Below are 115343 nucleotides of genomic sequence, written 5' to 3'. Positions count from 1 at the left end.
CGGAGATGCACGGTGCAGCAGTGGATCTCGCAGCCTCCATTAACGGCTATTTCATGGACCAGTTCACTTATGCGGAACGGGCAACCGACTGGCGCGGCAATAACAACATCGCCGAAAGCATCTTCCGGCAGCTGGAATGGGAACCTCATTCGACACCGAAAAGACTGGTCATGAGTGCCGGCACAGGCGGAACATCCGCAACTCTTGGCAGATATATCCGCTACAAAGGCTATGACACCAAGCTCACGGTTGTCGATCCGGAAAATTCGGTCTTCTATGATGCCTACCAGACTGGAGATCGCACCCTCACTTCAGAGAAATCCAGCCGTATAGAGGGCATTGGTCGCCCGAAGGTCGAGCATTCATTTTTGCCCGATGTGATCGATGACATGATCAAGGTTCCCGACGCTGCCAGCGTAGCGACCATATTGTGGCTCGAAAAGCTGACCGACCGGAAGGCGGGCGCTTCTACAGGCACCAATCTCTGGGGCTCTCTGCAGATCGCCCGAAAAATGTTGGACCAGGGTGAAGATGGTTCAATCGTCACGCTGATGTGTGACAGCGGTCAGCGGTATCTTGATACCTACTATGATCCGAACTGGGTCAAGGAGCACTTTGGCGACCTGTCCAGCTATTCGGCAGAACTTCAGACCTGGGGTTGAGGGCATGGACGGCCCTGCGACTGCCAGCATGGCTGGAACGCGTCGCCTCATTTGCTCTTGAAACCTCAGGCAAACGGACGACCATGACCGACTGACCAATTCTCCTTCGGCAGGTCATGCACAGTCACGAACAGATCTTCTGGGCGGACACCCGGATTTTGAGACAACACTTCCGCAATCCGTTGAAACAGAGCCGCTTTCTGCTCGGCTGTGCGTGTATTGAAAACCGAGATCGTGATGTAAAGGACGTTTATGCTGCGCTCGACCCCGAATGCAGAGCCGTAGCGGAAATTTTCCGGCGCGTGTTCAGTGAGGGTCATGAAGCGATCGTCATCAGGAACCTGCAAGGCATCTCGCATGGCCAGGTACACGCCATCCAGCACAGCTTCGCGATAGGTCTTCGATTGCCCGGCACACATTGACACATGAACAATTGGCATTTGGTCCTCCAGAGACGCTTGCATTCATTGACCTACTCAAATTATCATTTCAAAACAAAATGGCACCGGATTACAGAGATAAAAAATCTTTATGGTAGATCGTGCGCTGGATCTTGATTGTGTACGTGCCTTCGTTCGTATCGCCGAGCTTGGCAGTTTTACCCGAGCCGCAGAGATGGCCCGAATAACCCAGTCGGCAATATCACTGAAATTGAAGCGCCTTGAAGAAAGACTGGACTGCAAACTCGTCCAGCGAACGCCAAGGCATGTGGAACTGACCGCGCGCGGAGCAGTGTTTCTCGAGCATGCACGAGAACTGCTTGAGGTCCATGACCGTGCCTTCACGACAATCGCCGGGTCACGACAGAAACTGGCAATCGGTCTGAGCGATCATGTTGCCGGACCAGACCTTCCGGCTCTGGTTGCGCGCATGAATGCGCAAGATCCTCAACTCACCATCGAAATCCGAATAGGGTCCTCACTGGATCTGTTGAAAGATTACGATCTCAGGCTACTGGATGCCGCAATTGTCCGGTTCGACAAGGGGAGAGACGGCGGGCAGACCATCGCTCATGAAAAATACTCCTGGTTCGCATCGCAAAAATGGCGGCACAACGAAGGGGAGCCTTTGCCGATTGCGACAATGCCCGAACCTTGCGGTGTCAGGAGCCTGGCGGGAGAACTGCTCGACGGCGCGGGAATTGAATGGAGGGAAGTCTTCGTCGGCGGTGGAGTGACGGCAGTTTCTGCCGCCGTTGTTGCCGGCATGGGTGTGTCCGCGCTGTCTCGGCGCATGCTCCCGCTCGGTGCTGTTGATGTAGGTCCTCGACTTGGGCTGCCTGAGCTGCCGGCCTTGCCGGTAATCCTGCATACACGCGTCAAGGATGGTCGCCTTTCTGGCGCTCTCAACGCTCTGGCTTCAGCCTTCAAAGCCGCGATCTAGAAACCAAAACTTTCGGAGTTTTGCGTTTGATTTCTGAGATTCAACCGGCCCTCAAAGGTCTGCGGAATGCTCATCTGCGAACGCGCGGATCAAGGCGCTGACTGGTGATTGCGCCACGCGATTAGCGGCTTCCTGTGGCGTAACCCATCGCCGCTGACGATGGTTTTCCTTCCAGTCAGCCTCCGGGATCAGAGCTTCGACCTCCAAGGCGTAAACATCAACATGGCATAGCGCACCCCACTTTTCGTAGCGGTAGGAGCCTATCGGCTCGTCGCTGATCTTTCCCTCAACACCTGCTTCCTCGCGTGCCTCGATCACCGCAGAAGCGCCGGGATCAAGGCCAGGTTCAACAATTCCCTTCGGTACCACCCAATGACGGCCACCGCTGGAACCAACAATCAAGACCTGAACCCCGCCTCGTGTCCTCCTATAGGGCACAACCGCAGACTGGGTGTAGTAGTAAAACGGCCGCTCCCGGTGCTCGGGACCATCTGGACCTGGAAACGGAAAAAAATCGGGAAGATCCCGCGGATCAACGCGTGCAAGCACACGCCACTTTCCTTCGGTCAAACCAAGATGGAGCAGAACCCCTGGGGCCAGATCCGTCTCAGTATTCAACTTGAGGCCAGCAATGAGTTGGCGCATGACCGAGGCTTTCGCAACCAGCATCGACAATCCGCGGCCTTTAAGCCGAGGCAGTACTCCATTGCCAAGGCGTCTGGAGACTTCGATGTTTTCGCTGGTCCAACCACCTGCTTTCAATGCTTTTTGAGCGCTCACCCAAGCACGCTCACACGGAGCCGCGTATACGGTTTTCGGAGCCAAGCCGCATCGCCCCATCCATGCTCCGGCTTTTTGTGCCTGTCGTTTGCCTTTGGTGCGCAGCGGCCGGTTCGCGCTTTCACCTTCCCAGGATTTCCGGCCCGAACCGGCACAAAGGAGCAGCACTTCCATGGGTGTCTCCAGTCAGAAAACACAGCGCAAAACCGATCTCGTGGGTATCAACCCGACAACGGTGCACCATTATCATCACGTTCGTGAGTATTTACCAAAGATAGTTTGTCCGCGGTCGAAGCATAAACTGACTTCGCCGCATTGCTGACTCACTCTGCGATTACCGAAAAAAGACGAGGTAAGAGGGAGCGTTCATGAGACGGCGGAGTTTTCTGATTGGTGGATTGGTGCTTGCAGGTGGCGGTCTGTTAGCGGCCTCACGCGTTCCAGCACAAAAGCTCAGCACGGACGGGCGGTCAGGTTTGCCAGATCTTGACGCGTTAGGCGGGGATCAATCCTCTACGGACATCATCTGGAAAAATCCCGATACCTGGGCGGAAGTTCTGATAACCGCAGCCGAAGCCCAGATCGGCGTTACCGTTCTCTACGATCCCGGTTATGTCGGGTTGACGTTCCCGAACGGCGACATTCCGCGGGAACGCGGTGTGTGTACGGACGTCATCGTCCGCGCCTATCGAGATGCCTTCGGCTTTGATCTTCAACGCGAAGTCAACGCTGACATGAAGAACGATTTCAACGCATATCCGAAGAACTGGGGCCTGAAGCGGCCGGACAAAAACATCGACCACCGCCGTGTGCCCAACTTGCAGACCTTTTTCACCCGGAAAGGCGCCGGGCTTCCAGTAAGCGACGACCCGAGGGATTATCTTCCGGGCGATATCGTATCGCAATTGCTGCCGGGCAATCTGCCGCACATGGCCATTGTCACGCACCGCAAATCGCCCGATGGTCAGCGTCCGATGCTTGTTCACAACATCGGTGCTGGTACCAAGCTGGAAGACCGGCTTTTCTCTTACCGCATCACCGGCCGCTACCGCTTCCAGCCTGCTTGAAGCCTAAACAGCCACGTATCGCTGCAAGTTCCCGTCAAAGGCGAACCTTGTGTTGACGCCCTGGATCTCGGCCACAAGATCGTACTTGTCGCTCCCTGTCGATGAATGTCCCTCATCCACATAGAGTTGACCAAGACCGTCGGCCGCGATGCTGCCCCAGTATCGGAAACGGCCACCACCGACCGGACCGGCAATCTCGATCGCCTGACCGGCCAAAGCCGAAACCCTAAACATGATCGCCATTTTACCCAGAATTCCATCACCATCTGCCGTCACCGGCTGCGCCGACACCAGTGCCTGCTGCAGCACGGTAGTCGTGTGTGCTGCTGTGAGTTGAGGGCTGATGTCAATGAGTGCGCGGACTTCCAGCGGGCGCCATTGTTCGATCACTCGCCGGAAGGCAGCAGAGCGCAAATTGCCGCCACTCCCGCCGAAGAGAGCACCGGCAAGTGCCGGCAAATCCGGACGGTTTCCGATACGCTGGGTCGCAGGCCTGCCGGGGGCATCTTGCTGCAGCGATCCTGTCGTCCGCAACGCATCTCTCAGATCGACCGGTGTGAAGACGGGCCGTCCACGCGCCTGCGCCATGCCTTGAAGACAGGCGATCGCACCGGTGACAATCGGTGATGCACTTGAAGTGCCCGAAAAGCGGTCTGTATACCAAAGGTCTTCATCGGCACCACCTTGAAGGTCGCCATAACCGCATGTCGTCACTTCGCGGCCCCAGCCTTGCGCATCGACAATTGATCCATAGTTGGAAAACCCGAGACGGGACCTGTCCGGTCCGTGGTTGCGTCCGTGGGTTCCAGGAGGGGGCGCACCCGCCCCGACAACAATAGCGCCGGAATCCCGGTTCGACCGACGGAAAGGATTGCTCCAGCTGGCCGGAAACCCGAAGCCGGGCGTTTCGTAGAGAGCGTCATCGAGATCTTCCGCGCCGTTGCCCGCAGCCTCCACTACGATGATCCCCCGCCGCGAAGCATTCAGGATTGCGGCGAAATCATCCGGCCACCATTCAACGGCGATATAGCCTCTCTGATCCGGCCTCAGACGGAAGTTATGCCGCGGGCCGGGACGGTGCATTTCAAGAAGCAGCACATCCCCTGCACTCAGACGTGCAGCGGCATGATTGATGGCACCGGCCGATCCCAGCGACCCATGGGAAACAGCTGTGCAGATGGCTTCCGGTGAAATGCCGGTGACGCCGAAGCCATTGATGTCGCCGCCATATTCGCCAAGAACCGCCGTGCCGTGATTGCGCCAGCTGACATCGTTATATTCCGTTCCGCCAACAACACCGCCCTGTCGCTCGACGAGGTCTTCGTGAGTAAAGCGCCACCCGCCTTCAATATCGGTGATGTGGACACCCGTGCCGCGCCCGCCGGCCTGAGTCCAGGCCCAGCGCGCGTTGATGCCGGCCGGAGCCGGGTCAAGATAAATCTGTCTGACGACATAGTCCGGTGAAGCGGGGGGCGGCACATCTGGGGCGGCCACCATCTCATTCACGCCTTCAACCACGGCCTCTTCGGGAAGTTCAACAGCCGGCTTCAGGTACACAGCCTCGAACAGATCGTTTTCCAGAAGGTCTTTTTGCAGGTCTTCAAGATCAGATTCAGGAGCCTTCAATCGGTAAAATTCCGTCAGGCTGGCAAGTGGAGCCATTGCAGCTTCCGACAATGCTCCGACAGATGCCGCAACCCGTTCCTCCGTTGGACCGAAAAGCGGCACGGCGGTGCCACCGTATTTCTTGAGCGTCTTTTCAAGCTTTGTTGTTGGGGCACCTGCAAGCGAGATTATTTCCAGGCCACCTGTACGCAGCCCGGCATCCGCCTTTGATATTGCAATCAGCTCCGCCTCTGGAGCCGGACCTGCAGTGATTTTCTTGGACTTCCTGGCCATGACATCCTCCCTGGCAATATGGGACGAACCGGCCGACTTCAGGGAAGCTCTAAACCCGCCTTGACATAGACGGACAAAACCCCGTCGAGGTCCTTGATCTTCTCTGTGAATTCACCGGCCTGTTCGTCCAGAAAAAAACTTAAAAAAAAGCTGTCGGACGAGCCCGGATTGGGGGTCGCAAGGTCATGATTGCAAATCGCGCCGTGATGATTGCAGGCACCTTCTAGTGCCACGGCAGAAACCGCTTGTGGCTTGCCACTTCTCAGCTCGGTCAATAGCGAGGCGGATATCAGGACAACGACTTCAGTCAAACCAACAACTTTCGCAAACTATCAAGGCAGCGGCCGTAAAAACCTCTGCCCAATCCGATGGCTGAACGGCAACAAAAACAAGCCGTTACGACCACCAAGTTTCAGCCCACGAATTTCAGCAATGTTGACCCGCAAAAATCAAAGCGGGTAATTTTGAAGACCCGCTATCCGGGATTACCACCAATAAGCGCATAACGGGTTGTATTAATATTTACCAATCAAGAGTAGCGCCGCGCGATCGAAATGGCAAGCTGTTGATGGAACGTCTCTCACTTGAAAGGGTCGCCACCTACCAATCGTTGTGTGCAATTTGGCCGTCCATGCTTATATGAAACAAACACATTCAACCGGTTACAAGAATGCCTACCGTTTATCAGCTGAAATCTCGTTTCCAGGATCTTCTGCGTCCTCTATGCAAAAAACTGGCAAAAGCCGGAGTGACTGCAAATCAGGTGACAATTGTTGCCCTGATCCTGTCGGTTCTTGAAGGTGCGGCCCTCTGGTTGTTTCCAGGATCGGCAGTACCCTTCCTGCTTCTTCCCCTGATCCTGTTTTTGCGCATGGGGCTAAACGCCATTGACGGCATGCTCGCCCGTGAACACGACCAGAAATCGGATCTTGGAGCGATTTTGAACGAACTGGGCGACGTTCTGGCCGACGCTGCGCTGTACCTCCCATTTGCTGCGCTGGCCTTTGTATCGGGCGAACTTGTTATCGGACTGGTGGTGCTCGGCATCATTGGTGAAATGACAGGTGTCATAGGTGTGCAGATAGGCGCAAGCCGGCGATATGATGGCCCGTTCGGCAAAAGCGACCGTGCAGTGCTCTTCGGCTTTTGCGGATTTTTGATCGGGCTGGGCATTCAATCCAGTACGCTGTTCCTTGTACTTTTTGCAGCAGGTCTCCTGCTCTCCGCGTTGACAATCTGGAACCGCGCCAAAGCGGCACTGAAGGAGCGGGCTTCCGCATGACACTTGATACAATTCATTGGGTTATCATAGGCATCTGGGGCATCCTCGCACTGGCAAGCGTCATTGTCTTTGCTGTCGCAAAGCGCTCGGACAAGGACATGAGCGAACTTGTTCAGCGGACCCAGAGCTGGTGGGTCATGGTGGCGATTTTCACGCTTGCCTTCCTGGTCAGCAAAACGATTTCAATTATTGTTTTTGCACTCATTAGCTTTCTGGCACTGAAAGAATACTTCTCAATGATCCCCACAAGGCGCACCGACCGGCGCGTCCTTTTCTGGGCTTACCTCTCGATTCCCGTCCAGTATTTCTGGGTCTATGACAGCTATTACGGCATGTTTGCGGTGTTCATTCCGGTTTACATGTTCCTGTTTCTGCCGTTTGCCAGCCTGCTGTCACAGCAGACGGACGGCTTCCTGAAGTCTGTCGGAACTCTGAACTGGGGCTTGATGCTGTGCGTCTTCTCGATCAGTCACGCGGCCTTTCTTCTGATCCTGCCACCAACACCCGAAAACATGTCCGGGGGTGCTGGACTGCTTCTCTTCCTGATCTTTTTGACCCAGTTTAACGACGTAGCCCAATACACCTGGGGCAAACTCTTCGGTCGGCACAAAATTATTCCGGGCGTCAGCCCGAACAAGACATGGGAAGGATTTCTAGGAGGAGTTGGAACGACGTTCGTTCTGGCATTGCTGACGGCTCCCCTGGTGACGCCATTCGGCATGCTTCATGCAGCCGCCGCAGGTCTTCTCATTCCCGTTGCCGGGTTTGTCGGAGATGTCACGGTATCCGCCTTGAAACGGGATCTTGGGGTCAAGGACACAGGCAGCCTGATCCCCGGCCACGGAGGCATTCTCGACCGCATTGACAGCCTGACATTCACCGCCCCTCTCTTCTTCCACTTCACCCGTTATTTCTATTATTGAGCCCATGATGCTCCAGAAAGCCTTTTACATAGTCATCAAGATTGTCGTGCTGTTCCTTCTCGGACTGAATGTCCGGCGCAAAGAGCTGCTGCCCTCGACCGGCCCGGCCATAGTGGTGGCTAACCACAACAGCCACCTGGATACGATGGTGTTGATGGCACTGATGCCCTTGTCGAGGCTGCAGGACATCAAACCGGTCGCAGCGGCAGACTATTTCTTTTCCTCTCCCCTCAAGGCTTGGCTGTCCAAAAACATATTGGGCATCATTCCCGTTGAGCGAGGCGGTGCCAACAAATCGAACGATCCGCTAAAGGGCTGCTACGACGCACTTTCACAAGGCAAGGTTCTCGTGCTCTTTCCCGAGGGATCACGCGGCGAACCGGAACTGATGACGGACCTGAAAAAGGGCGTCTCCTATCTGGCGGAACGCTTTCCGGATGCACCGACCGTTCCTGTTTTCACGCATGGCCTGGGCAAGGCTTTGCCGAAAGGGTCCTTTCTTCTGGTTCCCTTCTTCTGTGACATTTTCGTCGGGGAACCAATTACTTGGACCGGAGACCGGACTCAATTTATGACGACCCTGAAGGACCGGTTCAACGAACTTTCATCAGAAAAGAATTTCGCGCCCTGGGAGTAACCGACTATCTTTTTTCAAGGGTCAAAGAGATATTTGAGCTCACCTACACACCTGAACCTTATTTGCCCTCGATAGTCTTAGACAGCCTAAGTTATCCTTGCAGTCCCAACGAGAATTGTGTTTGGCTCCTATCATGCTTCCTTGATAGCGATCAGGCTGAAAGACACATATGAACCATTGGACAAGCTTGATCCTGGCATTGGGTATTGCATTCGGGCTCGGGTATTTTGTTTCTTTATTCAATCCTTTTGAAACAACATCATCACCTTCCACGGTCACAATTGCCCCCGAAGCAACCCGAGATGCCTTTCCGGCGAATGCCGTATCTGTAACGACCGCCGAAGTTCGCCTGACGCCACCTCGCACCCGAATTCAATCCATTGGGACAGGCAAAGCAATCAGGTCAATTCACGTTATTGCCGACGTTGCCGGAACGGTTGAGAAAATTCACGTTCAGCCGAACACTGATGTGGAGACCGGCGATCCGATTGTCACTCTTGAGCGCAAAACTCAGGAAATTCTTCTTGGGAGTGCCACGGCGGAATTGGAAAAACAGAATGCTTCCTTTGCTCGATTTGAGACTTTAGCCTCTCAAAACAGCAGTGCTGTTTCCCAGGCCCAGCTGGATGAAGCTCGCGCCTCGCTTACGCTCGCTCAGGCCCAGGTCGCCGAAGCGCAATATGAATACGATCGACGCATTATCAGGGCCCCATTCGCTGGCCGCATCAACCTCAACGATCTGACAGTTGGCAGTTATCTGCCTCAGGGAGCGGAAATTGTAACTCTGGTTGATTCAAGCAGTCTACTCGTTGAATTTACCGTCCCGGAAACATCTATATCGCAAATTCAGACCGGAGTAGCCGTTCGCCTGACGACACCGGCGCTGCAGGGCCGTGTTTTCAATGGAACCATTGTGGCGTTTGACAGTTCAATCGATGAAGAGTTTCGCACTGTACGTGTGCGGGCAGAGGTCCAAAATCCTGAAAATCTTCTACTCCCCGGGATGACATTCAGCGTCAGCCTTGCCAGTTCCGATACACCACAGCCAATGGTGCCAGCGGTCTCGATTCTCTGGAACCAGAATGGTGCTTATGTGTGGCGATTGAACCAGGACAACACACCAGAAAATGTCGCTGTCGTCCTGCGCAACCGGCTTGGTGACAACGTCTGGGTGGAAGCGGATTTGTCGGCCGGCGACATTGTTATCAAGGACGGTGCATTCAAGGTCAGCCAGGGCGCGACACTTGCATTGGACATTGAGACCAAGACCCAGGAACCTTCAGATGGCTAACGATGCACTTAGGGCATCAGGACAGCAGAAACTGGGCATCGCAGCGGTATTTGTCGGGCGGCCGGTTTTAGCGTTGGTGGTCAATCTCCTGGTGATCATCGCAGGAGCTGCCGCCCTGAACGGGGTCGAAATCCGTGAACTGCCGAATGTCTCGCAACCCGTCATTTCCGTAAGTGCCAGCTATCCTGGGGCCGCGGCCGAGACCGTTGATGCGGAAGTCACACGCGTGCTGGAAGACGCTTTGGCGCGCCTTGAGGGGTTGGTGAACATATCGGCGACATCGAGCTATGGAAGTTCCAGACTGACGCTTGAACTCAGTACCAGCACCGATATTACCGATGCCGCCAATGATGCTCGCGACCTGGTCTCAAGAGCTCTGCGAAACCTGCCGGACGATCTTGATGAACCGACTGTTCAAAAGAGCGATGCGGATGCCGACCCAATTCTTCGGTTGGCTTTGAGCGGCTCGTTGCCGCTGACTGACTTGGCGTCGCTAGCCGAAGGCATCGTCTCAGATCGGCTTTTGGCAATTGACGGCGTAGCAGAAGTGCAGATAGCCGGCGACTATGACCGCATCATGCGGGTGACTTTTTCTCCGGTTGCCCTGGCGAGCCGTGGAATCTCGTTGGCGGATATGAGGTCGGCTCTTGCCAGCGCCAATCTCGACATTCCTCTTGGCGCGCTGGAAACGAGTACTCAGGCACTGATCGTTCGCTCCGTTGCTTCAGCAACAACCGAAGAAGCCATTTCCAATATTCGCTTGAACCGCGAAACGGTTGTCGGTGACGTCGCCTTTGTGCAACTGACATCTGATGACCCGACCGTCATGACGCGCATCAACGGGCAACCGGGTGTCGGGATAAATGTCGTTCGACAATCCCACGCGAACACGTTGACGATATCGACTGCCGCAAGAAAAGCCGTTGCGACGCTTCAGGAAGATTTGCCCGATGGGGCAAATCTCATCATTGTCTCTGACGATGGCGTCTTCGTCGAACGGTCGATCTTCGGTGTTGTTTCAAGTATTGCCCTCGCGATTGTCATTGTCGTTGCGGTTATTTTCCTGTTTCTTCGGTCGTTGCGTGCTGTTGTCGTACCTGCCGTGGCGGTTCCCATTGCTTTGATCGGGACAGTTTCGGCCATCTGGGCCGCCGGCTTTTCGGTCAACACGATAACGCTGCTGGCGCTCGTGCTGGCGACAGGCATGGTCGTCGATGACGCTATTGTCGTTCTTGAAAATATCGTTCGCAAAAGGAGGGAAGGCCTGGGCCCCTTTGCGGCGGCTGCCGTCGGCACCCGTGAGGTGTTCTTTGCGGTCATCTCAACAACAGCAACGCTTGCAGCGGTGTTCATTCCGATATCATTTTTACCAGGTCAGGCGGGGGGCATCTTTGGCGAATTCGGCTTTGTTCTGGCCTTCGCCGTCGCGCTTTCCTCTTTTGTGGCGCTCACATTAAGCCCAGCACTATGCGCCTTTCTCGATCCAGGAAAAGAAGAGCGAAACCAAAGGCATCAGTCAGATGTTTCTCAGGGAAATGCCTCTTTCTTCATGTCAGGTTTTGAGAGACTTATTGCCCTGATCTTGAGGTTGCGTTTCCTGATACTGGCCGTCTCTCTTATCTTTGCCGCCTCCTCACTTGCGCTCTACGGTCTGTTGCCACAGGAAATTACCCCTTCCGAGGATCGCGGCACGATCATGATATCGCTGCGCACACCGACTTCCGCCAGCCTGGAGTACACCAGCGAACAGGTGGCCACGGTCGAAAAGATATTGGAACCCTATGTCGAGAGCGGCGAAGCTTTGGCAGTTCAATCTCTGATCGGATTGCGTTCGACAAATTTCGCACTTGTCTTCGTTCGTCTCGCACAATGGGAGGACCGCAGTCGAACCCAACAGCAAATTGCGGCTGAAATTCGCCCCCTGGTGAGCCGGATTCCAGGTGCGATTATTGCACTACGCAGTCCGAACAGCCTTGGCATCCGGGGCGCCGGCAGTGGTGTCCAGTTTGCCGTCGTAGGCAAAGACTTCAACGTATTGGGTGGTCTGACCGAGACATTGATCGAAGAGATGCAATCGGACCCAACCTTCTCAAACCCGCAACTTGTCAACGAAGTAAATCAGCCGCAGCTCCTCCTGGAGATTGACAGGGTCCAGGCGGCAAATCTGGGGATCGCACCACGCGACGTCGTCGAAACGCTGAACACGGTCATTGAAGGCGATCAAGTGGCCGAGGTCTTCTTCGACAATGAAGGAATTGACATTCAGCTGGAAGCCGGTGGTCGCCCGATCAACGATCAGAGCGATCTGGAAAACACTTTTCTGCGCGCCAGCAATGGACAATTCCTGCCTATTTCGACCGTTGCCACCCTTTCGGTCTCGGCCTCTTCTGCATCGTTGAGCCGCGAGGAACGTGAACGTGCTGTTTCCGCACAGGCCAATCTCGGCAGGGACGTTGACCTCGGCACGGCTGTCGAACGGCTGAAGCAAATTGCTCCCGACATTCTTGGGACCGAAGGCCGCCTCATATTCTTGGGTGAAGCTGCCACGCTGGACGACGGTGAAGCAACAACTTTGCTGGTTTTCGCTGCGGCTTTGCTGGTCGTATTTCTGGTTTTGTCCGCCCAGTTTGAAAGTTTTAGCAGCGCACTGATCATCCTGATAACGGTCCCTTGCGGACTTGGAACGGCGCTGCTTGCTATTCTCTTTACGGGAGGCAGTCTGAATTATTTTAGCCAGATTGGTCTGGTTATTCTGGTCGGCATCATGGCCAAGAACGGAATTCTGATCGTCGAGTTTGCCAACCAGCTCAGGCAAAAGGGCCAATCGGTTGACGAAGCAATCCGAAATGCCATGAGCATTCGCCTTCAGCCTGTGTTGATGACCATGGCCTCAACGGTGGCAGGCAGTATACCTCTTGTGCTTGCAACCGGCGCTGGAGCAGAAGCAAGAATAGCCGTCGGCTGGGTTGTTGTCGGAGGCCTTGGTCTTGCGACCATTTTCACACTGTTTCTAACACCGGCAGTCTATCGGATCATAGCAGGTTTCACCGATGCACCGGGCGCAACTGAAACGCGGTTGGAGCGTGAACTTGCAGAAGAGACCTGACGAGATTGATGTCCACGCGCCAATTTGCGTGATTTGATCTATCTCGTCCTGACGGGATACCTGTCCGGTTCTTCAAACACGTCGATGACCTTGGTCCCCGCCTTGATCACTGCGCCATGTTCTGCACCGCTCGGGATGTCGTAAATCGCTCCCGGACCAAGCGTCCTGGTTTCGCCGGCTATTGTAAATTCGATCTCTCCGCTGAGCACCGTTCCCCACTGTGCAAGATGAGAATGCGGCGGCAGCACCATGTCTTTCACGAAATCAAAGAAGACCACCAGCCCGGCTTCCGAGCGAATGGCATGAGACGTAACCACGTCATCGGGAAACGGAATATCCAACGCCGGAAATTTCTTTATGAATTCAGGTAGTTCCATAGCGCTGACCGCTCCCAGGTCTGTTTTTCTGAAACCGAAGTTTGCATGCCGCGTCTCAGCGGGGCAAGCCCTCTCGCATTGTGACATGGATCATTGGGAGACGTCCGCTAACCGTTCAGGACGTCCTTTACGGTGGTGGCAAGCTGCTTGAGTGTGAACGGCTTCGGCAGGAAGAAGAACTTTTCACCTGGTGGAAGGTTTTCTTCAAACGCATCTTCGGCGTAGCCGGAGACAAAAATGATCTTCAGATCCGGGCGGGTCTTGCGCAGTTCCACAAGGAGCGTTGGCCCGTCCATCTCCGGCATCACGACATCGGAAACCACGAGATCGATCTCACCGTCTGTCTCTTCCATGACCTCAAGCGCTTCATTGCCGGATCCAGCTTCGTAGACAGTATACCCGCGTGACGCCAGCGCGCGTGCGCCGAATGCGCGGACAGCTTCCTCGTCTTCAACCAGAAGAATGGACGCGGACCCGGTGAGATCTGCGACCTTTTCCGGTGCGCTTTCCTTCGGCTCCGGCTTTTTCTCTTCAACAAACTGAGGAATATGGCGTGGAAGAAACAGCCGGAATGTGGTGCCTTCATCCACTTCAGACGTACAGAAAATGAAGCCGCCGGTCTGCTTGACGATACCATATACGGTGGACAGCCCAAGCCCCGTTCCCTTGCCGACTTCCTTGGTGGAGAAGAAGGGATCGAAGATTTTTTCCATCACGTCGGGCGGCATGCCGTGGCCGGTGTCGTCCACTTCAACCAGCGTATATTCACCAGGTGGCATACCACGGGTATTTTCGAACTGAGTGCTTTCCGCCTCTTCCACGTTGCGGGTGCGGATGGTCAGGCGGCCACCGTCAGCCATGGCGTCACCGGCGTTCACGGCCAGATTGACAATCACCTGTTCCAGCTGGTTCAGGTCAGCCATAACCGGCCACAGGTCTCGGCCATGGATCACCTTCAGCTCAACTTTCTCACCAAGCAGGCGATCGAGCAGGATCGACAGATCCGCCAGAACGTCATTGAGTTCAAGCTGCTGAGGCCGCAATGTCTGGCGTCGCGAGAAGGCCAGAAGCTGACGAACCAGGCCGGCAGCTCTGTTGGCATTCTGTTTGATGTTCATGATGTCCTGGAAGGACGGATCGGTTGGCCTGTGGCTGGCCAGAAGAAGATCGGAGAAGCCGATAATAGCGGTCAGAACATTGTTGAAGTCGTGGGCGACACCTCCAGCCAGCTGGCCAATCGCCTGCATCTTCTGGCTCTGCGCAAACTGAGCCTCCAACGCACGTTGCTGCGTCGTCTCGAGCGCATAGATAATCGCAGCCTCGCCGTCTCCCTCACCTTCCTGAACAGCAGAAACATAGAAGGTTGCCGAGCGAGGATCGTTGCCTTCGACAAGCGCAATGTCGACCGGCGCGATTTCACCGATGCCATGAGCTGCAGCGGTCAGGGCTTTGGAAAGGTCTTCCCGGCCACTGTCGGCGACATAGGCTTCCAGTTTGGGAGCTTCGTCCCCCGTATCGACGGCACCGAACAGCTTCAGGAAGGGGGCGTTGGTGCGCAGCACACGGCCTTCCTTGTCGAGCGAGGCAATCGCCATTGGGGTGTTGTTGAAGAACCTTGCAAACCGGACCTCCGCTGCCCGCAGAGCTTCGGAAACTTCCTCTCCGCGCGAACGGTTGAGCACCAAAGTACGGCTGTCCCCAGGCTGTCCGTTCTCGCCAAACGGGACCCGGTGCAACAGGCGAACCGGTAGACCGCGTCCATTTCGAGCAACGAAGTCAAGGTCAAAGGTCTCGCTCTTGACCTCACCCGCCTGCCCCTTGATGGACCGGATCAGTTCGGTACCATCTCCGCGAACGATGCTTGAGAGATCCAGATCACCTGCATCGAACTGGGCAAGATCGTAACCAAGCCAGTCAGCCAGTGTCGCGTTCAGGTAGACGATGCGACCGTTTGCATCGCAGGAAAAGAACCCAGCCGGCGCATGGTCCAGAAAATTGATAACCCGCTGAAGTTCCTGAAAGGAATTTTCCTGCTCCGCCCTGTCTCGCGTAATGTCGGCAATCTGCCAGACTGCCATCGGTTTGCCACCGCCGCGATCCTTGGAAACCTGCAACGGACGGATTGAAACCCTGTACCAACGGGCTGTCCCCTCTGCACGGCCGAGAGGAAACGGCATGCGGATCTCTTCTTGGGCCTTGCGCTCATCACGCATGGCTTGCGACAGACGGAATATCGCATCAGCAGCATCCGGATCAGATGAGAACACCCGCTCCACGACCTTGATATCGGCAGACGTTTCAGCACCTGTCAGATCCGCATAGGATTTGTTGGCATAGACAAGCCGGCCCTCGACATCCGTGATCAAAGCTCCGTCTTCAAGCGTATCGACAAAGGCAGAAGCAAGTGGATTGGATTCCCCTGGCCGCGCAGACAGGCGCAGAAAGCCGATAGCGCCAGCAAAGAGGCAGAAGACACCGACAACGGCAAGAATACCAAGCAGCGCGAGAATAAACGGCTGCGCCACTTCACGGTCCATGACCGCAAAGGCTGCTGCCGCTCCGACGAGCAAAAGGGCCAACCCTATCAGCAGGCCGATATTCCCGGATCGCTCGGGCCGGCTGATCATCGGCCCGCTTGGCGCTCCGTCCATGTCACTCATGCATCGTGTCTCCCAGGCCCGATTCGTTTCTAAAAAGGGCCGCTCTTAAGCATTCTGTGCTTACTAGCTAATTTCAACTGATATGAAGCCTGTACCTGTTGAAATTCACCTGTTTGCGCACTCTTTGACAGATGATCGTGAAACGAAGGCTTAATTTGCGCGCCAAGACGCACGTTTGCGCATGCGGAAGACGAAGCCAATGACTTCCGCCACCGCCTTGTAGTGCTCCTCAGGCACTTCATGATCGATGTCGACGGTTGCGTAAAGCGCCCGGGCCAGTGGCGGGTTCTCAACAACCGGAACCTCGTTCTCCTTGGCAATTTCTCGCATTTTTAGCGCAACTGCATCGGTTCCCTTGGCCAGGCAAAGCGGCGCTCCCATGCCATCTTCATATTTGAGCGCCACGGCAAAGTGGGTCGGGTTGGTAACCACAACAGTGGCCTGTGGAACCGCAGCCATCATGCGTTTGCGCGAACGTTCCATGCGCAACTGGCGGATCTTGCCTTTGACCTGCGGATCACCTTCGGTCTGCTTGAACTCTTCCTTGACCTCGCGCAGCGACATCTTCTGTTTGTTGAACCATTTGTTCTTCTGGTAGGCGAAATCGGCGGCCGCGACGACCGTCATCAAGGCAAGGATCGCAGCCAGCAGCTGCAGGACCAACACCCTCACCTCTGGCAAAATGATGGATGTCTCAGCAAATATGATGATGTCAGCTTCGTCCCGATGCGGCCATAACACCACCACCATGATCGCCCCGACAAGGCAGATCTTCGCCATGCCCTTGGCGAAGTTCACAAGACTATCCAGCGAAAACAGACGTTTAAACCCGGAGGCCGGCGAGATCTTCGACAATTTCGGCTTGATGGTCTCAACCGTGAAAAGGGGCTGGTGCTGCACCAGATTTCCGGCGACAGCCATCAGAACGAGTGCAATCAACGGCAAACCGACAATCAAGGCAACCGATTGTCCGGTGTCCCGCCACAGGACCTTCAGCGCATACCCATCCATAGGGATCTGATGAGCGTGTTCGATATAACCCTTGAGCAATTCCCCAAGCGAAACTGCGGTTCCCGGTGCAAAAATCGCAATCATCAGCGTCGCCCCGGCCAGCGTGAACCAGGTGCTTACTTCTTGCGATTTCGGTACGTCCCCCTTTTGATGCGCATCCCTTAAGCGCTTTTGCGTGGGGTCCTCAGTCTTCTCCGAGTCGTCGGTATTGTCAGCCATCTGAAGGCACTACCCCACGATGAACTTGCCGAGCGATTCCTGAAAGTGTTCCAGATAGAACATCATCAGCGTCGCAATCAGCGCCATGAGAAGAAACATGCCAATCGCGATATTCACGGGCATGGCGATAAAGAAGATCTGCATCTGCGGCATCAGCTTGTTCAAAAGCCCGAGGCCGAAATAGAACACCAGACCCACAACCAGAAACGGCGCACTCATGCGCGCGGCAATGGAAAAAACATGCGCGACGGTTTCCGTGGCATTTGCTGCAAAATCACCGACGGGCGGCGCGGTTCCGGGTGGAAACACGGAAAAACTGTCATGCAGGGCCGCAATCACCAGATAGTGGGTGTCTGTAACGAAAACCATGGTTATGCCGAGAAGTGACATGAAGTTTCCGTAAAGCGCACCTTGTTGCCCGTCATTGGCAAGATCGGACCCTAGAGCAAAGGCCAGACCTGACTGGTTGGCGATGATCACACCTGCGGTCTGAAGAGCTGACGTAATCAATTTGGCACAAAGACCGATGCCGAACCCGATTGCAAGTTCGCCTCCAAGAAGCGTCAGCAATTGCGGGGCATTCGCCGTCAGGTTGGCCGGATAAAGCGGTGCCCCTATCGGATAAAGAACCAGGGTGAGCGCCAGTGCGATCGTCAGACGAAAGCGGGTCGGTATTGTCGTTTCACCAAGTGCTGGAAGCAGCATGACCATCGTTCCGAGCCGCGCAAACATAAGCATGAATGCGGCGGCCATATCGGGTAGGAAATCAAGCTGTATCGTCATAGACCCTGGTGTCCTAGCCGGTATTCAGGATCATCTCGGTGACGCGGCTCATGAAGGCTTGAAGCAACTGGCTCATGAAGGGCAAGGTGACGAGGATCGTTACAAAAATCGCAAGAATTTTTGGCACGAAAACCAAAGTCATTTCCTGGATCTGCGTAAGAGCCTGGAAAAGCGCGATCACCACACCGACAAGCAGCCCGACAACCATGGCCGGAGCCGCCACAAGGATCATAGTCCACACACCTTCCCGGGCGATGTCGAGAACTTCACCTCCGGTCATGGCGCATCCTTTGAGAAAATTCGGTCAGATCGGCATCCTCATGATTTCTTCGTAAGCTGAAATGACGCGGTCGCGAACGGCAACCATTGATTCCAGGGCAATTTCGGTTTCAGCAACTGCCGTCACCACATCGACGACATCCGCCTTGCCTTCAATCATGTTGAGCGCCTGACTGTCGGCCGCTTGCCCCTTGTCGACGACGGTTTCCACCGCCTCTTTCACCATCTGGCCGAAATCGACCATGTTCGTCTGCTGAGGTGCCGTGTCCTCCACTGCGCGTGCCTGCTGCTGCAGCTTCGCAGCCATTTGATAAGCATTGTTGGCAATTGACGCGGTAGACATTTGATGGGTTCCTTCCCCTTGTCAGCCCCTGAAACCGTTAGGCTTTCAGAATATCGATGGTCCGTTGCAGCATCTTGCGAGTGGTGTCGATCACGTTGAGGTTGGCCTCATAGGACCGCTGTGCTTCGCGCATATCGGTCGTCTCGATCAACGTGTTCACGTTCGGCTGAAGCACATAACCATTCTGGTCGGCTGCCGGGTGCCCAGGCATAAAGGTCGATTTGAAGTCGGACGTATCCTCCTCCACCTTGCCAAGTTCGACGGTTTTTGCCCCCAGTTCCTTGTCAAACTGGCTTTTGAAAGTTGGAACCTTGCGCCGGTAAGGCTCTTCGTCCGGCGTTCGCGCAGTCGAATTCGCGTTGGCAATATTTTCCGAAATGATCCGCATGCGCCCGCTTTGGGCTTTCAGCCCGCTTGCGGAAACGAACAGGGATTTGATCAGGTCCATCTCAACGGTCCTCTAGTTCAAACGCTTTTCGACAATGCGGTACGGATCAGACCAAGGCTCTTTGTGTAAAGCGTTGTGGCCGCCTGATAGTCCATCTGGTTTTCCGTGAGCTTCATCATTTGCTCTTCCAGATTGACGTTGTTACCGCTCGGAGTGACTTCAAATCCTTCGTCTTTCACGATCTTGGCAGACGCAACCCCGGATATGCTTGTTGAAATATGCCCGACCTTTGTCGTTGACGTTGCCAGACCGAAGGTCTCCCGGCCGATGTGATCCGAAAACGAAAAGGGTTTGACGTCGCCGGCACCAAAGCCAGGTGTGTCTGCATTCGCGATGTTTTCCGCCAGGACCCACTGACGGGTCTGGTGCCATCGCATCTTTGATTTGAGCGCCTGAAACAGCGGCAGATCCGTCATAGTCATGGCATTCACCATTCGTTAACCTAGTAGGCAATGATTGCCTTTCAATTGGTTAATGAAAAGTTAACAAGCCACTACCCTAACTGCCTGAAACCCCTCAAAAACCAGTGGAAGAGCTCAATTTCCTTTGCATTTCGCGAAATCGGAGACACCCCCAACAGGCAAAAATTGCCTGGTTCTGTTAACTTTGAGTCCTAGAGAGATTCGCGAGGGATCAGCAACCGGATACGAAGAATTGCAGGCGGCGGGCGTGAATGGCAGGTCACTGGAAACGTCAGAAAACCAAGCGACTTGATGCGACAGCCAAGTCCGAATGCCGGAAGCCTAATTACTGGGGATAAGGACCGATTTTCCTCAATTGAGACAGCAACACCAAATATCCGGAAATCGCAATCATCCCGCTGGCGGGGCGGCACGAGGGTCAAATGTACAATTGGATTGAGTCGACTTTTAACGTGAGCGGAGGCGTCACCCAGGCAATTGCCGTCGTTTTGGCTCTCGCAGTCGTTTTGCTGCTGTTCAGTCTCTTCATTTTCATCTTGAAACGACTGATGGGTGCGCGAGCCCCGCAAAACCGGAACCGGCAACCCAGGATCGCCGTCATGGACAGTGCAAGCGTGGACGCGCGTCGTCGCCTGATCCTTATCCGAAGAGACAATATCGAACACCTGTTGTTGGTCGGCGGCCCCAGCGATGTTGTTGTTGAACAAAATATCGTCCGCAACAGCCCCCTGCCGAGCGGCAGGTCAGCCGGTTATCCCGCCCACGGTGGAAACGGGCAGGTCAAAGGCCCAAGCGCGCCTGGGCCCGATATACCGGCAAGGCCCGACGAACTGATGCCCGACACGGACCCGGTTCCTGCAGCACCGCCTCAGACGAGAACGCCTCTTCCAACGCCGGCAGTCTCATCGCAGGTTTCAAAGTCGGCCAGCGTCAATGAAAGCAAGGCTCCGGCGGCCCCCTTAGAAAGCAAACCGATGGCCGCATCGCCGGCGCCATCCCTTTCGACCCAGCGACGCCCCTCAGCACCCCGTCCGGAACCCGCTTCAGAAAAGAACCACGCGGCTGATCTGCTCAAGGCAGCAACGCAAAACGGCTTTTCTCGGTCAAAGCCACCTGTAGACGAGACGTTGGCTGGAGAACCAGAGACACCGGCAGCTCCCACCCAGGCTCCTGAAGTCAAGCTTGAAGTCCCGAAACAATCCGCGCCTGCAGCCGAGAAGGCCCCGACGACCTTCAAGACACTGGCGCGCCCGTTTTCGCCAAAAGACCGGCCGTCCTACGGCACACAGTCAATTACACCGCCAGCATCTGGTCCGGCTGCACGTGCGAAGACGGCGTTGGTCAAGCCGGTCGAACCGCAAGTCAGAACCGATGTGACAACCGAAGCATCGGTGATGCCCGAAATCGCGGTCAAGTTTGAGGAACCGGGAAGCAAAGCTCCATCTATCACTGCACACACACAAAGCTCAGAAGATACGCCGGAAGTTTCCTTGGCGGCAGATGAAGGCAGCCAGGTCACCGAAGCAGCGCTCCTCGCCGATCTTGTCGAAAACAACACGGAACAAGCCGTCGAGATGTCATCGGATGCGGTCCAAAACAAGGATCAAGAGCCCGCACAGAAAACCGATGAACCTCCGGCGGTAACTGCGGAAGCAACGACTGCAGAGAATTCGACAGACCCGACACCTGGTGAGACGACGGGCGAAGCGGCACAGTCGCACGACATCAAACTCGAGATGGATGACCTGATTGAACCGGTCGTCGAGGCAAAGAGTGACGAACAGCCTCAGGAACAGTCTCAGGGCTTGGACACGCTACGGGCGATCAAGGAACCGAAAGAGCCGGCGAGCGGCCCTGCCGTCGCACCTGTAAGACCGGCACCAAAACCCACGCAAGGACTTGGCGACAAAAATCCGATCGAAGACGAGATGGCCAAGATTCTCGACGAATTGGGCGGACAGCCGAATTGATGGCAGGACTCAGTCGCACGATGCGGTGGAACCGGTGGTCTTTGGTCACGACGTTGACCGCCGTGCTTTTGGCGATGCTCGCGTTTCCCGCAGCTGCACAGGAGATTTCTGTCGGGTTCGGCGAAGATGCGACACTGACAGAGCGCGCCGTTCAGCTGGTCATATTGCTGACCATTCTGTCGCTTGCACCGTCCATTCTGGTGATGGTCACGAGCTTTACCCGAATTGTCGTTGTTCTGTCGCTGCTGCGGTCGGCAATTGGCCTGCAGACAGCGCCTCCCAACATGGTGATGGTCAGCCTGGCGATCTTCCTGTCAGCGTTCATCATGATGCCGACATTGCAGGCCGCCTACGATGCCGGCGTTCAGCCCATGATCGATGGTGACATCGAGTTTGACCAGGCGTATGAGCGTGCGTCGGAACCCTTCCGGGATTTCATGCTTTCGCAGGTCCGTGAAAAGGACCTTGCCCTGTTTCAGGAACTCTCAGGTCGGGATGCTCCTGAAAGCCCGGAGGATCTTGCGATGGCGACGCTCATTCCGGCCTTCATGATCTCGGAGTTGCGCAGGGCATTTGAGATCGGCTTCCTGCTCTATCTTCCGTTTCTCATCATCGATCTCGTTATCGCCTCAGTACTCATGTCAATGGGCATGATGATGTTGCCTCCGGTCGTTATCTCGCTGCCCTTCAAGCTGATTTTCTTTGTTCTGGTTGACGGCTGGAACCTGGTGGCAGGCTCACTGGTGAAGAGTTTCGGAGCCGGATAGCGTCTTTTTTTAGAGTGCCTGGTTTTCATAAATCCAGTCGCAGACGGCAAACGTTAAAAGTAGAAGAAAATTAACATAGTAATGTAACTATTATTCCAAATCTTCGGGCTGTTCCGCCCGTGTAGTCAATTGGAATTTTGGTGATACAGGAACAACTTGAGCAACTTGCCCGGATACGAGAGCCGGAAGCAAGATCAAAGCTCATAAGAACGCTCGTTGGCGAATATGCCCGCTCCGAGGATCACGACCCCTCGGAAACGGAGCGTGAGCTGTTTTCCCGGATCGTTCTGTCCGTTTTTGAACAGTTGGATCGCTCAGCACGCTACGAACTTGTCGTTCGGCTTGCCAAGACGGATCGCATCATTCCAGATCTTGCGGATCGATTGGCAAAAGAAGACTACGAACTGTCTGAGCCCGTCATTGAATGCTCGCCCATGATCAGTCAGGGAGAGTTGATGCAAATCGCGAAATCGGGCGGAAACAACAAACGACTTTCCGTTGCACGCCGTCAGGACCTCAGCGAAGAAATCACCGACACGCTGATTGCGCGCAGCAGCCGCAACGTGGTCAATGCACTGCTTGAAAATCTGGATGCGCCCTTCTCCGTACGGGGAACGCTGGCACTGCTCATTTTCGCCAACACGGAGGCGGAAGTCCTTGCAGGTATCGCAAAGCGCGCGATCAAGGACGAAGATTTTCTGGAAACCCAGATGCATATTCTGGAGACCAACTGCCCACTCATCCCAGCGCCTCTCAAAAAGGCGCTGGAGTCAGGCGAACTGAAACGACTGGCGTCCAGGATCGACGATCCGGAACGCGAAGGCGACATCGAACTGGATGGACTGCAATATTCCAGGCATGAAGCCAGCATCCAGATTGCCAACGGCGAACTGTCCTTTGACGCAATCCTGCGAACCTTGTTCGAGCAGGACCGCATGGATGCTGCAATCTGGCTGATCAGCCGCAAGATCAATCTGGCCGATGATGTCGTGGCAGACACTCTGAAGTCGGACGCGGACGGCGCGATCCTGAGGCTGATGCTGCAGACAGGTATCGACGACAAAACCTATCGTGATTTCCTGAAAGCAAGATGTGGCTGGTTGGACCGCAGCAGCCGATCCATTCCTGAACTGGTAATGCGATATAAGGCGGAACTCAAAAGTCCGCGCCAGACCCATGTCGCACCGCAATTGCAACGCGCTGCCAACTAAAAATCCTTTCAGATCCTGAGAGAACCTGTGACGTGCGCCCACGGTGCGCACTGACCATCCGGCCCGGCTCTGGTTAGATTGATGATCGCAAGACCATGCGCTTATCAGCCAGCAGCTTCTTCGGCCTCGGGACCGGCAGCGGCCTGTCCCCTGTTGCTGTCCGGCGACATGTACTGGCGGCGATACTCTTTGAGGAAGGTTTCAAGAGAATCGACATCTGCCAGAGCATTGGCCACTTCCAGGAACTCCACACCTTGTGTCTCGACCGGACGGGTCACGACCTCAAATGCCATTGCTTCCTGGCTGTCTGCCATCTTCTTCATGTATTTCGTCTGCAGGCGCTCCAAACTCAACTGGTCGCCGGCAAGTGAGTAGGCAATACCGGCGCGCAGGATGTCGCGGCGTTCAAGTTCGTCCAGCGGAATATTGTCCGACCAGCGTGAACCGTGCATCGCCTCCAGCTGTTCACCCGCATCTCTCCAGCTTTCTGCTGCCCAGAATGTATCAGCGCGCAACCGGTCGACATCGGACCCGCGCATGTTGCGGACCAATTCCAATGCAAGATCGGGGCGGCCGTTTTCGGTGAGCGCCCTCGCCTCGACAATGTTGCGTTGCCGCTCCAGCGTCGACGGAAGACTTGCTTGCCGGGTCCTGTTCAAGACCCGAAGCGCTTCGTCGGCTTTCCGGTCCATCAGGTAGATCGCCGCGAGGTCTGCCGCAATTTGCGCACGTGCGGCTCCCTTAAGGCGGTTATCAACCTGATGGCGCAGGAGTTCCGTTGCCTGATTAAGCAAATCCACTTCGACAAGCCTTTTGGCCAACAGGCGTACCATCTCGTCGCCTTGACGCCCGATCGGTGTCATTTCGCGGAAGTCGTAATAAAGAGCCAGTGCTTTAACGGGCTGCATTTCATCTGCTTTCCCGTCAAGGAAAAGCGAATTGAAAAGGCCGTTCATTTCCTCTTGCAGCAGGCGTGTTGTGTCGGAGTCGGGCTCTGCCTGAACAGCCGATTTCATTGCCTCAAAGGCTTCTCGATATTGTCCCCGTTCCGCATAAAGCTGTGAAAGGAAACGGAGCGTCTTGAGTTCGATTTCATCCCCACGCCAGGAAGTGGCGAGGCTGGCAAGCCGATCGATCGTTTCATTGTTGTCTATTTCGCCGTCGCGGTACCGGATCCTCAGAGCCCGGTATTCAGCCTCCGCTGACCGGGGGCGGTCATCAGAGCGAGTGACAAGATCAAACACTGTAAGCGCTTCCTGGGACCGGCCCGAAGCGTCAGCAACCCGGCCGCGCAAGATGTCATAGCGCGCGGCTTGTGCCTGTGTGACTTCACTCGGTTCGATCTCCGCCAGAATACCGTTGGCAAGGCCGAAATCATTGACCTCGACCATCGCCTGCGCAGCCGCGAGCTTGAATTCGGTCTGTATCGCCGGGGGATAATTGCCGACAACCGCACGACCGCGCGGCATTGCGATCCGAGCCGGCGTCCATTTGCCAAGTTTGACATCCACAATAGTCTGCCAGACCGCAGCATCCGGGCTGTTTTTCAGATCCGGCCGGTTCAGGTGCATATAGGCTTCTTGAGGGCGATCAGCCATCGTCTGGGCAGCGCCCATCATCAGATTGAACGAGCTGTCTTCGGCAAGAGCAGGCTCTTCTTCCAATGCCAGCTTCATCAACCCGAGCGCTTCTTGTGCAAACTGGTGCGCCAGGTAGAAACGCGACAATGCCATAAGCGGTTTACGGCGTTTTCCTTCCGGAGACCTCGCAAGCTTGGCCTGCAGCTCCAACAACCTTGACCGGTAAGCGCCCGGCCCTTCCGTGCTTAAGGAAACGAACTCAACATTGTTACTATCATCCGGTGCAATGATGGAATTGAAAGCGCCGGTGCCGCCGCGCAAATGCCGACTGGAAAGAGAAAGACCACCTTCCTTCTCAATCATCACATCGTCACCGAGAATTTTCATTTTCAGCTCGTCGGATTTTCCGACGATGGCGATGCCCTGAGCAGAACTCAATGCATCAAGTTCGACAAAGCTCTGTTGTTTCAACAGACCCCGGGGGGGGCCGAAGCCGGTGACAAGTGAAATCTTGTCGCCTACGAACGGGTCAACAACCTGACGAATGTTTTGGGGATCCTGATAGAGCACGCGCAGCACTGAACCACCATCACCACGCACAGTCCGCTCCAGTTTCAGCGGCCGGGAAGGCTCCAGGATCATGTCCCCGATAACCAAAGACCATGCGTTGCCGTCCGCGCCAACGGTCGCAAGAACGGGGTCGTTCATGTCAAGGCGGAGGATCTGATAGTCTTCGAAGTGTTTGACTGCGATGGTGTCCACAGTCTCGGCAAGCGCCGCGGCCATGCCGCGTGTATCGATGGTGGCATCGGTATCGAACACCAACCAGATACTGTCGTTACGCCGAAAGACCGCGCTGGAAACTGGTTCGGAAAACGGAAAGACAACCCTAACCGTGTTGCCGATCCGGCGCGCTTCGGCAGACACGATCTTGCGCGCCTCTGCCGCAAAACTTGCGGGCGGCGTTTCAGGCGAAGGCATTTCATTGGCGTCGCGGCCACCTTCGGCGCGCCAGACCTCTGGCGCGTTGTCCGGTCGTGAAGGCAGCTGTATGCCCGCAGGCACCTCGCCGCCTCCAAATGTGCGCTGCTCCCGCACTTCAACTGCTTCATTTGGAGCCGGCACATCGGGCTGACTGTCCGGCACGGCAGCCTCGACCGGCTGCAAAGTCGGAATGCCATTGCTTACGGGTGCAGCTTGCGTCTGACCGGGCTTTTGCTTGGAAAGGTCCAACATGGGCGCTTTGCGGACAACGTCGCCTGCAGCCGGTGTTTCCTCTTGCGTCTGAGGGACAGTCTCCGCCTGTGCCAGCACCATGGGTGCGGGCGCGCTGTCAGTCTCTCCAGCAACCGAAATAGTCGCAGTGATCAGGTTGTCATCTTCACTTTGCGCATCTCCGGTCGAAAGCAAGCCAGATGCTACTACTTCGGGCGCAGGAAGCGTTTCGACCGCCGGAGCGGTCGTTGTGGCAACTTGTGGAAGGAGATCAATCTGTGTTTCAGCCGTTCGGACACCTGCCGGCGGACCCGCCTCCGCCGCCAATTGCGGCGGTGACGGTTCCTCGAAGCTTGGTTTCGTGCGAGGCACCATGGCGATCTGCAGGCTTGAACCAACGGCGGTTTCTTCGCCAGACAGCACCTCCGGTGATACTACCGTGGCCTGATCAGACTGTTGTGCCTGTGGGGCCGCCGCCTCTGGCGCCGCCGCTCCGCTATTACTGCGATCGATTGGCATAACGGTATAGGCTGGTGAATCGTCCGCCGTCGATTCCTTCAAAACCCCGCCACTGGCGCTTGACGTTTGCGCTGGAGGCAGACCCCGTGGATCGTCTACTTCGCGTGTATCGCGCAGACCGGGCGCGCTGATCATGTTCTTGCGGTTTTGATTGTCTTCAACCGACAGCTCTTTGTTGATCAGTGCATTGGCCGGATCATTCACCTGCATGTTCTCAGGCGTGACGTCGATCACGTAGGTCTGTTCCTCACGGAAAGCACGAATATCGACCGACGGCTCGACGCGCATCAGAAACTTGAGTTTGCCCTTGTCCAGAAAAGAGGTCGCATCGATGACACCTTGCGGCAGATGAGCGCGCAAGTGGGCAATGTCGAGTTGAGCCGGATGATTGAAGGTCAGCTTGATGATATCGTTTTCCCGCACGAAAGCGGTGTCGAACTTGATTGACCAGTCAAAGACCAGACGCGTGAATGTCGGATGTTCCCCCACGTGCAAGGTAACTTCCGGTCCTTCCTGGGCTTTCAGCCGGGCTTGTTCAAGCGCGCGCACCTTGCGCATTGCGGCTTCGGCACGCTTGGCAAGTTCTCGAACCACATCGTCTGGAAGTCCGGGAGGCAACCCCTGCCAGTCCATTGGCAGAATGTCGACAAAAAGCTTCTCACCCGCTTCAAGAGTGTTGATCTGGTATTGATTCTTGAGCGCAAAACGGATCGCGCTGCCATCAGGGTCCCGGCGGGCGATCGTGACGTAGTTGCCAAGATCAAGCGGCACATCGTCCACTTTGATGTCGATTGGCTCTTCAAATGAAATTCTGAGGACGCCACCCGTTATCACCGCATCGTAGATCGGCAACAGCGTGCGGTCCTTGAAAGTCAGAACGATCCGGCCGTAGCGCTCTTCCTGAATGGAATCGAGCTCCACCGGCTCGAGCGTTTGGGCCTCGGCTGTCGTGCTGAGCGCGACGGCAAGCAACAAAAAGCAAAAGAGCACAGCGTGAAGAAGACGCACCAAAGCACCCGCACTGCCGACGCCGACAGATCCGTCATTCTTCTGCAATGTCAAGAACGGTACCCGCAAGTTGCCCTGTCCTAAAACGACGCCAACACGCTATTGTTAATGAGCTGTCCTTAACGTGCTCTTACGCGATCCTTTTAAATCCGCTCATTTCTGCTCAATTTGACGGTATTTTCGGAAGCGTATCGCTCGGTGGAGCCTTTGCCTGCATCTGTTGCTCAGGCTCAGGCATTTTCGTCGAATTGCTGGCGATCGCCACAGTCAGCTTTTCAGCAGCTTCCGGGGACATCTTCGCCAGGATCGCCGCCATCTTCCGCGGCTTCATCTGTTGAACGACCTTCATGAGAATGGGCAGGCTAAGCCGGTTAAATATGCGCGCCGCATCCTTGGGCTTCATGTTTTCATACATGGTCACAAGGTCGGCAATCTCATCCTTTTCCTTTTGCTTCTTCTTGCCGACGGTCTTTTCGATGCGTTGCTCGAGCTTCTTGAGCTCATCAAGACGATTCTGGATGCGTTCTTCGGTTGCCTGCAGAAGTTTTTCGCGAAGATCAAGCTGGCCTTCCTGCTCCTGCAAATTCTCGCGTCGCTTGCCCAGGCTTTCCAGAACTGCCCGTTCGGCAGCTGAACCACCGATTTCCAAACTGTCCGGCAAGACAGGCTGGTCAGGTAGATCTCCCCCTCCCGGCGGCGCTGGTAGCGCCGGTCCATCGGCGCCGGCATTTTCAGCTTCGGCACCTCCGGTCTCCTGAGCAACCGCAGCATTGATAGGAAGACTTGTGCTTTCAGGTCCCGCGACAAGCCCGAGAAGCTTGAGCGCGAGCAACGCACTTGCAGAGATCCCCAGCAATGGAAGCAATCTCAGGTTCATGCAGCAGCACCGTTGCGTTTGCGGAATTGTTCAAGGCGCGCTGTCGCTTCCGCCGCGGCGCTTCTGATGTCGGATGTTCGGCTGCTTCTGGGGCGTTCCGGCTCGGCCGCCAGTGCCATTGGTGCCTGATAGGGATCAGGATAGCCTGGTGCCGGCGCACCATATTGCGTTTGTTCGCCTGGCGTGCGAACCGGATAGGCTTCGCCTCGTCCCCCCATAGCCTGGCCAGGACTTGCAGCGCGGGCAGCTTCGGCAATCTGGGTGATCCTGGTGAAGATCTTTTCTCCTTCACCGATCTGTGAAACGAGGGCGCTGGACATCGTTTCAGCTTGTTTCAGGCGGCTACCAAGGTTCTTGTCTGCATCGGCCGCCGTTGTCTTCAGGCCAAGAATTGCCCGTTCCGCTATTTCCGTCGCCGTCATGAGTTCGGAAATGGTTGCCCTGAGCACTTCTTCATCGGCCCGCAGCCGCTGCAGTCTGCGGTTCAGCATCCAGCAATATCCGATCGTGATCAGCAAAAGTATCGCGACCAGCCCTTCGATGATCATTCCGAGTGGCAATGTGCTCATTGTTGGTCCATTTCGTTTTGCATGGCACGCTCGAAAGCAGCCAGGGTCATTTTCGGCTTGCGCAAATTCTTTGCGACGCGGATTGCAATCGCGTCCTCCACTTTTCCAAGCGTCCCTTCAGTCAAGGGAATATTGCCGCATTTGATGGTGACAGAATCCGACGGCTCGACATCAAAAACGAGCGTTTGCCCGACATCCAGGCTCAACACCCGGCCAAGTGGGAGGTAGGTTTCATGTAGAACAGCATCGATGTTGACCTCTGCCGCATGGATTTCCGTTGCAAGGTGACCTTCCCAGATCGGGTCTCGGCCGAACTTTTCGCCCATGAACATCTGGAGCAGCAGGTCGCGGATCGGCTCCAGAGTTGCATATGGCATCATGATCTCGACGGAACCGCCGCGATCTTCCATATCGATGCGCAGTTCCACGAGGATCGCTGCATTGGCCGGTCGGGAAATGGCCGCAAATCTCGGATTGGTCTCAAGCCGCTCCAGATTGAAATGGACCGGGGACAGCGGAGCAAAAGCCTGCTCGGCGTCCTGAAGGATCAGTGCCACCATCTGCTGGACGAGGCCGGTTTCGATTGTGGTATAAGGCCGCCCTTCGACACGCACTGCCGACGTCCCGCGCCCGCCGCCAAGGAGGACGTCAATGATCGAGTAAATCAGACTCGATTCAACGGTAATCAGCCCGAACCCGTCCCATTCCTCAGCCTTGAATACGCCAAGGATCGCAGGCAGCGGAATGGAATTGAGATAGTCCCCAAAACGGACAGAACTGATTGAATCGAGAGAAACTTCCACGTTGTCGGAGGTGAAATTGCGCAGGGAGGTCGTGGTCAGCCGCACAAGGCGGTCAAACACGATTTCCAGCATCGGCAGACGCTCATAGGAGACCATTGCCGAATTGATCAGCGCACGTATGCCGCTCTGGTCGCCGGCAATCGTGTCCTCGATATTGAATCCGAGAAGGTTGTCGATTTCTTCCTGGTTCAACACGCGGTCGGCGCCGCGCGTCGCGTTTTCCAGATCAGGCTCGCTGTCGTCGATCATCGCGGCCCATTGGGCCGCCATGTCATCGGAACTGCCGGCACCCTGCTCTTCTAGAGCGGCGCCCCAGGCTGCGGCGAGATCTTCATCATCATCACCGCCTGCCCCCTGCTCCGCCAAGGCAGCACCCCAGGCATCGGCCATGTCCTCTTCGGACAGATCGTCTTCGTCGTCGACATCAGCCATTCAATTTGTCACTGAACAAGGATTTCCTTGAACAGTACCCCTTCCACCTTCGCCGGATAAACCGACAAATTGATCCGCCTGAGCAATTCTTCCTTCAGACGAAACAAACCGGCAGACCCTTCCAGGTCCGCTGGGCGCAGCTCTCGCAGATAGATCTGAAACGCATCCAGAATGCGTGGCAGATACGGCTGGATCTGATCGATCATTGCCCGATTCTCGACTTCCAAAGCGATCCGGACCTTCAGGTAGGTCGTTCGCCCGTCCGTCGCCAAATTCACTGTCATTTCCGGAAGGTCGTAGAAGACAACCGGCTTTTGCACGGCCTGTGGCGCTTCCGGATCGCCTGACATGACCATTGGCGCGCTGCTTCCCATCAGGAAGTAGTATCCAGCACCACCCGCAGCCAAAACAACGACCAGACCTATTCCGCCAAACAGAAACAGCTTCTTCTTGCCGCCACCGGCAGATTCAGCTCCGTTCTCGCCTTCGTCTTCGGCTGCGGCGTTTTCATCAGTCATCCGGAACTCCGCTCCAGCGGGCGTCACGCGCGCGTCTAATTATTACTAAAGAGTTAATGGTTAACGAAAGGTTACCAATCCATTAACGCGAGTCACCGGGCAAAAATTGCCAAGCGGTTAATTTCTGCCGGAATCTCTTGCCGCACGCATCCGCCTCGTTCAGCTTTTACCCAGATTTCCCAAGGATTTAAAAACTGGCACGCCTCATGCATTAACCTTAACGAGCCCGCAGATCTGGGGAGATTTGGCCGGCTCATCGGGGAGCATGAAGGGATACGTTCACAATGGAGAACGCTCAATTAGTCGCCTTATCAAGGCAATCGATCCTGCGGAATCATCTTGATGTGATCGCCAACAACATGGCGAACCTGAACACATCGGGCTTCAAGTCGCAGAACTTGCATTTCACTGAATACTTGATGCCGATCGCAGAAGGGTCTGCCTTTGAGCCTGCGGACCAGACAATATCCTACGTCGATATGTTCACGACACGGACCGATTTCACACCTGGCTCGATCAAGACGACTGGAAACGACTTTGACCTTGCCTTGAACAGCGACGGCTTTTTCGTCGTGCAGATGCCTGATGGCACAGAGGCCTACACGCGCAGCGGCACATTCCATCTCGACGACACAGGGCAACTGGTGACTGCTGGCGGCGAGCCCGTCATGACCGAAGGCGGTCCGATCACCTTCTCCGTCGAAGATGGCGGCGTACAGATCACCAAAGACGGAACAATCGCAACTGAACTCGGCATCCGCGGCAAGATGCGCGTCGTTGATTTCGAAGATGTGCGTGAGCTGGAAAAAATCGGCGACACTCTTTTCAAGGGTGAAGATCCGGAACCTGTTCTAGCGCCACGTATGGTTCAGGGCGCTTTCGAGAGCTCCAATGTCTACGGCGTTACCGAGGTGACCCGCCTAGTCGAAGTTACTCGCGCCTACAACGCGACTTCAAAAGTTGTCAAAGACCTCGATGAGTTGCGACAGCAAGCCATTTCCACACTCGGCAGATTTCAGGCCTGACGCGCTTTAGGGAAGCAGAACAATGAAAGCACTCCATATTGCAGCAACGGGCATGAAAGCCCAGGAACTGAACGTCGAGGTCATCTCGAACAACGTCGCCAACATGCGCACGACCGGTTTCAAGAAACAAAGGGCCGACTTTCAGGACCTTCTCTACCAAAATCTTCGCCGCATGGGGACGGAGACTTCAGAAGCAGGCACAATCGTTCCGACCGGCATTCAGATCGGGTCCGGCGTGAAACTGGCCTCAACTGCGCGTATCATGTCCCAGGGTTCCCTCGAACAGACCAGCAAGGAACTGGACGTCGCCATCCGCGGAGAAGGCTTCTTCCAGATCGATCTTCCGGACGGTACGACCGCCTTCTCGCGCGACGGCTCATTTGAGCGGGACGCAAACGGGCAGCTGGTAACCGTTGATGGCTATACGATCAATCCCGGCATCACAATTCCGGAAAACACTCAGGACATCACGATTTCCAACACAGGCGTCGTGCAAGGTGTCGACCAGGGCGGCAACACGGTTCAGCTTGGTCAGCTTCAGTTGGCGCGGTTCGTCAACAAGGCCGGTCTGGAAGCCATCGGTGACAACCTGTTCCTTGAAACAGACGCCAGTGGCGCCGCAGTGAACGGAAATCCTGGCGATCAGGGTTTCGGCAGCGTTCAGCAATATTTTCTTGAGATGGCCAATGTCGACGCCGTTACAGAAATTGCCGACCTGATCTCCGCCCAGCGCGCTTATGAGATGAATTCGCAGATCATCCAGGCCGCAGACGAAATGTACTCCACCACCACGAACCTCCGTTAAGTGGGATGGCTGATATGATGAAATATCTGAAACAGGCCATCGGCAGCTTTCTACTGGTGGCGATCACCGGCTCTGCATCCATTGCGGACGACCGACCGGTGTTGCGCTCGCAAGTCATGACATTGTCGGAGATCGTGACAGTTGGCGATTTCTATTCAAATGCAGGTCGTTTGGCGTCCAAACCGCTGTTCCGGTCTCCCGATATGGGAACATCGGGCAACGTACCGGCTCAGCAGGTTGCTGATCGCGCTCGTGCCGCCGGTCTGGATCAAGCAGGAACCGATGGCTTGCGCACCGTCGTCGTGCATAGAGGCGCAACCACATTGAACCGAGACCAGCTGTCCGGCCTCGTTCGCTCTGCTCTTGCATCGCGGAGCGCCGGCGTCGATCCGAAAAACCTGGAGATTAAACTGACCCAGGCGCCGGATCGTATCCTTGCTGACCCGAAAGTGCAGGATCCGGTTCGCGTTGACGGCTTCGACTGGTCGCAGAGCACCGGTCACTTCAAGCTTCGCGCAACTGTGGCCGTGGAACACGGTACCGAACCTTTGATCCTTCTAGGTACTGCAACCGAGATGGTCCATGTGGCCGCCCTTGCCCAGCCGTTGCAGCGGGAAGATATCCTCAGGGAAGAGGACCTGGTCACAATTCGCATGGCACGCACGAAAGTACCGGCGGGCGCACTGATCGATGCAGGCAGCATCATCGGGATGGCGGCACGTGTTAACCTGCGCGCCAACGTGCCCCTGGCCCGGAGAAACTTTCAGCGTCCGATCCTCGTGGACAGAGGCGAGAAAGTCACCGTGACGTTCGAAATGTCGGGCATGAAGCTGACGTCTAGGGCCAAGGCCATCGATGAAGGTGCCAAAGGCGACGTGATCGATGTGATGAACCTGCAATCACGGCGAATTATCCCAGCAACCATCACGTCACGCGGCCACGTACGCGTGCATGCTGCCAATCCCATCATTGCAAGCCTGAACAGCGAGACCAATTGATGTTGAGCACTTCAAATAAAAAAATGCTGGCGGGCATTGCTCTCGCCGCCCTTGCCGCAGGTTGCAGCACAGCAGATCAGCTTGCCGAAGTTGGCAAGCAACCTTCGCTGAACGCCATTCAGGACCCGACAACACAACCCGGCTATCGGCCCGTGCAAATGCCGATGCCTGAGCCGCAGCAAGCCCACTACAATCCAAATTCTTTGTGGCAATCCGGCAGCCGGGCGTTCTTCAAGGACCAGCGTGCGAACCAGGTCGGCGACATTCTTACAGTCGTTGTCACCATCGACGATGAGGCCCAGATCGACAACGAGACCCAGCGCAGCCGCACAGAAGCCAGTGGCGCCGGTGTTGGAGGCGCCCTTGGCACGGCAATCGACACAATCTTTATGCCCGCGAGTACTGCTGCAAGCGATCTCGCGAACGTCAACAGCAACTCCAACTTCCAGGGTCAAGGCAGCGTCGACAGAGAAGAAACTCTTGAGACAACAATCGCAGCTGTCGTGACCCAGGTTCTGCCGAACGGCAATCTGGTAATCGAAGGCCGACAGGAAGTCAGGGTCAACTTTGAGGTTCGTGAGTTGATCGTGGCCGGTATTGTCAGACCGGAAGACATCACAGCAAACAACCGCATTGCCAGCGAACAAATTGCTGAAGCCCGCATTGGCTATGGTGGACGCGGCCAGATCACGACGGTTCAACAGCCGCGCGTCGGCAACCAGGTCCTGGACATTTTGTTGCCTTTCTAGAACTGATCGCTTCTTCAGTCCCCCGGCCGTTTGTCGGTGACGTGTTCTAGAAGCGTTGCAGATAACGGCTGATGACGGGCATGGCGTCTCGCTCCCTGAGCGCCATGCCCGTTCTCGTCTTTCCCGCTCAGTGGCGATTTAGGCCCTAACTGCCTGACAAAGTTTGACAGCCCGCGCATTCTGCCGGAAACAAAAATGATGTGATCGCTTTCGCCCGATTGTCGGGATGACGTGAAGCCAATTTCAGCTACACTAAGACCATAAAATTATCGGCTCGACGGGGTCCCCATGCGCATTGCTCTACTCTCTCTCTTTGCAGTCTTTTTCATGAGCGTCACACCAGCCTTGAGCGCCACCTGTGGCAATGGGCCGGGCGGCTACGAAGCCTGGAAACAGTCCTTTATCGCAAACTCTTCAAGCTATGGCCTGAAAGAGCGCGTTGTGAAGAAGGCGCTTCAAGGCCTCACCTACAACAAGAAGGTCGTCCGGTTAGACCGGAACCAGAAGTCGTTCAAGCTGAGCTTCCAGCAGTTTTATGCCAAGCGGGTCAACAATGCGATGATCAAACGCGGGCAGAAACTGGGCAAAACCTATGCTCGAATCTTCAAAGGTATTGAGCGCAAATACGGCGTCCCGGCACCAGTGATCCTGGCGATCTGGGGACTGGAAACCAACTATGGCAGCTTCTCCGGAAACATGTCGGTCCTGCGTTCCCTGGCAACTCTTGCTTACGATTGCAGGCGTTCCAAGTTCTTCACGAATGAGCTTGTCAACGCTTTGATGATTGTCCAACGCCGCGACATGACGCCCGCCGAAATGAAAGGCGCCTGGGCCGGCGAAATCGGTCAGACACAGTTTCTCGCCTCTTCATACATGAAATATGCGGTCGACTGGGACCGAAATGGCAAGCGGGACCTCGTTCGCTCAATACCCGATGTACTGGCTTCCACAGCCAATTACCTTCAAAAACACGGCTGGCGCCGCGGGCAACCGTGGGGACCGGGAACCGCGAACTACCGGGTTCTGAAGAAGTGGAACAAAGCCAGCGTCTACGTTCAGACGATCTCGGTTATGGCGGAAAAGATCGGCAGTTGACCTGATCATTTGCATCCGGCCAATTCGCGAGTGACAGTCGCAGTTTTGCCGTCATAAAGTTGTAACTCCGGCAGCGCAAAACCGGGGCGGACAGAAGCTGGGTCATTTGTGCCTTGAAAGGCAGAATTACCCCGGTTTCTGCCGTTGTATCAGTCGTATTGAATCAAAAGACCGGCCTGAAAGCCGACTAGGAGCCTCCAGATGTCCAGCATCAAAGATCTATCCTTATCCCGCCGCACATTACTTATGGGTGCAGCGGCAACGGGCTTCTCCGCTGCACTTCATCCTTATTCCGTGCTGGCCAAGGAAGGTACTGCCCATATTCGCCTGATGGAGACGACAGATCTCCACGTTCATGTTTTTCCCTATGACTATTACAGCGACCGTCCCATCGACACGGCAGGACTGGCACGAACAGCCACATTGATCCGGCAAATCCGCGACGAGGCAACCAACTCCGTCCTGGTCGACAATGGCGATTTTCTTCAAGGCAACCCCATGGGCGATTTTGTAGCCTATGAGCGCGGCATGCGCGAAGGCGACATGCATCCGGTGATCAAGGGAATGAATGTCCTTGATTTCGATGCGGCTGCGCTCGGCAACCATGAATTCAACTATGGCCTGGACTTCATGATGAAAGTCCTGAGTGGCGCAAATTTCCCGGTTGTCTGTGCCAACCTGGTCAAGGGTACAACACTTGCCTCAAATGCGCGTGGCGACGACCTGTTCCTGAAACCCTATGTGATCGTCGAAAAGGAAGTTACCGACGGCTCAGGTCAGTCCTACCCGATCAGGATCGGTTTCATCGGCTTCGTTCCCCCACAGATCATGAACTGGGACAGGCGCCATCTTGAGGGAAATGCCAACGCACGCGACATTGTCGACACGGCAAAGGCATTCGTTCCGGAAATGCGTGAACAGGGCTGCGACCTTGTCATTGCCCTTTCCCACTCGGGCATTGACGCAACCGATTATTCCGAAGGCATGGAAAATGCGTCTCTGCACCTGGCTGCGGTTGACGGAATTGACGCGGTCTTCACGGGTCATCATCACCGCGTTTTCCCGGGTCCTGACTACGAAGGTCTCCCGGGCGTCGACTTTGAAAAAGGGACGCTCTTCGGAAAACCGGCCGCAATGGGTGGCTTCTGGGGCTCGCACTTTGGCGTCATCGATCTGATGGTCGAACGGGACGGCAATGGGTGGCGGATCGCCAACTTCATGACGGAAGCACGCCCGATCTACGAAAAGGAAGGGCGCAAGGTCACGCCCTTGGTGGAGAGCCAGCAGGATGTCCTCGACGCCGTCAAGGAAGATCATGAAGCAACCCTTGCCTATGTGCGGCGCCCTGTCGGTAAGACATCTGCACCGCTTCACTCGTATTTTGCGCTCGTTGCCGATGACCCGAGTGTCCAGATCGTTTCGCAAGCCCAGACCTGGTACATTGACCAGATGATGAAAGGCACGGAGTGGGAAGGCCTGCCCATCCTCTCCGCAGCAGCTCCCTTCAAGGCCGGGGGTCGCGGAGGTCCGGACTATTACACCGATGTTCCCGTCGGTGATGTTGCGATCAAGAATGTCGCGGACCTTTATCTCTATCCGAATACGGTGCGCGCAGTTGCGATCAAAGGCAGCACGGTCAAGGAATGGCTCGAAAGATCTGCAGGGATATTCCAGAAAATAGAGGAAGGCGGTAAAGATCAGCCGCTGATCAATCCGGAGTTTCCGAGTTACAATTTCGACGTCATTGACGGCATCACCTACGAAATCGACCTCACCCAACCATCGAAATACGACCCGAATGGTGAACTGATCAATCCGGACGCCAACCGCATCGTCAAGATTGAATTCAATGGTGAACCGCTCAAACTTGACGACACATTCGTTGTCGCCACCAACAACTACCGGGCCGGCGGTGGCGGGAACTTCCCTGGCATCAGTGACGAGGTTGTTGTTTTCGTCGGACCGGATACCAACCGGGACGTTCTCGTACGCTTTATCGTCGAACAAGGCACAATCAACCCATCCGCAGACGCAAACTGGTCGTTCAAACCGGTACCGGACACCACGGTTCTGTTTGAGACCGGCCCGGGCGGTACCGAGCATGCCGGGTCCGTTGAAGGTGTCAGCATTGAGCCTGCCGGTGACGGAACAGACGGTTTCGCACAATATCGGATCAAACTCTGACATTGGAGAGTTGATGGTTTGCTCTCTCAGTTTCTGAGCAAGATGTCATCAGACCACTTGGGCGGGCTTCGAGGCCCGTCCGAGCTTCCCGGTGGGTTGAGCAGTTTCAGTTGTCACCGGTAATAGATCTGACTTTCAGGTATCAGAACAAAAAAAACCTTCCCGTATAGGGAAGGTTCTGAAAGTCTTTCGGATCCGCCTTGTGTATCGGCGGATCGGCCGTTTTCCGGAATTCAGTCGTCGCGATAGACTTTTTCCCGGCGTTCATGCGCTTCCTGAGCCTCAATAGACAGGGTCGCAATCGGCCGAGCTTCTAGGCGCCGAATAGCAATCGGTTCGCCAGTCTCTTCGCAATAGCCATAACTCCCGTCCGCAATGCGTTCCAAAGCGTCATCGATCTTCGAAATCAGTTTCCGTTGACGGTCGCGGGCACGCAGCTCAATCGAGCGATCCGTTTCAGACGACGCACGGTCAGCAAAATCAGGGTGGTTCTGGCTCTCTTCCTGAAGATTTGTGAGCGTCTCTTTGCTCTCCTTCAGGATCTCTTCCTTCCAGGCAAGCAGCTTGTTTCGAAAATACTCACGCTGCCTGTCATTCATGAACGGCTCGTCTTCCGAGGGTCGATATTCAGACTCAATTTCAACCGTCATCGATAGCTCCGGTTTACCGTTATGCCGGGCGCAATATATAGCCGGTTCCCTCAGTCGACAACGGTTCATTTGCGAAAACACAGATTAAAAAAAGTTAATAACTTTCAATCTGTTGCGTCAAATTGCTAGCATTTATTGAGAATTTTCGATTTGGGCCGATGGGCTTCAGTCCGGGAATCGGCCGAGCTTTGCAAGTTCCACTTTCACTCGCAATTCGATCTCTTCCAGCACCGAATCGACCTGCGGATCACCGCTGTTCTGACGGTCCGACACTTGACGAGAAAGCAACTCCAGACGGTCTTCAGATACATGTCCCCCTAGAAGGTCGGCTCGTAGAGTTTCCAGGTTGTCCAGCAGTTGATGCCCGTGTTTGGCTGCTTTCCTGCGTCGCTCTGAAAGTGCATCGACTTCCTGCAAGGCAAGCAACGCATCCATCCCCTGGATAGCCGCGCCGCCCGCGGTCTGTGCGCTTTGGGTTACTTCTGCACCCAAATCAGGCGCAAAGCTGTCCGAGCCGGCGTCAGTACGCTTTTTTGCGCCCCTGCCCTGCACGCCTGTGATCGGTTTATTGCCTGTAATCCGCATATTGGTTTTTCCAGTCCGCCTTGCGGCACAAATGGCACCAAGTTGATTACGCGTTCCCGGAGCCTGTCAGATTCTGCCGGTAAGGGTAAATGAGTCCTTGCACATCAGGCAATATTTGCCGGGCCCACAAGGCGTTTCATCAACTCAATCCTGAAGTTTGCGTGGATATTGACACAAACATACCAGTATCCGGCGCAGAATCCCGTCATTTATTAGCCATGTCCGAACATACTTGGAAAACTGGCACGGCTCTCGCATTACGCAATTGGCAAATAAGCGAACCGCAAGGTTTGACCTGGGTTTACGAAACGGATCAAAAACAGCTTATGCGACAGACGGGCAAAACACATTCTGGAAGGAAAGCGCAGCTTGCGCTGCTGTTTACGGTTCTTTGCACGGCGACGGTCTGGCTTTTGACACCCGCAGCCGCAGCTTCCCGGATCAAGGATATCGCCGACTTCGAGGGAATTCGTGAAAACCAATTGATCGGCTACGGTCTTGTTGTCGGCCTGAACGGCACCGGAGATTCGCTTAACAACTCGCCGTTTACTCAGCAGAGCCTGCAGGCAATGCTTGAACGATTGGGCGTTAACACGCGAAACGTAGACCTGAATACCGACACGGTCGCCGCAGTGATGGTCACGGCGAACCTACCGCCCTTTTCCACGCAGGGAACCCGTATCGACGTCAATGTGAGTGCACTGGGCGATTCTGAATCGCTTCAAGGTGGAACACTCCTGGTAACGCCGCTGGTCGGCGCAGATGGCGAAGTCTATGCCATTGCGCAAGGTTCGGTCGCCATCGGAGGCTTCTCCGCGCAAGCCGATGCAGCGTCCGTCGTTCGCGGCGTGCCGACATCTGGTCGTATTGCAAATGGCGGCCTCGTGGAACGGGAGTTGGATTTCAGGCTCGCGTCGCTGACCACGCTTCGTTTGGCCCTGCGAAATCCTGATCTTACAACGGCGCGCCGGATCGCGCTTTCCATCAACGAACTCATCGGCATGCCAACGGCGGAGCCGCTGGATCCCTCGACTGTGCGCATTGATCTTCCGCGTCAATATGACGGCAATATTGTCGATCTGCTTACTGACATCGAGCAATTGATCGTGGAACCGGACTTAGCAGCTCGGATCGTGATCGATGAGAACTCCGGCATTATCGTGATGGGGCAGGATGTGAAGGTTTCGATGGTTGCAGTCGCTCAGGGCAACCTGACAGTAACGATTGCAGAATCACCGCAAGTATCTCAACCTCTTCCCTTCGCGAACGGTCAGACAGCAGTTGTGCCGCGCTCGGAGGTCGGTGTGGACGAGGACGGAACAAAACTTGCGATCGTTCCTGAAACAGTCACGTTGAAACAACTTGTTGACGGATTGAATGCCCTGGGCATCGGCCCTCGCGACATGATCTCAATCCTGCAGGCAATCAAGGCCTCTGGCGCCCTTCAAGCGGATATCGAGGTGCTGTAATCATGGAACTTTTTTCTTCCGCACTGAACCAACTGCCACCGCAGAACAATCCTCAAAACGGCGCTACGCCCGACAAAACGGAAGTTCGCCAGGCAGCTGAAGAATTTGAAGCGGTATTCTTGAACACAATGCTTCAGAACATGTTCACCGGCCTCGGCGAAGGTGGGACCTGGGGCAAAGGTCATGGGGCAGATGCTTGGCAAAGCCTGTTGATCGACGAATACGCCCGAACGATCGCTGAATCAGGCGGTATTGGATTGGCCGACAGTGTCGAACGCGAATTGATTGCTCTGCAGGAGGGATCCAGATGACAGCTCAACCGAACAACACCTCTTTCCCGTTTTCCCTTGATCGGCCAAACAGCCCTCAAGAAGCAGAAGGCTTCTGCTCGGCATTGTCCGGTACAATGGAGGCACTGCTATCGGTGATCGAGATGGAAACCGACCTTGTAAGGGCCGGGAAGCTGAAAGAAGCCGGTGAGCTGCAGGCGGACAAAGCACGGCTGATACACGAATATACACGCGGCATGATGACCGCCAAGGAACACGCCGTTGCCCTTGGCAACCTCGCCCCGGCAGCCACTCAGTCTCTGAGAAGGCAGCACGGCGAGTTTCAACCGGTTCTAAGGATAAACCTAGCTGTGTTGTCGACGGCACGGGATGTTGCCACCAATCTGGTCGCAACAGTTGCAAAGGCCGCAGGCGCTAAAAATGCTGCGGCTCCAACCACATATGGCCGAACCGGCACAGCCCCCGAAGGCCCTCAATCAGCACGAGGAATTGCGGTCAATCAGGCGCTTTAGGCCGCTTGCCCGTTCCAGGGAAACACAAATTCTCGAATAAATACAAAGCCCTCTTTCGGAGGGCTTTTCTGGTTTAGACGCAATTCCGAGAGATATCCCTGTCGCTTATTTCATTGTGCAACCAGACCAGGCAACGAATCAGGAACATCCACAACCTGCAAGACAAGGGTCTTTCGAAATCTAATCATTCCGTTAACGGAGGATTCATTCCCATACGTTATCTTCCACAGTAACGGGTATTTGTATTTCGTAACCCGGAGGGAAAGATGTTGGATACGGGAATTGCCCGGCCGCCATCGCCGACCTACACGGCGATCACGCCGGCTACACGGGCTCCGGAGAGAAACCAATCTGCTGCGGCAACCGAATTGCCGGCAGAAGAGACAGTTACGCCGTCTAGCGAAACTTCCGGCGGTCAACGATCCGCAACTTATGAAAACGAGCGCTCTTTGTTTGAAGACAAGGCTCAACGGCTCGAAAGACGCAACGTCGCCGATCCGGAGAGCGGCAGCTTTATTTATGTCGCTACAAACATCGACACAGGTGAAGTCGTGCGCCAGGTTCCGAGCGAGACTCTTCGCAGGCTGCGCGCATATGCAGAGACAATGGATCAGCAGCAACCCTCCCCAAGATCACAGATCCTGGAGCGCACGGCCTAGCCACAAGGCTACGCACGTCACGCCGCCCTCAAGTCAAGCCGATTGAGCTTTGCAGAGATACGAATCTCGGCAGCAATGCCTGGATACGGTAACGACAATCGGCACTTGCTCCTAAGCTCCATTACTAGTCAGCATAACCTGGGCCCTGAAACCGCAAGCCCGTTCGTCGACCCGCCCCGCGCAATCCACTCTCATTAAGAATGAAACGTACTGATTCCTCTTATGAATCAGCCCGTTTACTTCTCCTTAAACATAAGTAAAAACCAAGAATTAACTAAGCAGATTAACTATTATTTTTCACCAATACTTAAAGTTAAAACACGCTAACCAAATTACTTAGGATTCAATACAAGTTTGACTGACAGAGTTCCCCAGTCATTCAGGAAGAATGGCGTCAATACTACAGAAGGAACTCTGTGATGGGTGATATCACCATTTCTAGCGCGGTGCGCACGAACCTCAATTCTCTTCAGGCGACTTCTCAGCTGATGAGCTCCGTGCAGGAACGGCTTTCAACCGGTAAAAAAGTGAATTCAGCTCTGGACAATCCGAATTCGTTCTTCACGGCGCAAGGCCTTGAAAACCGTGCGAGCGACTTGTCCACTCTGCTCGATGACATGGGCCAGTCGGTTCAGAACCTGAAAGCAGCGGATAAAGGCATTAGCGCGATTTCGGATCTGGTTGACGCGGCGAAAGCAAAAGCAAACCAAGCCTTGCAAACGTCCAGCCAGTCAGAACGTCAGCAGTACGCTTCGGAATACAATGAGCTTCTGACGCAGATTGAAGATTTGGCGGGAGATGCTGGTTACGGTGGCAAAAACCTGCTTGGCGGAACCGGCAACGACCTCTCAGTGACTTTCAACGAAGATGGCTCTTCTTCGCTGTCGATCACGTCCGTTGACTATACCGACACAACCAGCTCAACTGGCTTGAACCTGTCGGACCTTGCAGCTGGCGATAGCGGTACAGCTTCCATTGCACTGACCAATGGTACAGCAACGACCGCGCTGACTGCAGGTGACACACTGGTTTCCGATGACGATTTCACTGCAGGAGATACACTGACTCTGACCGACAGCACCGGCACAGAGCTCGGCTCTCTGGAAATCACCGCATCTACCACGGTTCAGGACCTGACCGACTTCCTCGATGACAGCAGCACTGATGTCAGCGCTTCTTTCTCGGCGGGTTCGGTTGCCATCACGGCTGACTATGAAGTCACCGTTGATTCAGACGCCAGCGGTTTCACTGCAGTGTCGACAACGCACTCAACGACGAATGGGTTCTCGTCCGACTCCAAGATCGAGTCGACCCTGGACAGTTTGACAAGCGCGCAGAACACTCTTCGTTCTCAAGCTTCCACGTTCGGTACAAACCTTTCCATTGTTGAGAACCGGCAGGACTTTACCAAGTCACTGATCAACACTTTGGAAGAAGGTGCTGGCAAGTTGACCCTGGCAGACACCAACGAAGAAGGTGCAAATCTTCTGGCTCTGCAGACTCAGCAGACACTGGCTTCTACCTCACTGTCCCTGGCAGCACAGGCAGACCAGAACGTGTTGCGGCTCTTCTAAGCCCCTCACCTTCACCAGTAGGAACAAAAGGGGCGGCGGCCGAAAGGTTCGCCGCCTTCTCTTTGCTTACCAAACATTAAGGTTAAAGTGCGCTAACCATATATCTTTACAGGTTGTTTCCTAGATAGGCGGCTAGATGTCTCCCGAACCCAGGAAGGGTTTGAGTATCTCGTATTCCTAGAAGGGAAACAAAATGCCAGACATTACAATTTCGAGTGCTGTGCGCTCGAACCTCAACGCACTTCAATCCACATCTCAGCTGATGAGCTCCGTGCAGGAAAAACTTGCAACGGGCAAGAAAGTGAATTCGGCCCTTGATAATCCGAATTCATTCTTTACGGCTAAGGGCCTGGAAAATCGTGCGAACGACCTTTCGACCCTGCTCGACGACATGGGCCAGTCGGTTCAAACTCTGAAGGCAGCCGATGAGGGCATCTCTGCGATCTCCGACCTGGTTGACGCAGCAAAGGCAAAAGCCAACCAGGCCCTGCAGACATCCAGTCAGTCAGAACGCCAGCAGTTTGCATCCGAATACAACGAGCTTCTGACCCAGATCGAAGATTTGGCAAAAGACGCTGGTTACAAGGGCAAAAACCTGCTTGGCGGTACCGGCAACGACCTTTCGGTTACTTTCAACGAAGATGGCACGTCTTCACTGTCGATTTCGTCAGTTGACTATACCGATACAACCAATTCTGCAGGACTGAACCTGTCAGATCTTGCAGCTGGTGATACTGGTACAGCTTCCATCGCGCTGACCAATGGTACAGCAACGACGGCGCTGACCGCAGGTGACACGCTGGTGTCCGATGACGATTTTACCGCAGGCGACACGTTGACCCTGACGGATAGCACAGGCTCTGAACTCGGCTCTTTGGAAATCACCGCCTCGACCACGGTTCAGGACCTGACTGATTTCATTGACGACAGCAGTTCCGATGTCAGTGCCACTTTCTCTGCTGGTTCCGTAGCGATTACAGCAGATTACGAAGTCACCTTTGATTCGGACGCAAGTGGCTTCACTGCAATATCGTCGACACACGCAACTACAAACGGGTTTTCCTCCGACTCCAAGATCGAATCGACCCTGGATAGCCTGACAAAGGCTCAAGACACTCTTCGAGCCCAAGCGTCAACTTTCGGTACCAATCTTTCCATCGTTGAGAATCGGCAGGACTTCACGAATGCCCTTATCAACACGTTGGAAGAAGGTGCTGGCAAACTGACCCTGGCGGATACAAACGAAGAAGGTGCAAATCTGCTGGCCCTTCAGACCCAGCAGTCTCTTGCTTCTACTTCGCTGTCTCTGGCGGCGCAGGCAGATCAGAACGTGCTTCGACTGTTCTAAGTCAGACACAAAATATCACTGAAAAAGGCGGGCTTTGGCTCGCCTTTTTTGTATTGAGGCACCTTGTTTGCAATAGGTGACCTACCCCCCTTCCCTTTCCAAAATCGCTATCGACTTCAAAGCGTTAACGCCCCGTTAACCCTATAATGCGATCCAATTAACCAATGATTAGGGTTAACAGGAGATGATCCTAATCAACCTGCTCAGGACGAGCAGAAGTACATTGTGACCCAGGAAAGGGAATTACCAGATGCAGGACATCACCCTGTCAGCTGCCGTGCGGCAGAACCTTCTCACGCTTCAATCCACCGCAGACATGATGTCCGGCGTCCAGAACAAGCTGGCGACTGGATTGAAAGTGAATTCCGCGCTGGACAATCCGAATTCCTTCTTCACCGCATCCGGCTTGAACTCGCGCGCCAGCGATCTGGGCAATTTGCTTGATGACATGGGCCAATCGCTTCAGACCATCAAGGCGGCCGACAAAGGTATTCAGACCATTACCGATCTGGTCGAAACCGCGAAAGCCAAAGCAAACCAGGCGCTGCAGACGCAAAGCCAGTATGAGCGCAAGACGTTCTCAGAACAGTATAACGATCTCCTGGAACAGATCGAAGACGTTGCGAAAGACAGCTCCTACAAGGGTAAAAACCTGCTCGCTGGCGACGGAAACGACCTGACGACAATCTTCAACGAAGACTCGACGTCAAAACTGACCATCGAAGCTGTCGACTATACCGACACCTCGCTTTCGAATGGCCTGAACCTTTCAGATCTGGCAGAAGGTCAAGGCGGCGCAACGTCCTTCACGCTCCAGGGTGGCAAGACGACGATCACCCTTGAGTCTTCAACTGGTGGCCCGAGCCTCAACTCCAGTTCCACCCTGTCAGACTCTACCTTGATCGCAGCGAGTGCAACACTGTCGCTTTTTGACGGTGCAGCAACTCCAGCGGCGGTTACCGGCGGTACACTGCAAGCCACTGCAGGTGTGACCGTTCAGGACCTAATCGACAATCTCAACGGAATAGCTGGCGTCCGCGCCGAATTCGATGAGACTAATGGTGAACTAACCGTCTATAGTGACGAAGATCTCTCGTTGAGCACCAGCACAGCCGGTGCAGCATTTGCCAACGTTGCAGCGACAGCCTTCGCGGCTGACACAGCTGTTCTTGCAGACAGCGGTTCTTTTGCTGTTGGAGACACTTTGACACTAACGGATGGCAACGACTTCGAACTCGGTTCACTCGAAATCGAAGCGGACACAACGGTTCAGGATCTGGAAGACTTCATCGATGACTTCAACGGTGTGAATGCTTCCTTTGACACCGGTTCCGGACTGCTCTCAATCCAGTCAGATACCGATCTCTCCCTGACAAGTGATAGTGCTGACTTCGCCTCTTCCGGCTTTACAGCAAACACTACTGGTGTCAGCGTCGCGGCATTGAGCGACAGCGGATTTGCCACAGACAATGACATCAACCGCGTCGTTGACCGATTGAACACCGCGCTCTCGAACCTGAGATCTCAGGCCTCTGAATTTGGTACCAACCTCTCGACCGTTGAGATCCGTCAAGACTACACAAAGACGATGATCAATACTTTGCAGGAAGGTGCCGGTCTCTTGACCTTGGCTGATACCAACGAAGAAGGCGCGAATTTGCTGGCTCTTCAGACCCGTCAGCAGCTGGCCTCAACGTCGCTGTCCTTCGCGTCGCAGGCGGATCAGACAGTGCTATCTCTCTTCTAATAAAAAGAGAATCAGTCAGACGCACGACTCACAAGCTGACAATCAGAAATGGCGGACCACTGGTCCGCCGTTTTTGTTTTTGTTCCCGATTACTGAAAATCTACGCTGAAAAATCCTTCAACTTTTCAATATGTTAAAAGAAACCTTTTGGTAACTTTTATTTACGGCAGGTTAATGAGTGCATGACCGCTTAACTTTCCATTTAGATTTACGACGAGGGTGCGTCTTGATCTTGAAACAACAAGAACGCCCCTTTGAGAGTACTGAATAGGAAAAGCGGTGAAGTCTCATGCCTGATATTGTTCTTTCAAGCGCGGTCCGGGACAACCTCCTGTCGCTCAAGCAAACAGCCGATCTTCAATCAGTCACGCAAACGCGATTGGCCACGGGTCTGAAAGTCAACACGGCACTCGACAATCCCAATTCGTTCTTTACGGCACAGTCTCTGAATGACAGGGCCAGCGATCTGTCCAATCTCCTGGACAATATGGGACAGGGCGTTCAAACCATTCGTGCTGCGGACAAGGGCATCACATCGATCACCAAACTTGTCGAATCGGCGAAAGCGATTGCCAACCAGGCTCTTCAAACTTCAAGCGAATACGAGCGCAAGCAGTTCACAAGTCAGTACAATGATCTCCTCGAGCAAATTGAGGACATGGCCCGCGATTCCAGCTACAAGGGAAAGAACCTTCTGGCAGGTGCGGGCAACGAGCTCGAAGTGATCTTCAACGAGGACAGCACTTCAAATCTGACGGTCAATCCTGTTGACTTTACGGACACAACCCTAGACGACGGATTGAATCTCGATGACCTGGACCCTGGCGGAACCGGAACATCATCATTCGACATTTTCGGCGGAACCGCGACAATCTCCCTCTCCGGGTTGCAGGCATCATCAAATCTAACTGATCTGGGCGCCTGGGCCGCGGGCGACGTCGTGACAATCGTGGACAGCTCAGGAACAACCTCACTGACGGTAGGCACCAGTATCACGACTGTACAAGATTACGTTGATGCGCTTGACGGCCTGAACGGTGTTCATGCCTCATTCGATGAAACCACTGATTCAATCACAATTACGTCCGGTCTTGATAACACTGTTTCAATACAGAAGGACACCGCTGGTGGCGGCACGCAAACCAATGGCGGTGATGTAACGACCGCTACAACCTCCCTCTCCGTATCCGCTCTCACAGCTGGCTCTACTCTGATCTCTTCTGGTGGATTCCAGGCAGGTGACACGATCACAATCACGGACGGCAACGGATTCGAACCGGCTTCGTTGGAAATTGACGAAGAAACCACTGTCAGTGACCTTGTCAGTTTCATCGACAACGTCAAAGGCCTCGATGCCTCTTTCTCCGGCGGCAGCATCAGCCTGATTGGTGAAGTCTCTTTTGACATAACCAGCAACAATTCAGATTTTAATCGAGGTACACTCGGTAGCGGAACAGGCTCTGTAAGCCTCTCCGCCTTGGCATCGGAGTTCAAAACCGACACAGATATTGATCGAACGCTTCAGGCAATCAATGCGGCTCTGGATGAGCTTCGAAATGCTGCCCGTGCCATGGGTACCGCTCTTTCGACCGTGGAAATCCGCACTGATTTCACCCAGAATCTCATCAACACGCTCGAGGTCGGTGCAGGTGAGCTAACCATTGCCGACATGAACGAAGAAGGTGCTAATATGCTGGCACTGCAAACACGCCAGCAGCTCTCATCGACCGCTCTGTCGCTAGCCAACCAGGCTGACCAGAGTGTTTTGAGCCTGTTTGGTTAACACAGTTGGTAAATTTCATTAAGGTATCAGTGATGGTCGTTAACCAATTCGTTAACGTTTCATGGCGATACTCATGTGTGGAGGTCACAGAATGGCGCTCAAGGTCGAGCTGAAACCGGGCGAGCGAATTATCATCGGTGACAGTGTCATTACGAATGATAACCAGCGAACTCGCCTTTTTATCGAAGGCCAGGCACCCATTCTGAGAGAAAAGGACATTCTCACACCGGCCACTGCGGATACGCCAGCCAAACGGGTCTATTTGGCCGTGCAGCTGATGTATCTGTCTACCGACTTGGAGAGGATTCAGGAGAACTACTTCACCCTCGTCAACGATATCGTGAAGGCCGCACCGAGTACGATTCCATACGTTACAAGAATTAGTAACGCCATCATAACCGGCGCCTTCTATAAAGCACTGAAAGAAGCACGCAAGCTCATTGAGTATGAAGGGACGCTGATCGGTCATGTACAAACAGGCAGCGCAGGCTTATCAGAAGACCAGCCAGGTGGCAGTGTCACCGAGGGAGCTGGAAGCGAATCTGCTGATGAAAGCCGCAGCCCGGCTTCAATTGATCAAGGATGAATGGGCGGACGCCTCCCTCGCGGAAAAGGACGACGTGCTCACCTATAATCGAAAGCTCTGGACAATTCTCGTAACCTCGGCAACTGGCGCCGAAAGTCAGTTGCCACAGGATATCAAAAACAACATCGCATCACTTGGTGTTTTTGTCTTCAGGCAAACGGTGACCGTGATGTCTTCAGATGACCCCAACAAGGTCACAACGCTTATCAGCATCAATCGAGCCATTGCTGAAGGTCTTAGAGCACAGCCCGAGTAGGGACTTAGACCTCGAAACATCAAAGGGCCGGCGCTCATTGCGACCGGCCCTTTTTGTTTCTGCCCGCTGGGTTGTTCAGCTTATGCCAGAACAACAGATCAGAGATAATCGGACAGGCTCAGATTGAAAACAATCGACGATGCCCTGTAGGAAACTTCGATGTTGTTTTGCAACGTCAGGATCTCGGCAGCCAGTTGATCCTTGTCGACACCTTCAATCTCCGCAATCGTGCCTTCATAGCTGCTTTTGATCTGGACGTGACGGTCATTGGTCATGGAGGCGGTTCGATAGGAGATGGCAATATCTGTCGAGATATCAACGATACCTGATTGATCAACGCCAGGCGGTTGCAGTGTGGTCCGAAGATTTGCAGAAAGTGCGTTATAGTATTCTTCGTCAGTTTGGGTTCCACCTGAGAAATCGGCGGCAACAAATGCGGCCAGGGACTGCACCAGTTCCTTGAGCGGCGTTTCGTTTGCGCGTATCCCGTATTCAACTGTCAGATTGCCGTCGACCACAGCATTCTTGTCAGTTCTGGGGTCGGTTGTTGTTGTATTGCGCCCGGTGTACCACTCAACCGTTGTCGACCCACCCGCGGTCAGTGCGGTTGCCGTGTCATAAGGCGGGCCGTCGATCCGCTGCGGCTCTTCACCGCTATAAGTGCTGAAGAACTCTTCTGCCGCCCATTCGTCGGAAACAGCCCGAAGCTTTGTTTGTGCCTGTGCTTCGATTTCTGTGGCCAGTGCGTCTCGCAGATTTTGGGCAGTCTCTTCAAGATCGGCACCGATCTGAAAAGTCCCCTCCTCTTCCGTGTTTGACGCAGCAGTGAATTCAATGGTGATTGTGTCAGTGTGATCTGGCGGCAGGCTCAGTTCTACGGAAATAGTCTCACCAAGCGCCGGTTGACCGGTGAACTGGACGTCAAAACTGTCCGGGTCGGCTGCGAGCGGACCGGTCACAGTGACATTGGAAAGTGTGGACGCCACCGAGGCAATATCAAATCCGAAGTCGTGCGCTCCGTCCTCGGCGATCGTGAAGGTGGAGTCGGTTGGCACCAGGCCGGCGTAATTCGTGGTCAAAGCTGACGTCGTTGTTCTGCCAGTATTGGCAGATCCAAGATTGGCCGACGCAAACTCGTCCATGTAATCGCGCAATCCTGACAGCGACCCCGACCCGTTCAAGATGTCTTCGAGCGGAGCGACGGGATCGTTGACGGCGTCCGTGCCTCCGAACACATAGTAGCCAGCGATCTCGGTATTCAGAATATTCAGGGTCTCGCTCAACAGCAGCTCGGCGCGAGACTGCGTCTGCGTCTGCCCATCATCCTGAATGACGAAGTCGTTGGTATCGAGCGCCGATTTGGCATCGCGTCGGATATCTTCGAGCCGTTCCAGCGACATCGTCGCCGTTTCAAGATGAAGGTTCGCGATCGTGATTGTCTGCTGGTAGGTCTCGATCATGCTGACTTTCTGGGTCAACTCGATGTCGAGCAATCGCCGGTCACCGATTTCTCCGTAGGTCGATCCCACCTTGCCGCTCGCAAGCTGCGTTGTCTTTTCCGCGAGCTTGTCATTCAGCGCACCCAGCTGCTGGGTCAGATAGGTCCGTGACGTGGTAATGGACGAGACAGGCATTACACTAAACCTTAGACGATGTTCAGAAGCTCATCGAAGAGCTCGTTGATGGTTTGCATCACGCGGGCGTTGGCCGCGTAGGCGTTTTCCAGCTGAACCATGAAGGCCAGTTCTGTGTCCAGATCGACCGCATAGCTCTCTTCGTAGCGGATCGCGAGATTCATGGTCAGCGTCTCTTTTGACTTTGCATACGTCGCCGCGTCTTCGGCCTGGTTTCCCTGGTACGAAACTGTCTGATTGACGAAATCTATGATGCTGCCCTGGAAGGGGGTAGAGCCGCTACCGATGCCTGTGCCAGGATCGAAATAGGTCGATGAAGACGTCAAGGCGTTGGCGAGAAACTGGGCCCGCGCAGGATCGTTGGCGGTATTTGCCGTCGGAGTCGTCTGGTAGTTGACCAGCAGCGCACTGTCAGCCAAGAGATCTGGATTGATTGCGATGCTGTTCGCATAGGAAAGCCTTTGACCGCCGTCTTCCAACGCGTCGGTGAATTCAACGGGTGAATCCCGGCTATCGACAAAGATCGCCAGCCCAAGGCCTTGATCGCTATTGGCTGTCACAGTCACATTGGCGTTCAGGCTTTCCACACTGGTTGGTCCGGTGTTGTCGCCAAGAACGCGCAATTCGTCGGAACCGTTGTTACTGACCAACAAGCCTGTACTGCCAAGCGCGGCGACGATGTTGGTGATATAGGTGGACGGCGTCCCGCTTGAAATGTCGATCCCGAATACAGTGTCATTCGGATTTGCGGTTGCCGAATTGTCGAGCGGCAACAGCGAAGCATCTTCAACGGCAACCAACGTCACTGTCTGAGCATTTCCACCAGTGTCCGTATATTCCAGCGTGATTGTATTGCCTGACTGCAGCGCTGAAACATCCAGGTCAAAACCGCTGTCCAACCCGACGGTGACGTCGCTGCTCTCAACTGTAACGTTGGAAAAAGCCAGAGACATTTCTGCGGCGATAGTATCAAGTTGCGCCTGGGCTTCGACAAGTATGTCGTCCCGCAGTTCCGCAGTCGCGACCATGACGCCGGAATTCGAGGCCGCGATCAGATCATACGACGTACCGCCGGACGTCGTAACCATAACCGTGTTGCCGGCTTGTCCGGGCCGCAGGATGTGGGAGGGTGTGAAGCTCAGCGTGGAGGCTTGGTTGTCCGCATAGAGCTGTTGCCCATCGGCTGTTTGGATGAACAACGTCTCATTTGCACCCTTGGAGACATTGACATCAAGGTAACCTGAAAGCTGCTCGACCAACCGATCCCGCTCATCTTCCATGTCAGCGGTCGAAATCCCGGACTGATAGGCATCACGAATGGCATCGTCGATATCTTCGATGCTATTCAAAAGTCCATTGACTGTATCGGTTTGCGCCGCGAGTGCGCTGTCGGCCTCCTGACGCAGATCGTCAATGCGTTCATATGAGCTGTTGAGTTGTCTTGCGAAGGAATCTGCAATCGATACAACGTCGCTCTGGGCCGCAAAGTTTCCCGGATCATTGATCAGGACAGACAATGCAGAAGACAATTGCCCGGCAAGAGATGTCAGACTGCTGCTGTCATTGATCGTGCCGAAGATATCGTCGAGCCGATCGGTGAAATCGTTGATTTGTTTGGCGTAGTTCGTATCCGACAGCGAATTGAAGTAGTCGGCCTGAACGTATTCGTTCACGACCCGTCGCACTTCTGTCGCATTCATGCCCGCAACGTTGCCAAGACCATCGAAATAGACCTCAGCCGAAATCGTTTTCTTGGAGTACCCGGCCGTATCCGCGTTAGCGATGTTGGTTGCCGTGACATCCAGCTGGCGCTGGTTGTATTGAATCCCGAAGACCGCAGTATTCATGGCACTCATCAGACCCATGGCGGCTTCTCCTTCGTTAAACGCTGCGATTTAGCCAGAAAAGCCGGCGGGTAATCCCGCCGGCGTTGATGGTCTTACCGGACCATGTTGAGCGCGCTGTCCAGCATCTCGTCCGCAGATGTCACAATTCGCGAATTTGCCGAGTAGGCCTGCTGAGTAACGATCAGCTTCGAGAATTCATCCGCAATGTCGGCATTGGAGAGTTCGAGCTTTTTGGCCAGGATCTGACCACCGCCAGTTAAGTCCGCCTCACCTGAGGACGTTGTGGCGGCAAAGCCTGCACCATCGACGCGTCGCAGGTTTTGCTCAGCCTCGAAAGTCGCCAGTGGGATTTCATAGACAGCCCGTTGCTGACTGTTGGAGTAACTGGCGATAACACGGCCGGATTCGTCGACGGCAACACCGGTCAATTCACCGGCAGGATAACCGTCCTGATCGAGGGATACAGAGCTCGTCGCTCCATCGGGGTCTGAGTATTGCGTCAAGGACCCATTTGAGAAGGAGAACTCAACATTCGCCGCCGTCGTCCCGCCGATATCAAGAGACGCAATCGTGAAGCCATCACCGGTACCGTTGACTGCGCCGATAGAGCCGGCCGTCATACCGTTCAACTCACCTGTCGTATCGAAGGTGACATCACCAACATCGTACCAGGCGTTGGTCGCATCACCACCGGAGCCGATATACATTGTCCACTCATCATAGACTGGACCGGTTGAGTTGTAGTTCGCCGTTTTTGCGTAGCGAACTTCGACATTCATCGCAGTACCATTTTCATTGTAAATGGTAATCGACCCGCCAGAAACAGAACTATCAAGAAAGTCTTGCTCATCTGCAACAGCAACATCGCCGGTACCGACACCCGCGTCCAGAAGGGCAGAAGCATCAGTGGTGCCATCATAATCGGTCGTATCGGGAATGCGCGGCAGGTTGGCCTGGTATTCGACGGTGGTTGTCGCAGATGCAGCGAGCGGCTGGTTCTCGATCCGGACAACAGTTGGATTGTCGCCAATGGCATTGCCCGTGTCCGGGTCAAGCGGGAAACCCTGAAGGTAGTAGCCCGACGCATTGATCAGGTAGCCTTCCTTGTCCCGCTCGAAGTCTCCCGCACGGGTGTAATAGGTCTCATCGGCGAAGGTTGTCGATCCATCGACAACATCTGACGCCTGCGTCACAACGAAGTATCCTTCGCCGTTGATTGCCATGTAGGTATCCACATCAACAGACGTGATGTCGCCCTGCACCGTATTGGTTGCGCGCGATGTGGCAAAGGTCGTACCGGAAACCTGCGCAGCCTGCGTGGCTCCGCCACCGGACACAAGATCGGAGAAGGTAGTATCCAGCCGCTTGAAGCCGGTGGTCTGCGAGTTGGCAACGTTACCGGAAATATTTTCCAGCGCCGTCGCCTGCGCAGCCAGTCCAGAAACGGCTGAGTTAATAGCCCCATAAATACCCATATTCGGTCCTCTTGATAGCTTGGGCACTGCTGACGCGGGCTTGCGCCCATAATCCGCCACATACCCGCAAGGGACGTGCCAATTCACCAAAACAGAATAAAAACTATATTTTTCAATAATTTAAATGAAATAGGCGGCATTCGCAGCAGTCAGCCACATCGGCAAGGAATGGACAGGAAGGCAAATTCTTCCCCCTGCAATGGGCAAGTCTGTCCGCATGAAGCCGAGGATTGCTGCATTCTTTTTGCGGGCTTGCGTCCTTCTCTACGTCCTGTCACTTTCGCCGGGATTTCAAGTTTAATGGACGAGCAAATGCGCTTTGAGGGAACTGATAATTACGTCGCAACCGAGGATCTGAGGATCGCAGTCAACGCTGCGATCGCACTTGAGCGACCGCTCCTGGTCAAAGGTGAACCGGGAACCGGCAAAACCGTCCTCGCACAGCAAGTGGCGGCAAGTCTCAACACGCCCTTGATAGAATGGCACGTCAAATCGACGACCAAGGCACAACAGGGACTTTACGAATACGATGCAGTGTCCCGATTGCGCGACAGCCAACTTGGGGATGAACGGGTCAAGGACATCAACAACTACATTCGAAGAGGCAAACTCTGGGATGCCTTCGAGGCGCCTGAAAGACCCGTGCTGCTGATCGACGAGGTCGACAAAGCAGATATTGAATTCCCGAACGATCTGCTCCTGGAACTCGATCGGATGGAATTCCACGTTTATGAGACAGGCGAAACGGTTCGCGCCGAACAGCGTCCGGTGGTCATCATCACTTCCAACAATGAAAAGGACCTGCCGGATGCCTTTCTTCGCCGGTGCTTTTTCCATTTCATCAAGTTTCCGGACGCTGAAACCATGACCGACATCGTCGAGGTTCATTTTCCAGGCATCAAGCAGCGCTTGTTGTCTGAAGCCTTGCGGCTCTTTTATGATGTGCGCGACGTGCCGGGACTAAAGAAAAAGCCGTCCACTTCTGAACTGATCGACTGGATCAAGTTGCTGTTAAACGAAGACATTGACCCGGAAACCCTTCGTCAACAAGATAGCTCCAAACTGATACCACCGTTGCACGGCGCACTCTTGAAAAACGAACAGGACGTGCATCTATTCGAACGTCTTGCCTTCATGGCACGGCGCGAACGATCCTAGGAGAGCTTTTTGGTGAAATGGCCTTCAGTCCTGCACTTGGTTTCAGGCCTAGTTCTGTCAATCGCTGTGACGATGGGATCGGCCGGGGCGCAGGTTCCACCGGAGAAGGATGCCGGATGGCAGAGCGATGTCAGTGGACTTCGTCATTTCACCGGTTTGCGTTGTCCTGACACGATCGGAGCGTTCTCTCGTATCAAGGTCATGGAAGGAGATGCCGTCAGTCAGGCCAGCTGTATCTATACCGGCCGTGACGGCATCACCGCCGTGTTGCGCAAACACACTCAAGGCACCGGCCGCCGGGAAGCACTAACTTTTTCCAGAAGCTACAAGGCAGCTGGTTTTGAGCCAATCACATTGAGCGGGGCAGCCTCTACCGGCATTTCATTCAGAACCCGCAACTGGACGCCGACAAGTCTCTGCGAAACTTTGTGGTATTTTTCCGGGACCGACGCTGACTATACGCTCTGGCTTTCCTATACACTGCCGACTCAAGAAGCCGAAGTCGGACCGGCCATCGCAATCTTCACAAGCGCGCTGGCCGATCAGAACTGACACGCGACCCGACCCGGCAACACAACAACTGGAAGCGTCATGCGGCTACTTCTTCTCAGACATGCAAAGTCAGACTGGGGCGGCGATGATCTAATGGATATTGATCGTCCATTGAACAGCCGCGGCAAGGCAGCAGCCATGAAAATGGGCCGCTATCTTCAGCAAAACGGCCTTTTGCCAAATCAGATCATGTGCTCAACCTCGCAGCGCACTCGTGAAACACTCTCCCGTGTCCTGCAGTTTTTGCCGCAGGAAGCGCAGATCCACCTGATCTCGGATCTCTATCGGCAAGGTGAAGACGACTATGCACCGCTGATACGCCGGTATGGTGGAAGAGCACAAAACCTGATGGTGATCGGTCATAATCCGGCCACCGAAGACACAGCCCTCAGTCTGACCGGCACGGCAGCGCCAGAAGCCCTGGCTGATCTTGAAGAGAAATACCCAACAGCAGCGTTGGCTGTTCTGGATTTTGACATCGCCGACTGGTCAGAATTGAGCCCCAAAACCGGTCACCTGGAACGATTTGTCAAACCGAGAGACCTCAAGGACGAACCGGACTAGGTTACCGCTTGAGGTTCTTTTCCAAGTGAATTCCCGTTGATCCGGCACCTGCGCGCGCTTACATGAACGCGCTGGAGGCAGTTTTGAACCCATTGACGACATTGACGGAAGAAACCCGTCTTACCCTGGCCAACCTTGCGGATGCTGCAACCGACCTTGCAGTACCAAGCGTAAGGCTTGGAGTGACTGGACTTGCCCGCTCTGGCAAAACGGTTTTCCTGACAGCTCTTGTGCACAATCTCGTCCACGGCGGACGGCTTCCTGTTTTCAGCGCAGCTGCCGGACATCGGATGACAGGCGCTCGCCTGCAACCGCAACCCGATGACGCCGTCCCTCGCTTCGACTACGAAGCGCATGTGCGCGCCCTGGTCAGCGAACGGGTCTGGCCGGAGTCCACCCGGCAAGTCGCTGAGCTGCGGCTGACAATTGATTATGAGAGCGCCTCCTATTTCTACCGCAAATTGGGACCAGGCCGCCTGCATGTCGATTTGATCGACTATCCCGGCGAATGGCTCTTGGATTTGCCGTTGCTGAACAAGGACTATGCCACATTCTCCGCAGAAGCCTTGAAGCGCGCCCGCGCAGCAAACCGCATCGACATCGCTTCGCCCTTTCTGGAAGTCGTTGGCAGGATGTCACCCGACACGGAGGAAAACGAACCGGCGGCCCAGGAGCTTTCTGCGGCATTCAAAAATTACCTCGCCGGATGCAGAGCCGATACGCACGCGCTTTCCATGCTGCCGCCAGGGCGTTTCCTCATGCCCGGCGATCTGGACGGTTCCCCCGCCCTAACCTTCGCGCCACTGGATTTTCCCGCTGATGCCGGTGCGGCCCGAACGGGGACGTTGCGTTCCATGATGGAGCGACGGTATGAAGCCTACAAGACCCATGTCGTTCGCCCCTTCTTCCGAAATCACTTCGCGCGGCTGGATCGCCAGATCGTGCTTGTCGATGTCCTCAATGCCCTTAACGCAGGTCCGGATGCGGTTGCAGATCTTGAGGTCGCACTCAGCGAGGTGCTCGGCGCTTTCAGGCCAGGCAAACGAAGTTGGCTTTCATCAATCCTGACACGCCGCATCGACCGGATCCTGTTTGCCGCAACCAAAGCGGATCACCTTCACAGCTCAGACCACGACCGGCTCGAGGCAATTTTGAAACGGCTGGTCGCAAGGGCCGAAGAAAAAGCAAGGTTCAAGGGTGCGAAAGTTGACGTCCTGGCGATGGCTGCGGTGCGCGCAACACGCGAAGCTACGGTCAAACATCGCGGCGAAGCACTGCCTGCGATCCTGGGAACACCATTGCCGGGCGAGCGGCTGAACGGCGACACCTACGACGGAAAAACCGAAATCGCCATGTTTCCCGGAGACTTACCCCAGGATCCTGAATCACTTTTTGACAAAGATGAATCACTGCATGAAGGGCTTCGACCAAGCTTGCAATCCGCTCAGGCCGATCTTCAGTTTTTGAGATTCAGGCCGCCGGAACTGGACACGACGGCAGAAGGTCTCACTTTGTCACTTCCGCACATTCGACTGGACCGTGCCCTGGAATTCCTGATCGGAGATCGACTCGCATGACCGGAACCCCTCCCCCTTCTGGACGTCGTCCGACTGCGTTTCGACTTGACGACCGCAAGGTTCGTTTGACCGACGACGATGACAAGGTGCCGTCAGCCGACGAAGCGCTAATCACTCAAGCATTTCTGGAAGACGAGGAACCGCGCCTGCCACGTGCTGCCAGCACGCCCAAATCCGGATTCAAATTCGGCAAGTGGCTGATGATCGGGCTGTCTGGCCTCGTTTCGCTGACAATCGGTCTGGCTGTCGACAGTCTGATCCGGGATCTTTTTGCACGTACCGACTGGCTGGGTTGGCTAGGCGTTGCACTCGCAACGCTTGCTGCACTCGGTCTGTTGGGTTTGGCCTTGCGTGAAATCGCCGGACTGATGCGTCTCGGCAAAATCGACAAGCTGCGTGACAGACTGTCCGAAGCCGCAGAAAACGATGATGCGGGCGCCGCGACAAGCGGATTGAAAGAGCTGCTGGCGCTTTATCGTGACAGACCGGAAACCGCGCAGGGTCGCAAGGCCCTCGCCGGTCACATGCGTGAAGTGATCGATGGCCGGGACCTGATCAAACTTGCGGAGCGGGACCTCTTGCGCCCACTTGATCTCGAGGCAAGACGTATCGTGATGAACAGCGCCAAGCGGGTATCCATAGTTACCGCCGTCAGCCCGCGCGCTCTGGTCGACCTCCTTGCAGTCCTTTTTGAAAACCTGAGAACCATACGGCGTCTGTCGGCGCTGTATGGCGGACGCCCAGGAACACTCGGCTTCCTGCGCTTGGCAAGGCAGGTTCTGACACATCTGGCTGTGACAGGAGGCATGGCGGCTGGCGACAGCCTGGCCTCGCAGGTTCTTGGTCACGGACTGGCTGCGCGCTTGTCGGCACGGCTTGGTGAGGGCGTTGTAAACGGACTTCTGACGGCACGGATTGGCATCGCCGCAATCGATGTCTGCCGTCCGGTTCCTTTTGTCTCTGGAACTGGACCTTCAATTTCCGACTTCATGGGTGAATTGGTGTCACTGGCAAAAAAAGAAGACCCCCAAGCACCCAGCTAGATATTACCGGCGGATTTGAGCTCTTGCCCACCTTCTCGAAACTGCAATGCCTATCAACCCGCCACGCATTGGCTCGACATGATCCCAGTGGCCGGATAATTTCCTGACATGTTCATAAGCTTCTTCTCCGAACTGAAAGCTGCCGGCGTGCCGGTTTCCTTGCGGGAGTATCTCACGCTCATGGAGGCGCTGGACAATGACCTCGCGGAAAAAAGCGTTGAAGACTTCTACTATCTGGCACGCCTTTGCCTGGTGAAGGATGAAAGCAATCTGGACAAGTTTGATCGCGTTTTTGGACATGTCTTCAAAGGTCTTGATCTCCTAAGCGAGGTTCCAACTGAAGACATTCCCGAAGAATGGCTCCGCCGGTTGGCCGAAAAGCACCTCAGCGAAGAAGAAAAAGCACAGATTGAGGCTCTAGGCGGTTTCGACAAGTTGATGGAAACCTTGCGCGAACGCCTGAAAGAGCAACAAAAACGACATCAGGGCGGAAACAAGTGGATCGGCACCGCCGGCACGTCGCCCTTTGGCGCGTATGGCTACAATCCCGAAGGGGTCCGTATCGGACAACACGAAAGCCGGCATAGACGCGCCGTCAAGGTCTGGGACAAGAGAGACTTCAAGGATCTGGATGACAACCAGCTTCTCGGCACGCGAAACATTCAAGTCGCCCTGAAACGCCTGCGCAACTTTGCAAGAACAGGCGCAGCAGATGAACTTGATCTCGATGACACCATCCGGTCAACCGCACATAAGGGACTTTTGGACATAAAGATGCGACCGGAACGGCACAACGCCGTCAAGGTGCTTTTGTTCTTCGACATCGGCGGTTCGATGGACGACCACATCAGAATTTGCGAGGAACTGTTTTCCGCGGCCCGGTCTGAATTCAAGGTCATGGAGCATTTCTACTTCCACAATTGCCTGTACGAATATGTCTGGAGAGAAAATCGCCGCCGCCACACGGAACGCATTCCGACCATGGATGTGCTGCACAAATATCCGGCGGACTACAAGATCATCTTCGTCGGTGATGCATCGATGAGCCCTTATGAAATTGCCTACCCTGGCGGATCAGTCGAGCATTGGAACGAAGAAGCCGGGGCGACATGGATGCAGCGCGTAACCGGCCTTTATAAAAGTGCCGTTTGGTTGAACCCGGTGCGTGAAGAGCATTGGAACTATACCCATTCCATAGAAATGCTGAACGAACTCATGGAACGTCGCATGTTCCCAATGACCGTCGAGGGTCTCTCGGACGCCATGAAGGAACTGGCGCGTTGATCAACCACGCCCGCCCCCCTTAACGGGCTGATCGCCAGTACCCTCAAGATCGCGCAAATCAGGTGGAGTTAGTTTCGTGACGGAAACGGCCAGACAGTCCTCGAAAGTGACCCAAACAACGCACGCCACGACGACCGGGATGGTGGGCGGTGGCTTCTATGATGAAAATTCAGCACCTCAGTGGCGTGCGATTGAAGCTGTCTTTCCGCTCATCGGCAACGCAATGGCAACTCTTGAGGTCGAAAACGAAGGGACGATCAGGCTTGCCGACTTCGGCTGCTCTGAAGGACACAATTCCATTGCGGTCATGACTGAGGCGCTCAACACGTTGTTGCCCCGCACGTCGCGTTCCGTTCAAACGATCCACTCGGATCTGCCGACAAATGATTTTTCAAAACTGTTCCTGAACCTTCGCCCGGTTGGCCGCAGCGTATATGGCAGTGAAAGGGTCTTTTCCTGCGTTGTTGCGGGCTCCATGTACGACCAGCTGGTTCCCAACCGCTCACTTCATCTGGCTATGACTTTCAATGCGATTGGCTTCCTCTCGCGCCGTCCCTTGCGACAGCTGCCAGACTACATCTTTCCCAATGGCCCAAGCGCCGCACGGTCAAACGGGAAAGTTTCCGAAACGGATCGCCAGACATTTGCCGATCTTGCCAAACAGGACGTCGCCGATTTTCTCAAAGTCCGTGCTCGGGAGTTGGCCCCTGGGGGTAAGCTGATTGTGCAGGTTTTTGGCCGCGACAGCGATGCGAGCACCAGCGACGGGATCTATGACTTGCTCAATGACGCGATTCTGGCATTCGTTGAAAGTGGCGAAATTTCGAGAGAAGCCTACGCAAGCTACTACCAGCCAGTTTACATGAGATCGTTGGAAGAATTGACCGTTCCCGCCACAGATCCCTCATATGCGGTTTCAGACTTGTTCAAACTCGACCAAAGCATGTCTTATGAGGTGCCGGTGCCTTTCAACGAAGCGTTTCAGCAAGACAGTGATCTGACGCAGTATGCTGCGTGCTACGTCAATTTCTTTCGTGCCTTTACTGAAGCCGTTTTAAAAAATGCCCTGCCCGACAACGCTGAGAGAGACCAACTCGTGGACAGGGTCTATGCCAAGGCTCTGGAATTGCTCAAGGCGAACCCGGAAGCCTATCCATTCCGCTATATGGCGGTCGCCATGCTGCTGACCCGAAAGGTTTAGGCTGCGTCTTCGGTGTGCTCAGCATCGTCTTGCTTTTTCGCATTGGCCTCGTGGTCTTGTGCAGCTTCTTCGCGCAAGAGCTCAAGATCGTCTGCAGTTTCATTGAAATCAGAGCGTGCCACCGTGACACGGTTGCGGCCGTTGTCCTTGGAAAGATACAAGGCATCGTCCGCGGACTTCATAATGTCCTGAGGCATGCGGCCATGGTTTGGATATCCTGCCACACCGCATGACACCGTGATTTTCGGCAGGCTTTTTTCGCCATAACGCACTACGATTTTTTCAATTGCCATTCTGACTGTTTCAGCAACGGCTTCGGCATGAGACAAGGAAGTTTCGGGAAGAAGAACCATGAACTCCTCGCCGCCCAATCGGCACGGCATCTGATCGCCGTCGCAGATTTCTTCCAGCGTCGATCCGACTGCACGCAACACCATGTCGCCTGCATCGTGACCATAGTTGTCGTTGAATTTCTTGAAGTGGTCGACATCAATCGAAACCAGTGAGATCGGCTGACCACTGTGCTGAGAGCGTTCAAGTCCTGATCTGAGCACATCAATGAAATGCCGTCTGTTGAAAAGGCCTGTCAAAGGATCTCTTATCGACTTGTTGTGCAGTTCATCGCGCATGCGCGTGTTCGCGATCGCAAGGCTCACTTGCTCGGCGGCCATCTGAGCAAGTTTTCGCTGAGACAGAAATTCCTCATTGCTGGCACCGGCAGCTGGTGAAAGATGCATCAATCCAACGGTCTCACCATGTGCCAGGATCGGCAAGCAGAGATAAACGTTGTCTGCAAGGTCAGGAGCGACATGACTACAGCGGAAACTGACCTCGTTGTCGCCATAGACGTAAGGTCTACCACGACGCAGTCCCCAGCAGGAATTGGGCCGAATATGCGCCTCCAGGGTACCACCATTCCAGGTACAGGCCCCGTCGAGCACATCGCGTGAGTTTGAATAAACATAGACGGCGCCCGCACTGCTCGGCAGCAATTTGGTCATGAACAGGCTGACCATTTCAAACAACTCGTCCAGCGAGCTGCTCGACTGCAGCCATTCGTTCAGCTCGGACAAAAGGCGAATTTCCCGCGTCAGTTCCGCTTGTCTTTCAATTTCAATGCGCTCTTGTTCCTTGACGCTGATAAGGTGAGCCTTGAACGCCCTGAAGGCACGGCCGATATCACCGATTTCATCGCTCCGGTCCACGGGCAATTCAGCATCAAAGTCATTCCTGGAGAGGCGGCGAAGTGCGTTCACGACTTCAAGCAACGGCGCACCTATTGCCCATCGCCCGAGCCACATTGCCAACAGGACGGAAAACCCGGCTGCACCCAAAGAAATCAGAATAGTGAAGCGGATGGCATTCTGCTCGTGCTTCGCCGCCGCTTTCGCAGCACTTTCCGCAAGCGCCTGCACTCGGAACAAAAGTTGTTCAAGTTCCATGTTGAACTTGGAATGCGTCCCACTGACCTCCTGCAACAGGCTTTCAGCCTCAAGGCTGTCCCCTCGTTTGGACTTGCTCAGTATCTTGGAGACTGCAACAGAATAGTCTTCGTGTTCCTGCCCGATCGCTTTGATGGTTCGCAGGACAGTTTGAAATTCCGTGACCTGCGCTTCGGTGCTCGCAAGGGAAATGCCTTGATCTGCAATATCAGCGACTTGGGCAAATTCGCCGGTTATTTTCCCACCCAGGTAAAGAATCCTTGCTTCTGTTTTGGCACGTTCGTCTTCGGTTTCGATTTCCCGGCCTTCAATCCCGATCAAGCTCATCCGCATCAATCGTTCAACCAGAATGGTTTGCTCAAGCCTGTGGGCCGTCACGTGTCCGATTGCATCCGTCAGTGGCACCTCAGCTTCGGCAATGAACTCAATTTCCTGGCCGATTTTGCGGATTTGATAGACGCCAACACCTGACGCTGCGACAACAAACCCAACGCAGATTGCGACAATACCCAACAATTTGGCGGTGATTGAATACCGAAAAGCCGAACGCATGCGCATCTTTAACTCCATACCATCGGCACAGAGCTTTACTTAAAGTTGTTAAATTTGACTTATGTAACGCTGAAAAGAAAATTGACAGTTTTACCTAACTTGAAAAAATCACGGAGTTTATGATTAACAAATAATTGCAGTGTACTACGCGGCAACAGTAAATGGCTTGATCAATGAAATTATGCGAGACACCGCTCGACAATGAATGCGCCCTCCCTCACATTGGGGCAGGCGCACTCCTCGCAGGTATGTTTAAGGTGTTGTCAGACCCTCAACTGCCGCGCAACACCAGCACCGAACATGGCGCGTGACGGACGATATGTGCCGCGTTGGAACCGATGAAGTAAGTTGACAAGCCGGGTTTGTGCGATGTCATCAATATGAGGTCGCAGTCAGACTTCTCCGCTTCTTCAATCACCTCATGGTAGACAGACCCCATCCGAACCATCAGGTCGATTGTACCTTCCGGAACATCCAGTTTCGACCCGATCTGTTCAAGTACCGTTGCAGTTTCCTTGAATTCTCTCTCTTGCCAGCCGTCCGGAAGCTGACTGGCAACGAAGCTCTGCACTTCCGGACACACAGCCATCAAGTGGATCTTGGAACCGTAGTCACGCGCCATTTGCGCTGCTTTGGCTAGCGCTTGCTCTGCAAATGCGGGTTCGCCGGGATCGACGGGAACGAGGATTTTCTTGAACATGACAAGTCTCCCTGAAGAGTGGTGTTGCCATACTCTTGGCGCTCCATGACACAATTCGCCATGAGGCAGATCAATCCCCTGAAAGGTCTCCAAAATAGCGCCCTGGCGTTACCCCGAAAGCTTTCCTGAACGTTGAAACGAACGCACTCGGCCCTTCGTAGCCAAGTTTGTGGGAAACATCCGAGACGCTGCGCCCCGCCGCAAGCAATTCAAGCGCTCTGAACAGTTTCACCTGACGGCACCAGGTCCGGTAGTTCAAACCGGTCTCTGCCTTGATCCTCCTTTCAAAAGAGCGAACGGATGTGGCGCAACGGCCTGCCGCCTCTTCAAGTGAGGGGATATGTGCCGGGCAACGAACCACTGCTTCACACAATTCCCGCAGCCTTGCGTCCTGAGGCATCGGCAACTGCAATGGCGCGGCCGGCAACATCTTGAGTTGATCCAAAATCACCGCAGCCAGACGGCCGGCAGGACCGCATTCGGTTTCAGATCTCGGATAGGACATGAACTCCAGTATCAAGGCTCTGAGCAGAGTGGTCACCTGCATCACCTGAGGTGTGGTCGGCAAATCCCTCGCATACTCGAGCTGGACATAGACATAGCGAATTTCGGTCTCTGTCAGGTATCTCGTTTGATGTTCTACACGCGGGGGTAGCCAGACCGCACGCTCTGGAGGGGCAAAGAATGTGCCCATTTCTGTGTCGATCGCAATCGACCCCGTGACCACGTGGAACAATTGCGCGCTGTCGTGAGAGTGCCAGCCATTGTGACCTATTCCGGCAGGTGCACTGTTGGCATATCCGATGAGTGGCCCTGAGACAGCCCCTACAGGAAACTCCGACAGCTCCGGATGAATGGCCATTTTCGTTCTCCAAACAATTGGCGAGCCTCAAGAATGCACCGCTTGAACAAGCCATGTGCTGCCGTTTCCTTGACCCAGAGGCAATAGTGGCCCCGTTTCTAGCGGCAGCTTTGGCAACTCAGAAACATATCATGACAAAACAGCGCTAACACGCAGTTTCTATTTGAAGCTAGAAGCAAGTCACTTTCCTGATGGACAGTTTCTCATCGACGGTTTCTGAATGACCTATTTCACGCAAAATTCACATCCCAATGAAATCACGGGCTGGCGCTCTCCCGTTGTTCTGTTGATGATCATGGCCGGTGCCATGCAGCTTTCCTTTGCTGCCTGGTGGAACCTGATGAACAATTTTGCGGTCAATGAGCTGGACTTCACCGGCCGCGAGATCGGAATTCAGCAATCCATCCGCGAAATCCCCGGTTTCCTGAGTTTTCTGGCCGTTTATCTGCTCTTCGTCATGCGCGAGCAAACGCTTGCTTATGTGTCTTTGCTGCTGCTCGGGTTCGGAGTTGCCATTACCGGCTATTTCCCAACAGCCATGGGCTTCTACATAACCACGTTGATCATGTCGATCGGCTTCCATTACTACGAGACGATGGCGCAGTCCCTGTCACTGCAATGGCTGCCGAAGGCCACAGCGGCGGCCAGCCTGGGCAAGATTATCTCTGTCGGCGCATTTGCGCAGCTTGTTGCTTACGGCCTGATTTTCATTGCGTGGAAGACCTTTGACCTGTCGTTCGCAACCGTCTTTGCGATTGCAGGCGGCCTGACCCTGGTCGTGCTTGCTTTTCTGGTGATGGCCTACCCGCACTTCCGGGAAGGCGTGCCACAGCACAAGAAACTCATTCTGAGAAAAAGGTACTGGCTCTTCTACGCCCTCACCTTCATGGCCGGTGCCCGCCGGCAGATTTTCACCGTCTTTGCCGGTTTCCTCATGGTCGAGCGCTTCGGATACGACGTTCACGAGGTTGCTGGACTGTTTCTGCTGAATGGCGCCTTCAACATGGTTCTGGCTCCGAAGATCGGCAAGCTGATCGTACGATTTGGAGAACGAAAGGCGTTGATCCTGGAATATGTTGGCTTGGTCGGGGTCTTCGTCTGCTACGCCTTCGTGACCAATGCGACGCTGGCGGCAAGCCTTTATGTGATCGACCATGCATTTTTTGCGATTGCGATCGCGATAAAGACCTATTTCCAGAAAATAGGTGATCCGGCGGATATCGCACCGACTGCCGGTGTTGCTTTCACCATCAACCACATTGCAGCCGTCTTCATACCAGTGCTGTTCGGTTTCATCTGGCTTGTTTCACCTGCCGCTGTTTTCCTGGCCGGTGCTGCAATGGCCGCCGTCAGCCTGTTCCTGGCCACGATGATCCCAAGCAAGCCCGAAGAAGGCAAGGAAGTCGACTTCTGGTTTCGCAAGCAGACAGCTCAGCCAGCCGAATAGGGCATCAGAGCCAAGCTGACATAAACAGCACATGCGGGACGGCGTCTACCGCAGCCCCGTGATCAGAAAATCGTCATTGAAACAATGTATTTAGATCTTCCGCCGATAAGCGATCAGGCCTGCCGTTCAGGAACATGAACGACAAGACCGTCCAGCTCCGCAGATACCTGGATCTGACAGGAAAGGCGCGAAGTCGGCTTGACGTCATACGCAAAGTCCAACATGTCCTCTTCCATCGGCTCGGGCGCACCGGTCTTTGAAGACCAGGCATCATCGACATAAACATGACACGTTGCACAGGCGCAGGCGCCACCGCACTCGGCCTCGATGCCCTGCACCATGTTCTTGATTGCGTTTTCCATCACCGTAGAGCCTTCGGCGGCATCAACTTCGGTCCGGTTTCCGTCTGCGGTGATAAAAGTGATCTTCGGCATATGTCGCGTCCAAGCCCTAGATTGCGGTTCCAGCTGCCCCGAAATAAAGCTTCCGTGCAAAAGGTCAAGGACCATGCAGACTTCATGGGTGTGCATGCGACGAATTCGACCGCTTGGAACGCACTCTGAGTTTGGCGGCTTCCCGCTTACCCTTCCAGGAGATCCCTGATGTACTTGTTGGCTTCGTCTACAGCCGCAACAAGACTTTCGGTCGCTGCGTCCGTTGTCGATTGCATCCTGCCCTCAAGGTTCTCGCAAACATTCGCAACGCGGTCCGCGCCGATCGCTCGCGCGGATCCTTTAAGCGTATGAACAAGATCAAGGCGCACCGATCGGTCCGTTTCTTGAGCCAACCGTTCCAGCGTTGAACACGATTGCGACTTGAAAAGGTGCAAAACCTGGACTTCCAGGTCACGGTTTCCAAGGGTGTTTGTCGCCAGTTGCACCAGATCGATGGGTGCTTCCAGTGCGACCCGGCCGGCAACGCGGGCCATGGATGAAGGGGCCATTAGGGGTGCTCCAAACTACTCAATACCTGCCTGACGGCACCCGGCCGCAAGCAACTGCTGACAACGAGCGTGCCCTCCAAGCAGCAAACACCGGGTTAAATCAGCTCGGCAAAGGCGCAGAAGCGGCCGATGTCCCCAAAAAATTGAAATCTTGGTTAACGCAGTTTCACGCAGCTCTTAAAGAGAGTTTAAAAAAGTCCTTGCAATTCCGTCATTTCACCGAAGTTGCAAATTCCTGAATTCAGGTTTTGCCGTTAACTTTTTCCCTTCTTTTGACTTGCGGAGAGCACTTCAATTGCGGCAGGCGTCAATTTGCAAACAAGCCAGTCAGGCTTGATTGGGTTGAAAAACCAAGGCTCTGCCCAGCCTGCCTCTATGCAGGCACGGATGGTGCGGGCTGGAATTTCCCGCCCGTTATCGTCGAAGAGCGGCAGCTTGCCGCCCGGTTGCGAAAGGCCTTTTTTCAACCAACGCTTTTGTGGAGCCGTCAGATTACCCGCTTTAAGCGAAGCGGAAACTGCTCCTTTTCCAGCGTCTTTCGACACTCTGACCTGCTTCGATTCCGGCATTCAAACTGCCCCCTAAGTGACTCACGCTATTGCCGTTTCTTGTTCGTTAGGAGAGATTGTGCCATTACAGTAACTGATGCGGCAAGATGGGGAGTGAACCGTCGAACGGAAAGTTCGCGGTCGGTCAGCGGCGGCCCTCCTCTAAGAACAGATTTTGTGGCGTTGCAGTGTCTGCAACGGCCCCAGAAGCGACGCATCCGGTAGGTACTGTTTGGAGCTGCTTTTGCAGCTTCGCTGAAATACCGGTGTGTAATGAGTACGGACGTGAGGCGATCCTAAATGGCAAATCCGACAAAGGCGAAAGATCCGGCGGAAGCGGCACTGTCTGCGGTTGAAGAAGCCCTGAAACTCGATTTCGGTGGCCCTGAAGCCGGGACTGCGGAAGCGGCACCTGAGGCGAGCGCAGCTGCTGATGCAGAGCAAGCGCGTGCTCAGCAGGCAGATAACCGGGCATCTCAGCGCGAGGAGCGCCAGTCTCGCAGGCGCGGACGCGGCGGACGCCCACCGGCTGCCAATGACGATCGCCGGAACATCGGCAGCTTGATCTATGCGCTTCAGCGCCGCCCGTCTTCAGCACCATTCTGGGGTGCCCTTGCCCTGAGTGCCGTCTGGGCAGCCCTCGGTGGCAGTCTCTTCATGACCGCCTTCTCAGACAAGGTCGCCTCGTTAACCGATCCGCAGGTGCTGACGTCTTCGCCGGAAGTCATCCTGGCGGTCGTTGGAATTGTCGTCCCCATTATCTTTTTCTTTGTCATGGCCATGATGATCTGGCGCGCGCAGGAAATGCGTATTGTCGCCCGCGGTATGACCGAAGTTGCTTTGCGCCTTGCTGAACCAGAAGACATGGCGAAGGAATCCATTCTCAGTGTCGGCCAGGCCATCCGCCGCGAAGTAGCGGCAATGGGCGATGGCATTGAACGGGCGATTGCCCGTGCAAGCGAGCTTGAAGTTCTCGTGCATAACGAGGTTTCTTCGCTCGAACGCTCCTATAATGACAATGAACTCAAAATCCGCGGCCTGATCGAGGAATTGGTCAGCCAGCGTGAGTCCATCGTGATGAATGCTGAGCGCGTTCGCGAAACCATTGCTGGAGCGCACGAGAAATTCTCTTCGCAACTGTCAAACACATCTGGCGAGCTTGGAACAACGGTCGATCAGGCTACCCAGCGATTGACAGACGCAGTCAACAATCGCGTCGAAGAGCTTACATCGACGGTCGACTCGCGCATTGAATCCCTTGGAGCAACGCTGAATGCCTCCGGCAACGAACTGGTCGACAGTCTGACCGTGCGTGCCGAAGACTATGTTGCCCGCCTGTCCACAACAGGTGGTGAACTGGTCGACAACCTTGCTGAAACCGGCGCCACAATGTGGGAGACGCTGTCGACGCGCGGCAACGAAATCAATGACCGGTTTGCCGATACAGCAAACACGTTTGTTGAAACGCTTTCCGCACGCAGCACCGACATCAATGACACGATGACCACGTCCAGCACGTCGGTGATCGAAACCTTGAGCAGCAAGGCGGACGAATTCCGGTTGACTCTGGAAACAACCGGCAACTCAGTTGGTGAAGTGATCACCCAGCGCGGTGAAGAGATCAACGCCAACCTGTCGCTGACGTCCGGTCGCCTGATCGACACCATCACTTCCCGCACCGAGGAGCTGGTGTCCACAGTCGATACGCGCGTCAACACGCTCGACCAGTCTCTCGCGGAGACCGGAAACCGGGTCGTCGACAGCATTTCCGAAAAAGGTCAGAACGTCACCGACACCATCTCCATCCGGGGCGCTGAAATTGTCGAAACGCTTTCCAGCCGCTCAACCGAGGTTGCAGAAATCCTGCGCGGGACCGGCGAAAGCATTGTGGTCGACCTGTCCCTGCGCGGTGGCGAGATTGCATCCAAGCTGGACGAAACAGCTGGGTCTCTCACACAGACCATTTCCGTTCGCGGCGGTGAATTGGCGGAGAAGCTCGACACGATTTCCGAGCGCATCTACACGGCGATATCGATCAATGGCGCTGAACTTGATGAGCGTTTGACGGCCCGCAGCAACGAAATGGCGACCATGCTTGAGCAGCAGACGGTCGGCTTCCGAGACACGCTGGAAGGCGTTTCAACCCAGTTTGCAGCGAGCCTAGGCGAACAGACTGGTAACCTGACGCACAAACTCGCTGAGACCGGTACACAGCTGGCTGAACTCATCGGGAGCCGCGGCGACCGAGTGGCAGGTGATATCAATCAGATCAGCGGTGAGATCGCCGAAACACTTGAAGTGCGCGGACTGGCCCTGCAAGAAGGCCTTTCAACACGCCTCACGGAGCTGGAATCCATCGTTACCGACAAGGGTGGTCAGCTGGTCGATTCATTCGACACCAAGACGCTCCTTCTGTCTGAGGCGCTCGACTCGCGCCTGTCCACGCTCGACACCACATTTGCCGCGCGGATCGACACGATGGACGCATCCCTCGGCAATCGCATCACCGCGATGGACACCTCTCTCGACCAGCGTTTCTCAACCATGGACGCAACGCTCACCGACCGCATCAGCACCATGGATGCGTCATTGGAACAGCGCGTCGGATCCCTGGACAGTTCACTGAGCGAGCGTATCGCCACGATGGACTCTTCGCTTGGCAGCCATATCAACACGTTGGACCTGACACTGGATCAGCGCACCGCTGCCTTTGAAGCAACGCTGGAAGCCCGTACACAGATCCTGTCAGATGCCATCGAGAACCGGACAACCGGTATCAGCGAAGCACTGGAAGAAAAGACCCGCAACATCACCGACATTCTGGCGGACCGCTCCGATGCGATCACGTTGCAACTCGGTCAGCGGATCGAATCTGCCGGTAACACGCTTGCCGATCGCGCAGAGGAAATCGGTCAGAACCTGTCGACCCGTGTCGATGGCGCCGCCACGGCAATGGCCGACAAGGCTGAGCTCATTTCGGCCTCGATGACCAGCGGCACCGATCGCATCGACGAAACACTGGACGCGCGTGCGCGCCAGATTTCCGAAACGCTTATTTCCCGCACCAAGGAAATCGCCCAGGCCTTCGTCGAAGGTCAGGATGAAATGACGTCGGCGCTCGACAACAGGCTTGCAGAAGCCGGCAATGTCCTAGGCAAGCAGAGTGAGCAACTGACGGAATCGCTTTCAGAGCGCATTGCGGAAATCAACGTTTCGCTCGGCGCCAAGGTGTTCGAAGTTGCCGAAACGCTCGACAGCCGCGCAACACAGCTGGAAACGATCCTCAACGAGCGGCTGGAGAGCATCTCCGGCACTCTCACCGGTGAAAGCGAGCGCGCGCGCGACATCCTGACGGCCGTGATCTCCGAAGCAGGTGCAACCCTGTCCACCGAGAGCACACGTTTGCGCGATGTGGTTCAGGAAGCGGTTACAGCCGCTGTTCAGACGCTTGCCGACGAGCGCACCAAAACCGTTGAGATCGTTGACGGCGCTTTGAGCCAGGCGACTGAGAAGCTCACCGGCGAAGGCGATCGCATGCGCCAGATCGTTCTGGGATCCGTAGGCGAAGCCCGCGGCGTGCTGGCTGGCGAAAGCCAGAAGGCAGCCGATGCGGTAACTACAGCGATGCAGCAGGCAACCGGGGCAATGTCCGGCGAAAGCGGCAAGATCCGCGAACTGGTTTTGGCCGCAGTAACCGATGCGGCTCGGGCCATGGGCGCCGAGAGCGAAAAGGCCCGCACACTCTATGCCGGTACATTGGCCGAGTTCACGGGTTCCCTTACCGGCGAAAGCGAGAAGGTTCGCGGCGAATTGTCCGGCCTGATCGCCGAGATCTCCGGCAACCTTTCAGCCGAAAGCGAGCAGGCACGCCTGACCCTCGCAAAGACACTGGAAGAAATCCGCGGCCAGATGTCGAACGAAGCAGGCATGGTCCGCGCCCGCGTCAACAGTGCGGTTTCGGAAGCTGCCGATCTTCTGGTTGGCCGCGGCAACGAAGTGGCAAACGAACTGCTGAGCAAGGCCACAAGCCTGAACGAGGCGTTTGGTGCACGCTCTGGTGAATTGGCCAAGATTGTCGGTACGGACGGCAATGAGCTGATCAATGCTATCGAGACACGTGCCAGCGACCTCACCGGTCGTCTGTCAGAAGTCCACAACGCCATCCTTGAGGCCATTACCGTCAAGGGTCGCGACGTGACCGATACATTTGCGCACACAGGCCTCGACGCGACCCGTTCGCTCGTCGAAGCAGGTGACCGGATTGTTGCCAGCATCAACGAGCGCAGTGATCAGGCCACGACGCTGCTGACCGACACCAAGCGCAGGCTGGAAGCGGACGTGACCGAGATCCTCAACAAGATTGAGCACTCCAACTCCAACCTTCAGTCAATCGTCAGTGTCGCTGGCGAGAACCTGACGGAAGTGGAAGGCAATCTGGCACGTCGCGCAGGCGAGTTCCGCTCCGCCGTCGATCGCGCCGTCCAGGAAACCAACTCTACAACCACCCTGATCGGCGAACAGGTTTCCAATCTGCGGGATGTCACAGACACCACCCTTGCCGATATCCGGAACCTGACCGGCCGCTTTACCGACCAGTCGGAGGAGCTGACCAAGGCTGCGCGTCATCTGGAAGACACAAACACCTCGGTGGAGAGCCGTGTTTCCGAGCGCCGCACTGCCATTGAGGACGTTGCCGATACATTGCTGGCAAAAACGGAAGCGGTCGATACGCTTATGCGATCGTTCACGCAGACCCTGTCGGATACGCTGGAATCGGCTGACGACAAAGCACGCGATGCGGCCAACATGCTGGGCGCAGCAGCGGAAGCAGCATCCAAACAGGTTGCCGAGCAGTTTGAATCGATGCGCCTGACGGCAGGCATGGAAGGCCAGAAGGCAAGGGATGCCATCCGGTCGGCTCAGGATGACATCATCTCTGAAATGACCCGCACCGTCAGCGATGCTTCCGAACGCTTCAATGATGCCGCCGGTCGCATGCGCGACGTTGCACGCGAAGTGCATCGTGAGCTGGAGGCAACACGGAGCGAACTCAAACAGGGCGTTCTTAACCTGCCGGATGAAGCGGAAGAGTCTTCTGCAGCCCTCCGCAAGGTGGTCAACGAGCAGATCCGCGCCCTGACCGAGCTCTCCGAGATTGTGGCCAAGCAGTCCAACGCGCTGGACATTTCAAAGCCGCAGGCTCAGGTCGCGACAGCGAGCGCCGCCCCTGCCCCGCAACCGGCTCCGCAAGCGGCCCCGGCAAGCTTTGCTCCTGTGGCACCTGCGAGCGAGCAACGCCCGCAGCAAACCCGGCCAGCCGAGCCTCGCCGTCAAAAACCGGCCCCGGCGCCGGCAGCCAGCGGTGGGTCAAGCGGCAAAGGATGGGTCGCAGACCTCTTGCGCCGCGCGTCGAGCGATGACGATGCCGGGTCGGACACGGATATGAGCCGGACCCCTTTGCAGACAGTTGAAAGTCTGAACTCGCTCTCCGTCGACATTGCACGCGCAATTGACCATGAGACCTTCATCGACTTGTGGAACCGCTACCGTGCTGGAGAAAGGCATGTGTTTACACGCCGCCTCTACACCCTTCAGGGCCAGCAGACCTTTGACGAAATTCGTCAGAAGTATTCCCGCGATCCTGAGTTCCGAACTGCAGTCGAGCGCTATGTTGCAGATTTCGAGCAGTTGCTGGCTCAAGTCTCCCGCAACGACCGTGACAACATGCTTGGTCAGACCTACCTGACCTCCGACACCGGCAAGGTCTACACGATGCTTGCACATGCAAGCGGTCGTCTCGACTGATCAAATCGCCAAACTCGAAAACGAAAAAGGGTGGCCTGTGGCCGCCCTTTTTTTGAGCCATTTGCTTAAGAAGTTGGCTATATTCAGTCGCTTAAGCCCAGAAGTATCGGGCATACCTATCGTTGAAAAAGACCGGGTGTTCCCGTGCGGCTAATCAAGCGACAGAACTTTCGGACAGGTCCGAAAGGTTGCCCCTGATCTGCTCAATCACGCGCAGAAAATCCGTGATGTCCTGATCCGTCAGCCCGGCAAGCATCTGGCTCTCGACGGCTTTGAGTTTCGGAGCGAGATCTTGAAAGACCTCTCTGCCCGAAGCTGAAAGCTCCAGCAGGAAACTGCGTCCGTCGGCTTCATTGGTTTCGCGTGTCAGAAAACCGCGTTCTTCCATGCGTTTGACCGCTCGGCTTACAACAACTTTGTCCATACTGGAACGCGTTACGATTTCTGTTGCCTGCAATCCAGTTGTCGCGGAGCCGAGGATCGCCATAATCCGCCACTCAGCGGGCATCATGCCATAGTCGCGCTGATAAACGGCAGCGAGTGCTCTTGTGACGTCGGAATAAAAGACGCGCACCTGATAGGGAAAGAAACTTTCCAGGTCGAATTCTGAAGTCTGTTGTTCTTTGCCGGCAACTTTCGTCAGACTGTCTGACCTGTCAGCACCAGTTTCGCGCTGCCTTTTCATTGCATTCCACTAAGACCGGTTGTTTTCTGCCGTCATCTTAAAGGCGACTTAGTTGCACTTGCAACTTGATCACTTGTTGATGACACAGGCTCTTGGCTGCGAAAGCGTGAAATTGTTAGCTTATGCGGAGAAAAGAGTGCTGAGAACCTTCGTCAGACGTTGCGGAGCGTCCAGGCAGCCATCTCCGCAAAAACGCGATCAGCTGACGTGTTCATGGCTTCAACAGCCTTGTCGACCGAAGTGCTGCCTGACGGGGTCTCTGCGCGGAAAACCTTGGTTGCGACGGTGCGGCCATTGCGATCGTTCACAACCCGAGCCGAGATCTCTACAACACCGCGATTGGCGCCTTCGACCCTGAGTTCGAATGCCCGGATTTCCGTCTGCAACTGATAGTCGATCAACAGGCCATCACCAGGCAACCCAACTCCACGTAAACGGCCGGTATTCTGGAGTGTCTCCACCAGTTTCAACTGGACCACATTGGGCAAGGTGTCCGCCCATGCACTGTTCGGGAAATAGCTGTAGATCGGTCCCTTGTCGACAACAGCGATGTAGCTTGAATCGAGCGCCTTTAATGCTCTGGGTGACGCCACAAGCACCTGAACTCTGCTCGACCGGCCAGCCAAACCACCGACATCAGCGGCCTCGATGCTGTAAAACGCTGAAGGTGCAGAGCTTGCACAACCGGACACAAGCACACCAAGCCCGAGCGCGCCAAGTACGCGCCTACGGCTTATGTCTGTGGTTGCCTTTGTCATATACCCTGCCTTCTTTATCTTCCTGTCAGCGCCGCCGGCCACCCGAGTAGGTCGGCACATCCTCACCGCCAAAGATTACCCTGTTGGGACTGCGCTCAAAGCTTTCTGCTGCACGTTGAATAGAAACCAGCGTCCGGTTGAGCTGCGCCAGTGCGGAGGCAAAGTCTGTTGAACCCTGGGTGGCGAATTTTGAAAGTCCGCCTGCAATGGAATCTGCCCGGCTTTCAAATGCCACGGCCACTTTCCGAATGGCCTGTGCTGCAAGTGTTGCTTCCTTGATGAGGCCTTCACCATCGCCATCCACCATGGTCGACACTTTCTCAACAAGGCTCTCCACACGAACAGATGTAGAGTTCAACGTCGCCGTCATTTGTTTGGCATCGGTAATGATCTGGTCGACATCAGGCGTGCGCTTGGAAAGGTTAGCGGTCATCTGTTCGACATTGTCCGCAGCCTGGCGAGCGCTTTCCAGGATTGCCGGTATTCCATCTTCCTGATTGGCAAGGCCAGCAGCTGCCGTCTCGACGGATCCGACGATATTGGCGACTTTGTCAGGGTCCACTGCTATCAGCAGTTCATTTGCGGTTTCAAGCGTCGTTGCAAAACGCTCAGCAGCCGCCTGCACATCGGTGATCAACGCGGCAATCCGGTCATCCTGACCGCGCACAGTCGCCGACACGGCTTCAAAGTTCTGAACCGTTGATTTGGTGGAAGCGATAATCTCGTTGATCTGGCTCTGCTGATTATTGAAATTGTCTATGACACTGGCCACGCCGTCGACAGCGTTTTCAACCGTTTCGGGATCAACGCTTGCCAGGATCTCGTCAACACGCACCAAAGACGCATTCATGCCTTCGGTGAAGGAACTCATCGAATTGACGACCTCTTCAATCTGAAGCGGGTCGATAGCGGCAGCAATTTCAACACCACGCGTCATGATGGCATCCACTTTCACCACCACGTCGCGTCCACCTTCGATGATTTCCTTGATTGCTCCGTCCTGATTCTGAACGGCTGCGACGATTGCGTTGACGTTGTGCATTGTCTCGCTGGTCGAAACGATCAGCTTGTCGATGTCCGCGGTGCGCTTTTCAAGCACCTCGCCAAGCGCGGCCGCTCCCTTCATGACCTTCTCGACTTCTTCCGGCTTGACCGCCTTTACGACGTTGTGGACCTGATCCAGGCCCTCGTTCAGCTTTTTCGTGAAGTTTTCAAGTTCCTGGGCGGCGCCCTGGGCATCTGCCATCAACAAGTCAATATCCTTGCTGGCCTCGCCGAGGCTGGCGGAAAATTCAGTTAGATCGTCAACAATGGCCGTAACCTTGTCGGATGGGACGGCTGCCAGCAGCCGCTCTCCCTGGTCGACCAGCCCTTCCATGCGGCCGGCAAGGTTGGAAAACGCGTCGGATGCTTTTCCGATACTGGCCATGAAATCCTTCACGCCGTCGGAATTGGCCGCCAGCGCCGCTGAAAATGTTTCGGCGTTCGTGATGATTTCAGTTATTGCCGGGCGGTTTTCTTTCAACAGATCGTCGATAGTCTTCATCGTCGAATCTGCACGTTTCAAAACGTCCCGCGCGCCATCAACAATGTCATCAAAGAAGGAGCGTTCCGCATAGATCACCGGAACTTGTTCACTGTCCGGTTTTAGCAGCAATGGCGACGAGCTCGACCCTCCGCTCAAGTCGACATAGGCAACGCCTGTCAGGCCCGTGAAATTCAGGGTAGCTTTGGTATCTTCGTGCAGCGGAGTATTCGGATTGATCCGGACAGTGGCGACCACCTTTGTTGGGTCGCCCGGCGCAAAATCAAGTGATTTGACGTCACCGACCTTGATGCCGTTGAAAAGCACCTGGCCACCGACAGGCAATCCTGTCACGGGTCCGGGGTATACAATCTTCAGCTCAACATTCTGCCTGGATTCAGCGGTAACGGCGAGCCAGTACACAAAGCCGAACGCACCGATCAGGATGGCCACCATGAAGGCACCGATCAGGATGTAGTTCGCGCGGGTTTCCATTCAGTTCAACCTATACTCGGCGCAGCGCCCGCTGCCCCCGGAAATACGCCTGAATCCAGGGATCGTCATTTTTCATCATATCGTCCAGTGTCCCGATGGCCAGAACACGCTTTTTCCCAAGAACAGCAATGCGATCACAGATAGAATGAAGACTATCGAGATCATGTGTGACCATATAAACGGTCAATCCGAGAGTCGAACTCAAGTTTGCAATCAGCGAATCAAAGGCCGCCGCACCGATCGGATCGAGACCGGACGTCGGCTCGTCCAGAAACACCAAATCTGGATCAAGTGCAAGAGCACGGGCCAAACTGGCCCTTTTGACCATGCCGCCGGACAACTCAGAAGGTAATTTGTCGGCCGCATCCTGAGGCAATCCAACCAATTCCAGTTTCAGCGTCGCCAGCTCGTCCATCAGTTGTGCCGACAGTTTCAGGTGTTCGCGCATCGGCACCTGAATATTCTGCTTGACCGATAGAGACGAAAACAACGCACCCTGCTGGAAAAGCACGCCCCATCGGCGTTCAATCGCCTTGCGCTCCGTCACACTGGCCGTGGAAAGGTCATGGCCGAATACCGATATCGACCCGGATCTTTTGCGATTTAGGCCCAAAATCGTGCGCATCAGCACAGATTTACCGGTTCCCGATCCACCGACAAAGCCCAGTACTTCACCGCGACGCACGTCGAGGTCGAGATCCTGCAGAATGATCTTGCTCCCGAACCCTACGGTGACATTGCGTACGGACAGGACATTTCCTGTGCCTTCACTCGTGTCGGCAGTCGTCTTCTCAGCGCTTTCGGGAGCAGTCAGCGTCATGGCCTGGATCATACTCCAATCGCAGCGAAGAAAATGGCGAAGAACCCGTCTACAAGAATGACCAGGAAAATCGCCTTTACAACAGACATGGTGGTGTGGCGGCCAAGCGACTCAGAAGATCCCTCGACCTTCAGACCTTCAACGCAGGCAATGAGCCCAACAATCAACGCCATGAATGGCGCTTTTACAAGCCCAACGACAAGGGTTTCAGTCGTTATTGCGGCCTGAAGCTGCGTAAGGAAGGCAGCCGGTGGAATGTCGAGGTAAGCCCAGGTCACGAGGCCGGATCCGAACAGCGCAGACATGTCGGCAACGAAAGTCAGAATTGGAAGCGCGATCATGAGTGCCAGAATACGTGGCAGTACGAGCACTTCCGTCACGCTGAGGCCGATTACATGGAGCGCATCGACCTCTTCCTGCATGCGCATAGCGCCAAGTTCAGCGGTGAACGCCGATCCGGACCGTCCTGCGACCATGATCGCGGTCAAGATGACCCCAATTTCCCTGAGCACAAGAATACCGGCCAGGTCGACCACAAAGATATCTGCACCGAATTGCCTGAGATAGAACCCGCCCTGTTGGGAAATGATGGCACCGATCAAAAAACTCATCAGTGCGACGATGGGAACCGCGCCAATACAGCTTCGGTCGAACTGAACAGCAATTGAGATGCTGCGAAGACGCTTGGGTTGCAAGAGCACCGTTGACAGTACCAAGCCGAGCGATCCCAGAATGTGGAGCATCGCCTTGGCGTCCTTGCCGGCATCGACCATCTGACGACCGGTGGCCTCCAAAAACCCGGCAACCGAAAAGCCACTTTTTTCAGGCCGGTAGCTCGGAGGGTGGTGACGGTCGATCTCATCGAAGAGCGTTTGGCGAATGGGTGAAACGCCTGTCAATCCGACCCTGCGTCCCTCAAACTCCAGTCTTCCGCGTGTCCTGTGAATGAGCCATGCACCACTGGTATCCAGGTGCTCGATTTTGGAAACATCAATGCAGGTCAGCCGGTCCTTGCCGATATTCAGTTTGTCGATGAGCTTTTCAGCATCGCCGATGGTGCTGACGGTCCAGTCACCGGACAGCGCCAGAAACTGGTGTTCTGGACCATCCGCTTCGAATTCCATATCCGGTGCAATGTTCTTTTCCAGGAATGCCATTGCGGATGGCTGCCCCCTTGCCGCTACTCAATCATCCTCCGTATACCTGATTGAAAAGATCAGGTCACGGCCTCATAAAGGAGGCTTCGATTTCTACCAACAGACACCTGAGAGCGTAACTCATGGAAATTGCCCGGCCTTACCTTTTGTTTCTTGGGGACGTTCCCGATGCCCTGGCGGCAAAGACCGCGATTGGCATTGTCGACTGGCGCAAAGACTGGTGCGTCGGTCAGGTGCGATTGCAGGGATGTGCGGCCGATACGGGCCTGCCTGACATGTCGATTGGAGAAGGCAAGGCCGCCGGTGCGCAGACACTGGTTATCGGGGCCGTCAACGCAGGGGGCCGGTTGCCGGAACACTGGGTGACCTCCATCGTTGAAGCACTGGATGCGGGTCTTGATGTTGCCTCGGGTCTCCATGTGCGCCTTGGCGATATCGATGTCATCAAGGAGGCGGCAGAAAGAAACGGCCGCCAGCTGCATGATGTGCGGCTGAACACAATGACATTTGCCACCGGCAAGGGCACCAAACGCTCTGGCAAACGCATTCTGGCCGTGGGAACGGATTGCTCGGTCGGCAAGAAATACACCGCCCTTGCAATGGACAAGGCCATGAGCGAACGCGGTTACAACAGTTCGTTCTGTGCCACCGGCCAGACCGGTGTCTTCATTTCCGGTCGCGGCACCGCATTGGATGCAGTGATTGCCGACTTTATCGCAGGTGCCGCCGAATGGCTTTCCCCTGAAACGGACGACACCGCCTGGCAGATCATTGAGGGACAGGGATCCTTGTTCCACCCTTCGTTTGCCGGTGTCACGCTCGGTCTCCTTCACGGTTCGCAGCCTGACGGCTTCATCGTGTGTCATGAACCGACCCGTACCAAAATGCGCGGAGTTGAAACGCCTTTGCCCAGCATTCAGGAAGTCATAGACCTGACAATCCAGTGTGGCCAATTGACCAATCCGGAGATCCGCTGTGTCGGGATTGCGGTAAACACTGCCGCACTCGACGAAGATGAAGCGCAAGCCTACCTTGCCAAAGTCGGTGAAAAGCACGGCTTGCCGGCAACGGACCCGGTCCGTTTCGGCATGGAAGCGATCGTCGACAAGGTTTCAGCTGAGTTTGGTGCGCCATGAGCTTGTCAGTCGAGTTGGTAGCAGAGCGGTTTGAAATTGCCGGAGGATTTAAGATATCGCGCGAAACGCGAACGCATGCGCAAGTTGTTATGGTCACCGTCGGCGACGGCACATCGACAGGCCACGGCGAATGCGTCCCCTACCCTCGCTATGGTGAGACCCTTGAGAGCGTACAAACGCAAGTCGAGGAGATTGCCCCGCTTCTGAAAGAGGGGTTGTCGCGAGAGGCTTTGCTTAAGGCCATGCCTGCAGGAGCTGCCAGAAACGCTGTCGACTGTGCGCTCTGGGATCTTGAGGCCAAACGCTCGGGCCATTCCGCAGCCGTGATTGCCGGGCTCGGTGTTTTAAAACCTGTGACCACAGCCTTCACGATCAGCGTCGACACGCCGGGCATCATGGCTGAAAAGACCGCTGCTGCTGCTCATCGCCCGCTGTTGAAAGTCAAACTTGCAGGTGCAGGAGATGATGAACGCATTGCGGCTGTTCGTGCCTCCGCGCCGAACAGTACTTTGATTGTCGATGCAAACGAAGCCTGGGACGAAAGCTGCTTTGACAAAAACATGTCGGCTTGCGAGGCAGCAGGCGTTGCCTTGATCGAGCAGCCTCTGCCTGCCAAAGGCGATGACCTGCTGGCAGACGCAAATCATCCTGTGACCATCTGCGCCGACGAAAGCCTTCATCCTGGAAAAGGCGTTGATGAACTCCGCCGCAAATACGACGCGGTCAACATCAAGCTGGACAAGGCCGGAGGACTGACTGCAGCGCTCCAGCTTGTTCAGGAAGCAAAGGCAATGGAATTCAAGGTCATGATCGGCTGTATGCTCGGAACATCCCTTGCCATGGCACCAGCAGTGCTGATCGCACAGGATGCTGATTTTGTAGACTTGGATGGCCCGCTTCTTCTGGCTCGAGACAGGTCCCCAGGCCTTCATTTTGAAGGAAGTACGCTTTATCCGCCACAGCCCGACCTTTGGGGCTAACCGATTTTCGTACGCCGGCGCACCAAAGGCGTCAGCGCGAGCATGAAGACCGTACCGGTAAGAGCCACCAATGCCATAAGGTAGAATGGCCAATTTGGATTGATGTCATAAAGCGCCCCGCAGACGCTCAGTCCTATGGCCATTTGTACGCCGACCGAAGTCGCCAACAATCCTTGCCCGGTTCCGGCCCATCGGCTGGGCACGACCTTGGCAAGGATTGCCACGGCGCCAAGATGCGCAGCGCCAAAACTCAATCCGTGCAGAAGTTGCAGCGCGGCCATTGTTTCAAGCGTCTCAGCAAAAGGAAACAAACCCCACCGGACCACCGCTGCTGCACCGGCTGCAAACAGGAAGACCGGAGGGTCAAAACGCTGTGCCAACTTACCGGCAATTGCAAAAAGACCGATCTCAGCGACAACGCCGATGGCCCAAAGCCCTCCGATTGCCAGGTCAGGCACATTTTTCGATTGCCAGTATAGCGTGCCAAAACCGTAAAACGCGGCGTGACTGGCCTGAAAGAGCCCCAAGACGGTCAGGACAGGCCAAAACCACACCGTTCGAAAGGGTGTCGGGGCGTCTTCCGCTTCGTCTTGGGCGTCGTGTTCATCGCGCTGTTGACGCGGTAAGCTCATGACCACAGCGCATGTTGCAAGGCTTGCAGCACAAATCGCAACGACCAGCAGCCAGGCAGATCCTTCCGAAGTCAGTGCTCCACCGGCAAGTGTTGCAACCACAAACCCTGCTGATCCCCAGAGCCTCATACGCGCATAATCTGCACCTGTATTGCGCTGAACATCCAGCGCATAGGCATCGCTCAAGGGAACAATGGGGGCGTTCATCACCATAAATCCGATGACCGCAACACCGAGCATCAAAAGTCCGCCTGGGAGAAAGAAAAGTGCAAGCAACCCGGCTCCCGCAAGAGAGTAGATCATGACCGAAAAACGTCGCTGGCCAGACCTGTCGGACAGATTCGAAAGGATTGGACTCGCACCAATGCGAGAAATCGTACCGATTCCCAGAATTAATCCGATTTCAACCGGGCTTAAGCCCTTCAATCCGAGAACAACCGGGAAAAACGGCAGGAACAGGCCAAATCCAAAAAAATGGCAAGCAAACAGTGCTGAGACTCTTGCACCGATAGGGAACGAAATGTGTGGCATGAAAACCCTGGAAAGCGGCCACCGCAAAAAGATGTTAACGATTTTCATCTTACTCTTTGGGCGAAGTTGACCGTGTTACGGCAACCAACGACCCTTAGGCAAGTTGAGATTCGCGTCCACATGAAAGCGGAAGCAAAACAGGAACAAACAGAGCTGATCAGCGACGCTGAATATCAGACTCTTGAGCAAACCCTGATGGAATCCGACCGCGGGCGTCGGTTCCTGACGGAATTCCTCAAACGGCAAAAGACCCCGGAGACAACGGAGATCCTTGGCGCAATCCAGCGACTTGAGAAAGTCGTGACACGACAGCGCAAGGTACCCGACCTCGACAAGATTCGCCTCGACATCGCAGACATGCATGAGGCCATCGAACGAACGAAGTCGGAGATCGCTAATATCAAGCAGGAAGAGGACGACAGCAACCGTTTTGTCGATGCCTCACACGAACTGGACGCGATCGTCACGCAGACAGAAGGCGCGACCCAGTCGATCCTCGAGGCAGCGGAACAAATCCAGGAAAAGGCCTGGGTTCTTCGCGAAAACGGTGCCGATGATGCCACTTGCGACGATATCGACGCAAAAGCGACCGAAATCTTCATGGCATGCTCTTTCCAGGACCTGACCGGTCAGCGGACCAACAAGGTTGTTCAGGTACTGCGCTACCTGGAGAGCCGCATTAATCTGATGATCAACATCTGGGGCATCGAAGATGTTCAGCCAGATGCGCTCGCCGGCCCTGTCGACTCGCGCCCGGATGCGCATCTTCTGAACGGACCGCAACGCGCAGGCACTGGCGTTTCCCAAAACAACGTCGATGAACTGATGTCTGCAAGCGATGATGTCTTCGATGCGGCGTTGAAAGAAAACAGTGCCGAAGCACCTGCAGCGGAACCGGCTGCAACACCGGCAAGCGAAGCAGACGTCGACGCCATTATGGCCAGTGAATCCGACGTTGATGCGATCATGGCCGGTGGCGCTGAACCAATGGATGCCGCCGCAATAGATGACATGTTCGCTTCAGCTGGTTCGGCCGAGGCAGACGAACCGGAAATCGTCGAAGAAGCTGAACTTGAAAGCGCGGACCCTGACGCCATGTTGGACGAAGCAGCTATTGAAAAGCTGTTCGACAACGAAGTCGGCGAGAGCGAAGAAGCCGACGTTGCAGTCCTGTCTGACGTTAATGCGGAAGCAGAAGCGGAAGCTGACGCAGAATGGGAATTAACGGCTGAAACGACCGAAGCCGAAGGCGATGATCCTCTGGAACAGTTGTCAGAAGCCGAGCGTCAGGCACTCTTCAACTGATCCAACGTTTGGGTAAAGAAAAGGCGCTGCATATTGTGCAGCGCTTTTTTTTGTATTTGTCTTACCCTGAGGTCCAGTCCGCTTTTTGGAGTGTCAACGCGAATTCGCCTTCAACAGCATGTCGATGTCAATGTTCCCGCCAGTCAGGACAAGCCCAACGACCTTGCCGCGAAGCGGAAGTTTGCCGGTCAGAACCGCAGCCAGCGCTGCAGCACCGCCAGGTTCTACAACAAGCTTCAACTCCCTGAAAGCAAATGCGACGGCATCCAGAACTTCGTCATCCGAGACGGTGACGCCCTTGCCGGCCAATTGACGAAGGATTGAAAAGCCGACCTCCCCCGGGCTCTCGGAAAGCAAGGCATCACAGACCGAACCGGTTTTCCGGCTGTTCGACTGAAGCACACCAGCTTCCAGCGAACGCTGATAGTCATCGAACAGTTCCGGCTCGACCGTGTGAAATGTGGCAGATGGCGCCTTGTGTGAAAGTGCAAGCGCGATACCGCTTGATAGGCCTCCGCCGCCTGTGCAGGCCAGAACATCATCCAGTTGCAATCCCAAGGCGGTCGCCTGGGCAGCCAATTCCAAGCCTACGGTTCCTTGCCCCGCAATGACCGCAGGGTCGTTATAGGGGTGCACGAAGGTCGCCCCTGTTTCCGCACCGATTCTCGCTGCGATGGCATCGCGGTCTTCATTCTCACGATCGTAAGTCACAACCTCAGCGCCAAACTCGCGCGTGCGCGCCAGTTTAATCGCAGGGGCGTTCTGCGGCATGACAATCGTTGCCGGCATCCCAAGCAAACGGGCGCTGGCGGCAACGCCTTGCGCGTGATTGCCCGATGAACACGCAACGACGCCTTTTTGCCTGTCGTTTTCAGGAATGAGACTGAGGCGGTTGAAAGCACCACGAAATTTGAACGACCCGCTCCTCTGCAGGTTTTCCGGCTTGATCAGAACGGTCGCCCCGGTAAGTTCATCAAGTAACGGGTGGCGAAGCACAGGTGTCAGCAGCGCTTCTTCACGAATCCGCTCAGCTGCTGCTTCTATGTCTGCAAAAGATATGGCTTTTCCGGAATAGGCGGCCAATTCACCGTCGGAAGGCGTGGCATCAGTCTCGTTCATCGGCGCTCACCTCAATCGCTGTAGGGAAGTCCGATGACTAGTGAGAAATCGGTTCAAATTCAACAAGCCAGCAACAAATGAACAACCGCGCCCTGAAGAAACACCAAACACCTCCTGGTTTCATTCAGCAGCGTTCGCTTCGGCAAATTGGGTATTGTGAAGGTCACGTGCCCTTATGCAATTGTCCAGAAACTGGCGCGCACTTGCAGCCCAGGTGTAATTCATTGCAATCCTGCGGCAGTGTTCGCGGGGAATATCAAGCGCTGCTTCAGCTGCTTCCTGCAGATTTTCAGACAGAACACCCGCACCGGTATCACCAATGACATCCAGAGGTCCCATCACTGGAAATGCCGCGACCGGTACGCCGCAGGCAAGTGCCTCCAGCATGACATTGCCGAACGTATCGGTGAGCGAAGGGAATACAAAAACATCGCCATCGGAATAGTGCCGGGCAAGCACTTCTCCAACCATTGCGCCTGTGAAGTGGACGTCGGCATATTGGCGGCGGAGCACTTCAAGTTGGGGGCCGCCGCCAACGACAACCTTGGAGCCCTTCAACTTGAGATCCAGGAATGCCTCGATATTCTTTTCAACCGCGACACGCCCGACATACATAAAGACAGGTCTTGGCAAGTCGGCAGGCAGAACAGAACCTTCATAAGGCTTGAAGAGCTGCTCATCGACGCCGCGGGACCAGCGCATAAGGTTCTTGAACCCGCGCTCGCGGAGATCCTGTTCAAGAGACCGGGTTGCAACCATGCAGCCGCAGCCGGAGTTATGGAACCGACGAAGCCAGCCATAAGACCAGTTCAGCGGAACGGGCAGACGAGCGGAGACATATTCCGGAAACCGTGTGTGGTAGCTCGTCGTGAAGGGTTGACCGTTTTTTTTGGCAACGCTTGCAGCAAGCACACCGAGCGGTCCTTCAGTTGCGATATGCAGATGCTCGCAGTTGTATTCCTCGATTTTGCGGCGAACCATGCCCCGGTGCGCCAGGGACAGGCGTATCTCGGGATAGGTGGGGCATGGCAGCGTCAGAAAGGCCTGGGGCGACAGGACTTCAACGCGAACGCCGATAGCTTCCAGCTCCTCAGCGGTTCGCTCCAGGGATCTAACAACACCGTTTATTTGCGGATGCCAGGCATCCGTCACAATCAGAATGGAACTCATGCGGCGACCGAAGCTTCCTTCGTCTCCACCGGCACGGCTCCCATCCGGGCGCTGTTCACCCATCGTATCACCTCAAACGTACCATCGTGGTGCTCAGCAACCGCAGTGCAGCTCTCCACCCAGTCACCGGTGTTGATATAGTGAATTCCGTTCATATCACGGTCGGCGGCATGGTGAATGTGTCCGCAGATGACACCATCAACACCCTGGCGCCGCGCTTCTTCAGAAAGGGCTTCCTCGAACCGGCCAATGAAGCTTACCGCATTTTTGACTTTCAGCTTCGCCCAGGCCGAGAGTGACCAGTATGTCAGGCCCAGGCGGCGGCGCACCAGATTAAGCCAGGTGTTCACGTTGAGCGCAGTCACATAGGCCTTGTCACCGAAGAATGCGAGCCATTTGGCGTGCCTGATCACAACATCGAACTGGTCTCCGTGGATAACCAGATACCGTTTCCCGTTGGCCGCTTCATGCACGATGCTGTCCGCCACCTCGACACCTCCGAAATGGGTTCCCAGAAAATTTCTCAAAAACTCGTCATGATTTCCGGGAATATAAAGAACGCGTGCGCCCTTTCGGCCTTTACGAAGAATTTTCTGAACCACATCATTGTGGAACTGTGGCCAGTACCAGGAGCGCTTCAGCCGCCAGCCGTCGACAATATCTCCAACGAGATAGACCGTCTCGGCGTCATTTTCCTTCAGAAAGTCTAGCAGCAGTTCAGCTTGGCAACCGCGGGTGCCCAGGTGAACATCCGATATGAACAGAGCCCTGTAGTGGCGCGATGCCTCCGATGCAGACATGGCATTTCTCCAAATTCCTTTTGGAGCGCTTTAGACGCGATTCAGGTATCACTATTATGACAGAAAGCTTGGGGTACTGCCGTGGTTTCGATTTCCAACGTTTATGATTAACGCTGGATCAGCTCGCCGAACGCACCGCTATCCGTCTTGAACACCCAAACGTTACACCATTCCCCTGCGCGCACTTGGCTGTTTCAGCTACCGGATTGACGGCGCATTCGTTGGCAGCCAAAAGGGGCAACACGATTTCCCAAAGAGGAGACAAAAAATGGACTTGGGTCTAAAGGGTAAAAAGGCCATCATCTGTGCATCCAGCCGAGGTCTGGGTCGAGGGTGTGCGGAAGCCTTGGCGGAAGCAGGGTGCGACATTGTTTTGAACGGGCGCGACGAAACCGCACTTGCGACAACCAAAGCCGCCATTCAGGAACGCTTTGATGTGAATGTCCAAAGCGTTGCCGCTGACGTCTCAACCCGCGAAGGCCAGAATGCTCTGCTTGCGGCCTGCGCTGCCCCAGACATCCTGATCAACAACAACGGTGGCCCTCCTCGCCGGGATTACACCGAACTCACACGTGAAGCGCTGCTCGAAGGCACTGTCCAGAATTTCGTCACGCCAATCGAATTGATCCAGGCCGTAGTGCCTTCAATGAAGGAGCGCGGTTTCGGGAGGATCGTCAACATCACGTCTCTTTCGGTCAAGATGCCGATTGAAGGTCTGGATCTATCCAGCGGAGCTCGGGCCGGCCTCACAGCCTTTCTGGCCGGTGTAAGCCGCCAACTGGCGCCCCACGGCGTTACCGTGAACAACATCCTGCCGGGCAAGATGGACACAGACCGTCTGAAAGGCGGCTTTGAACTTTCTGCAAAGCAGTCCGGCAAAAGCGTCGCAACGATCCGCGAAGAACAAGCCGCAGGTATCCCGATAGGACGATTTGGCAACGCGGAAGAGTTCGGTCAAGCCTGTGCGTTCTTGTGCTCGCAATACGCCGGTTACATCACCGGACAGAACCTGCTGATCGACGGAGGCCTTTATCCGGCAGCGTTTTAACAGACCGTTCCGATAAAAAAGGCCGGGGTCTTCCCCGGCCTTTTGCATTCCACTTTAACTTGATCAGAATTTGTAGCGCATTGACGCGGAGATGATGTTCACGTGGCTGTCGACGTCGGCGGTGTAGGTGCCGAAGGCGGCGTTAAAGTCCTGGTGATTGGAATCGATGTTGATTTTCGTCGATTCTGGAATGATGTGCGTGTACCCCAAATCAAAAGACAAGTGCTTGTTGAAATTGTAGCTCGCACCTGCTGAGAGCCACCAGCGATTGTTGTCTGGCAAACGTGTTGACCGGATATCCTCGTCGATCGGTGAGATTTCGTAGCCAAGACCAGCGCGGAAAGTCAGCTTTTCGTTGTAGTCGTACTCACCGCCGAGCGAAAAGAACCAGCCGTCATCATAGTTGAAATGAAGCGTGGTCAGTGCTGCGCCGGTCGCATCGGAAATTGCACGCGGCGATTTCAGCCGGCTCCAGTTTGTCCACTCAACTGTTCCCAATACACGAATTTTGTCAGTGATCTGCTGCCGGGCTGAAACGTTGACCATGTCGGGTGTTACAACGCCAAGGCCGATGGCCCGGGTCACGCCGCCTACGAACAGGTCACCATCAAGATCATGGCCGACGCCGGAACGATAACCGACACCGATTTCCGTACCTTTCATGGGGCGTACTGTCAGGCCGGCCGTAACACCGTAGCCAATGCTGCTGCCCGAGATTTCGTTCGAACGCGGAAACCCTGCTCCAGAGGTCGCGTCTGCCGACTTCAGCGAGACATCCAGGTATTGAACCTGAATACCAACGGCCAAAGAGAACATCTCATTGATCTGGAGAGCCACCGCCGGGTTTACGTTCAACGAGAAAACGGACGACGATCTTGAATAGAACTGTGCCGCCCAGTTCTGCTCCGGTTTGGTAGACAAACCAAAGGGCGCATTGACGCCGACACCGAAGATCAACTGATCGTTCAATCGATAAGCGGCATAGGACGCGGGAATAAACGCATCGGACGCGATGTCACCGCTTCCGATAGAGGATGTTCCAAGCGCTCCCCCGCTGAGCGTTCCATTGATATCTGATACCGGAAAAAGCCCCGAATTGTGCGCCTCAACAGTCAGCCCCTGTTGCGCACCTATAAGCGATGCCGGGTTCCAATACATGGAGGATATACCACCGCCCGAGGTCCCGTAGCCTGCAAATGACAGCCCCTGATAGTAGGAACTTTGCTCTCTAAGAGCAAAGCCGCCTGCATGCGCACTGGTCGCGACTACAGATAGAATAATTGCAGAGGTTGTAAGTAGTAGTGTTCTTTTGTCTGCCCACGGCATTGCGTTTTCTCCCGTCCTCATGCCCAAGGATGTTTCGTGACATCTCTAGACAGGTTTCCCGGAGAACGAAGGTCGATTCAACACGTTTAAAAACTCAATCAGCTTTAAGAAAAACTATGCTGCAGCGCGAAATAAGCCTCAATCAGACAGGTTATTCTCTTGGGTTGGATCATAACACTGACGAAAGGTTCTCTTCCGAGACTGTTTGTCATGTTGGCGACACACTTTCACACGATTGCACAAAAAACAGGCAGTCACGAGAAGACCTTCCGATAACGTCAATTAACCTGTGGACGTTGCGGCTTTGCCACACGTACCCTAAGGGAATATGCCGCCCTTGTTGGACATATTTCCGCAGAAACACTGGTAATTTGCACAATCCATTGAAACGCAATTTGGAAGATTATCGCCTTTTCCAAGGTTCCAATTTGTCTCCAAGGAGTTGAATTCGCCTCGAAATCAGATCGATTTTTAAAAGAAACCACAGACTTCGACGGCACAACCTCCGTGTGTCATCGCCCTGTTCGTCAATATGGTTGTTGGTGCTCTTTGCCTCAGATGCGGTTGCGAGACCGACAGGCCATACCGGGAGGGTACGGCCTTGCCGGATATCGCTTTACACGCTGTCGTCTCTGGCTGTCATGAAGCTTCGCATCGCGACACTGCTCCAGGGACCTAGTCTGCGTTTCGCGGACTGGTGGCTTTCGAATATCCGCTTCGCCAAGGGGTCTTTCTCCGCAAACTCTGCCAGGACAATGCCCGCGGTCTCTTTCAGAGCACTCAGAACATCATCTGGGTATGGCAACACACTGACACCGTCTTCTTCTTGAAGCAGCTGCAGCGAGCCCGCGTTTTCCCAATCACTTTCAGCAAGCGCCCGTCCGTTCTCCGCGCGGCATGCCTCTGTCAAGATACTCTGGAGGTCTTTCGGCAACCGATCAAATGCATCCTGATTGAAAAGGGCTTCACCGGTCCCGTTGGGTTCATGAAAGCCAGGCGAATAGTAGGACTTGGCGACTTTCTGAAATCCCATCGCGCGATCGGACCAGGGACCGAGAAACTCGGTGGCATCGAGAACACCGGATTGAAGTGCCTGAAAGAGTTCGCCTGGTGGCAATCCAACAGGCGTCGCCCCGAGACGCCGCATGACTTCACCGCCGAGACCCGGCATGCGGATTTTCAGCCCCTTCAAGTCATCGAGCCCTTGAAGCTCCTTTTTGTACCACCCCCCCATCTGGACGCCCGTATTGCCCGCCATGACAGGTTTCAAACCGAACGGGGCATAAAGCTCGTCCCAAAGTGCTTGCCCACCACCACGTTCGATCCACGAGATATGCTCATAAGGCAACAGTCCAAAGGGGATGGCTGTGAAAAAAACCGAAGCCGGTATCTTGCCCTGCCAAAAGAACGACGCCGTATGGGCCATTTCCGCCGTTCCGGCCGACACCGCATCGAACACCCCAAGGGCAGGGACCAATTCGCCTGCTGCATAGAGCCGGATCTTAAACCGGCCGTTGGACATGGCCGCAACCTGATCGCTTATCCGCTGCGCACTCACACCTGGGCCGGGCAAATTTTTGGGCCAGGAGGTCACCATCTTCCATTCGATGGGAGCCATATCGTCTGCGATTGCCGGCGCAGCGAGGACGGATGCGCCGGAAAGGGCAGATGTCGCCAAAATGGACCGGCGGTTGATGAGACGTCTTTCTGACGATTTCGTATCCGTCATCTCATTTGCTCCAAAGGGAATGATAGTGGTGAACCGGCCCGTGTCCCTGGCCTATGTCGAGCGTATCGGCAGCCGAAATTGCTGCCTGAATGTAGGTCTTTGCTGATCTGACCGAGGCTTCAAGCCCCTGCCCTTTGGCAAGCCCTGCCGCAATCGCAGATGAAAGCGTACAACCGGTACCGTGGGTATTGTTCGTGGCAATGCGTGTTTCGCGTAGCCAGAGCGCTGACCCGTTCGCCGTCAGGAAAAGATCTGCACTCTCCTGACCGGTTCCATGCCCCCCTTTCAGGAGAACAGAGCGCGCGCCAAGTTGGAGAAGACTTTCAGCCTGTTCCTGCATTTGCGCTTCTGTCTCGGCGACACCTGTCTCAAGCATTCTGGCCGCTTCATGAAGATTGGGCGTAATCACCTCGGCCAGGGGCACAAGGACCTCGATCAAACTGGAGACTGCGCTGGCTTGAAGCAGAGGGTCGCCGGAGGCGGCAACCATTACCGGATCAAGGACAACCGGCCCGGTTTTGTGGGCATTAAGCCCCTCAGCAACGGCTTCTATGATCGGAACCTGTGAAAGCATGCCAATTTTGGTTGCCCCAGCTTTCAAGTCGGAATAGACGGCATCCATCTGGGCACGCACAAATTCGGGTGGAATATCGTGAATGGCGCTCACACCACGGGTGTTTTGCGCAGTCAACGCCGTTAAGACGCTGGCACCGTAAACACCGTTTGCCGAAAAGGATTTCAGATCAGCTTGAATGCCGGCACCGCCGCCGGAATCAGAGCCTGCAATCGTCACCGCAATCGCGGTCATGGTGTCCTCCTTCGAAAATCAGGAAATCTTGGTTCTTAAGCGCTGCGAAGCCTGGCTTCGATATCGCTGAGGCTGAGGTTGTAAAGTGCGTCGAGCAGTTCAGGCACAAACGTTCCCGGACCAGCAGCCTGACCGGCAGCAACTTCACCCGCAATATTGAACACCGACAGACCGGCAGCCGCTGCCAGCGCGGTATCCTTTTCAACACTTGCAAATGCTGCCAGGACCGCGCCTCCAGCACACCCGGTTGCCGTCACCCGCGCCATCAGGGGATCGCCGTTGAGAAGATGAAAATCTCTCTCTCGGCTTTCGATCTTGTCCCTTTCACCGGTCACGGCAAGAACAGTTCCCTTTGCAATCAGCGCCTCGGCATCTGCCCGCTCCTGAAATAGCGCGCTCTGTTCAGCCTCGTTCAGGCGAACAAGATCCGGCTGACTGACCAAAAGTTCCTTGGCGAACGCACATCGCACTGGTGAAAGGTTCACATATACCGGATCGATCAGAACGGGGTGTTCATTGTCGCGTGCAGCGGCAACAGCCAAGGGAATTGCCGCCCGGCGGGTTTCGTCCAGCGTACCAAGGTTGACCAGAAGCGCATCTGCACCGGCAGCAAAGCTGGCAACCTCCTGGGGAGCAATGGTCATCGAAGGAATGGCACCGAGCGCGAGCAGCACATTGGCAGTAAAGCCCTGTGCAACAGCATTGGTTATTGCGTGTACGCGCGGTTCACGTTTGCGCACACGTTGCAGAAGTTCGAAAACCGTCTCGGGCTGGAGATCTTGTGTTGAAGCCGCGATGGAGAGGCTCATGTGCTCCTCCCGGACATCGTTGGTTTCAGACTGCAAAACTCTGCGAGATTGAACAGGGCTGTTGCCAGACACATCGTCATCTCAAATCCCTCCGCCGGTATCAGCCGGATCAGGTTCAAGGAGTTGGCAAGTCGCCTCTCAGCCCGCGCCACAATGGCCGGGCACCCCCATGAGATGCTTGCACTGCTAACAAGGCTGACGGCGGATTGCAAGTACCTGCCCAAAGGCTTGTCGGGATCTGCAATTGACTGCGGCGGGGAGATGCGCGATGTCCTTGAGAGCAGTCTTTTCCAACGCGCCAAACGTCCGGAGCTCCGCATGACCCCGTTTTTCGTGATGATCAAATGCCAACTGGGCAAGACCTATCAGGTTGCCAGCGCTATCGCAGATGCGGAAATCGCGTCAGAAGTCTATTCCACCAGTGGCGACTATGATCTGCTGGTCAAGTTCTATGTCGAAAGCGATGCGGACATCGGCCATTTCGTCAATGAAAAGGTCCATCCGATCGATGGCATTCAGGACACCAAAACAATCATTACGTTCAAAGCCTTTTAAAGCGCCGCAAGCAGGAGCCGACAAATGCGCATGATGAAATCAGCCCTGTTCTCCGCAGCCCTCTGCATTCTGCCGCTTGCCGCAGGTTTGCCGGCCAAGGCACAAGGCATGCCGCCGGAACAGATCAAACAAATTCTTGACGTTACCAAGACCAGCTGGGTGGCTTTCCGGGATTGGGAAGGTCAGGACCTTATTTATTTCACCCATCTTGAAGCCTGGAAATGTGGCATCGACTATGTCTTCTTCGGCCTGAACGGAGGACCGCTGGAGGAAGTCTGGGAACTGGATGAGTGTGATCCGGACAATCCAAACGCGGTCTTGAAAGACAAGCCATACCTGGAATTGCCGGACGGATCGGTTCAATCCATCAGCGTTCAGCTTGTCTTTCCGGACGGAACCAAAAGCGCGGTCGAAACCTACCCCTACAAACCGCAGTAATCGGCAGTGGTTGGTAAAAGCCTGATCCTTGGATCAAGACTTCGACGGTGAGGACGCTCGTCGTGCCTTGGTTCTGTCGAGGCCAAGCCTGTGCTCGCGGTAGATCACGAAAATACCGGCGGCAATGACGATCATCGCGCCGAGCACCACTTCGGTGACCGGCACTTCGGAAAAAATCAGCCAACCGACGATAATCGCCCACAGCATGTTGACGTAATCGAATGGTGCAATGGTTGAGGCTTCCGCATAGCGATAGCTTTGCGTCAGAAAGATTTGTCCGACACCACCCGCGAGCCCGATCAGAACCAGCAGACCCGCAGTAGATGCATCCGGCCACACCCAGGCCTGACCAGGCGCAAACAACCCCAGCGGAAAGGTCAGCAGGGACAGCAGGGTGGCTGCACCGGCAAACCAGGTCACAATGGTTGACGTGCGTTCTGTCTCGCACAGCTTGCGTACAGTGATCATGGCCAGCGCGGCAAAACCCGCGCCCGTGACACCGATCAGTGCGCCAAGAGCAGAGGCATTGTCGAGCTGCCCTTCACCAAGGTGGGGTGACAAGACGACAAGAATGCCGAGAAAGCCAACGCCGACTGCGCTCCAGCGATAGATGCGGACCTGTTCGCCAAGCAGAAAAAACGCGAGGACAACCACGATCAGGGGCGTGGCAAAACCGATCGCGGTCGCATCCGGCAACGGCAGCAGATAGAGCGCGGTAAAACCGCAGACCATCGCTGAAAGTCCGACGGCTGCGCGCGTCAGATGACCTTTCGGATTCTGTGTTTCAAAGGCAAGTCCAAGTTCACCCCGAAAGGCAACCATCAATAGAACCGGAAAAAGACCGAAAAAGTTTCGCGCGAAAACAAGCTGACCAATTGGTACTGTTTCAGCTGCAATCTTCAGAGCCGTTGCCATGACGAAGAAGGCGATTGTCGAGGCAAGTTTCAGCGAAATACCGAGCATGGGCGCGTGACGCGTCATTCCTGTCGGAGCGGGCTGCCTTTTCAATCGGGTTTTCACGCTTGCTAGCGTCATGTGGAATTCCAGGAACCGGCGCAATGAATATGTCTTGCCCGTGATGCACCGGACTGGAAATCACGTGACGTTGAACAGAAACTGCCATCGACTGAAGGTTCAGCCGCATCAAGTAAAGGATCGCCTTGAAAAGACAGTTTTGGTGCGGGGTCTTAAATGAGTAGCCCAAACAGTATCTGTCCTGTGCGCATCATTTGCAACGCTGCTCTTGAAAATCGTCATCATGAGGCGCGAGAACAAGCGCCGGACGACCTGTTCCCACCTCATTGTGGCAAACAGGATCAAAAACAGTCCGGCAACTTTGTCTCTAATCGCCGGAACTTTCGAAATGGCCTCTGCCAATCAGTCTTTGATCTGCAGTGTCACGGCCTTTGAACCATGAAAAAACATGGTTCTGAAGCCCTTCGTCGCAAATCTGGACCTGACTGACACCTGAAAAAATAATTTGGGTGTTCGCAGCCTAAAGCTTTGCCTCTTTTTCCGACAACAGTCTCGCGAGTTCTTCAGGCGGCATCGTTTCGCGTTCGGCGATGGACACTTCAAAGCCTTTGAGTCGTTTGTAGATGGACAGCAGTTCGATAATCGTGGACCAGGAATTCACCAGATACTGGAAGGAATTCGAGACCTGGCCAAACGCGGTCAGAATCTGCTGGACGATACCGTACGTGATCGTGCCGGCGACAATCGTCGGCACCAGAATGAAATAGGTGAACATGTTGTCGGCCTGCAGATAGAACCCACGCGCCAGGTTGAAATAAAGGTAGTGAAAATAGAGACGGAAGTAGTTTTTCCTCACATTGCTGAACAGCTCGGTGAGGGTTGGCGGTTGAGCCCTGTGCTCATGATCCTCACCATAGACCAGTTCTTTCCGGTACGCGGCTTCAACCCTTTGGTTGTGAAACTCTAGCCCGGGCAGCTTGATCCCGACCACAGCAAGCAGAACAGTTCCGAACAAAGACCACAAAATGGCGGCAGTGAAGAGAGGCGCAGGGATCTCGCCGACGATAGGCAAAGTGCTGACGTAAGTCGACAAGCTGAAAAGGACAGGAAGGAACGCAATCAGCGTCATGACGGCATCGATCATGGAAACACCCAGGCCTTCCATGATCGAGGCAAAGCGCATCGTGTCTTCCTGAATACGCTGTGAAGCGCCCTCAATGTGGCGGACATTGCCCCACTTTGCGACGTAATAGTCGTTCATCGCGGTTCGCCAGCGGAAGATATAGTGGCTGACGAAAAACCTGTTCATCACAAACAGGGCCATCGACAACCCTGCAATCTGCGCGAACATCAGCATAAGCATGTAAAAATCGGCGGCAACAACACCCTTGTCGCCCTCCAGCGCATTTTGCAGCGTATCCCCGAAGGGCCGCCGCCAATTGTTGATCGCCACCGAAACCTGGACCGAGAAATAGGTGATGAAAATGATCAGCGAAGAGCCCCAGACGGACCATACATGCCATCTGTGATCGCGCTCGAAATACCACCAGAAACCGCCGAAAAGCACCGTGCAAACGGCGTAGTAGATGTAGAACCACAAGAAGTCGGGCGTCACAAAGAATCTGAGATCAATCGGGGGTGGTCCTTCAGGTGCCGCTCCAAGACCCAGGCTTGGGCCAAGGTCACTGGCAAAGCCGTACCAGACAATTACCGCAGCAAGCGACCATATCGCGGCAGACAGGAAAAACAGTTTTGGTTTCGGAAAGAAGGATTGAAACACAAGTAAATTCCTGACTGTTCGAATTCAATGAGTGACGATCGGAGCCGCCGGATAGTCAAACTGTGCTTGGTAACGACGAAATCAAGCAAGAAGCTGAATAACACTATTCACACAATTATAGATACCGCAGCGCCCTGCCGCAGTCCCTGGAGACACAATAACGCTCAATTTCCTGTGTGGCGCTGTTGTGGCTTGCACAAAAAAAGAGGCATCTTTTGGATGCCTCTTCTCACAAACGAAACTCAACTTTACCGGGCCGCCTGGATTGCGTCCCAGACCCGGAGCGGCGTCGCGGGCATATCGAAAACCTCTTCAACGCCCGCCCCGTCTTTCAGGGCCACCTGAATGGCGTTCATGACCGCAGCCAGGCCACCGATTGTTCCGGCCTCGCCCGCGCCCTTGATCCCCATGGCATTCGTGGTGGAAGGAATGTTGCGCGTTTCAAAGTGAATGTCCGGCAGATCCGCAGCCCGGATCAACTGATAGTCCAGCAGTGAAGCGGTCAGCAGTTGTCCTTCTTCGTCATAAACCGTGTGTTCGCACAGGGCTTGGCTAATGGCCGAGACCACACCGCCATGCACCTGACCCGTCAGCAGCAATGGGTTCACGGTCACACCGAAATCGTCAACGATGACATAGTTCGCGACGGTGATGTCACCGGTTTCCGGATCGACCTCAAGCTCGCAGATATGAGTGCCGTTCGGATAGGTGTTTTCCGACTGCGCAACCTCTTCCCGAGCGGAAAGGGTCTCACCGGTGCTTGCAGCGATCTCAGCGAGAGTTACCTGCTGATCCGTCCCGACAACGCGCACCACACCGCTCTCAAGTTCAAGATCTTCTATGCCGGCCTCAAGTTTGTCAGCAGCCAGCTCCTTGACCTTTTTGACCAGCGAGACGCTGGCATCGCGCACTGACGGCAACCCAATCGGAATGGACCGGGAACCACCGGTTCCACCGCCCTTGCGCACACGGTCTGTATCGCCCTGGATCAGAGTGACATCCTCGATGCTGACACCGAACTGTTCGGCAACAACCTGGCTGTACGCCGTGTCGTGGCCCTGACCGTTGGTTTGTGTCCCAATCAGGAGTGTCAGGCTTCCCTTGTCATCAAGTTCCAGAGTGGCTTCCTCGCTGCCAGCGAAGGCACAAGCCTCAACGTAGGAACAGATGCCGATACCACGGTATTTGCCGGATTGAGCGCTTTCAGCCTGGCGTGCTTTGAAACCGTCCCAATCCGCCACTTCAAGTGCTTTATCAAGATGGCCGGCAAAGTCTCCGGTGTCATAAAGACGGCCGGTCTGAGTTGTATAAGGCAGCTGATCTGCCCGGATGAAATTGAGCTTCCGGAATTCGATCGGGCCAAGGCCTGTTTCCTCGCCCGCCTTGTCGATCAGGCGCTCAAGCACATAAGCAGCTTCCGGGCGTCCTGCACCCCGATAGGCATCGGTCGGCACCGTGTGCATATAGACACCATCGATTTTCGCAAAAACAGCTGGGATGTCATAAAGCCCGGATGCCATTGAGGCACCTAGATAGGGGATGAACGGACCGAACTGGTTCAGATAGGCGCCCATGGCAGCTTTCACATGCACATTAAGGCCAAGGATACGGTTGTTCTCGTCAAGCGCGAGCTCGGCATGGGTCAGGTTGTCCCTGCCATGCGCGTCGGTCACAAAATGCTCCATTCGCTCACCTGCCCACCGCACCGGCCGTTCTAGAGACCTGGCAGCAATCATCGCCAGCGGGTATTCGCGATAACAGAAGGCCTTGGTCCCGAAACCGCCGCCGACTTCAGGCGTAATCACCTGGATCTCGCTAGCCTCAAGTCCGAGCGTGCTGCAGAGAATATCGCGCACTCCGTGACCACCTTGGGTGCCGAGCGTCAGTTTGAAACGTCTGCCCGGCGTATCGTATTCAGCGACACAGCCACGCAGCTCCATGTAGTTGACGACAATCCGGTTGTTGACCACTTCAATCGACACGGTCTTGTGGGCTTTGGAGAAGGCTTCTTGTGTTTTGGCCTGGTCCCCATGTCCGAGCGTGAAAGAGACATTCGTTCCCAGCTCTGGCCAGACCTTTGCCGCATCCGGGTCCAACGCATTTTCAATACCAATGACCACATCGAGCGGTTCGTAGTCGATTTCGAGCATCTCTGCAGCGCTTTTGGCAAGGTTCAAATCATCCGCGACGATGAACGCAATGGCATCGCCGACGAAACGAACGGTGTCTTCACACAAAAGCGGTTGAGGTGGCGCTTCGTAGTGCGTCCCATCCAGCTGCTTGATGTGAGCAGCCGTCAACAAAGACTTTCCCGCAACGTCCGCGCCGGTGAGAACCATATGCACACCGTCCATCTCGCGGATGTCATCAGCGTTCTCGACCTTGATCTTGGCGTGAGCCATCGCTGAACGAACGACAACACCATGAAGACAGCCGTCCGGCATATAGTCGCCTGTGTAGATCCCCTTGCCTGTGATCAGCGGTTCGTCTTCTTTCCGACGCAATGGAGCGCCGACACCGAATTTCGGAGTGACCATCTGGTTCATGAATTTGGACCTGTATTTTTGGGAAGAACTTCCCTGAGAATTTGCCGCGCAGCGAAGGTGGCTGTTTCTTGGAACATAGTGCCCGCGACCAGCAGATGCCAGAGGGACAGTCAGTCCACGAGCCTATTGTCCAATTGGTTGCGCTGCAAATACGACTTAGTCAAAACTACTCTGAGTGGCCTTTTTGGACCGCTCTACTTCCGGCAGTTTGCACCAAGCTTTTGGCTTCCGTCAACAATGCGGGCAAAACAACAGTCGGCGTGTGACCTGCCCTTAAACCGGATCATGAGCTCTCGTAAGGATTTTTGGCGCTCCGGTCTTCAGAAAGGCTTCTGCGTGTTTCACGTGTTAGGTTCTCGATTGCGTCGGCTAGATGACTTTCCTGGATGTTGTAGTCTCCCTGCGCAACACGGAGCTTGTGAGCCTCGAGCATCACTTCTCCCATGGAAACTCCAGCAGGTGGTTGAAACCGGTAGCTGGCCAATTCGATCAACAACCCTAGCGGATCGCGAAAATAAATTGAATCCATGAAACCCCGGTCTTTCGGGCCGCTATGGGAAATTCCGCGCAAGTCCAGCCTGTCCGCAATCTGCCTGAATGTTGCCTGAGACACGTCAAGCGCCAGATGGTGCACACAGCCGATTGCTTGCGGCGCGGGTTCTGCATCAGGCTTTCGATCTTCGTTCGTAAAAATGGTGATCAAGCGCCCGTCACCCGGATCGAAATAGAGATGGCTCTGATTGGGGTCATCGAGATTGGGTTGCTCAAAGACAAATGGCATCCCGAGCAAACCTTCCCAGAAGTCGATGGAGGTTTGTCTGTCCGCTCCGACAAGCGTGATGTGATGCACGCCCTGTGTCTGAATCTTGCGCAAGTTATCCTCCCCTATCCAATTCGCGAATTCTAAAGATACCCTCTCCTGAACCGCGAATTCAAACCTGTGCCTTTTCTTCTGGCGAAATCTGGTTAGTCTTGCTGCAAACAAAACCAATTGCCCATCGTCTTGGAGCACCTTGCTCCCATCCTATTGCCATTTGAGGCAGATGCGGCTCAGGACCAGATATGAATAAGTCCCCAGAAGACCCGGCGCCCGACAAGGGTGCAGGGCAGCCGCGCTCCGGCACGACAAACAGACTGGCAGCCAGGCTGGCCAAGCTGACCGAGGGGCTGCCTTCAAACACGATCGGAGCACTTTGGATTCTGTTGGCGGCTTTTCTGTTCTCCATCATGGTCACACTGATCAAATTCGTTGGTCAGGAGCTCAGTGTCTTCCAAATCCTTTTGGTTCGGCAGCTCGTCATGTTGGCCATTGTGGCCCCGACTATCCTGACCGGATTGCCGAATTCACTGGCAACGCAGCGGCCCTGGCTGCAACTGACCCGTATCCTTTTTGCTTCAACCGCAATGCTTTGCGGTTTCACCGCGATAATCGAATTGCCTCTGGCCGACGCGACGGCGATCAGTTTCTCCAAAACGTTTTTCGTCACGATCTTCGCGATCTGGCTGCTTGGGGAGACCGTCGGACTGCATCGCTGGGGGGCAACCATCATCGGATTTCTGGGTGTTCTGCTGATGCTGCGACCGGGAGGTGACACACTTGTCGATCCCTATGCTGCACTCGCTATCGCCGGCGCAGCCGGTGCGAGCATGGTGATGATCGTTGTTCGCATCCTGACCCGGACTGACGCACCGGTCACGATTCTGACCTACCAGGCCCTGGGCGTCGGACTGATCATGAGTATACCGGCAGTACTGACCTGGCAGCCGCCGTCCGCGAAACAGTGGCTCATCCTCATCGTGATCGGCGTCATTTCCTGGGCAGCCCAACTCGCCAATATCAAGGCGTTCAAGGCTGGCGAAGCCACCGCCATTGCCTCTCTGGACTACACGAGACTTCTTTATGCCACCATTTTTGGTGCTGTTGTTTTCAGCCAATGGCCGAGCACCGAAACGCTGATCGGTGCGGGCATCATCATCGCCGCATCCATTTACACCGTTCACCGTGAAGCCCGGAGAGGCAAGGAACTCGCCCGCGCCTCGGATGGGCGCGGGTATTCAAACTGAAACCACAACTTGAACAAAGAGTCACAGCGCTCTGACGTCAGGCGCTTTTTGCCTGTGTGTCAGAGCGTTTCCGAGCCTCTTCTTCAACCAGCTCCTTCTTCGACAATTTGCCCACCATGGTTTTCGGCAATTCATCCCGGAACTCGAATTCCCTTGGCATTTCGATAGAAGAAAGATGATCCTTGAGGAAGGTTTTGACGTCTTCCGCGCTCAATGAGAAGCCATCCTTCAGTTTGATGAAAGCCTTCGGCGACTGGCCGCGATACTCATCGGGGATCGCGATGACGATGGTCTCGTCTACCGCTTCATGCTGGTAGATCGCTTCCTCGATGACACGGGGATAGACATTGTAACCGGAACACAGGATCAGGTCCTTGATCCGATCAACAAGATAAATAAAGCCGTCCTCGTCCTGATATCCGACGTCGCCGGTATGAAGATACCCTTCCGGCGTGATGGCTTCGTCGGTGGCGTCCTGACGCTTCCAGTAACCCTTCATCACCTGGGGACCGTGAAGGAGCAATTCGCCTTTCTCGCCTTCAGCAACCTCGGTCTGGCGGTCTTCAATGCTGACGAACCTGGACGAGGTACCAGGCACCAGGCGCCCTATGGAGCCTGCGCGCCTGTTCTCATCCAGTGGATTGACGGCAGCAACAGGTGAGCTCTCTGTAAGCCCGTAACCCTCTACCAGGATGCATCCGGTCAGTTTTTCAAAACTTTCCTTCACCTCGACCGGAAGCGGTGCACCGCCGGAAAGGCACAGATTAATACTGGAGAGGTCATAATTTTCGGTGAGAGGCGAATTGTTGATCGCCGTATAGATCGTTGGAACTCCCGGGAAGAGCGTCACTTTCTTGCGCTTAATCGCCTTCAGAAGCGACTTCAGCTCAAACCTTGGCTGAAGCACCATTTCGGCACCGAGAATGATCGACAGATTTTGCGCAACCGTCATGGCGAACACGTGAAAGAAGGGAAGAACGCAAAGCATCTTCTCTTCACCTGCCCGCGCCTTTTCAAAGACGCATCGCATCTGTTCGATATTTGCAGACAGGTTCTTGTGCGTCAGCATCGCGCCCTTTGGCACACCTGTCGTGCCACCGGTATATTGAAGGACAGCGATGGCCTCTGCCGGATCGATATTGACGGGTTTCGGCTTTTGTCCCTTTGCAAGCAGATCCTCAAAGCGGATATGCGCCTCATCATTCGGGATGTCAGCCAATTCCCTGCGTTTGAAAAGGCTGAAAAGCACCTTCTTGACCGTCGGCAGGCAAAAGGACATCGGGCAAACGATAATCTTGTCGAGGATCTTCTCCTTCCGGACATCCTCCACCTTGTCGTAGATGATTTTCAGATCCATCGTCACCATGATGCGTACATCCGCATCGCGGGCCTGGAAAGCGATTTCACGCTCCACATAGAGTGGATTGAAGTTGGCGACCGTTGCACCGATCTTCATGATCGCAAAATAGAAAACTGTATAGAACGGCGTATTTGGAAGGCACAGCCCAACATGCACACCAGGACCGACGCCCATGGCCTGAAGGCCCGCGGCGGTTTCGTCGACAAGCTCGCCCAGCTCGGCATAGGTCCAGACCTTGCCCATGAAATCGGCAGCTGGCCGAGACCCGAATTCGGCAACTGTGGTTTCAAGATATTCGTGTACCGGACGGGGCGTAAACGCCTCGTTCCACTCCTCCGCAGTCGTCATAACGTTCTCCAACGCATTCTTGTCGCGCTGCTGTACATCCAGGCCGTTTCCCAAAACCTTCATGAAAGCAGGGCTCTCGCGAAGATCTCTTTTCCCATTCAGCTCCGTCAGTCAGCTCAGCGCCGCCTCTAAGGGGCTCTTCTGACATGACGCAACCTTCCGTTCACGTCAACTCGCGACGTAACGACACCCTTTCATTTTTTTCGCAGGCACGAGGCATTAGTCTTAGGTAATGCGCCCCCCAAATATGGCAATAGTAAAAGAAATTCAAAAACTTAATTCACAATCATCAAATCATGGACCATTATCTCTTTGGCCAATTCCATTTGGGTGTGTCCACCTCGTCCACAACCGTCTCACCCAGTTCCTTGCGCAATTCATAACGAAGACACCCTCGTTGAGATGCAAGGGTGTCAACAAGTTCGGCTGCATGCGACACCACGATAACCTGGGTTTTTTCTGCAGCCCTGGCAACCAGCCTGCCCAGTGGTTCCAGGAGCGCAGGATGGAGACTTGTCTCCGGCTCGTTCAGCACAATCAAAGGCGCTGGTCGAGGTGACAGGAGAGCGGCGGTCAACAACAAATAACGCAGCGTCCCGTCCGACAATTCACTCGATTTCAGCGGCCTTAGCAGGCCTTTTTGCTGCATAAGCAGCTCAAAGTATCCATCATTGACGGCGACCTCTACAGAAGCTCCAGGAAACGCATCGTCTATCGCATCCGCGAGTTCACGTTCATCGCCAATTTCCTGGACAGTCTGCAAGGCTGCAGCAAGATCAGATCCGTCCGCGCTGAGCACTGGTGTCCTGGTGCCGATCCTTGGAAATCTTGCAGGTGCTTCGCGGTCGGTGCGCAAGTGATCGTAGAACCGCCAGGCCCGCATGCGTTCACGCATTACCAGCAATTCAAGCCCATCCTTGGGGTCAGCGGCATGGGTCATCATGCTGTCGAAACGGGCAAGGTTCTGAAAAACCGGAACCCTTTGTCCTTGAGCATTCAAAACACGCGCTGTCGGTCCGTTTCGCCCCGCAATTTCATTGGAACGGGACAACGCCTCGCCGGCCCACAGGGCTTCTGCCTTTATTTCAGGATCCATCGAAAACAGCGACCTGCCCGCGTCCGCAGGCAATCCAAGATCAATCGCATAGCCATAGTCTTCATCGGCAAATCCGAGCTTCAGACTAACCACATTCTTGCGGACGGTCCCCTGAACAGGGGCTTCTCCCCGTTTCATCGCACGCGAAAATGCTTCCGGGCCTGCCCAAAGTGTCGAGTTCAAGCCGCCCTCGGCAGCAAGCGAGGCAATTGCCTGGCCCTGGGCGACTTCTGCCAACAACCGGATGGAACGATACAAGCTGGATTTCCCGCTGCCGTTCGGGCCGGTGATCAGCGTGATCTGATCCAGCGGCAGAACAATGTCCCGCAGGGAGCGATATCCGGAGACCGCCAGTGTGAGAATCATTGGCACCAAGATCCTGCTATGTGAATATCTACTACTATAAAGTGTATTCCCGTTGCGAAGACAAAATCAGAAACTCGAAACCATGTTCAATCCAAAAGAAGCTGCCGAAGACAGATATGCCCAGCATTTGGCCATCCTTTCCATTGCAGCAGCTGCCGTCCTGATTTCGATCCTCGTTCATTTTCATACCGGATTGAAATATTGGGTGCTGGACGGCTTTGGGGAAACCGTTTCAGGAACCATCTTGAGTATCTCAGAAGATACCGGGAAAATCGAAGATTCGACTGCCCAATCAGAACAGAGCGCCGAAAATGGTAAGGCCCACACCGGCCCGTGGGACAGTGCTACTGTTGTCGTCGAAGCTGAACTTGCGAACTCTACAACTCAGGTCTTCAGCTTCACAATGAAACCTCAGGACATACACCGTGAGCACACCGGCGAGCTGCTGGTAACCTATCTGCCATTCAACCCGCAGATCACCTATACCTACCGCAACATGGACAAGATTGCGGTCGATGGGAAAGCTTTGCTCTGGTCTCTGTTTGCAGGCTTGATCATAGCCGTCCTCGCGGTCCGTCCTTTGCTAAAATGGGCACGCCTTAGAAAGAGGCTTCGTCGCTACTGACTGGTTCTCGTCATGCCCCCTGATCAACCAACTCGAATTTGTTGACGTCAAATATGCCAAAATCCGTGATCTTGAGGTGCGGAATGACAGGCAAAGGCAGAAAAGCGACTTGGAGAAAGGGCTCTTCAAGTGTGCATCCGAGGTCTTTGGCCGCCGCGCGCAAAATTTCCAGATCCCCGCGGACAGTCTCAAAGGGCTCCAGGCTCATCAATCCCGCCAGCGGCAGGGCAAGCTCTGCCTTCACACCCTCGCGGTCCGCAACAGCAAATCCGCCCTTCATGACGATCACTCTGTTGACCGCATGCGCCATCGCCTGTTCGTCAGCACCTACGACACAGATGTTGTGGCTGTCGTGCCCAACAGAAGAAGCAATGGCGCCCTGTTTCATCCCGAACCCGTTGACGAAGCCGAGACCGATATTGCCGGTTCCTTTGTGGCGCTCAACAACGGCGACCTTGAGCACGTCCTGATTGAGGTCAGCAAGTGTCTTGCCACCGGTAACCGGCAGGGTCCGTTTCAGATGTTCGGTGATGATCTTTCCAGGCACCACGCCAATGACATCAGCCTCGCTGTTTCGGGCGGGAATGTCGAACTTTGCTGCATCGACCGGTGAAACCCTGACACTGTCGAGTCCGACCGGCGGCACGATGGTCCTTTTCTCAAAACTGTCATTCCCGACGGTAGTGCCGCTGCTGATTACCTGGGCCACCCGGCAGTCTTCAAAATTGCTCAAGAGCGCAATGTCCGCCCGCTTCCCAGGTGCGATTACTCCCCGGTCCTTGAGGCCAAAAGCATTGGCTGCCGACCAGCTTGCTGCCCGGTAAACATCCACCGGCCGGATACCTTTCGCGATCAGACGCCGGATCATGCTGTCCAGATGGCCCTCTTCCGCAATATCCAACGGGTTTCGATCATCGGTGCAAAGCGCGACAAAGGCAGAAACATCTGAGGTCAGGATGGGTGCCAGCGCTTCAAGGTCCTTGGAGACCGACCCTTCCCGGATCAGTATCGTCATGCCCTTGGCGAGCTTCTCAAGCGCTTCTTCAGCCGTCGTGGCCTCATGATCCGTCCGAATTCCGGCCGCCAGATATCCATTGAGAGCATAACCGGCGACCAAAGGTGCATGGCCGTCTATGTGTCCATCCTGGAATGCCGCAAGTTTTGCCAGGACGTTGGGATCTCTGCCCAGCACGCCCGGAAAGTTCATGAATTCAGCGAGGCCAATGACACTCGGATGGTCTTTGAACGGCATCAGGTCTTCGATTTCCAGTTTCGCCCCTGCGGTTTCAAACGCGGTTGCCGGGACGCAAGAAGACAGGTTGACCTTGAGATCCATAACGGTCTGGAGGGAACTGTCCAGAAAGTATCGAATGCCCTCAATACCGAGCACATTGGCAATCTCATGCGGGTCACAAATTGCCGTCGTCACACCGTGCGGAAGCACACAGCGATCGAATTCAAATGGCGTGACCAGAGAGCTTTCGACATGAAGGTGTGTGTCGATGAAACCAGGCACCGCGGTCAGCCCCTGCCCGTCCACAGTCGCCTTGCCGGAGTAGCTCCCGTGTGTGCCGACAATTCGGTCACCAACGATCGCGATATCGGTCTTCACGCTGCTGCCGTCGATGACACTGAAAAGAGTGCAGTCTTTCACAACCAGATCAGCTGGCTCGTCTCCTGCACCTGCTGCAATCGCTCGCGCAAGGAAGGCTTCATCGTGGGTTACCGGCATTGGTCATTTCTCCGATTCTTATCGTTTTCCGACAATACGCAACTTGCGGGACGCAACAATGGCTTCGTTTCTGCCCTGCCCCGGAAATTGGCCGAGACCCTATTTAAATCGTCAAATATTATCCACTGAGAGGCGGAACCCAAAAAAGTAACCTAAAGTCACCTTGGCCTATCATTCCTTCAGGTGAACATTCTTCATGCGTGACAGTCGGTTACCGCAGCACAACACAAAACACATGCGTTGCAGCAGAGAATTCCAATTGACAGGAAGGTCGTTCAGACAAATAATTTCATCAAAATAAATTATTATGAACCACCCGCAGAAGGTGGCCGGAGGAGGAGCGAGGAAGGTGGTGGACACCCGCAAAAGTGGCCGTGGTTCCAATTCCGCACAATTGCGCAGATACAACGAGCGTATCGTGTTGCAGATCCTGCGTCGTGCCGGAGAGGCTTCGAAAGCCGAGCTGGCAAGGGCCGTTCAGCTGACCAACGCAGCCATTGGCGCTATCATCCAGAACCTGATCGAAGAAGGCTTGATCATCGAAGCCGGCAAGCGTCATGACGGCAGCCGTGGACAACCGGCAACCATTCTGCGCCTGGCTTCGGGTGGAGCGTATTCCTTCGGTGTCCGCCTGGACAGAACCAATATGGAAACCGTTTTGATGGATTTCGCTGGCGAAATCATCGATCGCCGTGTTCACGACAGGATCCTGCCCTCCCCCGAGGTCACAGTCCAGATCCTGACTGAGGACCTGAAAAGCCTGAAAGCGCAGCTCAGTGAAGAGGAGCAAGCTCGCATTACGGGTATTGGACTTGCTCAGCCTTTCAATCTCGGCGCTTGGCTTCATGAGCTTGGGTTGCCGGAAGCCGACTTCAAGAAATGGGAAGCATTCGATCTCGCCGAAGCGCTTGAAGAGGTTTCGAACATGCCCGTTTTCAGCGAAAACGACGGCACTGCCGCTGCGGTTGCGGAACTCTTTTATGGTGTCGGCCGCCAGAACGACGATTTTCTCTACATGTTCCTGGGCCCTGCAATCGGTGGAGGACTGATCCTGAAAGGTGACGTAGTCCGCGGAGTTTCCGGCAATGCCGGCGATGTTGCCATGATGCCGGTTCCTCCAAGCACGCTGGATACGGCGCCAAAGTCACGGACGGAGTGGGATCTCTTGTTGACGCGGGCGTCTCTTGTCGCTTTTGCCCGCCACATGTCTCCAGGCGACTTTGCCAGTCTGAACAGATCGGATCTGCAGGCGGCAGTGACCGACAATGACATCAAATTCCAGGAATGGATGGCGGATTGCGTCTCGGCACTCGCGCTGGCTCTGCGTTCAGCCTATGCCCTTCTCGACGCGCCGCTGGTCGTGATCGACGGTGATCTGGGTGGACCATTCCCCGAAATGTTCCAGGAAGCACTGCAAAAGGCCGTCGAAGACGCAGCTCCGGAAAAACGGCAGTCACCACAAATTTTGATCGGTAGTTTCAGGCATGACGCAGGCGCTATCGGCGCCGCCAGTTTGCCGCAATTCTTTAATTTCTCGCCAAGGGCAACGATCCTGACCGGCGGGAAAGACACCGGACCCGCTGGAAGTGGCAGCTCGGAAGAAAGAGCCAGTTTTCCGGCAAGGGCAGCACGGTTGGGGTCACATCTGGCCACACCCAATCGTCCGACATGAAATAGGCCAGGGAGGAAAACCAAATGATCCGCAAACTACTTGCTACAGGTTCCGTTCTCGCCGCCATGGCTGCCACACCGGCAGTCGCCGCAGACATCACAGCCTGCCTGATCACAAAGACTGATACCAACCCGTTTTTCGTGAAAATGAAGGAAGGCGCGACAGCTAAGGCGGAAGAGCTTGGCATCGAACTCAAGTCCTTCGCCGGCAAGGTTGACGGTGACCACGAGACCCAGGTTGCCGCCATTGAAACCTGTATCGCAGATGGCGCAAAAGGCATTCTCTTGACCGCCTCAGACACATCTTCCATTGTGCCGGCCGTCCAGCAGGCTCGCGACAACGGTCTATTGGTGATTGCTCTCGACACGCCTCTGTCTCCGATCGACGCGGCGGACGCGACTTTTGCGACCGACAACTTCCTTGCCGGTGAGCTGATCGGGAAATGGGCTGCTGCCGCTTTGGGCGACGATGCAGCCAATGCCAAGATCGGCATGCTCGATCTTGGCATCAGCCAGCCGACCGTCGGCGTGCTGCGTGACCAGGGCTTCCTGCAGGGTTTCGGCATCGATCTTGGCGATCCGAACAAGTGGGGCGACGAGACAGACCCGCGCATCGTTGGCAATGACGTGACCGCGGGTAACGAGGAAGGCGGTCGCAAGGCCATGGAAAACCTTCTCGCGAAGGACCCGATGATCAACGTTGTCTACACGATCAACGAGCCTGCAGCCGCTGGTGCATATGAAGCCCTGAAGGCCATCGGGCGCGAGAATGACGTCTTGATCGTTTCCGTCGATGGCGGGTGCCCGGGCGTTCAGAACGTCAAGGAAGGCGTTATCGGTGCGACGTCCCAGCAATACCCGCTGCTGATGGCCTCGCTTGGTATTGAGGCCATCAAGACCTGGGCCGACAGCGGTGCGAAACCTGAGCCGACCCCGGGCAAGGACTTCTTCGACACCGGCGTTGCCCTTGTCACTGACAAACCGGCAGATGGTGTTGAGTCGATCGACACTACCAAGGGCACTGAGCTCTGCTGGGGCTAAGGTCTCAAGACACGAATTCGGAAGGGGCATGGGCAGCCTTGCCCCTTCTTTTTTGTGACAGAGGAACAAACGGGCATGACCTCAGACACTGAGACTGACGACAAAAAAGCGGACAATTACGAAGCCGCTACCGCGTCCAGTCCGCAAGCAGTCGCCTCATTCGACGACCAACACCGCGGATTTGGACAAAAGATCCAGCACGCGCTCCACCAGACCCCCGCACTGGTTCCGCTCATCGTGCTGGTGCTTTCCATCATCGTGTTCGGGCTTCTGCTGGGGTCGAAATTCTTCTCGCCATTCGCCCTGACCCTGATCCTGCAACAGGTTCAGATCGTCGGCATTGTGGCTGCGGCGCAAAGCATCGTGATCCTGACAGCCGGCATCGATCTTTCCGTCGGTGCTATCATGGTGTTGTCATCCGTCGTCATGGGGCAATTCACATTCCGCTACGGACTGCCTGTGGAAGTCGCCGTCGTGTGCGGTCTTATCTGCGGTACGCTTTGCGGCTACATCAACGGTTTTCTTGTCGCCGTCGTGAAACTGCCGCCCTTCATCGTTACGCTCGGCATGTGGCAAATCGTTCTGGCCACCAACTTCCTCTACTCCGCAAACGAGACCATTCGGTCTCAGGAAATTGCAAAGGCCGCGCCTCTTCTTCAGATCTTTGGGACCAAGGTGAATATCGGCGGTGCAATTTTCACCTACGGCGTCATCTTCTTGGTGCTGCTTGTTTTCGTCCTCGCTTACGTTTTACGGCAAACCGCCTGGGGGCGGCATGTCTATGCAGTCGGAGATGATCCGGAAGCCGCACAACTCTCCGGAGTGCAGGTCAAGAAGGTGCTGATTTCGGTGTACATGCTTTCCGGGCTTATCTGCGCCTTCGCAGGGTGGGCCATGATCGGAAGGATAGGTTCCGTCTCTCCGACCACCGGCCAGCTTGCCAATATCGAATCCATCACAGCTGTGGTGATTGGAGGCATCTCGCTCTTCGGCGGACGCGGTTCCATTGTCGGCACGCTCTTCGGAGCTCTTATCGTCGGTGTCTTCACCCTTGGTCTGCGCCTGCTGGGCGCGGACGCACAATGGACTTACCTGCTCATTGGCCTGCTCATCATTGCAGCGGTCGCAGTTGATCAGTGGATCAGAAAGGTGTCGGTCTGATGGAACCTGTTCTGCAAGCGCGCAATCTGGTCAAGCGCTATGGCCGTGTGGTGGCCATGGACCATGCCGATTTCGAGCTTTACCCAGGTGAAATCCTGGCCGTCATCGGTGACAACGGCGCTGGAAAGTCCACCTTGATCAAAGCCCTCAGCGGGGCGGTGCTTCCAGATGAAGGCGACGTTCTGCTGGATGGTAAGACTGTTCAATTCAACTCACCGATCGACGCCCGGGAGGCCGGTATTGAAACTGTCTATCAGACGCTCGCCATGTCGCCTGCTCTGTCGATTACCGACAACATGTTCATGGGCCGTGAACTCAGGAAACCGGGCTTTCGCGGCAAATGGCTCCGCCAGCTGGACCGGGCACGTATGGAGGCAATCGCCCGGGACAAGCTGAACGAGCTCGGTCTCCTGACGATCCAGAACATCAATCAGGCCGTGGAGACCCTGTCCGGGGGACAGCGGCAGGGCGTTGCGGTGGCCCGTGCGGCTGCTTTCGGCTCCAAAGTGGTGATCATGGATGAACCGACGGCGGCCCTCGGCGTCAAGGAAAGCCGGCGCGTTCTAGACCTGATCAAGGACGTGAAGGCACGTGGAATGCCTATCGTCCTGATCAGCCACAACATGCCGCATGTTTTCGAGGTTGCCGACCGGATCCACATACACCGGCTCGGACGGCGCGCCTGCGTGATCAAGCCTTCCGATTTTTCCATGTCGGACGCGGTTGCCATCATGACCGGCGCGATGGACCCGCCTGAAAACCTTGCCGCCTGAACGGCACCCTAAAGCTTCAATTGAGCCTGCTCGGCAACACCGGGCCGGCTTGAAAACAACGAGTGATTTGGAAAGCGAATGTTTCTGATTTGTGGCGAAGCCCTTTTTGACCTGTTCGGCGAAGCGACGAACGACGACAGCATCGGTTTTGATGCCCGCATTGGCGGATCCCCCTTCAATGTGGCCATGGGCCTAGCTCGTCTTGGCGAAGACTCTGCATTCTTCGGTGGCATTTCAAAGGATGCTCTTGGGGAACGGCTGGTTCAAAAGTTCCGGACCGAAGGCGTTTCGGACCGTTACATTCTAAGAACGAACTATCTGACAACGTTGAGCTTGGTCCAGAAGGACGAACATGGGTCTCCTGCATATACGTTTTATGGCTCCAATGCGGCGGATCGCATGGTCACGGAAGCCGATCTGCCTACCTTCGGCACACCACCGCTTTTCCTGCACATCGGCTCCTACACTGCGCTCGTCGACCCAATAGCAGGTGCGTTACGGGCCTTGATTGAGCGCGAGCGGGCCCGGACGCTTGTCTCCTTCGATCCGAATATCCGTCCAACCGTCGTCTCCGACATGGCGCTCTGGCGACAAAACACGGAAGCGCTCATCCCATTGACAGACATTGTCAAAGTCAGTGACGAGGATCTTGCGCTGATCACACCGGATATTTCCATTGAAGACACTGCTCGAAATTGGCTGCGATCAGGCGTTGCGCTCGTCATTGTCACAAGAGGTGGAGAAGGTGCCTCAGTCTTTGCCCCCGGCATTGAACTCACCGTGCCCGGCATTAAGGTTGCGGTCGAAGATACGGTCGGAGCAGGCGACACTTTTCAGGCTGCGCTTCTGGCAGGCTTGAAAGAACTCGGAGCAACCAACCGCTCCGCTCTTGCCGCGCTGGATGAAGGCCAGCTAAAAAGACTTGTCGAGTTTGCGGTTCAGGCAGCGGCCGTTACCTGCGCGCGGCGCGGTGCGAACCTGCCGAGAAAGGCCGAACTGGAAAAAGAATGGGCAGCGCTCAAATGAGGGGCTGACAAGTTAATTAAATCGATTTAAAAGACACCCGAAATCGGCCGGAGAACCCATTACCTGTTAATCGGTCGACCGTTTAGAAGGGATTTGTCCATGGCGGTACGCGTCATTGAAGTTGAAGATTTCGATCTGGTTGTGTTCGGCGCATCCGGTGATCTCGCCCACCGTAAACTGCTGCCGGCCCTTTATCATCGCGATGCGGATGGCCAGATGCCGGAAAAGGCGCGCATCATCTGCAGCGCTCGCCGCGACTACACACATGACGACTTCCGTGACTACGCCGAAAAAGCACTCAAGGAACACGTCAAAGACCTGGACGACGAACATCTCAAGCAGTTTCTGGCACGTCTCTACTATGTGAAGATCGACATTGCGACCGCCAAGGGCTTTGAAGACCTGAAGACAATTCTCGTCGAACGCCCCGAAGTGATCCGTGCTTTTTATCTGGCGGTCGGCCCCGATCTTTTCGGCACAATTTCCGAGAACCTCGGACGTATCGGCGTCGTCAACAGCAACTCGCGCGTTGTGATGGAAAAGCCTATCGGCAAGGACGGCGCATCGGCCAAGGCGCTCAACGACACAGTGGGCGCTGTTTTCGCGGAAGACCAGATCTTCCGGATTGATCACTATCTGGGCAAGGAAACGGTTCAAAACCTGATGGCGTTGCGCTTTGCCAACGCCCTGTTCGAACCACTCTGGAATGCCGCCCATATAGACCACGTCCAGATCACGGTTGCTGAGTCCCTCGGAACCGGCGGACGTGCCGGTTACTATGATACGGCTGGCGCATTGAGGGACATGGTCCAGAACCACATCCTTCAATTGCTGTGTCTGGTGGCGATGGAGCCGCCTGAGTCCATGAACGCAGACAGCGTTCGGGACGAGAAACTGAAGGTTCTGAAAGCCCTTGCCCCGATCGACGCGCAAAGCGCGGACAAGTTGACCGTTCGTGGACAGTACCGTGCAGGCGCGTCCGCAGGCGGTGCTGTTCCCGGATATCTTGAAGAACTCGGAAACAACGAGAGCCGCACGGAAACCTTTGTCGCACTGAAGGCGGAAATCGCCAATTGGCGGTGGGCCGGCGTTCCCTTTTATCTGCGCACCGGCAAGAGACTGGCCCAGCGCGTGTCTGAAATCGTTGTGCAGTTTCAGCCGATCCCCCATTCTATTTTCGACGTGGAAGCTGGAACCATCACGGCCAACCGCCTTATCATCCGTCTGCAGCCGGATGAAGGTGTACAGATGCAGGTGATGATCAAGGACCCTGGCCCGGGAGGAATGCGCCTGCGTCAGGTCCCGCTCGACATGAGCTTCGCCGAAGCTTTCAAAGTGCGCAATCCTGACGCCTACGAACGCCTGATCATGGATGTGATCCGGGGTAACCAGACACTCTTTATGCGCCGCGACGAAGTCGACGCTGCGTGGGCCTGGATCGATCCGATCCTGGCAGCCTGGACAGCCTCCAAGGAAGCTCCAAAGGGCTATACCGCCGGAACCTGGGGGCCGTCGGCCTCCATCGCACTGGTGGAACGCGACGGCCGCACATGGTCGGAAGACGACAGCGAATAAACGGACATGAGCAGGCTGACCGCCTGCCGAAACGCTGACCTAGATACCGCGAATTGCGGGGATTGCCAGAAACAGTCCTCCGCTTTCGCTGGAAGAAGAACAGCCAGGCCGCAAGTCGGCTAGCAAAGGATCAAAGCAATGACCATCCAGGACCGCATCGGCGCCGTCACCGAACGGATCGTCAAACGCAGCCATGACAGCCGTTCAAGATACCTGGAGCGCATCGGTAAGGCAGCCGACCAGGGACCGCAACGCTCCCGCCTCTCCTGCGGCAACCTTGCGCATGGTTTCGCCGCATGCGGTCTGAGCGACAAGAACGCTCTGTCCGGCGACGTCGTGCCAAATCTCGGGATTATCACCTCCTACAATGACATGCTGTCGGCTCACCAGCCCTATGAGACCTATCCTGCTCTGATCCGTGACGCTGCGCGGGAAGCTGGCGCAGTGGCTCAGGTTGCAGGCGGTGTCCCAGCAATGTGCGACGGTGTCACCCAGGGTCAGGAAGGCATGGAATTGTCGCTTTTCTCCCGCGACGTGATTGCCATGGGTGCAGCCGTTGGCCTGTCGCACCAGATGTTCGACGCAGCGGTTTTTCTCGGGATCTGCGACAAGATCGTTCCAGGTCTTGCCATCGCGGCCTTGTCATTCGGCCACCTGCCAACTGTCTTCATTCCGGCGGGCCCGATGACTACGGGTATTTCGAACGATGACAAGGCCAAGGTCAGACAGCTTTACGCCGAAGGCAAGGTTGGCCGGGATGCGCTTCTGGAAAGCGAGTCCAAAGCCTATCACTCTCCGGGAACTTGCACCTTCTACGGCACCGCCAATTCGAACCAGATGCTGATGGAGATCATGGGCCTGCACATGCCAGGTGCATCCTTCGTCAATCCGGGCACACCGCTGCGCGACGCGCTGACAAAAGAAGCCGCAAAACGCGCTCTTGCCATCTCCGCACTTGGCAATGAATTCACACCGGTTGGGGAGGTCATCGACGAAAAGGCGATCGTCAACGGTGTTGTTGGCCTGCACGCCACTGGCGGCTCCACAAACCACACCATGCATCTGGTCGCAATCGCAGCGACAGCCGGCATCCGCCTGACATGGGATGACATATCGGACCTTTCCGACGTTGTCCCGCTTCTGGCGCGTGTTTATCCCAACGGCAAGGCAGACGTGAACCACTTTCAGGCAGCGGGCGGCCTCGCCTTCCTGATCCGCGAACTGCTTGGTGAAGGCTACCTGCATCAGGATGTGAAGACCGTGTATGGCACCGATCTTTCCGGCTACACCGTTGAGGCGAAACTCGATTCAGAAGGCAATCTGCAACGCCAAGCGGTGCCTCAGACATCGGGTGATGAAACCGTCCTCGCGCCTGTTTCCAAAGCCTT

General features: G+C 55.2%; 100 protein-coding genes and 1 riboswitch (2 of these 101 only partly in view). Of the genes, 52 read left to right on the top strand and 48 right to left on the bottom strand.

Annotated features, from left to right (window positions below):
- A protein-coding gene (locus Q0835_RS07560; protein WP_298959858.1) for a PLP-dependent cysteine synthase family protein crosses the window boundary here: on the top strand, positions 1-662 show its 3' portion. It extends 379 nt beyond the left edge of the window; 662 of the gene's 1041 nt are visible here — the last part of the coding sequence; its start codon lies beyond the left edge, outside the window; the stop codon is at positions 660-662.
- Positions 663-727: 65 nt separating this feature from the next.
- On the opposite strand, the gene Q0835_RS07555 is transcribed toward Q0835_RS07560, so the two are convergent.
- A complete protein-coding gene (locus Q0835_RS07555; RefSeq protein WP_298959855.1) occupies positions 728-1102 on the bottom strand; it encodes a tautomerase family protein in 375 nt (124 codons plus the stop codon).
- Between the two features lie 91 nt (positions 1103-1193).
- On the opposite strand from Q0835_RS07555, the gene Q0835_RS07550 reads away from it, so the two are divergent.
- A complete protein-coding gene (locus tag Q0835_RS07550; protein ID WP_298959852.1) occupies positions 1194-2045 on the top strand; it encodes a LysR family transcriptional regulator in 852 nt (283 codons plus the stop codon).
- Positions 2046-2096: 51 nt separating this feature from the next.
- On the opposite strand, the gene Q0835_RS07545 is transcribed toward Q0835_RS07550, so the two are convergent.
- Positions 2097-2999 (bottom strand): NUDIX domain-containing protein, encoded by a 903-nt coding sequence (locus Q0835_RS07545; RefSeq protein ID WP_298959849.1) that lies wholly within the window; start codon positions 2997-2999, stop codon positions 2097-2099.
- A 194-nt stretch (positions 3000-3193) separates the two neighbouring features.
- Here Q0835_RS07545 and Q0835_RS07540 point away from each other — a divergent pair, with 194 nt between their 5' ends.
- Entirely contained in the window at positions 3194-3892 is a 699-nt protein-coding gene (locus Q0835_RS07540; RefSeq protein WP_298959844.1) for a DUF1287 domain-containing protein, read from the top strand.
- A 3-nt stretch (positions 3893-3895) separates the two neighbouring features.
- Here the strand turns inward: Q0835_RS07540 and Q0835_RS07535 are convergent, their stop codons facing one another.
- Positions 3896-5791, bottom strand: a complete 1896-nt coding sequence (locus tag Q0835_RS07535) for a S8 family peptidase (RefSeq protein WP_298959841.1) — start codon at positions 5789-5791, stop codon at positions 3896-3898.
- Between the two features lie 38 nt (positions 5792-5829).
- Positions 5830-6102 carry a hypothetical protein gene (locus Q0835_RS07530; protein ID WP_298822450.1) on the bottom strand — a complete coding sequence of 91 codons (273 nt, stop codon included), beginning with the start codon at positions 6100-6102 and terminating at the stop codon, positions 5830-5832.
- Positions 6103-6461: 359 nt separating this feature from the next.
- Between Q0835_RS07530 and Q0835_RS07525 the strand changes: the two genes are divergently transcribed.
- The 5 genes from Q0835_RS07525 to Q0835_RS07505 all read left to right on the top strand — a co-directional run bounded on the left by Q0835_RS07525 (position 6462) and on the right by Q0835_RS07505 (position 13030).
- Positions 6462-7073: a CDP-alcohol phosphatidyltransferase family protein gene (locus tag Q0835_RS07525; RefSeq protein ID WP_298959839.1), complete on the top strand. Its 612-nt coding sequence runs from the start codon at positions 6462-6464 to the stop codon at positions 7071-7073.
- Positions 7070-7996 (top strand): phosphatidate cytidylyltransferase, encoded by a 927-nt coding sequence (locus tag Q0835_RS07520; RefSeq protein WP_298822447.1) that lies wholly within the window; start codon positions 7070-7072, stop codon positions 7994-7996. The genes Q0835_RS07525 and Q0835_RS07520 overlap by 4 nt, the downstream gene beginning before the upstream one ends.
- Before the next feature lie 7 nt (positions 7997-8003).
- Positions 8004-8633: a lysophospholipid acyltransferase family protein gene (locus tag Q0835_RS07515; protein WP_298959836.1), complete on the top strand. Its 630-nt coding sequence runs from the start codon at positions 8004-8006 to the stop codon at positions 8631-8633.
- Positions 8634-8802: 169 nt separating this feature from the next.
- Entirely contained in the window at positions 8803-9924 is a 1122-nt protein-coding gene (locus Q0835_RS07510) for an efflux RND transporter periplasmic adaptor subunit (RefSeq protein ID WP_298822444.1), read from the top strand.
- Positions 9917-13030 (top strand): efflux RND transporter permease subunit, encoded by a 3114-nt coding sequence (locus Q0835_RS07505; RefSeq protein WP_298959833.1) that lies wholly within the window; start codon positions 9917-9919, stop codon positions 13028-13030. The genes Q0835_RS07510 and Q0835_RS07505 overlap by 8 nt, the downstream gene beginning before the upstream one ends.
- A 38-nt stretch (positions 13031-13068) precedes the next feature.
- Here the strand turns inward: Q0835_RS07505 and Q0835_RS07500 are convergent, their stop codons facing one another.
- The 8 genes from Q0835_RS07500 to flgB form a co-directional block, all read right to left on the bottom strand.
- Entirely contained in the window at positions 13069-13407 is a 339-nt protein-coding gene (locus Q0835_RS07500; RefSeq protein WP_298959830.1) for a cupin domain-containing protein, read from the bottom strand.
- Between the two features lie 107 nt (positions 13408-13514).
- Entirely contained in the window at positions 13515-16067 is a 2553-nt protein-coding gene (gene cckA, locus Q0835_RS07495) for a cell cycle histidine kinase CckA (protein WP_298819501.1), read from the bottom strand.
- 150 nt (positions 16068-16217) lie between these two features.
- Positions 16218-17297, bottom strand: a complete 1080-nt coding sequence (gene flhB, locus Q0835_RS07490; protein WP_298819499.1) for a flagellar biosynthesis protein FlhB — start codon at positions 17295-17297, stop codon at positions 16218-16220.
- Between the two features lie 9 nt (positions 17298-17306).
- The gene (gene fliR, locus Q0835_RS07485; RefSeq protein ID WP_298819497.1) at positions 17307-18080 is read right to left on the bottom strand and encodes a flagellar biosynthetic protein FliR; all 774 of its coding nucleotides are present in this window, start codon (positions 18078-18080) and stop codon (positions 17307-17309) included.
- A gap of 13 nt (positions 18081-18093) precedes the next feature.
- On the bottom strand, positions 18094-18360 hold the full coding sequence (gene fliQ, locus Q0835_RS07480; protein WP_298819495.1) for a flagellar biosynthesis protein FliQ: 267 nt from the start codon (positions 18358-18360) through the stop codon (positions 18094-18096).
- Between the two features lie 24 nt (positions 18361-18384).
- Positions 18385-18702: a flagellar hook-basal body complex protein FliE gene (locus tag Q0835_RS07475; protein WP_298819493.1), complete on the bottom strand. Its 318-nt coding sequence runs from the start codon at positions 18700-18702 to the stop codon at positions 18385-18387.
- 37 nt (positions 18703-18739) lie between these two features.
- Positions 18740-19150: a flagellar basal body rod protein FlgC gene (gene flgC / locus Q0835_RS07470; RefSeq protein WP_298819490.1), complete on the bottom strand. Its 411-nt coding sequence runs from the start codon at positions 19148-19150 to the stop codon at positions 18740-18742.
- Positions 19151-19167: 17 nt separating this feature from the next.
- Entirely contained in the window at positions 19168-19572 is a 405-nt protein-coding gene (flgB, locus tag Q0835_RS07465) for a flagellar basal body rod protein FlgB (RefSeq protein ID WP_298959829.1), read from the bottom strand.
- Positions 19573-19994: 422 nt separating this feature from the next.
- Between flgB and Q0835_RS07460 the strand changes: the two genes are divergently transcribed.
- The 3 genes from Q0835_RS07460 (at position 19995) to Q0835_RS07450 (ending at position 23520) form a co-directional block, all read left to right on the top strand.
- Complete coding sequence (locus tag Q0835_RS07460; RefSeq protein ID WP_298959826.1) at positions 19995-21542, top strand: flagellar biosynthetic protein FliO; 1548 nt, start codon at positions 19995-19997, stop codon at positions 21540-21542.
- Positions 21543-21616: 74 nt separating this feature from the next.
- The gene (gene fliP / locus Q0835_RS07455) at positions 21617-22309 is read left to right on the top strand and encodes a flagellar type III secretion system pore protein FliP (protein ID WP_298819517.1); all 693 of its coding nucleotides are present in this window, start codon (positions 21617-21619) and stop codon (positions 22307-22309) included.
- Between the two features lie 140 nt (positions 22310-22449).
- Entirely contained in the window at positions 22450-23520 is a 1071-nt protein-coding gene (locus tag Q0835_RS07450; protein WP_298959823.1) for a DUF2336 domain-containing protein, read from the top strand.
- Positions 23521-23624: 104 nt separating this feature from the next.
- Here the strand turns inward: Q0835_RS07450 and Q0835_RS07445 are convergent, their stop codons facing one another.
- The 5 genes from Q0835_RS07445 to Q0835_RS07425 form a co-directional block, all read right to left on the bottom strand.
- The gene (locus Q0835_RS07445; RefSeq protein ID WP_298959820.1) at positions 23625-27896 is read right to left on the bottom strand and encodes a hypothetical protein; all 4272 of its coding nucleotides are present in this window, start codon (positions 27894-27896) and stop codon (positions 23625-23627) included.
- 109 nt (positions 27897-28005) lie between these two features.
- Positions 28006-28719, bottom strand: coding sequence for a hypothetical protein (locus tag Q0835_RS07440; RefSeq protein ID WP_298819478.1), 714 nt, complete (start codon positions 28717-28719; stop codon positions 28006-28008).
- Entirely contained in the window at positions 28716-29288 is a 573-nt protein-coding gene (locus Q0835_RS07435; RefSeq protein WP_298959817.1) for a DUF6468 domain-containing protein, read from the bottom strand. The genes Q0835_RS07440 and Q0835_RS07435 overlap by 4 nt, the downstream gene beginning before the upstream one ends.
- Positions 29285-30481 (bottom strand): flagellar motor switch protein FliM, encoded by a 1197-nt coding sequence (gene fliM / locus Q0835_RS07430; RefSeq protein ID WP_298819515.1) that lies wholly within the window; start codon positions 30479-30481, stop codon positions 29285-29287. Before fliM ends, Q0835_RS07435 begins: the two co-directional genes overlap by 4 nt.
- Before the next feature lie 50 nt (positions 30482-30531).
- Complete coding sequence (locus tag Q0835_RS07425) at positions 30532-31041, bottom strand: flagellar basal body-associated FliL family protein (protein WP_298819474.1); 510 nt, start codon at positions 31039-31041, stop codon at positions 30532-30534.
- Between the two features lie 284 nt (positions 31042-31325).
- On the opposite strand from Q0835_RS07425, the gene flgF reads away from it, so the two are divergent.
- From flgF to Q0835_RS07395, 6 genes are all read left to right on the top strand, one after another.
- Positions 31326-32066 (top strand): flagellar basal-body rod protein FlgF, encoded by a 741-nt coding sequence (gene flgF / locus Q0835_RS07420; protein ID WP_298959814.1) that lies wholly within the window; start codon positions 31326-31328, stop codon positions 32064-32066.
- A 22-nt stretch (positions 32067-32088) separates the two neighbouring features.
- On the top strand, positions 32089-32871 hold the full coding sequence (gene flgG / locus Q0835_RS07415; protein WP_298819470.1) for a flagellar basal-body rod protein FlgG: 783 nt from the start codon (positions 32089-32091) through the stop codon (positions 32869-32871).
- Between the two features lie 14 nt (positions 32872-32885).
- A complete protein-coding gene (gene flgA / locus Q0835_RS07410) occupies positions 32886-33869 on the top strand; it encodes a flagellar basal body P-ring formation chaperone FlgA (RefSeq protein ID WP_298819468.1) in 984 nt (327 codons plus the stop codon).
- Positions 33869-34618, top strand: a complete 750-nt coding sequence (gene flgH, locus Q0835_RS07405) for a flagellar basal body L-ring protein FlgH (RefSeq protein ID WP_298819466.1) — start codon at positions 33869-33871, stop codon at positions 34616-34618. The genes flgA and flgH overlap by 1 nt, the downstream gene beginning before the upstream one ends.
- Before the next feature lie 288 nt (positions 34619-34906).
- Positions 34907-35713, top strand: coding sequence for a lytic transglycosylase domain-containing protein (locus tag Q0835_RS07400; RefSeq protein ID WP_298959812.1), 807 nt, complete (start codon positions 34907-34909; stop codon positions 35711-35713).
- 201 nt (positions 35714-35914) lie between these two features.
- Complete coding sequence (locus Q0835_RS07395; RefSeq protein WP_298959810.1) at positions 35915-37897, top strand: bifunctional 2',3'-cyclic-nucleotide 2'-phosphodiesterase/3'-nucleotidase; 1983 nt, start codon at positions 35915-35917, stop codon at positions 37895-37897.
- Between the two features lie 233 nt (positions 37898-38130).
- On the opposite strand, the gene dksA is transcribed toward Q0835_RS07395, so the two are convergent.
- Both dksA and Q0835_RS07385 read right to left on the bottom strand, forming a co-directional pair.
- A complete protein-coding gene (gene dksA / locus Q0835_RS07390; protein WP_152500971.1) occupies positions 38131-38547 on the bottom strand; it encodes an RNA polymerase-binding protein DksA in 417 nt (138 codons plus the stop codon).
- A 165-nt stretch (positions 38548-38712) separates the two neighbouring features.
- Positions 38713-39132: a flagellar assembly protein FliX gene (locus tag Q0835_RS07385; protein WP_298819447.1), complete on the bottom strand. Its 420-nt coding sequence runs from the start codon at positions 39130-39132 to the stop codon at positions 38713-38715.
- Between the two features lie 326 nt (positions 39133-39458).
- Between Q0835_RS07385 and Q0835_RS07380 the strand changes: the two genes are divergently transcribed.
- From Q0835_RS07380 to flaF, 10 genes are all read left to right on the top strand, one after another.
- Entirely contained in the window at positions 39459-40601 is a 1143-nt protein-coding gene (locus Q0835_RS07380; protein ID WP_298819445.1) for a flagellar basal body P-ring protein FlgI, read from the top strand.
- Between the two features lie 2 nt (positions 40602-40603).
- On the top strand, positions 40604-40912 hold the full coding sequence (locus tag Q0835_RS07375; RefSeq protein WP_298819442.1) for a rod-binding protein: 309 nt from the start codon (positions 40604-40606) through the stop codon (positions 40910-40912).
- Positions 40909-41403 carry a flagellar protein FlgN gene (locus Q0835_RS07370; RefSeq protein WP_298819440.1) on the top strand — a complete coding sequence of 165 codons (495 nt, stop codon included), beginning with the start codon at positions 40909-40911 and terminating at the stop codon, positions 41401-41403. Before Q0835_RS07375 ends, Q0835_RS07370 begins: the two co-directional genes overlap by 4 nt.
- 266 nt (positions 41404-41669) lie before the next feature.
- Positions 41670-42062, top strand: coding sequence for a hypothetical protein (locus tag Q0835_RS07365; RefSeq protein WP_298819437.1), 393 nt, complete (start codon positions 41670-41672; stop codon positions 42060-42062).
- A gap of 419 nt (positions 42063-42481) precedes the next feature.
- On the top strand, positions 42482-43636 hold the full coding sequence (locus Q0835_RS07360) for a flagellin (RefSeq protein WP_298819435.1): 1155 nt from the start codon (positions 42482-42484) through the stop codon (positions 43634-43636).
- A gap of 193 nt (positions 43637-43829) precedes the next feature.
- On the top strand, positions 43830-44984 hold the full coding sequence (locus Q0835_RS07355; RefSeq protein ID WP_298819433.1) for a flagellin: 1155 nt from the start codon (positions 43830-43832) through the stop codon (positions 44982-44984).
- A gap of 250 nt (positions 44985-45234) precedes the next feature.
- Positions 45235-46731: a flagellin gene (locus tag Q0835_RS07350; protein WP_298819431.1), complete on the top strand. Its 1497-nt coding sequence runs from the start codon at positions 45235-45237 to the stop codon at positions 46729-46731.
- Positions 46732-47020: 289 nt separating this feature from the next.
- Complete coding sequence (locus tag Q0835_RS07345; protein ID WP_298959808.1) at positions 47021-48514, top strand: flagellin; 1494 nt, start codon at positions 47021-47023, stop codon at positions 48512-48514.
- 91 nt (positions 48515-48605) lie between these two features.
- Entirely contained in the window at positions 48606-49100 is a 495-nt protein-coding gene (gene flbT, locus Q0835_RS07340; RefSeq protein WP_298959805.1) for a flagellar biosynthesis repressor FlbT, read from the top strand.
- On the top strand, positions 48982-49356 hold the full coding sequence (gene flaF / locus Q0835_RS07335) for a flagellar biosynthesis regulator FlaF (RefSeq protein ID WP_298819425.1): 375 nt from the start codon (positions 48982-48984) through the stop codon (positions 49354-49356). Before flbT ends, flaF begins: the two co-directional genes overlap by 119 nt.
- A gap of 98 nt (positions 49357-49454) precedes the next feature.
- On the opposite strand, the gene Q0835_RS07330 is transcribed toward flaF, so the two are convergent.
- The 3 genes from Q0835_RS07330 to Q0835_RS07320 all read right to left on the bottom strand — a co-directional run bounded on the left by Q0835_RS07330 (position 49455) and on the right by Q0835_RS07320 (position 54312).
- Entirely contained in the window at positions 49455-50990 is a 1536-nt protein-coding gene (locus Q0835_RS07330) for a flagellar protein (RefSeq protein ID WP_298959802.1), read from the bottom strand.
- A gap of 11 nt (positions 50991-51001) precedes the next feature.
- Entirely contained in the window at positions 51002-52855 is a 1854-nt protein-coding gene (flgK, locus tag Q0835_RS07325; protein WP_298959799.1) for a flagellar hook-associated protein FlgK, read from the bottom strand.
- A gap of 74 nt (positions 52856-52929) precedes the next feature.
- Entirely contained in the window at positions 52930-54312 is a 1383-nt protein-coding gene (locus tag Q0835_RS07320; RefSeq protein WP_298819418.1) for a flagellar hook protein FlgE, read from the bottom strand.
- A gap of 312 nt (positions 54313-54624) precedes the next feature.
- Here Q0835_RS07320 and Q0835_RS07315 point away from each other — a divergent pair, with 312 nt between their 5' ends.
- From Q0835_RS07315 to Q0835_RS07285, 7 genes are all read left to right on the top strand, one after another.
- A complete protein-coding gene (locus Q0835_RS07315; protein WP_298819416.1) occupies positions 54625-55470 on the top strand; it encodes a MoxR family ATPase in 846 nt (281 codons plus the stop codon).
- 12 nt (positions 55471-55482) lie between these two features.
- On the top strand, positions 55483-56022 hold the full coding sequence (locus tag Q0835_RS07310) for a hypothetical protein (protein WP_298819414.1): 540 nt from the start codon (positions 55483-55485) through the stop codon (positions 56020-56022).
- Between the two features lie 39 nt (positions 56023-56061).
- Positions 56062-56586, top strand: a complete 525-nt coding sequence (locus Q0835_RS07305) for a histidine phosphatase family protein (protein ID WP_298819412.1) — start codon at positions 56062-56064, stop codon at positions 56584-56586.
- A gap of 83 nt (positions 56587-56669) precedes the next feature.
- On the top strand, positions 56670-58163 hold the full coding sequence (locus Q0835_RS07300; RefSeq protein WP_298959797.1) for a YcjX family protein: 1494 nt from the start codon (positions 56670-56672) through the stop codon (positions 58161-58163).
- Entirely contained in the window at positions 58160-59206 is a 1047-nt protein-coding gene (locus tag Q0835_RS07295) for a TIGR01620 family protein (protein ID WP_298959794.1), read from the top strand. The genes Q0835_RS07300 and Q0835_RS07295 overlap by 4 nt, the downstream gene beginning before the upstream one ends.
- A 108-nt stretch (positions 59207-59314) precedes the next feature.
- A complete protein-coding gene (locus tag Q0835_RS07290; RefSeq protein WP_298959792.1) occupies positions 59315-60490 on the top strand; it encodes a VWA domain-containing protein in 1176 nt (391 codons plus the stop codon).
- Positions 60491-60566: 76 nt separating this feature from the next.
- Positions 60567-61691, top strand: coding sequence for a hypothetical protein (locus Q0835_RS07285; RefSeq protein ID WP_298959788.1), 1125 nt, complete (start codon positions 60567-60569; stop codon positions 61689-61691).
- On the opposite strand, the gene Q0835_RS07280 is transcribed toward Q0835_RS07285, so the two are convergent.
- The 3 genes from Q0835_RS07280 to Q0835_RS07270 form a co-directional block, all read right to left on the bottom strand.
- Positions 61688-63691 (bottom strand): diguanylate cyclase, encoded by a 2004-nt coding sequence (locus tag Q0835_RS07280; protein ID WP_298959786.1) that lies wholly within the window; start codon positions 63689-63691, stop codon positions 61688-61690. The genes Q0835_RS07285 and Q0835_RS07280 overlap by 4 nt on opposite strands.
- A 265-nt stretch (positions 63692-63956) precedes the next feature.
- Entirely contained in the window at positions 63957-64385 is a 429-nt protein-coding gene (locus Q0835_RS07275) for a universal stress protein (protein WP_298819398.1), read from the bottom strand.
- A gap of 70 nt (positions 64386-64455) precedes the next feature.
- Positions 64456-65247: a helix-turn-helix transcriptional regulator gene (locus tag Q0835_RS07270; protein ID WP_298819396.1), complete on the bottom strand. Its 792-nt coding sequence runs from the start codon at positions 65245-65247 to the stop codon at positions 64456-64458.
- Positions 65248-65467: 220 nt separating this feature from the next.
- On the opposite strand from Q0835_RS07270, the gene Q0835_RS07265 reads away from it, so the two are divergent.
- On the top strand, positions 65468-66694 hold the full coding sequence (locus Q0835_RS07265; RefSeq protein WP_298959784.1) for an MFS transporter: 1227 nt from the start codon (positions 65468-65470) through the stop codon (positions 66692-66694).
- A gap of 113 nt (positions 66695-66807) precedes the next feature.
- Here Q0835_RS07265 and Q0835_RS07260 read toward each other — a convergent pair whose 3' ends face one another.
- Both Q0835_RS07260 and Q0835_RS07255 read right to left on the bottom strand, forming a co-directional pair.
- A complete protein-coding gene (locus Q0835_RS07260; protein ID WP_298819392.1) occupies positions 66808-67128 on the bottom strand; it encodes a 2Fe-2S iron-sulfur cluster-binding protein in 321 nt (106 codons plus the stop codon).
- Positions 67129-67274: 146 nt separating this feature from the next.
- Positions 67275-67637 (bottom strand): Hpt domain-containing protein, encoded by a 363-nt coding sequence (locus tag Q0835_RS07255; protein ID WP_298819390.1) that lies wholly within the window; start codon positions 67635-67637, stop codon positions 67275-67277.
- 5 nt (positions 67638-67642) lie between these two features.
- On the opposite strand from Q0835_RS07255, the gene Q0835_RS07250 reads away from it, so the two are divergent.
- Positions 67643-67876, top strand: coding sequence for a hypothetical protein (locus Q0835_RS07250; protein WP_298959780.1), 234 nt, complete (start codon positions 67643-67645; stop codon positions 67874-67876).
- 15 nt (positions 67877-67891) lie between these two features.
- Here the strand turns inward: Q0835_RS07250 and Q0835_RS07245 are convergent, their stop codons facing one another.
- The gene (locus Q0835_RS07245) at positions 67892-68206 is read right to left on the bottom strand and encodes a hypothetical protein (protein WP_298959778.1); all 315 of its coding nucleotides are present in this window, start codon (positions 68204-68206) and stop codon (positions 67892-67894) included.
- Positions 68207-68485: 279 nt separating this feature from the next.
- Here Q0835_RS07245 and Q0835_RS07240 point away from each other — a divergent pair, with 279 nt between their 5' ends.
- A complete protein-coding gene (locus Q0835_RS07240) occupies positions 68486-73990 on the top strand; it encodes an antitoxin (RefSeq protein WP_298959775.1) in 5505 nt (1834 codons plus the stop codon).
- 154 nt (positions 73991-74144) lie between these two features.
- Here the strand turns inward: Q0835_RS07240 and Q0835_RS07235 are convergent, their stop codons facing one another.
- The 5 genes from Q0835_RS07235 to Q0835_RS07215 all read right to left on the bottom strand — a co-directional run bounded on the left by Q0835_RS07235 (position 74145) and on the right by Q0835_RS07215 (position 79430).
- Positions 74145-74675 carry a MarR family transcriptional regulator gene (locus Q0835_RS07235; RefSeq protein ID WP_298819382.1) on the bottom strand — a complete coding sequence of 177 codons (531 nt, stop codon included), beginning with the start codon at positions 74673-74675 and terminating at the stop codon, positions 74145-74147.
- Between the two features lie 152 nt (positions 74676-74827).
- Complete coding sequence (locus tag Q0835_RS07230; RefSeq protein ID WP_298819380.1) at positions 74828-75433, bottom strand: ABC-type transport auxiliary lipoprotein family protein; 606 nt, start codon at positions 75431-75433, stop codon at positions 74828-74830.
- 25 nt (positions 75434-75458) lie between these two features.
- Positions 75459-77453 (bottom strand): MlaD family protein, encoded by a 1995-nt coding sequence (locus tag Q0835_RS07225; protein WP_298819378.1) that lies wholly within the window; start codon positions 77451-77453, stop codon positions 75459-75461.
- Positions 77454-77463: 10 nt separating this feature from the next.
- Entirely contained in the window at positions 77464-78273 is an 810-nt protein-coding gene (locus tag Q0835_RS07220; RefSeq protein ID WP_298819376.1) for an ABC transporter ATP-binding protein, read from the bottom strand.
- 8 nt (positions 78274-78281) lie between these two features.
- Entirely contained in the window at positions 78282-79430 is a 1149-nt protein-coding gene (locus Q0835_RS07215; RefSeq protein ID WP_298959772.1) for an ABC transporter permease, read from the bottom strand.
- Positions 79431-79552: 122 nt separating this feature from the next.
- Between Q0835_RS07215 and dgcN the strand changes: the two genes are divergently transcribed.
- Positions 79553-80566 (top strand): N-acetyltransferase DgcN, encoded by a 1014-nt coding sequence (gene dgcN / locus Q0835_RS07210; RefSeq protein ID WP_298959770.1) that lies wholly within the window; start codon positions 79553-79555, stop codon positions 80564-80566.
- Positions 80563-81546 carry an N-acetyl-D-Glu racemase DgcA gene (gene dgcA, locus Q0835_RS07205; protein ID WP_298959768.1) on the top strand — a complete coding sequence of 328 codons (984 nt, stop codon included), beginning with the start codon at positions 80563-80565 and terminating at the stop codon, positions 81544-81546. The genes dgcN and dgcA overlap by 4 nt, the downstream gene beginning before the upstream one ends.
- Here the strand turns inward: dgcA and Q0835_RS07200 are convergent.
- Positions 81543-82709, bottom strand: coding sequence for an MFS transporter (locus tag Q0835_RS07200; RefSeq protein WP_298960172.1), 1167 nt, complete (start codon positions 82707-82709; stop codon positions 81543-81545). The genes dgcA and Q0835_RS07200 overlap by 4 nt on opposite strands.
- Before the next feature lie 120 nt (positions 82710-82829).
- Here Q0835_RS07200 and Q0835_RS07195 point away from each other — a divergent pair, with 120 nt between their 5' ends.
- A complete protein-coding gene (locus tag Q0835_RS07195; RefSeq protein WP_298959766.1) occupies positions 82830-84014 on the top strand; it encodes a protein phosphatase CheZ in 1185 nt (394 codons plus the stop codon).
- A 93-nt stretch (positions 84015-84107) separates the two neighbouring features.
- Here the strand turns inward: Q0835_RS07195 and Q0835_RS07190 are convergent, their stop codons facing one another.
- The 3 genes from Q0835_RS07190 to Q0835_RS07180 form a co-directional block, all read right to left on the bottom strand.
- Entirely contained in the window at positions 84108-85133 is a 1026-nt protein-coding gene (locus Q0835_RS07190; protein WP_298959763.1) for a threonine/serine dehydratase, read from the bottom strand.
- Positions 85134-85253: 120 nt separating this feature from the next.
- Positions 85254-86303: a glycosyltransferase family 1 protein gene (locus tag Q0835_RS07185; RefSeq protein WP_298819511.1), complete on the bottom strand. Its 1050-nt coding sequence runs from the start codon at positions 86301-86303 to the stop codon at positions 85254-85256.
- Positions 86300-87103 carry a UDP-2,3-diacylglucosamine diphosphatase gene (locus Q0835_RS07180; protein WP_298959761.1) on the bottom strand — a complete coding sequence of 268 codons (804 nt, stop codon included), beginning with the start codon at positions 87101-87103 and terminating at the stop codon, positions 86300-86302. The genes Q0835_RS07185 and Q0835_RS07180 overlap by 4 nt, the downstream gene beginning before the upstream one ends.
- Before the next feature lie 268 nt (positions 87104-87371).
- Here Q0835_RS07180 and Q0835_RS07175 point away from each other — a divergent pair, with 268 nt between their 5' ends.
- Positions 87372-88151 (top strand): SDR family oxidoreductase, encoded by a 780-nt coding sequence (locus Q0835_RS07175; RefSeq protein ID WP_298819362.1) that lies wholly within the window; start codon positions 87372-87374, stop codon positions 88149-88151.
- A 63-nt stretch (positions 88152-88214) separates the two neighbouring features.
- Here the strand turns inward: Q0835_RS07175 and Q0835_RS07170 are convergent, their stop codons facing one another.
- From Q0835_RS07170 to Q0835_RS07155, 4 genes are all read right to left on the bottom strand, one after another.
- Positions 88215-89477 (bottom strand): OmpP1/FadL family transporter, encoded by a 1263-nt coding sequence (locus Q0835_RS07170; protein ID WP_298819360.1) that lies wholly within the window; start codon positions 89475-89477, stop codon positions 88215-88217.
- Between the two features lie 616 nt (positions 89478-90093).
- Positions 90094-91206 carry a TRAP transporter substrate-binding protein gene (locus tag Q0835_RS07165; protein ID WP_298959759.1) on the bottom strand — a complete coding sequence of 371 codons (1113 nt, stop codon included), beginning with the start codon at positions 91204-91206 and terminating at the stop codon, positions 90094-90096.
- A gap of 1 nt (position 91207) precedes the next feature.
- A complete protein-coding gene (thiD, locus tag Q0835_RS07160) occupies positions 91208-92014 on the bottom strand; it encodes a bifunctional hydroxymethylpyrimidine kinase/phosphomethylpyrimidine kinase (protein WP_298959757.1) in 807 nt (268 codons plus the stop codon).
- Between the two features lie 35 nt (positions 92015-92049).
- The gene (locus Q0835_RS07155) at positions 92050-92823 is read right to left on the bottom strand and encodes a hydroxyethylthiazole kinase (protein ID WP_298959755.1); all 774 of its coding nucleotides are present in this window, start codon (positions 92821-92823) and stop codon (positions 92050-92052) included.
- Positions 92824-92891: 68 nt separating this feature from the next.
- Positions 92892-93002, bottom strand: a riboswitch (TPP riboswitch).
- Between the two features lie 139 nt (positions 93003-93141).
- Here Q0835_RS07155 and Q0835_RS07150 point away from each other — a divergent pair.
- Together Q0835_RS07150 and Q0835_RS07145 are read left to right on the top strand one after the other, a co-directional pair.
- Positions 93142-93378, top strand: a complete 237-nt coding sequence (locus tag Q0835_RS07150) for an Lrp/AsnC ligand binding domain-containing protein (RefSeq protein ID WP_152500931.1) — start codon at positions 93142-93144, stop codon at positions 93376-93378.
- A gap of 24 nt (positions 93379-93402) precedes the next feature.
- Positions 93403-93816 (top strand): hypothetical protein, encoded by a 414-nt coding sequence (locus Q0835_RS07145; protein ID WP_298819350.1) that lies wholly within the window; start codon positions 93403-93405, stop codon positions 93814-93816.
- Positions 93817-93849: 33 nt separating this feature from the next.
- Here Q0835_RS07145 and Q0835_RS07140 read toward each other — a convergent pair whose 3' ends face one another.
- The 4 genes from Q0835_RS07140 to Q0835_RS07125 all read right to left on the bottom strand — a co-directional run bounded on the left by Q0835_RS07140 (position 93850) and on the right by Q0835_RS07125 (position 99991).
- Entirely contained in the window at positions 93850-94851 is a 1002-nt protein-coding gene (locus tag Q0835_RS07140; protein WP_298959749.1) for a DMT family transporter, read from the bottom strand.
- Between the two features lie 460 nt (positions 94852-95311).
- Positions 95312-96571 (bottom strand): peptide antibiotic transporter SbmA, encoded by a 1260-nt coding sequence (sbmA, locus tag Q0835_RS07135; protein ID WP_298819346.1) that lies wholly within the window; start codon positions 96569-96571, stop codon positions 95312-95314.
- A 248-nt stretch (positions 96572-96819) separates the two neighbouring features.
- Positions 96820-99117 (bottom strand): xanthine dehydrogenase family protein molybdopterin-binding subunit, encoded by a 2298-nt coding sequence (locus Q0835_RS07130; RefSeq protein WP_298959746.1) that lies wholly within the window; start codon positions 99115-99117, stop codon positions 96820-96822.
- A 283-nt stretch (positions 99118-99400) separates the two neighbouring features.
- Positions 99401-99991 (bottom strand): VOC family protein, encoded by a 591-nt coding sequence (locus Q0835_RS07125; RefSeq protein ID WP_298959743.1) that lies wholly within the window; start codon positions 99989-99991, stop codon positions 99401-99403.
- 188 nt (positions 99992-100179) lie between these two features.
- Here Q0835_RS07125 and Q0835_RS07120 point away from each other — a divergent pair, with 188 nt between their 5' ends.
- Positions 100180-101181 (top strand): DMT family transporter, encoded by a 1002-nt coding sequence (locus tag Q0835_RS07120; RefSeq protein ID WP_298959740.1) that lies wholly within the window; start codon positions 100180-100182, stop codon positions 101179-101181.
- A 37-nt stretch (positions 101182-101218) separates the two neighbouring features.
- Here the strand turns inward: Q0835_RS07120 and Q0835_RS07115 are convergent, their stop codons facing one another.
- Both Q0835_RS07115 and Q0835_RS07110 read right to left on the bottom strand, forming a co-directional pair.
- Positions 101219-102889 carry a long-chain fatty acid--CoA ligase gene (locus tag Q0835_RS07115; protein ID WP_298960169.1) on the bottom strand — a complete coding sequence of 557 codons (1671 nt, stop codon included), beginning with the start codon at positions 102887-102889 and terminating at the stop codon, positions 101219-101221.
- 304 nt (positions 102890-103193) lie between these two features.
- On the bottom strand, positions 103194-104351 hold the full coding sequence (locus Q0835_RS07110; RefSeq protein WP_298819338.1) for an AAA family ATPase: 1158 nt from the start codon (positions 104349-104351) through the stop codon (positions 103194-103196).
- 82 nt (positions 104352-104433) lie between these two features.
- Here Q0835_RS07110 and Q0835_RS07105 point away from each other — a divergent pair, with 82 nt between their 5' ends.
- Positions 104434-104976, top strand: a complete 543-nt coding sequence (locus Q0835_RS07105; RefSeq protein ID WP_298959737.1) for a hypothetical protein — start codon at positions 104434-104436, stop codon at positions 104974-104976.
- Positions 104977-104986: 10 nt separating this feature from the next.
- Here the strand turns inward: Q0835_RS07105 and ade are convergent, their stop codons facing one another.
- Positions 104987-106708, bottom strand: coding sequence for an adenine deaminase (gene ade / locus Q0835_RS07100; protein ID WP_298959734.1), 1722 nt, complete (start codon positions 106706-106708; stop codon positions 104987-104989).
- 349 nt (positions 106709-107057) lie between these two features.
- Here ade and Q0835_RS07095 point away from each other — a divergent pair, with 349 nt between their 5' ends.
- From Q0835_RS07095 to edd, 7 genes are all read left to right on the top strand, one after another.
- Complete coding sequence (locus Q0835_RS07095) at positions 107058-108380, top strand: ROK family transcriptional regulator (protein WP_298819333.1); 1323 nt, start codon at positions 107058-107060, stop codon at positions 108378-108380.
- Positions 108381-108403: 23 nt separating this feature from the next.
- Positions 108404-109420 carry a sugar ABC transporter substrate-binding protein gene (locus Q0835_RS07090; RefSeq protein ID WP_298819331.1) on the top strand — a complete coding sequence of 339 codons (1017 nt, stop codon included), beginning with the start codon at positions 108404-108406 and terminating at the stop codon, positions 109418-109420.
- Positions 109421-109495: 75 nt separating this feature from the next.
- The gene (locus Q0835_RS07085) at positions 109496-110581 is read left to right on the top strand and encodes an ABC transporter permease (RefSeq protein ID WP_298959732.1); all 1086 of its coding nucleotides are present in this window, start codon (positions 109496-109498) and stop codon (positions 110579-110581) included.
- The gene (locus Q0835_RS07080) at positions 110581-111354 is read left to right on the top strand and encodes an ATP-binding cassette domain-containing protein (RefSeq protein WP_298819328.1); all 774 of its coding nucleotides are present in this window, start codon (positions 110581-110583) and stop codon (positions 111352-111354) included. The genes Q0835_RS07085 and Q0835_RS07080 overlap by 1 nt, the downstream gene beginning before the upstream one ends.
- A gap of 78 nt (positions 111355-111432) precedes the next feature.
- Positions 111433-112380 (top strand): carbohydrate kinase, encoded by a 948-nt coding sequence (locus Q0835_RS07075; RefSeq protein WP_298959730.1) that lies wholly within the window; start codon positions 111433-111435, stop codon positions 112378-112380.
- 99 nt (positions 112381-112479) lie between these two features.
- On the top strand, positions 112480-113955 hold the full coding sequence (zwf, locus tag Q0835_RS07070; RefSeq protein WP_298819322.1) for a glucose-6-phosphate dehydrogenase: 1476 nt from the start codon (positions 112480-112482) through the stop codon (positions 113953-113955).
- Positions 113956-114093: 138 nt separating this feature from the next.
- Positions 114094-115343, top strand: the 5' portion of a protein-coding gene (edd, locus tag Q0835_RS07065) for a phosphogluconate dehydratase (protein WP_298959727.1). 571 nt of this gene lie beyond the right edge of the window; 1250 of the gene's 1821 nt are visible here — the first part of the coding sequence; the start codon lies at positions 114094-114096; the stop codon falls past the right edge of the window.

Origin of the sequence: uncultured Roseibium sp. (assembly GCF_947499295.1) — a bacterium.
Classification (GTDB): domain Bacteria; phylum Pseudomonadota; class Alphaproteobacteria; order Rhizobiales; family Stappiaceae; genus Roseibium.
Note: the sequence above shows the minus strand (reverse complement) of the source record. Positions and strands in the feature narration are given on the sequence as shown.

Coding starts and splice junctions, on each gene's coding strand:
- cckA (WP_298819501.1), bottom strand. CDS start 16,067: ATGAGTGACATGGACGGAGCGCCAAGCGGGCCGATGATCAGCCGGCCC.
- Q0835_RS07435 (WP_298959817.1), bottom strand. CDS start 29,288: ATGAGCACATTGCCACTCGGAATGATCATCGAAGGGCTGGTCGCGATA.
- Q0835_RS07200 (WP_298960172.1), bottom strand. CDS start 82,709: ATGCCACACATTTCGTTCCCTATCGGTGCAAGAGTCTCAGCACTGTTT.
- Q0835_RS07260 (WP_298819392.1), bottom strand. CDS start 67,128: ATGCCGAAGATCACTTTTATCACCGCAGACGGAAACCGGACCGAAGTT.
- Q0835_RS07180 (WP_298959761.1), bottom strand. CDS start 87,103: ATGTCTGCATCGGAGGCATCGCGCCACTACAGGGCTCTGTTCATATCG.
- Q0835_RS07185 (WP_298819511.1), bottom strand. CDS start 86,303: ATGAGTTCCATTCTGATTGTGACGGATGCCTGGCATCCGCAAATAAAC.
- Q0835_RS07375 (WP_298819442.1), top strand. CDS start 40,604: ATGGAACTTTTTTCTTCCGCACTGAACCAACTGCCACCGCAGAACAAT.
- Q0835_RS07460 (WP_298959826.1), top strand. CDS start 19,995: ATGTACAATTGGATTGAGTCGACTTTTAACGTGAGCGGAGGCGTCACC.
- flgF (WP_298959814.1), top strand. CDS start 31,326: ATGGAGAACGCTCAATTAGTCGCCTTATCAAGGCAATCGATCCTGCGG.
- zwf (WP_298819322.1), top strand. CDS start 112,480: ATGGCGGTACGCGTCATTGAAGTTGAAGATTTCGATCTGGTTGTGTTC.
- Q0835_RS07370 (WP_298819440.1), top strand. CDS start 40,909: ATGACAGCTCAACCGAACAACACCTCTTTCCCGTTTTCCCTTGATCGG.
- fliM (WP_298819515.1), bottom strand. CDS start 30,481: ATGGCCGATGCCTGGGGTGCTGCCTTGGCGGAGCAGGGGGCAGGCGGT.
- flgH (WP_298819466.1), top strand. CDS start 33,869: ATGTTGAGCACTTCAAATAAAAAAATGCTGGCGGGCATTGCTCTCGCC.
- Q0835_RS07215 (WP_298959772.1), bottom strand. CDS start 79,430: ATGGCATTCCTGGAAAAGAACATTGCACCGGATATGGAATTCGAAGCG.
- dgcN (WP_298959770.1), top strand. CDS start 79,553: ATGGAAATTGCCCGGCCTTACCTTTTGTTTCTTGGGGACGTTCCCGAT.
- Q0835_RS07195 (WP_298959766.1), top strand. CDS start 82,830: ATGAAAGCGGAAGCAAAACAGGAACAAACAGAGCTGATCAGCGACGCT.
- Q0835_RS07550 (WP_298959852.1), top strand. CDS start 1,194: ATGGTAGATCGTGCGCTGGATCTTGATTGTGTACGTGCCTTCGTTCGT.
- Q0835_RS07175 (WP_298819362.1), top strand. CDS start 87,372: ATGGACTTGGGTCTAAAGGGTAAAAAGGCCATCATCTGTGCATCCAGC.
- Q0835_RS07380 (WP_298819445.1), top strand. CDS start 39,459: ATGCGACAGACGGGCAAAACACATTCTGGAAGGAAAGCGCAGCTTGCG.
- Q0835_RS07155 (WP_298959755.1), bottom strand. CDS start 92,823: ATGAGCCTCTCCATCGCGGCTTCAACACAAGATCTCCAGCCCGAGACG.
- flgG (WP_298819470.1), top strand. CDS start 32,089: ATGAAAGCACTCCATATTGCAGCAACGGGCATGAAAGCCCAGGAACTG.
- fliQ (WP_298819495.1), bottom strand. CDS start 18,360: ATGACCGGAGGTGAAGTTCTCGACATCGCCCGGGAAGGTGTGTGGACT.
- Q0835_RS07345 (WP_298959808.1), top strand. CDS start 47,021: ATGCCTGATATTGTTCTTTCAAGCGCGGTCCGGGACAACCTCCTGTCG.
- Q0835_RS07230 (WP_298819380.1), bottom strand. CDS start 75,433: ATGACAAAGGCAACCACAGACATAAGCCGTAGGCGCGTACTTGGCGCG.
- dksA (WP_152500971.1), bottom strand. CDS start 38,547: ATGACGGTTGAAATTGAGTCTGAATATCGACCCTCGGAAGACGAGCCG.
- Q0835_RS07150 (WP_152500931.1), top strand. CDS start 93,142: ATGACCCCGTTTTTCGTGATGATCAAATGCCAACTGGGCAAGACCTAT.
- Q0835_RS07320 (WP_298819418.1), bottom strand. CDS start 54,312: ATGGGTATTTATGGGGCTATTAACTCAGCCGTTTCTGGACTGGCTGCG.
- Q0835_RS07515 (WP_298959836.1), top strand. CDS start 8,004: ATGCTCCAGAAAGCCTTTTACATAGTCATCAAGATTGTCGTGCTGTTC.
- Q0835_RS07315 (WP_298819416.1), top strand. CDS start 54,625: ATGCGCTTTGAGGGAACTGATAATTACGTCGCAACCGAGGATCTGAGG.
- Q0835_RS07545 (WP_298959849.1), bottom strand. CDS start 2,999: ATGGAAGTGCTGCTCCTTTGTGCCGGTTCGGGCCGGAAATCCTGGGAA.
- Q0835_RS07365 (WP_298819437.1), top strand. CDS start 41,670: ATGTTGGATACGGGAATTGCCCGGCCGCCATCGCCGACCTACACGGCG.
- Q0835_RS07255 (WP_298819390.1), bottom strand. CDS start 67,637: ATGGCCCCTTCATCCATGGCCCGCGTTGCCGGCCGGGTCGCACTGGAA.
- Q0835_RS07245 (WP_298959778.1), bottom strand. CDS start 68,206: ATGCCGGAATCGAAGCAGGTCAGAGTGTCGAAAGACGCTGGAAAAGGA.
- Q0835_RS07190 (WP_298959763.1), bottom strand. CDS start 85,133: ATGAACGAGACTGATGCCACGCCTTCCGACGGTGAATTGGCCGCCTAT.
- Q0835_RS07330 (WP_298959802.1), bottom strand. CDS start 50,990: ATGCCTGTCTCGTCCATTACCACGTCACGGACCTATCTGACCCAGCAG.
- Q0835_RS07085 (WP_298959732.1), top strand. CDS start 109,496: ATGACCTCAGACACTGAGACTGACGACAAAAAAGCGGACAATTACGAA.
- Q0835_RS07140 (WP_298959749.1), bottom strand. CDS start 94,851: ATGACGCTAGCAAGCGTGAAAACCCGATTGAAAAGGCAGCCCGCTCCG.
- Q0835_RS07145 (WP_298819350.1), top strand. CDS start 93,403: ATGCGCATGATGAAATCAGCCCTGTTCTCCGCAGCCCTCTGCATTCTG.
- Q0835_RS07540 (WP_298959844.1), top strand. CDS start 3,194: ATGAGACGGCGGAGTTTTCTGATTGGTGGATTGGTGCTTGCAGGTGGC.
- Q0835_RS07240 (WP_298959775.1), top strand. CDS start 68,486: ATGGCAAATCCGACAAAGGCGAAAGATCCGGCGGAAGCGGCACTGTCT.
- flgA (WP_298819468.1), top strand. CDS start 32,886: ATGATGAAATATCTGAAACAGGCCATCGGCAGCTTTCTACTGGTGGCG.
- Q0835_RS07360 (WP_298819435.1), top strand. CDS start 42,482: ATGGGTGATATCACCATTTCTAGCGCGGTGCGCACGAACCTCAATTCT.
- Q0835_RS07080 (WP_298819328.1), top strand. CDS start 110,581: ATGGAACCTGTTCTGCAAGCGCGCAATCTGGTCAAGCGCTATGGCCGT.
- Q0835_RS07400 (WP_298959812.1), top strand. CDS start 34,907: ATGCGCATTGCTCTACTCTCTCTCTTTGCAGTCTTTTTCATGAGCGTC.
- Q0835_RS07475 (WP_298819493.1), bottom strand. CDS start 18,702: ATGTCTACCGCGTCAATTGCCAACAATGCTTATCAAATGGCTGCGAAG.
- Q0835_RS07280 (WP_298959786.1), bottom strand. CDS start 63,691: ATGCGCATGCGTTCGGCTTTTCGGTATTCAATCACCGCCAAATTGTTG.
- Q0835_RS07290 (WP_298959792.1), top strand. CDS start 59,315: ATGTTCATAAGCTTCTTCTCCGAACTGAAAGCTGCCGGCGTGCCGGTT.
- Q0835_RS07130 (WP_298959746.1), bottom strand. CDS start 99,117: ATGAACCAGATGGTCACTCCGAAATTCGGTGTCGGCGCTCCATTGCGT.
- Q0835_RS07105 (WP_298959737.1), top strand. CDS start 104,434: ATGTTCAATCCAAAAGAAGCTGCCGAAGACAGATATGCCCAGCATTTG.
- Q0835_RS07395 (WP_298959810.1), top strand. CDS start 35,915: ATGTCCAGCATCAAAGATCTATCCTTATCCCGCCGCACATTACTTATG.
- Q0835_RS07505 (WP_298959833.1), top strand. CDS start 9,917: ATGGCTAACGATGCACTTAGGGCATCAGGACAGCAGAAACTGGGCATC.
- fliP (WP_298819517.1), top strand. CDS start 21,617: ATGCTCGCGTTTCCCGCAGCTGCACAGGAGATTTCTGTCGGGTTCGGC.
- Q0835_RS07425 (WP_298819474.1), bottom strand. CDS start 31,041: ATGACTGATGAAAACGCCGCAGCCGAAGACGAAGGCGAGAACGGAGCT.
- Q0835_RS07385 (WP_298819447.1), bottom strand. CDS start 39,132: ATGCGGATTACAGGCAATAAACCGATCACAGGCGTGCAGGGCAGGGGC.
- Q0835_RS07535 (WP_298959841.1), bottom strand. CDS start 5,791: ATGGCCAGGAAGTCCAAGAAAATCACTGCAGGTCCGGCTCCAGAGGCG.
- Q0835_RS07510 (WP_298822444.1), top strand. CDS start 8,803: ATGAACCATTGGACAAGCTTGATCCTGGCATTGGGTATTGCATTCGGG.
- Q0835_RS07355 (WP_298819433.1), top strand. CDS start 43,830: ATGCCAGACATTACAATTTCGAGTGCTGTGCGCTCGAACCTCAACGCA.
- flhB (WP_298819499.1), bottom strand. CDS start 17,297: ATGGCTGACAATACCGACGACTCGGAGAAGACTGAGGACCCCACGCAA.
- Q0835_RS07440 (WP_298819478.1), bottom strand. CDS start 28,719: ATGAACCTGAGATTGCTTCCATTGCTGGGGATCTCTGCAAGTGCGTTG.
- Q0835_RS07170 (WP_298819360.1), bottom strand. CDS start 89,477: ATGCCGTGGGCAGACAAAAGAACACTACTACTTACAACCTCTGCAATT.
- Q0835_RS07165 (WP_298959759.1), bottom strand. CDS start 91,206: ATGACGGATACGAAATCGTCAGAAAGACGTCTCATCAACCGCCGGTCC.
- Q0835_RS07520 (WP_298822447.1), top strand. CDS start 7,070: ATGACACTTGATACAATTCATTGGGTTATCATAGGCATCTGGGGCATC.
- Q0835_RS07115 (WP_298960169.1), bottom strand. CDS start 102,889: ATGACGACTGCGGAGGAGTGGAACGAGGCGTTTACGCCCCGTCCGGTA.
- thiD (WP_298959757.1), bottom strand. CDS start 92,014: ATGACCGCGATTGCGGTGACGATTGCAGGCTCTGATTCCGGCGGCGGT.
- Q0835_RS07110 (WP_298819338.1), bottom strand. CDS start 104,351: ATGATTCTCACACTGGCGGTCTCCGGATATCGCTCCCTGCGGGACATT.
- flgB (WP_298959829.1), bottom strand. CDS start 19,572: ATGACTATGACGGATCTGCCGCTGTTTCAGGCGCTCAAATCAAAGATG.
- flgC (WP_298819490.1), bottom strand. CDS start 19,150: ATGGACCTGATCAAATCCCTGTTCGTTTCCGCAAGCGGGCTGAAAGCC.
- Q0835_RS07075 (WP_298959730.1), top strand. CDS start 111,433: ATGTTTCTGATTTGTGGCGAAGCCCTTTTTGACCTGTTCGGCGAAGCG.
- Q0835_RS07225 (WP_298819378.1), bottom strand. CDS start 77,453: ATGGAAACCCGCGCGAACTACATCCTGATCGGTGCCTTCATGGTGGCC.
- flaF (WP_298819425.1), top strand. CDS start 48,982: ATGTACAAACAGGCAGCGCAGGCTTATCAGAAGACCAGCCAGGTGGCA.
- Q0835_RS07500 (WP_298959830.1), bottom strand. CDS start 13,407: ATGGAACTACCTGAATTCATAAAGAAATTTCCGGCGTTGGATATTCCG.
- Q0835_RS07090 (WP_298819331.1), top strand. CDS start 108,404: ATGATCCGCAAACTACTTGCTACAGGTTCCGTTCTCGCCGCCATGGCT.
- Q0835_RS07275 (WP_298819398.1), bottom strand. CDS start 64,385: ATGTTCAAGAAAATCCTCGTTCCCGTCGATCCCGGCGAACCCGCATTT.
- Q0835_RS07525 (WP_298959839.1), top strand. CDS start 6,462: ATGCCTACCGTTTATCAGCTGAAATCTCGTTTCCAGGATCTTCTGCGT.
- ade (WP_298959734.1), bottom strand. CDS start 106,708: ATGCCGGTAACCCACGATGAAGCCTTCCTTGCGCGAGCGATTGCAGCA.
- Q0835_RS07120 (WP_298959740.1), top strand. CDS start 100,180: ATGAATAAGTCCCCAGAAGACCCGGCGCCCGACAAGGGTGCAGGGCAG.
- Q0835_RS07305 (WP_298819412.1), top strand. CDS start 56,062: ATGCGGCTACTTCTTCTCAGACATGCAAAGTCAGACTGGGGCGGCGAT.
- dgcA (WP_298959768.1), top strand. CDS start 80,563: ATGAGCTTGTCAGTCGAGTTGGTAGCAGAGCGGTTTGAAATTGCCGGA.
- Q0835_RS07270 (WP_298819396.1), bottom strand. CDS start 65,247: ATGGCCATTCATCCGGAGCTGTCGGAGTTTCCTGTAGGGGCTGTCTCA.
- flbT (WP_298959805.1), top strand. CDS start 48,606: ATGGCGCTCAAGGTCGAGCTGAAACCGGGCGAGCGAATTATCATCGGT.
- flgK (WP_298959799.1), bottom strand. CDS start 52,855: ATGGGTCTGATGAGTGCCATGAATACTGCGGTCTTCGGGATTCAATAC.
- Q0835_RS07220 (WP_298819376.1), bottom strand. CDS start 78,273: ATGACGCTGACTGCTCCCGAAAGCGCTGAGAAGACGACTGCCGACACG.
- fliR (WP_298819497.1), bottom strand. CDS start 18,080: ATGACGATACAGCTTGATTTCCTACCCGATATGGCCGCCGCATTCATG.
- Q0835_RS07235 (WP_298819382.1), bottom strand. CDS start 74,675: ATGAAAAGGCAGCGCGAAACTGGTGCTGACAGGTCAGACAGTCTGACG.
- Q0835_RS07265 (WP_298959784.1), top strand. CDS start 65,468: ATGACCTATTTCACGCAAAATTCACATCCCAATGAAATCACGGGCTGG.
- Q0835_RS07555 (WP_298959855.1), bottom strand. CDS start 1,102: ATGCCAATTGTTCATGTGTCAATGTGTGCCGGGCAATCGAAGACCTAT.
- Q0835_RS07295 (WP_298959794.1), top strand. CDS start 58,160: ATGACCGGAACCCCTCCCCCTTCTGGACGTCGTCCGACTGCGTTTCGA.
- Q0835_RS07350 (WP_298819431.1), top strand. CDS start 45,235: ATGCAGGACATCACCCTGTCAGCTGCCGTGCGGCAGAACCTTCTCACG.